Origin of the sequence: Paenibacillus wulumuqiensis (assembly GCF_000971965.1) — a bacterium.
Classification (GTDB): Bacteria; Bacillota; Bacilli; order Paenibacillales; family Paenibacillaceae; genus Saccharibacillus; species Saccharibacillus wulumuqiensis.
Genome location: NZ_LAQP01000001.1, coordinates 807,399 through 913,972, shown reverse-complemented (window position 1 = coordinate 913,972; position 106,574 = coordinate 807,399). Strand labels below are relative to the sequence as shown.

Below are 106,574 nucleotides of genomic sequence, written 5' to 3'. Positions count from 1 at the left end.
TAGTTTCATCTCCAAATAATTCATAGTTATTTGGAGGTTTCTATTTTATTTCTCGGGTTAAATTTTGCTAAAATTGCACGTTTTCTTTTTATCGAAACTTCCGTATAAATTTCTGTTGTGCTCACACTGGAATGTCCAAGTATCTCTTGTACTGCGCGTAAATCCGCTCCATTTTCCAGCAACTGGGTAGCGAATGAATGTCGCAAATAATGGGGGGTTGCACTGTCTGTAATCTTCGCTAATTTTTTGTACTTGGCGAAAATATCTTCGATTCCATATATCGATAATCGGTCGCCATATTTATTTAAAAACAGTGCATTACATGTAGGACTAAATTCATGCCTGATTTGCAGCCATGCTTGAATTTTATCAAGCAGCTCTTTGCTGGATAGGTACAATAGCCTCTCTTTTCGTCCTTTGCCAAAAATAACGATGGAACGGTTACGCAGGTCGATATCTGTAAGACTAATCTGTACCAATTCACCAATACGGATACCTGTAGAGAACAAAAGGTCAATAATAGCGTCATTTCGTACACTCAACCGTGTATGAAATGGCGTTTTTAATTTGGTACGGTCTTGTTGAGGAGCAGCAAGCAGCCGCCGAATTTCATGTACAGGCAGTGTTTTCGGTATCCTTTTGGCCGTTTTAAACTTTTTGCCCAGATCAATGAGAGGTGAGGACTCAATCCATTTTTTATGCGCAAGATAAGCAAAGAAACTTTTAAATGTAATGTATTTTCTTTTAATGGTTGAGTCTTTCAATGCGTTATTTTGGCTGAGGTAAGTAAAGTACATATGAATAATTTCCTCATTGATATGAGCATATTCTTGTTCGGTAAGCCAATCAACTAACATATTAAGATCGGAGAGATACGCTTTGATGGATTTAGGAGAAAGGTTTTTCTCAACATATAAGTAGTGTGTGTACTTTGTAATGTAATTTTTGAAATGATCAGTAGCAATAATCAAAGCAATTCCTCCAAAGTATAATGTTCGTAAACCGGTATCCATTGTAACAAAATGAGCGATCTATAGCCCGGTCAATATTTGTAAATAATAAGATTCAGTATATTCACTTTAAGATATTTTAGCTTTTAACCAGATGAACTATACCCGATCCAGCGGAGAAAAGGTAGTTCGATCAAAGAACGACCTTGGAGCCAGGGAATCAACCTGTACTCCTAATCCATGATTCCCTGGCTCCACCGGAGGACGTGACCGAATCCCTTTTCGCAGCGGATGATGCATTCCCGGGCATTTACCAAGCCAGCAGCTTATTTACAATATCCAAAGTTATTCCCACGCTTACTGCTCTACCCACCATAAAAAGAACAGCCATCTGTTAAGTCAACCGAATGTCACCCCACCATTAAACCAAATCAAATCCAGATAATTCCTTTACACAAAAATAAATAATCCAGCATGTAGAGCAAATAAACGGCCTTTATACTCAGACTCGTAAGTGGTATAGACGTCTAGACAACTTTGACCGATAAGACATATCGATAAATACAATCTGCCCGGTAAAGTTGCACAGACCCTACCATGCCAAATACATATAACAAGCTGAAAGATGTTGCGCAGGAGAGGAAGGAACTATGAACTGGTATTTTCGTTCGCTTGGTGCACGGAGGATTGTGGAATTTGTATTACTGGTCGTGTTTGTCATTTTCTTTCTCGGGCCGCTGCTGAATCTACTGATTCTGGCAGTGTCGGGCAAGTGGCAGTATCCAGCGGCACTGCCGCAGAGCTGGTCCCTGGAATGGTGGCAGTTTGTACTGTCCCAGGATGATGTGCTGGAGTCGATTTCGCTGTCCTTTCTGATTGCGACAGTGGTGACGGTATGCTCGATCATCGTCTGCATTCCGGCAGCCTATGCGTTTGCCCGGATTGCTTTTCCGCTCAGCCGCTGGTTTTTATTTTCCTTTTTGCTGACCCATGCCTTTCCCAAGATGGGATTGTATGTGTCGATCGCGGTATTGTTTTACAAATTTGGGCTGATGAATACGTTTCTCGGCATTGTACTGATCCATATGGTCAATACGCTGATGTTCATGACCTGGATTCCTTCCTCTGCCTTCCGGAGTGTACACCGGGCGCAGGAAGAATCGGCGCGGGATGCAGGAGCGGGACCGCTGCGCGTATTCTGGAAAATCACGCTGCCCATGGCCTTTCCGGGTATTATGGTCGCTTCGATCTTTACCTTTTTGTCTTCACTGGATGAAGCACAGGGGACGCTGCTGGTTGGGATACCGGATTTTAAAACGATGCCGATTATTATGTACTCGATTATCGCCGACTATCCCAACACAACCGGAGCCGTATTCTCTGTCATTCTGACCCTGCCTACGGTCATTCTGCTCGTAGCGGCACGACGGTTTGTCAGTGCGGATGTACTGGCTGGCGGATTCCAGGTCAAATAATAGGCAGATCTCAGCTGTTCCGACTATCTGGTGAGACGGTTAGACAGAGGCAAAGTTAAAATACAGGACGAATCGTCCTTTGAGCATATGGGAGGGTGAGAAAGCACAATGGTACAGGCACAGAGGAAGATGCAGACGCAAGTCGGTACAGCAGAACAAGGGGACACAGAAGCACAGCTATCGATCCGTAACCTGAGCAAAATTTTCAAAACCGGCGATGGTGTCACTGATATCTCGCTGGATGTACAGCCGGGAGAGATGGTCACACTGCTCGGTCCGTCAGGCTGCGGCAAGACGACGGTACTGCGCTCGATAGGAGGATTTCTGGAGCCGGACAGCGGTGATATTCTGATCCGCGGACGCAGTGTGCTCAACCTTCCGCCGGAAAAGCGGCCTACGGCGATGGTATTTCAAAGCTATAATCTATGGCCGCATATGACAGTGCAGGATAATCTGGCCTTCGGTCTTAAAATCCGCAAGCGCAAAAAAGTCGAGATCGAACGCTCGGTCACTGAAGCGCTGGAATTGGTCCAGCTCAGCGGTGCAGCGCGCAAGTATCCGGGCGAGCTGTCCGGTGGGCAGCAGCAGCGGGTAGCGCTGGCGAGAGCGCTGCTGCTGCAGCCGGATGTACTGCTGCTGGATGAGCCGTTCTCCGCACTGGATGCCAAGCTGCGCATGGAGATGCGGGAGGAACTGCGCGAGATTCAGACCAAGACCGGCATGACGATGGTGTTCGTTACCCATGATCAGGAGGAGGCATTGTCCATCTCGGACCGGATTGTCGTGATGCATGCTGGTAAAATCGAACAGCTGTCAACACCGCAGGATATTTATGACCGTCCGGGTTCCCTGTTTGTAGCGAGCTTCATCGGCCGGATTAACCTGATGCGGAGCATCAGCGATGGACAGCATATTGCTGTCGGTTCAAAGGTAGTACAGCAGGACGGCAGCACATCTATTCCAGCTGGAGCCTGCACGCTGGCTGTCCGCCCGGAAGATCTGTATCTGACCGGGGAGCCGGATAGTCTGGAAGGTACGATCCGTCAGGTGATGGTACTTGGTCATTATGCGGAAGTATCTATCCATTGTGAGCAGGAACATCTCAAAATGTTCGTTCCCCGTGAACAGGCGGCCGAGCTGCACAGCGGGCAGGCGGTAAAGGTCGGATTTCATAAATTCACGGCATTCAGTGAGGTCTCATCATAATACGTTAACTGGTCCTATTTCAGAACGAGTGATACCAAATCCATCATCAAATCACAGACAGCGCATACCGCTGCTGTATTATCGGGAGGCAAATCCGTGTTGAAGAAAATGAAATGGAATGTACTGCTTTTGAGCGTGTTATGTATCGCCCTGCTGGCAGGATGCAGTGGCAAGTCGGGTTCGGAATCGGCAAGCGCGAGTGGAGACGGCGGATCGGGTACGACAGAGATTTCCCTTTATACAAGCGGCTCCCTGAACGTCAAGGAACTGTGGGAGTCACTGATCGACAGCTTTGAGCAAAAGAACCCGGATATCAAGGTGAAGCTGGTCTATCTTCCATCCGGAACCGGGGGTCAATCGGCGCTGGATCGCCTGCTCGCCGCCAAGAAGAGCGGCCAGACCAATGTCGATGTGGATCTATATGAAGGAAGCCTGGACGATATCAGCAAAGGCAGCAGCGAGGGTATCTGGGCCAAGCTGGACAGCAGCCAAATCACCAATCTCAAAAATGTAGATGCCAAAGCTCTTGAACAAGCCAAAGACCTGGCTGTACCTTATCGTGCTTCTTCCGTTGTACTGGCGTATAACAGTGCGACAGTGACCAATCCGCCGAAGACGGCAGACGAGCTGTATGACTGGATTCGCCAGCATCCCGGCCGATTTGCCTATAATGATCCATCAACTGGCGGCGCGGGCAGTTCCTTTGTCAATACAGCGATCTATAACTTCCTGCCACCGGAAGATATGAACAGCAGCGATCCGGCGATCGCCCAGAAATGGGGTCAGGGCTTCAATCTGCTCAAGGAACTCGGTCCTTCCATGTATCAACAAGGCGTCTATCCGAAGAAGAATCAGGGCACTCTCGATCTGCTGGCCAATGGTGAAGTCGATATGATTCCGGCCTGGTCCGATATGGCGCTGGAGCAAATCAACAAACAGCTGCTGCCGAATACAATCAAGCTGACGCAGATTGACCCGGCCTTTACCGGTGGACCATCCTATTTGATGATGCCTGAGCTGTCCAGCAAAAAAGAAGCAGCCCAGAAGCTGCTGGATTATGTACTGACACCAGAAGCCCAGACGATTGTCGTTAATAAAATGTACGGCTATCCGGGCATCAAATGGGATCTGATGCCGAAGGAACTGCAGGACCAATTTGCAAGTGTGTCCGCGGGCTACCGTCAGTTCAACAGCGGCGATCTGCAGCAGGAAATCTACAAACGCTGGCAGAGCGAAGTGGCTGGACAGTAACGGATGAGTACATCTGGCAAAAGAGGGATGCTGGGGCTTGCCCTGGTTATCCCCTCCTTTTTAATTCTGTTCGTTGTCGTGATTCTGCCTATTCTGTATGCCGTACGGGAAAGCCTGATTGACCAGAACAGTGGAGAGTTCGGCCTCGGTAATTATATCCGTTTGTTCACGGATCCGGCGATGCGCAAAAATATTACGTATACGCTCAATGTCACGATTGTCTCGACACTGTTATCGCTGCTGATCAGCTATTCCATGGCGGTCTATCTGCGATTCAGCACCAGCTGGATGGCACGCTGGATCAACCGGTTGTATTTTGTTCCGATGTTTGTTCCCGGTGTGATCGCTACGTACGGACTGATTACGCTGTACGGTAATCATGGCTGGATGGTCCGTCTGCTGCTGCTCCTGGGGATCGATTCCTTTCCGAAAATTATCTATGACTATAACGGACTGGTGCTGGCTAATCTGTGGTTTAATATTCCGTTTGCGACGATGCTGCTCAGTTCTGCGCTGGCGGCAGTGCCGAATTCTGTGATTGAGAGTGCACGGGATGCTGGGGCCAATATATGGCAGCTGTTTTTCCGGTTTATTCTGCCACTGTCCTACAAGACGATGTGGGTGGCGATCACGTTTATTTTCATGGGGATTATCGGCAGCTTTACCGCTCCGTTCCTGATAGGAGCCAATTCACCGCAGGTGCTGGGCGTAGCGATGCAGCAGGTGTTTTCCAATTACCAGGAGACCCATACGTCCAGTGCGATGGCTGTATTTATGTTCCTGCTCTGCTCGGTGATGGGCTACTTTTATATTCGTACGATGGGCAAGGATGCTGACGTCTAAGCAGATACATGCATCCGGTGATGGCAAGCTGCTGTTACACAGCCGATATCGTATGCTGGAGCATAACGAATATTTGATATTAGGACCGGCTATCCGAATATAAAACAGACCAAGTATACGAATATACATTACGCTTTTAGAGTGAAACAGGGAGAGTGTGCATATGCCGAACACCAATAACAGCGAGCAGAACATGCAAGAAACCGAAGAGCAGGCAGCCTTCCCTGCCGCTGTGCAGCCTGTAATCATTCATTGGCCGCATGATATTGAGGTACAGCTTTTTTCAACGGAGAATAACGACATGCAGGAAACGAGGCATTCCACTGCAGAGCAGATCGTTAATTCCGCCCAATCGCTGACTTTTCACTTTGATCTCACCGAGAGCCGTGATGTGGTACTGAATCTTACGGCGGTCAGTGACAGCCACTGGCAGCGGGAGAACCGCGAATCTACTGCACTTCGCATATATGTGAATGGAGAATATAACCAGGATCTGATCCTGTTTTATGGAGATCGAGCGTTTATGTACCAGCGCCTGCTCGGACAGCTGGAAGCAGGCACGTATGAAGTCACACTGCATTATGCACTGGAACTGTCCCGCCCGCTGGCAGGAGATATTACGATACAGCATATTGCTATCGGCGGAGTCGATCCGCGGATGCCTGTCTATCGTTACACTCCGGTCGTCTATGGACGCCAACTGCAGCACCCGTATGAGAGCACATTTACCGATACGCCGCTTGTATTGATGTACTGGATGAAGGAAGAGGCAGACCGGACGATTATTGAATATCATATGGTATTCAGCCATGAAGATGAAGGCACACCATCCGGCCTGCTGATGAGCAAATGGGGACGGACCACCGATATCGAGTGGATGTACCGAGTGGAATTGGACCCGGAAGGGAATCTGCTGCGCCACAGTTACCAGGGACCTCATCATATCGAAACGGAATTCAAGGGAGAATATGGCTGTGGAGGCCATCCGGTACTGCAGGCAGCGACAGCCAATGGCAATTTTACCGATACGCCGGTATCGGATTACTGTTATATGCTGCCGCCGCTGTATCGCTGGGACCCGGAATCGGAGCCGAGGGAACAGGTGATGCTGGTTTATCCATTTACCCATCAGGTCAGCAACTGGGAGATGAACCGGCAGTACACGCTGGAACAGCCGGCACGGACGGATTCCTGGCAGCTGGCGGATCAGCGGGGTTATCTGTTTATAAGCAGTACCAAGTATGCAGTGGAACACAGCACGAATGCCGAACCGAACCAATTGGATGAAAGGGTGCATAGATCATCCATGGAAAAGTCGATGCAGCTGCAGCAGACCTGTATCGATTATCAGGTGCGTCTGCACGGTGAGGAGGAATGGCTCTCTTCCAGTTATGGAGATATGCGTATTGGTGATTTTCGTGCAGCGTATCAGGGGCCTTATCATCAATTCTCCACTACGATCAAGCTGGGGGAACAGGTACAGCTGGAACATATCGCAGCGATCCGGGCCGTCCTGCTGCCGGGAGGACTGGATCGAATCGTCGTGGAGGGAGTCTATGCGTATATGCTGAACGATCAGTATCTGCCGCAGGAGGGTATCCGTTCCACTGCACGTATCGAATTGAGTACGAATTCACCATCAGGATTATTATGGACCTGTGCAGAGAATGAACTGCATCAGCCATCCCCACGGGATATTGCACAGCAGGGCGACGTGCCGGGTGGGTCAAAGGAGAATATCCATCTATGAACCGACTATATTATGCGGCCGGAAGTGTAGATTCTTCTGCTGCGCAAAGTCATATTACATATGCCTTTCAGCTGGATCAGCCGGTAGATACCCTGCGGATTGAATTCCGCTATGATCCAAAAAAGCTGGACGATATGGAAACGTCCAAAAAGCTTATTGAAGAAGCGATGAGACGCTATGGATATGAGAGCCAGCAGGAAAAAGACTGGGAGAAATATGCCCCGCTGCAGAATCTGCTGACCCTCTCCATCGACGATCCACGGATCCACCGGGGACAGGCTCACCGTCAGGACCCTCAGCAGACCCATTATCTGTCCGCAGCCAGTGCTTCGCCGGGCTTCTGGCCTGGTGTTAATGAAGCAGGACTATGGAAAATAACGATCAGTCTGCACGCTGTAGTCACAGAACATTGCAATTACGAGTTGGAGGTATGGGATGGAGGACAGGAATGAAGAAGACATGGATAGCATCCGAGCTGCACACCCATACACTGCACAGTGATGGACAGCAGACACTGGAAGAGCTCGCAGTGGAAGCCCGGCGTCTGGGACTGGATTGTATTGCACTAACCGATCACAATACACAGGCCGGTCTGCTGGACCGGGAACGTATGGAACGAGAGACGGGCGTACGCATTCTGTCCGGGATGGAATGGACAACCTTTTATGGACATATGCTTACGCTCGGTATCAGCCGCTATATCGACTGGCGATCGGTCGGACAGCTGGATATCGACAGGGGGATCGATGAAGTGCATGCCAATGATGGTATCGTCGGCATTGCGCATCCTTACCGGATCGGCAGCCCGGTCTGTACAGGCTGCTACTGGGAATACCGGGTGTCCGATTGGAATCAGATTGACTATATCGAAGTCTGGTCCACGCTGATGCCATTTGTGAAAAGAGACAGCCAGCGGGCTTTTGACCTGTGGACGTCGCTGCTGAATGAAGGATACCGGATCACGGCAACCAGTGGACGTGACTGGCATCGAACCAACCCGGAAGATGCTCCGGCTGCGGTTACCTACCTCGGTACGCCGGCTAATGCATGGAAAAGGCATGACAATGAATTACCTGCGGAATCTGCCAACCCGCTGGTGCAGCGTGCCGGCGACAGACTGGCGATTCAGGCCATTCGCAAAGGTGCTGCTGTCATCACGATGGGACCGCTCTTAACCTTGACCGTATCGATAAATGGGGATGAAACCACCAATGAATATGATATTGGCGCCACTTTGTACAGCAGTCCGAATACCAATCTGACCATGCATATTCAGCTGGATCTGCAGCGGAGGCAGGAACAATATCAGCTGCCGGGACAGCATCTGCGTCTGGTTATCTACAGTGATAAGGGAGTGCTCGCCGAGCAGAACATTTTTGCCGGAGCCGCTCAGATTCACGAGTTGGCTATTCCGGTCATGTCGCCTGCCCGCTGGCTGAGAGCAGAGCTGTATGGCTGCTTTGCAGAAGTATATGGACTGCTGGCTTTTACCAATCCCGTCTATTTCCGATGATGACACCTGCTTCGGCTTTATACTGCTGACTTCACGAAAGGATGACATCACTTCATGTCCGTCAAACAGGAACAAATCAAACACCAGATTGAACGCTGGATCCAGGAGCATCATATTCGTCCGGGAGACAGACTTCCCTCCGAGTCTGCACTGGCCGGTCAATTCAATGTATGCCGTACAACCATCCGGGGAGCGATCCGCAGGCTTCGTAATGAAGGAAAAGTATTCGTCAAGCACGGAAGCGGCACATTCATTACACGCAATCTGCAGACGATCCCCAGCTCGCTGGACCGCCTGTACAGCATTGGAGACATGATCCGCTCCGCCGGACTTACCGAGGAGCAGCGGCTGGAATATATTCGGCAGACCGCCTGTCCCGAAGAGGCGGCCGAACAGCTGGAAATGAAGAAAGGCGAACCGGTGATCCAGCTGGAACGCTCCCGAATGGCCAATCTGGAGCCGGTAGCTCACTCCATTAACTATATTCCGGTATCGATTGCCGGCAAGACACTGGAAGCGGAAGGATTCTCCGGTTCACTGTTCCAGCATCTGGAACAGCATGCCGGTATACATATCGTGGGAGCCGATTCACAGATTATCGTTCCATCACCGACTGATGTTCACTGCCAAAAGCTGCTGACCGGACCCGAATCCAATGTACTGCTGCTCAAGCAAATTCATTATGATGAGATGAACCGGCGGGTACTGTATTCGCTGGATTATGTACGCAGTGATATTTTCACATTCTGGATTCGCCGCACCCGTTAAAGGATGGTAATACGTATACCCACCTGGAAGATATCTTCCGGGTTTCTTCATTTACAATGTGTGCTATACGATATAAAATAATCGTTATTCGGTAGTTCACAAGTACTACTGTTTGAATAAACCATAGGCGAGAGCAGATCAATTCTGATACATCATGGAAAAGGAGTGTAGAGCAGCTATGGGAAGTTCAATCCAGATTCGATCTCTTCAATTAGCACATGCCGAAGCACTGCTGCAGATGAAAATCGCGAATCGGGAGTCTATGAGCGTGTACGATCCGGTCCGTCCGGAATGCTATTGGACACTGGAAGTGCAGCAGCAGATTATCATTGATGGACAACAGAGTATGGAGGCAGGCAGCGGGTATATTTTTGGCATATTTGAACAGGAGAGCGATACGCTGGTCGGACGCATTGAGCTGAGCGGTATAGCCAGAGGACCTTTTCAAAATGGATATGTTGGTTATTTTGTTGACCAGCATTATCATGGCCGTGGATACGGTACCGAAGCGCTCCGGCAATGTACAGCCTTTGGCTTTGAGGAAGGACAGCTTCACCGTATACAGGCAGGCGTACTGCCGTGGAATATTCCTTCCCAGCGTGTACTGGAAAAGGTGGGCTTTCGCAAAGAAGGACTGGCTGAGCGCTATCTGCATATTAACGGCAAATGGGAAGATCACCTGCTGTATGCCATGACTGCCGAAGAGTGGCATCCGTCCGTGTAACGGTATGTACCTGTACAAGTACCACCGGAATCTCGGCCATATGCATCACAGCTACATAAATTTAGAAATTACAAAAGGGGCAGATTAGAATGGGAATTTTTGATGGTTTTTTGGGTAATGCATCTACAGTAAGTCTGGGAGAAGCACAGCAGGAATATGCTGCCATTCTCGCTCCGAATGAGCAAATTGAACGGGCCTACAAATTGGTACGCGATATGTTTCTTTTTACAAATAAACGCCTGATTCTGGTGGACAAGCAGGGTATTACAGGCAAAAAGACCGAGTATCATTCCATTCCGTACAAAAGCATCTCCCATTATTCGGTAGAGACAGCCGGCCACTTCGATCTGGATGCGGAGCTGTGCATCTATATCTCCAGCAGTACGGTGCCGATCAAGAAGACGTTTAACAAGAGCGTAAATATCTACGAAGTTCAGAGCGTATTGTCCTATTATATTCTGGGATAACCGTCCAGCCGCTTATAATTGTTCGCTGCATAACTGCTGCATGCCAAAACGTCCGGGTTCTTCTCTCGCAGAAGAGAGCCCGGACGTTTGTATATGACCAAGGGTAAGGGTTAAGCATGAACTATCTGATAATTCCCAATATTCCTATCTTCATAAATAAAACTGTATTATAGCTTCAAGAATCACTCCAGCGAATCCATCAATTTAACTACTGCCTCAGCTATCATTCGGTTGCCCGCATCTCCTGGATGTAGGTGATCGCCGGAGTCCCAGGCTGAGAGGAATCGGGTAGGATGCTCGGGATCTCTGGATAGTAGATCAAGATCCAGGACTGCATCGAATTCTCCGCTGCGGATCCAGGTGTTTATTTGCTGGCGCAGCTGTTCCTTGGCTTCGGTATCGTATAATTCAAATGGTGGCAGCGTTCCGCCGATAATGCGAACCTTGCGTGCATGGGCCCGGGTGATAAGCTGACGGTAACCGGCGATCAGCTCATCTGCAGCAGGTGCAGACTCGGTCGGTGCGAACATCATGCCCGGCATACCGATATCATTGGTACCGATAATGACAATCACGGTATGAATATTCGGCTGACTCAGTACATCCCTGTCAAAACGGGCCAATACATTCCTGCCTTTTACATTGCGGAGCAGACGCCCTCCCGAGATGCCTGCGTTGAGAACCGAGATTTGCCGTGTGGCGAGCTGATCTGCCAGGAAGTTGGTCCAGCGCGTATTTGCATCCAATGTGGAGCCGGCACCATCTGTAATGGAATCTCCGATGGCCACAATGGTACCCGCATGATCCGGCGCATCCACCATGATGCTTTTGATATACATATAGACATCAGTCATCTGGTCTGCCGGGAAATCTACATCTGTCAAATGATCGCCCTGTGCCATATATGTAGTCTGCCGGGCATCCCAGTGAAACGTCGAGGGTATACTCTCTTCCGGTAAAAACAGGCTGATACCCAACAGACCGAGCGGCTCCATATGCAGTGCGACAGGATCGCTCAAGACCGTGGCATGGGCCGGGATCGTAACAGATGTACTCCCACTGAATGTTAACACTCTGAGTGACTCCGCATGGATCATCGTATCATTAGCCATCAGAGCGGCAGTGGCTCCGCCAATTACCAGCGGCTGATTACCATATTCATTGGATAGCTCAATGCGGAGGTGACCGCCGCCTAGACTCATACGAGCAATCTGACGAATTGTCTGCTGGAAGAGTCGACTGGGCAGCTTGGTGGGGAAGGGGAACTCTTCTCCCCAGACCGGTTCGGGGCTGGCATACCAGCTGGTTACCCAGGATAGCTGTGTATTTTGGTTCATTTCACTCATAATGAATCCCTCCGTTTGGATAAAATATTTATCAATTAACGGGCTGTCTGTCCGCCGTCCAGAGTGAATGTCTGTCCGGCTGCAAAGCTGGCCGCTGGAGAAGAGAGAAAAACAACTGTCTCGGCGATCTCTTCAGGCCGGGCAACGCGTCCTGCAGGAACATTGCCAATAACGGTCTGACGGAACTCCGGATCGTCCAGCCACTCTTTGATCATGGGCGTCTCGGTAAGCCCCGGCGCTACAGCGTTAACACGGATATTTTGTGCCGCATATTCGATGCCCGCTGCTTTGGTCAAGCCTACAACGCCATGTTTGGCTGCTACATAAGGAGACATAAACGGGTCCGCGATCAGACCGGCAACAGAAGCGGTATTGACGATCGTGCCGCTGCCCAGCTTCAGCATGGCTTCAATTTCATACTTCATCATGAGGAAGACCCCTTTTAAATCTACCGCAATGGTTCTGTCAAAGTCGGCTTCATCCATTTCGACAAACGGTTTGGAAGGAGGCAGGACACCAGCGTTGTTAAAAGCGTGATCCAGACGTCCAAAACGGTTCACGGTCTGTGTGACGAGCGCCGCTGCCTGTTCCCGATCAGATACATCCGTGTGGAAAAAGGCGGCGGTTCCTCCGGCTTGCTCAATGAGCTGCACTGTCTCAAGACTTCGCTCATCCACATCACCAATAGATACAATAGCACCACGCTTTGCAAAAGCCAGCGCCGCTGCGCGCCCAATACCGGTAGCTGCACCTGTAATCAGTACTACGTGATTTTTAAAATCCTCCAAAGTTGTCATGTTTATATCCTCCTTTAATATATATTAATTTTGTTCATCCACGATAACGACGACCCGCCCGGTGACCTGTTTATTTTCATATCGGCGATGTACATCGGCCAGTTCATGCAGTCTGACTCTTTCCGTAATGATCGGCTGGATGACTCCTGCATCGATCAGTCGGGCGATCTCGGTCAGCTGTTGGACGTCAGGATGCGAATTGGCCCGGATAGCCCGGATACCGAGCGATTCTGCCAATTGTTCATCAGCGGCACCGACCACGGATATGAAGCTGCCACCACGATGAAGCAGGTACAGGAGAGAGCCGAGTTCAGCCGATCCGGCAGGAGAGAGGTTGAAAATGAGATCCACCTTTTCCGGTAATGCCTCGGTGATGGATTCATGGGTATAGTCAATGATCTGGTCGACCCCGAGCTTTTCGAGCAGATCGATTTTTCTGGAGGAAGTTGTACCGATAACATAGGCACCTTTCCATTTGGCGAGCTGTACGGCCAGCGTTCCTACGCCTCCGCTGGCAGCAGTGATCAATACACGCTGACCCGGCTGAAGATTGCCCAGTTCGAACAGCGCTTGCCAGGCTGTCAGAGCTGCATTGGGAATAGCGGCAGCGTCATGCAGATCCATATTGCGAGGAGCTGCTACCAGATCGGCAGCTTTGCTGACTACATACTCTGCCGAAGCACCATTTTGGGCTACATTCAGAAAAGCGAACACTGCATCGCCAGGCTGGAATGCGGAGACCAGGCTGCCTGTTTGTGTGATCGTCCCCGATACATTCACACCGGGAATAAACGGAAATTGAAGCGGCAGGAAAGGCTTGAATGCACCGGAGCGCAGCTGGGCATCAAAAGGATTGAATGATGTAGCAGAGACTTTGATAAGTACTTCGTCTGCAGCAGGTTCTGGGATGGGAGCTTCTTCATAACGGATAACGTCCGATGTTCCATACTCGTGAATTCGCACAGCTTTCATTGTTGAATTAGTCATGGATACAACCTCTTTTCCTATTTTTTTGGGTTAAATCAATGCGTCCAGGGAGTAAGTACCGGCACCAATCAATGCGATGCTGACAGCGGCTGCGATCAATACAATATGATATTCATAACCATTGGAAGTAGCCCATATTCCATTTTTGCCGTGTACGGTTTTAATGGCACCTATCATGGTCAATGTGATGATTATTGCAGCCAGTGGTGTAAATAATCCGAGAGCGAATAGAGCACCGCCAACGAGTTCCATGAGTCCAACGATGACCGCCATCATAACACCGGGTTTAACACCAATGGATTCCAGCCATCCTCCAGTTCCTTTGGGACCATAGCCGCCAAACCAGCCAAACAACTTTTGAGCACCATGCCCGACAAATAACAATCCAACGACCAGACGCACAATCAATAATCCTACAGCTACCATAATTAACATCTCCTTATTATTGTTTTGTTTTCATAATCTTTATTTTAAGATATTAGAGCCGACGATAGATATTACTTTATTTTTTGGGAAGCAGTGGATAATTCACAGTAGTGGGCACTTTGATTAGAACCAATCGTAATGTTTCCTCTGCCGGGTTGGTAATTTGTACGGTGGCTTCATGATCTGCATAAGCAACGATAAAGTCTTGATGGTGAAATGCTACAGCGTCTCGTGCTCCATCGGCATCTTGCCAGCTTCCCTGTCCCCGAATTGCCAGTGCTGTCAGCGTGTATCCTGCTGGTACCGTATGCGAATACGATGTACCGCTGCTGATTTCCACATCCCACATCTGGGCATCGGCAACCAGATGAATCGGAGCGTCACCACCGATGATGGTCTTAATCGAGTAGCCGGCAGCGCTATGATCCTGCGGAAAGTCGTTATGCTCATATTGTCGGTAGGAAGGTGTTCTCTGTACCGCTGCTTTCAATTCAGGTTCAAACCAGATCTGAAACAGTTCAGTGTCTTCGCTGAGTCTCTCCTGATGACTGACGCCGGAACCGGTCTGCATAACCTGTACACCGCCTGAACGAACCGTACTGCTGGTGCCAAGGGTATCACCATGAAAGGCATTACCTTGTATCACATAAGTCAGGATTTCAAAGCCTTTGTGTGGATGGAGTCCAATCTTGGCATCTGTGCGGGCATTTGCCCAGGCCCAGTAAAATAATGGCCCAACCCGTCTGACAATCGATCCTTCACCGGAAAAGCCAATCGGTTTCTGCTCTGTGATATTACCGCCGTCAAATTCTCCTGTTCCCTGCATGGCAGGTGTATACACTCTTGGTTGCATCATCATCAACCTCCTTATATTTTGCATACTGTCGGTATGGATAGAAGCTAATCGGTGTTGACTCCTTTACCCAGCTTTTTGAGCAGTTCAATTGCCGCTTCCTGTTCTTTGAGAGAGAGTCCGTTCATTAAATGAGAAATGTTAACGGCGTGTTCCGGAAAGATGTACTTGAACAATTCATTGCCTTCATGTGTAATCTCAGCGTAGATGACTCTGCGGTCTTCGCTGGAAGGAATGCGTTTTAGCAGGCCTTTCTTTTCCAGCTTGTCGATATTGTAGGTAATACTTCCGCTTGTGACGAGAATTTTACTGCCGATTTGCTGTAGAGGCACCTTGCCTTTGGCATACAGTACTTCAAGAATCATAAATTCGGAAGGAGATAGGCCATATTGTTTTACATCCTTGACGGCCTGCTCCGAGATGGCCTTGTAGGCTTTGGACAGGACGACCAGTAATTTTAGTGCAGTAGCTTGAGTCTCGTTCAATGAATCGGACATGTACTCACCTCCTTCTTGAATATCTTTTGTTTAATAATCTTTAAGTTAAGATAAATATACATGAAGAATATAAATGAGTCAACACCTTATTTCTAATAAATCAATAAATGACGGATTATGGATGCAAGTGCGAAGTACGAAGTGGCGCACTTACATGGTATAATCCGCCATTTGAAAAAGAACATGGTCGGCTATGGCTCAGGATTATTCATCCGTCTTGCCGGTTAGCTCGAGTGCATTGTACAGCATTACAGCTGCTTCAGCACGTGTGATCGGTTCATCAGGACGGAAGTTGCCTGTGCCGTCCAGAGAGGCAATACCGCTGTCAATGACCTGCTCCAGAATCTGCTGCTCTAATGAAGGGAGGGATAGGGAGTCATCGATGGTGACCGGTTCATCCTGCAGCGTACCGGTACTGCCGCCGGATTCGTGAATATCCGGGTCGATCTGTTCCACGCCCTGCCAGAGCAGGGTGGCAAACTGCCCGCGGGTCATCGGCGAAGCTGCGTCCACATCCGCATCCAGCTGCAATCCGTTCAGATGGGCAATCAGCATATCGGAGCTGTACCAGGCGTTGTCGTCGATGTTCGTGTAATAATCACTGGCTTTCGGAGCTTTGATAAAACGTATATTGTCGATGTTCAGCTCCAGGCCTTTGACCAGCGCAGCTACTCCCTGGGCAGTGGTCAGCGTAGCTTCCGGCTGGAATTCCGTGTCGGTAATGCCGCTAAGAATATCATGATTTTGCAAGTATCCAATCTCCTCTCTGCCTGTCGTGTGATCCAGATCGTCAAAAGCAAGGGCAGACCCCGGCGTGGCTAAAATGACAGCACCGGCCAGTCCGAGTATCCATTTGCGAATGAACATAAGAACTCACTCCATTCCAGTCATGGACTGATCTGAACATACAAGAATCAAATTACTTCTTTATTACCCGTGATGAGTAAATCTGAATTGTACTTCAGATTTTTTTGATTTTTAGGGGCGAAGGGTATAAGTTATATAAGAAGGTGTTTGATTGAATGCCTGTTTACGGGTTACATAGACAGCAGGATATGGATCGGCGCTGTCCTACGATTCAGGCACTACGATACTTAACATGAACTGGAGGAAATAACCTAATGGATCACCAACCACAACGCCTGCTTGTATTTGCAGGTTCTTATGCAGAAGCAGCCAATCCGGGTGTATACGTATATTCCTTTAATGAAGAAACAGGTGAACTGACACCGACGGATTCCTTTACCGGATTGCAAAATCCTACATTCTTGAATGTGGATGCCCAATCCAAGCGCCTGTATGCGCTGGGGGAGACTGTCTCCGAGACCGGCCCCAAAGGCAAAGGCGGCGAAGCAGCAGCTTTTGTTATTCAGCCGGAGCAGGGCAAGATTGAACTGCTCAACCGTATGAATACAATCGACGGTCCGCCTTGCCATATTCAGCGTTCCGACGATAACCGTTATCTGACCATGGTCAGCTATCATGGCGGTATGGTCGGTCTGATCGCACTGGAGCAGGATGGAAGCGTCGGCGAACTGCTGGATGTGCAGCAGCATGAAGGTCACAGTGTCGACCCGCAGAACCAGGATCGTCCGCATCCGCATTCTACTTTCTTTGATCCGGCAGGTAAATATCTGATTGTACAGGATCTGGGACTGGATCGTGTACGTACGTATGCGCTGAACACAGATGCCAACAAATTGGAGTTTACAGTGGATACGGCATCCACACCGGGCGCTGGACCTCGTCACCTCGTATTCCATCCGAACGGACAGTATGCTTTTATCATTAACGAGCTGAATTCCACGGTCACTTCGTATCAGTACGAGGCAGATACAGGTGTGCTGAATGAAGTGCAGACCCTCTCCACTCTGCCGGAAGGCTTTGAAGGCGCCAATGGCTGTGCCGAGATCGCTATCTCTGCAGACGGCAAATATCTGTATGGTTCCAACCGCGGACATGACAGTATCGTGCAGTATGAAGTGGATGCTTCCACAGGCGGTCTGACGCTGGTACAGCATGTATCGACAGAAGGCGGTCATCCGAGACATTTCTCCATTCTGCCGGGTGGCAAATTCCTGCTCGCCGCGAACCGAGACGGAAATAACATCGTCGTATTCAGCATCGACCAGGCGACAGGCCAATTGACATACACAGGCAAGAGCGTGGAAGTATCCAAACCGGTCTGCGTATGGGGAGCTTATTTCTAAGCCAATCTGGTCTGGATATATGGGCTGCCGTATATGATAATAGTACCTATACGTTCATTTTTGTCGATTTCTGGATGTATCCATCGGTCGTTGAAAACGGAAAAATAATCTATGTAGAGCCGCCGGGATGGCTGTTTATCATCCTGGCGGCTTTTTGTGCGGGAAGCTTTGTAATTCCTTGCAAAATCCCCATGAGCAGGGGAAGCGAATCGGGTCCTGCGAATCTGTCCATTTCGTATAGAGTTATATGACTACTCCGGATGAAATGAACGATGCCGTAGTCCGCTAGATCCTGCTGAACAGCTGTTTCAATTTTGCCCAGAGAGGTAAAAGTAATGTAATACGGTTCACTCGACATGTACAGCAAGCCGAATCCGCAAAGGAGATGGAGATTATGACAGAACCGCGCAAAAATGATAAAGTACAGGAACAGGCAGGCAAAAGGGATAATCCGGAGCAGTACCCGACGGAGAATGAAAGCCTGTTTGACCGTTTTGAATCCGAACAGACCGTCGACTCTCTGCCGATTGAGGATATGAAGCTTGAACAGCGTGAGGAAAATGACGGCGAGCATATCAAACGCTCATCTTCCAGTCAGAACGCTTTTCCTGAAGGCAATTCCGAGGACGATTCGGATATTGTCCGTTAAGCGGGAAATGATTACAATAATGTAAGTACAGGAAAATAGATTAGACTAAACTGCACGAAAAGAGAACAGAACCGTACTATTTATTTTAATCGTGCATTACGAACAGACGAGTACTTTCAAACTGGGTCAGTCAGATGACAGCATTATAAAAAGGAGCAGCGCTGTATTCCATACAGCGGCTGGTCCTTTTTCAAGGTTTGGCAAAGTCGGAAAGGTGCAAATAAATGGCATTCGGAATCAACAGAAGACAATTGAAACAATGGAAACACAGCGTAGAGGCAGGCGAGATTGCGTTCCTGACACACTACTGGCTGGATGAACGCTTTCCCGGCATTCGGACAGTGACCAAGGTAGGCTGCGCGGATATCGGCAAACTGAAGCAGTGGTGCATCTCCTATGGCCTGAATCCCGCTTATATTCATTATCGTGATCGATATCCGCATTTTGATCTGCTGGGAGGGGAACAGCTGCGCATCTTAAAGGCAGAAGGACTACAGGAACAGATTGATCATTTTGGATTGGAAAAGACGCCGAAGACGCATTCCTGAAGGCATTACCCCAAATATCGATTCGACAAAATAACAAAAAAATTTAAAAGTGGTTGAAATCGTTTACAAGCAGATATATAATAACGTTGTAGAAACGTTTCGACAAAAGAGTGCAAATCATCCCGTGATGAATATTGTATCTGAAAAATGTAAAATTATTGAATTAACGCTTATGAATTGGCTTTTTAATGATTTTTCACCAAAAAATCAAATGGTACAGTCAGAAAACAGGTTTTCCACTGGATATTGTAATTTCTAAACTGTAAGCGGTTTCTGCTCTTTTATCGAAACGTTTCGATATTCGTAAAACTACAGAGGTGAGCAGATGGGAGCAACGATCAAAGATGTAGCCGCACTGGCGGGCGTTGCAGTATCGACTGCATCGTATGCACTGAATGGCATCGGCAGAGTCAGCAGCAAGACCCGTGACAAGGTTATCGAAGCCGCCAAGCAACTGAACTATCAGAAGAACGGAATTGCGTCAGATCTGAAGCGCTCCAAGACCAATACGATTGCCCTGCTGCTCAGCGACCTGTCAGGCCCTTATTACTCCAGTCTAATCAAGGGAGTACAGGAAGTCAGCCTGAATAATGGCTATGACCTGATTGCCTGCAGTTCAATCGGCGGCGATTCCTCCACAGCCGTCAAATTTATCAAGGAAAAGCGTGTGGATGGAGCGATTATCCTCGCCCATAATATTCCGGATCGTACCATTCTGGAGTCTGCACGTGAGGGCTTCCCGATCGTCATGCTGGACCGGCGGCTGGAACATGAGAGTGTCTGCTATGTAGAGGCCGATCATGAGAAAGGCGGCACGCTGGCAACCAATTACCTGATTGAATCGGGACATCGCCAGATTGCCTTTGTATCCGGTCCGGCGAGCAGCAAGCACAATAATGACCGTTATAACGGGTTTGTGCGGGCAATGAATCAGCACAATCTGACGATTGAGCCGCGCTGGAATCTGATTGGCAATTTTACCGAGGAAGGCGGATACCGTGCGATCAAGCTGATGCTGGCGCAGGGCAATCTGCCGGAAGCTGTATTTTTCGCCAATGATGAGATGGCACTCGGCGGTATTACCGCCTTGTACGAAGCGGGTCTTCGTGTACCGGAGGATATTTCGGTTATCGGATTCGATGATATCGTACAGGCCCGATTCCTGAACCCCGCGCTGACCACGGTAAGACAGCCGGATTATGAAGTGGGAGCACTTGCCGTTCATCTGATTTTCCAGATTCTCAAGGGTGAATCGGTCGCACAGCATTATACACTGGACACTGAACTCGTTATTCGTGGAACAGTACGAACAAATTCAAAATGAGGTGTGCTTAATGAAAAAAATGTGGAAACCCATGATAGCTTGCATGTTGATTTTCTCTTTTGTACTGGCGGGGTGTGGTGGCAGCAAAGAAGCAGCCACTACTGCAGACGGCAAACGAATTCTAAAAGTATGGGGCATGGGAGCGGAAGGAACGGCCCTGTCCAAGATGGTGCCTGATTTTGAAGCCAAGAACCCTGATATCAAGGTGGAAGTACAGGCCATTCCATGGGATAACGCTCACGACAAGCTGCTGACAGCAGTTGCTTCGCAAAGCGGTCCGGATGTAGTGCAGATGGGCATGAGCTGGATTCCCGAATTTGCTGAAGCCGGAGCCCTGCAGGATCTGTCTTCTTATGCCGAAAAATATCCAAACCTGAAAGCGGATAATTACTTTGAAGGTGCCCGTACCAAAATGACCTATGAAGACAAACTGGTCGGCGTACCATGGTACATCGATACACGTGTCCTGTTCTACCGCAAAGACCTGCTCAAACAGGTCGGCTACAATGAAGCACCCAAAACCTGGGCCGAACTCAAGGATGCAGCGACCAAACTGACTGCCCGCGGCAAAGGCAACTACGGCATTTTGCTGGACAGCAAAGATCAATTGTTCACGCTGCCATTTGCCTGGGAGAACGGCAGTGAAGTGATCGACAGCAGCGGCAAGGCCGTGCTGAATGAGCCGGCTTATGTAGAAACGATTCAATATCTGAGCAGCTTTTTCAAGGAAGGGATCGCTCCGACACAGAGCGATATGCAGCTGATTCCTTCCTTTGGTGAAGGGATTCTGCCCATGTTTTTCAGCGGTCCATGGTCGGTCAATCAGGTGAAGACAGAGCTGCCTGAATTGAAAGAAGATCAGTGGGGTACAGCGATTGTTCCTGCCAAAGAAGCAGGCGGCGAAAGTGTATCGGTACTCGGCGGATCGAATATGTCCGTGTTCAGCAGTGCCAAGAATACAGAGGATGCAGTAAAATTCATCTCTTATCTGAACGAACCTGATGTACAGGTGAAATGGTATGAGCTGACACAGGATCTGCCATCCACTACCAAAGCATGGGATAACAAAGTATTCCAAAATAACCCGAATATTCAGACTTTCCGTACACAGATGGACACGGCCCGTTCCATTCCATCTGTCAAAGAGTGGGAAACGGTTGCCAAACAGATCAGTGACGCTTTCGACCAGATTGTTGTAGGTGGACAGGATATCCAGACGCAGCTGGATCAACTGAACGAGCAGGCGAACTCGACCCTGCAAAGCGGCAGTTAAATCTGTCCTATAACCGCAGCTTGAGCAATGAATCGGTTCACCCTGCAAAGATGCCGTCCGTCCTCTTCTATCCGTTATCCGGGCTGGTCTTTGCTTCTCTTTTATACAAATAAAATTAAAGAGGTGCCAAATGGCTAAACTATGGAAATCCATGATCGCATGCATGCTTGTATTCTCGATTGTACTGGCTGGATGTGGTGGTCAGGATAAAGTGACCACAGCGGATGGAAAACGGATCTTGAAAGTATGGGGTATGGGCGGCGAAGGCGGGTCTTTGCCGGATATGGTAGCAGCCTTTGAAAAGGCAAATCCGGATATTGATGTACAGGTTCAGCAGATTCCATGGGGTTCTGCGCATGATAAACTGCTGACCGCTGTCGCTTCCAAAAGCGGTCCGGATGTGATCCAGATGGGAATGACCTGGATTCCGGAATTTGCCAATGCAGGGGCACTGATGGATCTGACTCCTTATGTGGAGCAGTATCCGAATCTCAAGCCAGAGAATTTCTTTGAAGGTGCACGGGAGACGATGAAATTCAATGATCAGATGATCAGTATTCCATGGTATATGGAGACGCGTGTGCTCTATTATCGTACCGATCTGCTCAAAGAAGTCGGTTATAACGAAGCGCCCAAAACCTGGGCCGAGCTCAAAGACGCAGCAACCAAGCTGGCGGCACGCGGCAATGGCAATTACGGCATTCTGCTTGATAACCAGGATGCAGCGTTCACGCTGCCATTTGCCTGGGAAAACGGCAGTGAAGTGATCGGCAGTGACAATAAGGCACAATTTAACCAGCCTGCATATATTGAAGCAGTCAACTATCTGACCAGCTTCTACAAAGAAGGACTGACACCTACACAGAGCGATATACAGCTGCTACCTGCCTTTGGTCAGGGAATGGTACCTATGTTCTTCAGCGGTCCATGGTCGATCAATCAGATTCATGAGACGGCACCACAGATTGACGGCAAATGGTCTACCGCTCTGATTCCTGCCAAAGAAGAAGGCAGCAAAAGTGCTTCCGTACTCGGAGGGTCCAACTGGAGCGTATTCAGCAGTGCTGTCAACAAGGACGATTCGGTGAAATTCATTTCCTTCATGAGCGATCCTGCCAACCAGGTGAAATATTATGAACTGTCCAAAGATCTGCCGTCTACACTGAAAGCATGGGAAGACAAAGCATTCAGCAGCAATGAACAGATCAAAACATTCCGTGAGCAGATGGAAACTTCCCGCACTTCTCCATTCGTGAAGTCATGGGAAGCGATCGGCACCCTGATCAAGGATTCGCTGCAGCAGATCAACATCGGTGGCGCAGATGTCAAGACACAGATGGAAGAACTGACTACGCAAGCGAATGAACTGTTAAAAGACTAATTGAAGAAGTAGTGAAAATGCTTCCGTAAAGGAGGGAACAGAGATGCAGAAGGCCTGGCAATCGTTGGCAAAGCACAGATATCCATATCTGTTTATTGCGCCAACCCTAATCATTCTATTTATCTTTTCATTCATTCCGATTCTGGTTGCCGTATTTATCAGCTTCACGAATATGGATCTGGCCGGACTGGCCAACTGGTCCAATATCAAATTCAACGGGGTGGATAACTTTGTTCAGCTGTTCGGCGATGCGGTGTTCCGCAAGTCGATGTTCAATACGCTGATCTACGTTGTGGTCGGTGTACCTCTGGTCGTTCTCCTGTCGATGGCTATCGCCATTCTGATTAATCAGGGAACGAGCTGGCTATTCAAAACGTTCCGGGTTATTTACTACATGCCTTCCATTACAAATATCGTCGCTGTCGCCGTCATCTGGGGATACCTCTACAATTCCCAGTACGGCCTTATCAATCAGATGCTGGGATTCTTTGGTTTTGATCCGGTCCGCTGGCTGCAGGGACCGACCATTGCCAAGTTTTCGCTGATTATTATGGCGGTATGGAAAGCGATTGGTCTGAATATGATCATTTTCCTGGCAGCCCTGCAGGGTATCCCGCGTACGTATTATGAAGCGGCTCAGATCGACGGAGCCAGCCGCTGGCAGCAGTTGACCAAGATTACGATACCACTGCTCGGCTTTGCTACTTTCTTCGTCTCAATTACTACGCTGATCGGCTGGATTCAGTTCTTCGAAGAACCGCTCGTTATGACAAAGGGCGATCCTCTGAACGGCACAACATCCATGGCCCTGTTTATTTACAATACAGGCTTCCAGCGCAGTGACTTCGGTTATGCAGCAGCAGGCTCGATTGTATTGTTCGCGATCATCATTGTTGTAACGATTATTCAATTCAAAGCACGCAAAAAAGACAGCGATGTAGAGTATTAATGATCCGTACAGCCTGAGCTGACGCCGGATTGAACTGTGAAAGGAGGTTCCGCAATGGATATTCAAGTAAGACCGATTTACAAAACCGTTATTATTGCGCTGCTCGTGATTGGCGCAGTAGCGATGTGTATCCCGTTTATCTGGATGATTCTGTCTTCCTTCAAGCCGGAGAGTGAGGTTACATCACTCACGCCTTCCTTCTGGCCGCAGGAACCGACGATGCATAACTTTGAGCGTCTATTTACGGAAATGAACTTCTGGCAGTATTTGAAAAATACACTTGTTATCGTGTTCTTTTCCTTTATCGGATTGTTCCTGAATGCGGCAGCAGGTTATGCCTTTGCCAAGTTCACTTTCCCCGGTAAAAATGTAATCTATTATCTGGTGCTTGGAACGATGATGATTCCTTCCCAGGTAACGATGATTCCGGTCTATTTGATCCTGAATGTAATGGGGTTAACAAATACAATGGCAGGGATTGTACTGCCCGGTATGGTAAACGCCTTTGGTATTTTCCTGTTCCGCCAGTTTATGACTTCGATTCCGAATGATCTGATCGAAGCGGCACGGCTCGACGGAGCAGGCGAGATTCGCACGTTTTTCCAGCTCGTTATTCCGATTGCCAAGCCGATCTTTGCGGTACAGGGGATTCTGACCTTTATCGGTGGCTGGAACAGCTTCCTATGGCCGCTGATTGTAGCCAATGATGAGAGTCTGTATACCCTGTCGGTTGGTCTGTCCTTGCTCAAAGGACAGTATGGCGGAGACTTTGCGATCCAGATGGCTGGCGCATCATTTATGGTTATTCCGATTCTGATTATCTTTATTTTTGCTCAGCGTCATATTATTGAGGGATATACCATCTCCGGTATGAAATAAGACAGACGCGTATGCATTACGATGGGAGCCTGCCATTTACGGGTCGATCACGTTTTGGGATGGCAGCATGGTGGAAGGTACAAATGGCGCCTGGTTATGGTTATCTGCTGTTAACTGACATAACCGGGCCTATAGGTTAGAGACAAATATGATTACATTACGGAGGGATTCATGATGTCTACTATACACAATCAATCCGCAACAACGCAGCAGAATCAGCTGTTCCAGAACGAATATGGCTACTTTACCGAAAATGGCCGCGAATATGTCATTACCAATCCGCGTACTCCGCGTCCATGGAGCAATATTATCAGCAATGGCGATTATTCTTTTATGGTATCGCAGGCAGGTGGCGGTGCTTCATGGCGCGGCAATGCCGGACAGAACCGGATTACCCGTCTGTTCCAGGATGTGATCAAGGATTCATGGGGCAAGTTCATTTACCTGCGTGACCGCAGCTCCGGCAAATTCTGGTCGGCAGCATGGAAGCCGGTTATGGCAGAGTTCGAACATTATGAAGTGCGTCATGGCATCGGGTACAGCGTGTTCACCCAGCAGGTGGATGGCATCCGCAGTGAACTGACCGTATTCGTGGCTCCCGACGCTCCACTGGAAATATTGCAGTTAAAAATCACCAATAACAGCGGACAGACACGTGAACTGGACGCGACTACTTATTTTGAATGGGCGCCGGGATTTGCACCGGATGAGCACCGTGAATTTCACAAAATCTTTATGAATTCGGAATACCGGGAAGATCTCAATGCCATTCAACTGGAAAAATACTTATGGGGCTTCCCGGATGAAAAGGGACGCAGCAATAATGTAAGCTGGCCGTATACCGCTTTCCATGCGGCAAGTGAAAAGCCGTCTTCGTACGACGCGGACAAAGAATCCTTTGTCGGCATGTATGGCGAGGAATCCCGTCCACAGGCGATGCAGGATCAGGAGCTGGCCGGACATACCGGACGTTTTGGTGATGCGGCAGCTTCGCTGCGGGTCGCTGTCAAGCTGGAGCCGGGCGCCTCTCATACGGTCGTATTTACAATTGGTGCTGCCGAACAGGAGAAAGAAGATGCTGCAGCATTGATCCGTGAATATACGAGCGTGGAAGCCGCAGAACGCACACTGGCACGGGTACATGAATTCTGGAGTGAAATGATCGATGCCGAGGAGATTCAGACCCCCGATCCGGCGATGAACATCATGACCAATATATGGCTCAAATACCAGTCCATTTCCTGCCGCCTCTGGGGCAAAACGGCCTACTATCAGGTCAGCGCGGGTTATGGATTCCGCGATCAGCTGCAGGATTCCCAGATCTTCCTGACCAGCAAACCGGAATTGATGCGCAAGCAGATCCTGATGCATGCTTCCCAGCAGTTCCAGGAAGGCGATGTACTGCACTGGTGGTTCACCATCCGCGGCGGCGGTCCGCGTACACGCTGCTCGGATGACCTGCTGTGGCTGCCGTTCATCATGGACTCCTATCTTAAGGAAACACAGGATTACGGCATTCTGGACGAAATCACACCATTCCTCGACGGCGGGGAAGCGACCGTCTATGAACATTGCAAACGTGCGATTGAGAAATCATTCCTGCGCTTCAGTCCGCGCGGTGTACCGCTGATGGGTGAGCATGACTGGAATGATGGACTCAGCGCGATCGGTTATGACTGGAAAGGCGAGAGCTTCTGGGTAGGCGAGTTCCTGTACATGATTCTGGGCAGCTTTGCACCGGTGGCACAGCGCCGGGGCGATCAGGCTTTTGCCGATAAAATGATCGAAGTGCAGGGCAGCCTCAAGCAGACCTTGAACGAATACGGCTGGGATGGCGAATGGTATCTGCAGGCGACAACCGATGATGGTCTCAAAGTCGGTTCCAAGGAAAACGAAGAAGGCCAGATTTTCCTGAATCCACAAATCTGGGCGGTTATCTCCGGTGTAGCCGATGAAGAGCGCGGCCAGCTGGCGATGGCAAGTGTCAGCAAGCATCTTCTGCGTGATCACGGCTCTCTGCTGCTATATCCGGCCTATACCAAGGTACGCCGTGATATCGGCTATATTACCCGCTATGCACCGGGTCTGCGCGAGAACGGCGGTGTCTATACACACGCAGCGACATGGGCAGTATGGGCGTATACACTCGCAGGTCAGCCGGAGAAAGCATACGAAGCCTACAGCAAAATCTGCCCGCCGAACCGCTCGGATGATCCGAATGGGTATGTAGCCGAGCCATATGTCACTCCAGGCAACTCGGACGGCCCGATCTCGCCAAACTACGGACGCGGCGGCTGGACCTGGTACACCGGTTCTTCCCAGTGGCTGCAGCGCATGGCGACCAACTGGATTCTCGGCGTACGCGCAGAGCATGAAGGTCTGCTGGTCGATCCAAGCATTCCATCCGAATGGCCGGAATTCAGCTACCGTCGTAATTTCCGCGGTGCAACTTACCAGATCCACGTCGATAACGCAGCAGGCGTATCCCGCGGCGTGAAGTCAATTACCGTCGATGGCAAAGCAATCGAAGGCAATATCCTGCCGGACTTCCAGGACGGCAAGGAGCATGAAATAAACGTCGTTATGGGTTAAATGAAAGTGGATTGAAGCTCAAATACAGTACCCAAAAGAGCACTGCTGCATCCAATTACGCAGCAGTGCTCTTTTTGAGTTGGTTATTAGGCTTGTTATACGTAGAAATTAAAACCGCTTAATCGGCAACATGAGCAGTCGATATGCGTTTGCTGCCGTACAGAGACAGGTAACACATCATGGTATCTTGCCAATTTGCCGGTCAGCATATATATTGAATAATATTTTAAATGAGAATGGGTAGAGGTGAAGATAATGACGTGGCATATCAAGCATTTTGATGAACTGAGCACCAGGGAGCTATATCGCATTCTGAAGGAACGAACCGACATTTTCGTGGTCGAGCAAAATTGCCCGTATCCCGAAGTGGATGGCAGGGATCTGGACTGCTATCACCTGTTCAAGCTGGAAAATGAACAGATCGCCGCCTATGCCCGTCTGCTGCCGCCGGGAGTAGCCTATTCGCAGGCTTCGATTGGCCGGGTTATCGTACCAGCCACTTATCGTGGTAAAGGCTATGCTGGCGAGCTGTTCGCACGTGCAGTGGACTTTATTCAGCAGGAGCTGCATGAAGTGGAAATCAAAATCCAGGCGCAGGAGTATCTGTGCCGGTTCTATGGTTCATATGGATTCGAGCCGATCTCCGAATCGTATCTGGAGGATGGCATCCCGCATGTGGATATGCTGTTAAAAGAACGCAGAGTGCAGCAGCAGATCTGAGCATATACCTACAGGTTGCTGTGCATGATTATGTCTTTGCATAACGCCTGCAAACCTCGCTGCCGATCGTAGAGCCTGGCGATAATACAGAAACGGTATTTATCAATCCCACCAGAAATACCAGCTTGTTGAATCTTTCAACTGGCTTGCAAGTCCGCGAATCGAAGCGGTTGACCCGGCTGCCTGGTAGACAATATCACTGTAAAAAGCAAACTGTTCTTTTGCCAGCGCTTCTGCAGTGATATCGTCCACAGGCGGGCGGGTTAGTTTCATTTCCCAGGTGTCATGAGTAACATTTCCCCACAAATCGAACTCCCCTCCTGCTTCCTCGTCCGACACACTATCGTTCCAGCGCTGCATCAGCAGCAGGTTAAACAGCATGATGGGAGACAGACAGAAGGGAGGAAAGACACAATTTCGCCTTTAATTCTAATAAACCAGAAGAGAGACCGAAATTCGATTCCCGATCTTCTGCCCCATCTGGTTAGATTTGGACAAAATAGATAAAAATTAAAATTGGAAATCTATACCTGACTATTGTAGAATGGGAAATGTAGAGCGGATCACAGTTCGAATAAGGGGGCATGAACAGCCAAGTATTACTTCAAAAGATGCTCAATGTCATGGACAAACTCTTGCTAGACGATTTGCTAAAATTGTATTTTTTTGATTAGTAGTCATATTTCGCTCTAATCAGGCTAAAAAACCTGAATTATTCTTTACACACCCCAAAGAAAACGTTTTCTTAACTTAGCATCGCTTTTCCTCGCTGATAGTCCCATTTTAGACTATTTTGTGATTAATCAGATAGAGGTATAATTAAAAGTGTTGCAATTCCGTCACAAAAATATTCACAAAAAATTCAAGACGGAGGGAATCCTCGATGACAATCGACGAATCGAACAGACCATCTTTATGGCAATCCTATTACGGGCCCAATCTGGGGTACGTACAGGAACAGTATGAAAAGTACAAACAGGATCCTAATTCGGTTGATGAGGGATACCGAACGCTATTTGAACAGCATGGGGAACCTGTAGCTCCTGCCGCAGCATTTTCCGGCCAGGCAGCAGACAATGGTACTAGTACCCCGGGTAAAGTAGATACCAATCTATTAAAGAAAGCGGTTGCAGCGGAACGATTAGTTTGGAATATCCGTACATACGGACATTTGGCAGCAGATATCGATCCGCTTGGACTGAGTACACCTTCGGATGTACGTCTGCTTGATCCGCAGGAATACGGATTGGGACAGCGCGATCTGGCCCAGCTTCCCGCATCCCTGATCTGGGAAAATGCGCCGGAAGAAGCACGTGACGGATGGGAAGCCATTCAGATCCTGCGCCAGAAATATACCGGACCGATCGCTTACGAATTCTCGCATGTACATGATGAGAAGGAGCGCAACTGGCTCAACCGTCAGGTAGAGACCAATTCTTCTACCCAGCCGCTCAGCGACGAGGAGAAACTGCAGCTGCTGCATCGTCTCGTTGAGGTAGAGCAATTTGAAGAGTTCCTGCACAAGACATTTGTCGGTCAGAAACGTTTCTCCATTGAAGGCAACGATGCGCTCGTACCGATGCTGGATACGATTGTGCGTATTGCTGCGCGCGGCGGAGCACGACATGTATTAATGGGCATGGCTCACCGCGGACGTCTGAACGTACTGGCTCATGTGCTCAACAAGCCATACGGAAAAATTTTCTCCGAATTCCAGCATTCTCCGAATAAGGACATGATGCCGTCGGAAGGTTCCATGGGCATTAACTTTGGCTGGACCGGCGATGTAAAATATCATCTGGGTGCCCGTTATTCCATGACCGAGGAAGGGCAGAGCTTTGAGACTCGCCTGACGCTGGCGAATAACCCGAGTCACCTGGAATATGTAAACCCTGTCGTAGAAGGTTTCACCCGCGCGGCGCAGGATGACCGCAGCGAGAAGGGTTACCCACGTCAGGACAAGGACAAGGCTGCAGCGATCATCATGCACGGTGACGCCGCGTTTGCCGGTGAAGGGATTGTAGCGGAGACGCTCAACTTTAACCAGCTGCCCGGTTTCCAGAACGGTGGTACGATTCATATTATCGTCAATAACCGCCTCGGCTTCACGACAGACAGCAAAGATTCCCGTTCCACACACTACGCGAGTGACCTGGCTAAAGGCTATGAGATCCCGGTTGTGCACGTGAACGCGGATGATCCGGAAGCCTGTCTGCGCGCTGCAGAGATGGCGATGCAATACCGTAATCTGTTCAAAAAGGATTTCCTGATCGATCTGATCGGTTACCGCAGATACGGACACAATGAAGCGGACGATCCGGAGACCACTCAGCCGCTCATGTATGGCAAAGTGAAAAATCATATGCGTGTCGCATCCCTGTACGGCAAAAAGCTGGCAGAGCGCGGTGTGGCAGACAGCCAGCAGTATGAGAAATACAGAAATGAAGTGCAGGACAGCCTGAAAGCGATCTACGACCAAGTGAAGAACGATGACAGCCAGCAGACATTCGGTCCGATGAATCCAGCTGGTGAAGGTGCTGCCAAAGCTTCCACACAGACCGCCGTACCGGCTGACCTGCTGAGCAAAATCAACCAGGGTCTGCTGACCTGGCCGGACAACTTCAGCGTCTATCCGAAGCTGCAGCGTATTCTGGAGCGTCGTACCAATGCTCTGGCTCCGGATGGCAAAGTCGACTGGGGTCATGCCGAGACACTTGCCTTTGCAACGATTCTCGCCGAAGGCAAGCCGATCCGGATTACCGGACAGGATGCGGAGCGCGCGACATTTGCTCACCGTAACCTGGTGCTACATGATGCCAAGACCGGAGAAGAGTTCTGCCCGCTGCATCGCCTGCCGGAAGCCAAAGCTTCCTTTGCGGTGCATAACAGTCCGCTCTCCGAAGCAGCGGTTATCGGATTTGAATATGGATATAATGTACACGCACCCGAGACACTCGTTATCTGGGAAGCCCAGTACGGTGACTTTGTCAATGCGGGTCAGGTTCTGATTGACCAATTCATCTCTGCCGGACGCAGCAAATGGACCCAAAAGTCCAGCCTCGTTATGCTGCTGCCGCACGGTTATGAAGGTATGGGACCGGAGCACTCCAGTGCACGTCCGGAGCGCTTCCTGCAGCTGGCGGGTGAGGATAACTTTACCGTAGCCAATCTGACATCCGCTTCCCAGTACTTCCATCTGCTGCGCCGTCAGGCGCTCAGCACAGAGACGGAAGAAGCCCGTCCGCTCGTCGTGATGGCGCCGAAGAGTCTGATTCGTAACCCGCGTGTCGCTTCTGCAGCGGCAGAACTGAGCGAAGGCAGCTTCAAGCCGGTAATCGAGCAGAAGGGTCTCGGCGACAAGAAAGCTGCAGTGGAGCGCGTTATTCTGTGTACCGGTAAAGTGGCAATCGATCTCGAAGAAGCATTGGACAAAGAAAAGGATACCGATTTCTCCTGGCTGCACATTATCCGTGTCGAGCAGCTGTATCCGTTCCCGAAAGAAGAAATCACCAAAATTCTGTCCGGTTTTACCAATCTCCAGGAAATTATCTGGGTACAGGAAGAACCGAAAAATATGGGCTACTGGACATATATGGATTCCAGACTCCGTGAAGTGGCACCGGAAGGCAGCAGCGTAAGCTACATCGGCCGTCCGGAACGTTCCAGCCCGGCAAGTGGTTATCAGCATATTCACGCCATCGAACAACAGCGTATAATGACATCAGCACTCAAACCAAATTCGTTGAAAAACATATCCCTGGGGAGGTAACCAGCTGTGAGCGAAATTAAAGTACCTGAAATGGGCGAGTCTATAACCGAAGGAACCGTATCGAAATGGGTAGTCAAAGAAGGAGATACGGTCAGCCAGGGCGATGTCCTGCTGGAACTGGAAACCGATAAAGTCAATCTGGAAATCAGCGCCGAAGAAGATGGAGTGATCGAATCCATCACCAAGCAGGAAGGCGAGACCGTTCAGGTCGGCGAATCCGTAGGCGTAATCAGCGCAGGCGGCGCCAAAGTACAACCGAGTGCAGAAGCTGCACCGGAAGTACCACCAACACAGGAGACAGCGCCATCGTCCCAGCCTGCACAGGCGAACGACCAAGCCCGTGAATCCAAAACCGATCTGGCAGCAGCTGTAGCAGCCAGCAAGCCGGATAATGGCGATACAATAGCTACACCAGCTGCACGCAAGCTGGCTCGTGAGCGCGGTATCGATCTGAACAGCGTACAGGGCAACGATCCAATGGGCAGAGTGAAGCATGACGACGTGCGTAAGCATGAAGACAAGCCGACCAACCTGGGCGCTGCACCTACCAAAACAGTCGGTTCTTCGGCGCCGGCGTCCAAGCCTGCACCGGAAAGCAATCCGGCCAAACCGGCAGACCGTGTACCAATGTCCCGCCGCCGCCGTACGATTGCGAACCGTCTGGTGGAAGCACAACACAACGCAGCGATGCTGACTACATTTAACGAAGTGGATATGACAGCGATCCTTGATGTGCGCAAGCGCCGCAAAGACAAGTTCAAAGAGAAGCATGATGTGGGCCTTGGCTTTATGTCCTTCTTTACCAAAGCGGTTGTCGGCGCGCTCAAAGCGTATCCGATGGTCAATGCCGAGATTGATGGCGATGATGTGATCATGAAGCATTACTATGACATCGGTATTGCCGTATCCGCCAAGGAAGGTCTCGTTGTACCGGTGGTTCGTGATGCAGACCGTCTGGGCTTTGCCGGTATCGAGAAAGAAATCGCCAGCCTGGCATCCAAAGCGCGCAGCAACACGCTGTCCCTGGCTGAGCTGCAGGGCGGTACGTTTACAATCACCAATGGTGGCGTATTCGGTTCCCTGCTGTCCACACCGATCCTGAATGCACCACAGGTAGGTATCCTGGGTATGCACAAAATCCAGCTGCGTCCGGTTGCGATCGATGCAGAGCGTATGGAGAACCGTCCAATGATGTACATCGCTCTGTCTTATGACCACCGTATTATCGACGGCAGCGAAGCGGTTAGCTTCCTGGTCAAAGTGAAAGAACTGCTGGAAGATCCGGAGACACTGCTGATCGAAGGCTAATGTAATACCTTTTGAAATGTTGAATAGCACCATCACAAAGAGCCTTCCTGCTGCAGGAGGGCTTTTTGTGATACAGCAAATCGATATAAAAAGAATGCAAAAAAGCACCCATAAAGGGTGCTTAAATGAAGACCTGAGCAACTGCAACTTCAGTGTAATATTGTCATAAACGGTAATCAGATCACTTCTTTTTTTCAACTGGAGGCTGCACTCCACTTTTCTTACGGGACATATCCTTCACATCCTGATTAAGCACTTTCAGCAGGCTTACGGCCATAAGTATAATGACCAGGGAGAAGGGAAGTGCGGCGATAATCATCGTGTTCTGAAGAGCCTGAAGGCCACCGGAATAAAGCAGCACCAGAGCTATCGCTGTGAGCAGAAGACCCCATACCATTTTCAAAGTGTTATTCGGATTCTGAGAACCATTCGTAGTCATCATTCCCAGTACAAATGTACCCGAATCAGCCGAAGTGATAAAGAATGTACTGATCAGACAAATAGCAACGATGGAGATAACGGTGCCCAGTGGGAAAGTCGATAACATCCCAAACAGGGACTCTTCTGTAGCCAGAGCCGATATGATCTTGGTACCGCTGCGCTCAAGCGCAATGGCAGAACCTCCAAACACGGAGAACCATAAAAAGCTGATCAGGGAAGGCGCGAGCAGAACATAAGTAACGAATTCACGAATGGTACGGCCTTTGGATACACGGGCAATGAAGATACCTACAAATGGAGACCATGCAATCCACCATGCCCAGTAAAAGATAGTCCAGGCATTAATCCAATTTCGATTTTCCAAATTAAGAGGAGCCAGACGCAGGCTCATATTAACGAAGTTCTGCAAATATTTACCCATTGTGTCTGTAAACAAATTAAGGGTGAACAGCGTAGGTCCGAATATAAATACGAGCAGGAATAGAGCGGCGGCAAGCAGCATATTGGCGTTGCTGAGAATTTTGATTCCTTTGCCAAGTCCGCTTAGAGCCGAAATCATAAACAGAACCGTAACAACCAAAATAATGATAAATTGACTGGTAATGTTGGAAGGAATACCAAACAGATAAGATAGTCCACCATTAATCTGTACAGCGCCAAAACCAAGAGAGGTAGCAACCCCGATAACAGTTGCAATAACAGCGATTACGTCGACAGCTTTGCCGATTGGACCATTCGCATGGCGGCCAATAACAGGCTTCAGGGTTGAACTGATCAGTCCGGCTTCCCCGCGTTTAAACATAAAGTAAGCCAGAGACAAAGCAACGATACCGTAGACTGCCCAGGCATGAATACCCCAGTGGAAAAAGGTGTACTGCATGGCGTCACGTACCGCCTGATCGCTTCCTGTTTCTCCTGTTGGAGAACTGATGGCAAAGTGGCTGATCGGTTCCGCTGTTCCGTAGAACACGAGTCCGATGCCCACACCGGCACTGAATAACATGGCGACCCAGGTTGGGCGGGAGAATTCAGGCTTATCCTCCGGTTTTCCGAGCTTGATCTTGCCTACAGGACTAACGAGCAGATAGAGACAAATAGCGACAAAAGCCGTGACGATAATGAGGTAATACCAGCCAAACGTATTGGTGATAAAAGATTCGGTGGTGCTGGTGAAACTTTCGAATGCTTCAGGTGCGGTTACACCGATTAAAACCAGGATCAGCAAAATGGATGCTGAAATATAAAATACATTTGTTGCTTTTTTCATAAATACATTGACAACTCCCATCTTTGATATGCTCGCAGAGGGTATTTACTTTTGGATTTGCGAGTCGGTCAAGCACACTTACGAAATTTCATGATTTCCGTTTTGCTATTGATCTTACTCGTCCTCATATGCTTTACGCTATAGGTCGATTTTGTCGATTCTTCTTGCAAAATAGGCCCGGTCCGGCGTTTGCGGTCTTAATTATAACCAAGATAAAAAAACAATGCAAAAAGATAACCCTGTAAATGATACAATGTAAACGCAACCATTACAAGTAGATAAAGGAATGTCAAATTTTAAAAAATTATATTTTACACGGCAGGAATTGCATGCAGCAGATGAGTCGAGGAGGAGTTTCTTTACTTTAACGAGCACTGTCTGAAATCAATCACTGAATACAAATATCGTATTTATAGGAAAAAATCATAAGCATATTTTTGAAAAAAATCTAAATAAGGTCAATTTGGGAGGAGATGTCCTTATAGACTCTACACTACAAAGGAAGCTGGCTGCAAACATTTCGCTAAATAACATCCAGCAGGTATAATGTAAATAAAAGTATATTATCCGAGGAGGAATACATAATGATTATCGATGAATATGCCTATCATATCAAGGGACTGGACTATATCATTCGCTCGGCAAGGCCGGAAGATGCTGCTACTCTGTCAGAAGTACGGCTGCAAATTGACGGTGAGACCGAGAATCTGGATCGCAGACGAGGGGAAGCGTTTCTAGAGCCGGAAGCTTTTGAACAACTGATCCGCAGTGACTCGGAGAAAGATACCAATCTTTTTCTGGTAGCAGAGACACCGAACAAGATTGTAGGCTTCTCCCGCTGTGAAGGCAGCCCACTGAGCCGATTGGCTCATAAAGTGGAATTTGGCGTGGGTGTTCTGCGTGACTACTGGGGACACGGCATCGGCAAGCATCTGCTGGAACAATCCATCGCCTGGTCCGATCAGACCGGCATTCAGAAGATGACACTGCATGTATTGGAGACCAACGTAACGGCTATTGAACTGTACAAAAAGGCAGGATTCGAAATCGAAGGCGTATTGAAGCGGGATCGCCTGCTGGCAGACGGCAACTACTACAATACGGTGGTGATGGGCCGGTTCAGAGTATAGATGAACTTCTACTGTGATAGATTCTGTAGGTATGACAACTGAATATATGTATTTCAGGATCATAAAGACTCCGAAATCTGCTCCGACTTCCAGATAATATACAAATAAATACATCTTGCCAGCCGTCGTCTAACAGTCGATCAGGCTGGCTTTTTGCTGCATATAACTATTGTTACTTATCCAAGCAAGATAGCAAGGACGATTAAACCTTGAAAAGTATGGGTATATTGAATTTACGGAAGTACAACATAAATATAGAGAAGCGGATAAGAATCCGACGTACAACACAGAAGAGTCATGAACCGGATGCAGATGTAAGCTCGTTCATGAACTGACATCATCGGCCGATGGATAGGTTTACCTTTGCAGCCGCAGCCAGATTCCTTCTGCCTGAAGTACGGGAAACATAAAGGAGTGGGTACTATGCAACACGAGAACAACGATGCCGCGAGTCAAAAGGCATTCCTGCGCAAGATCGTTTTGATTTCCACACTGGGTGGACTATTATTTGGTTACGATACCGGGGTTATCAACGGTGCACTGCCGTTTATGTCCGCACCGGATCAATTAAACCTGACTTCCTTTACGGAAGGTCTGGTGACCAGCTCACTGCTGCTGGGAGCAGCCTTTGGTGCAGTGATGGGCGGCCGACTGTCTGATGCGATTGGACGGCGCCGCAGTATCAAGTATCTGGCTGTATTATTCTTCTTTGCAACGATTGGTTCTGCGCTATCCCCGAGTGTACCGATTATGGTCACCTGCCGCTTTATACTGGGGCTCGCTGTCGGCGGCGCTTCGGTTACTGTTCCTTCCTATCTGGCCGAGATTTCACCGGCCAATCAGCGTGGCGGTATCGTCACCCGCAATGAGTTAATGATTGTCAGCGGTCAGCTGCTTGCCTTTATCTGTAATGCGATCCTTGGTACAACCATGGGTGACAATACACATATCTGGCGCTACATGCTGGCGATTGCCTCCATTCCTGCCGTGTTCCTGTTTATCGGAATGTTCCGTGTACCGGAAAGCCCGCGCTGGCTTGTTACACAGGATGAGAATAAACGTGCGTTTCGTATTCTAAGAAGAATGCGCAGCGAGAAACAAGCGATTCGCGAGATCAAGGAGATCACAGCGAATACCGAAGTGGAAGAAGATACGGAAAAAGCCAGCTTCAAAGATCTGGCGATTCCATGGATTCGCCGCATCGTGCTGATCGGTATTGGTATCGGTATGGTACAGCAGATTACCGGTGTCAACTCGATCATGTACTATGGTACCGAGATTCTCAAGGATTCCGGATTTGGCACCAATGCCGCACTGATCGGTAATATTGCGAACGGCGTCATCTCGGTAGCTGCGACCTTTCTCGGGATGTGGCTCGTCGGCCGCGTTGGTCGTCGTCCGATGCTCATTACCGGCCTGGCTGGTACGACCAGCGCTCTGCTGCTGATTGCGATTCTGTCCAATATGCTCGCAGGTACAGCGGCACTGCCTTATGTCATTCTGGGTCTGACTGTTACGTTCCTCGCTTTCCAGCAAGGAGCCGTATCACCGGTCACCTGGCTGATGCTGTCCGAAGTGTTCCCGCTCAAACTGCGCGGATTCGGTATGGGTGTCAGTGTATTCTGCAGCTGGATGGTCAACTTCACGGTAGGTCTGCTGTTCCCGGTATTGTCCGGTGCATTCGGTCTATCCGCGACTTTCTATATTTTCGTGGTACTGGGCATCGCAGCGATCACCTTTGCAGCCAAGTTCCTGCCGGAGACCCGTGGTCTTACGCTGGAGCAGGTAGAGCAAAAGTTCCGTGAATTTGGCAAAAAACGAGTGGAAACCACTCCAAGTCCTGCAGCCAAATAATTTCTGACAAATGAACTTAATAGACAACACAGAGAGACCCGGCAGTAAATGCGGGTCTCTTTTGCCTGTACTCATCCAGATTGAACAAAAAGTAAGAAGGGTATACAAAATATAGACTTCCCCTGGATCAATCCGCAGCAGATCTGCATCCACAACAGTCTGTAAAAGCTGCATAGACATCACTGCAGCGGATTGATGCGGATCAGGGAAGCAAGCCTGGAATCACGAAAGGAGCAGATCAACAGATGAGACAGCAGACACGAATCGGTACAACCGAACTGATGGTTACCCCTATTGGCCTCGGTACGAACAAAGTCGGAGGACATAATCTGTTTCCCAACCTGAAGGATGAAGAAGGCAGGGATATTGTACGTCGTGCACTGGAGCTTGGTATTGACTTTCTGGATACGGCGTATATTTACGGACCTGCACGGTCAGAGGAACTGATCGGCGAAGTGCTGAAAGAGACCGGTCAGCGAGAAAATGTCGTCATCGCGACCAAAGGCGCCCACAAAATCGAAGGTGAGAATACACTCATCGATAACTCCCCGGCTTTCCTGCGGCAGTCGGTAGAAGACAGCCTCAAACGGCTGCAGACCGACTATATCGATCTGTATTATATCCATTTCCCGGATAAAGAAACGCCAAAGGATGAAGCGGTCGGTGAACTGAAAAAGCTCAAAGATGAAGGCAAAATCCGTGCGATTGGTGTATCCAATTTCTCACTCGAGCAGCTCAAGCAAGCGAACCGCCATGGCGATGTGGATGTACTGCAATCCAATTACAATCTGCTGGAGCGTGAAGTGGAGCAGGAGTTTTTTCCTTATTTAATAGAAAATAAAATTTCATTCGTGCCGTACTTCCCGCTCGCTTCCGGATTGCTGGGCGGTAAATATACCAAAGATACTCCACTGACTGACAGCCAGAAGAAAAAGCCTCTGTTCCAGGAAGGCAATTATGAACGGAATCTGGACAAAATCGATCAGCTGCGGAGTATTGCCGAGGAAGTGAATTCCGCTGTTGCCAACGTAGCGCTCGCCTGGTATCTGACCCGCGACTGCATTGATGTGGTCATTCCCGGCACCAAAAATCCCCAGCAGCTGGAAGATAACCTCAAAACGCTGGATGTCCATCTGTCCGAAGAGCAGATCAAGCGAATTGACCAGATTTTTGCTGTATAAGTCAAAAAAAGGCAGCGAAGAATTATCTTCCTGCCTTTTTTAATGCTGTTTATTTATAATCAATAAAAAGTCAATATATGAAAAATTCAGAAATATAATCTGTTCTGCAGCCTCAATTTCGAATTGCATCATACAAATTGTTATAATGAGAAGGAGGCGGCGAATATATACAGATCACATCATTTTTGAATACATAAGTATAGAAGGAGCACCTGTTATGATGATTCCCAAATATGATTTCTATTCCTCCTCTACCGGCAGCCATTCTAACAGAAGACACAGCAGCCGTATGTTATACCTGGGTGCGGTTATCCTGACGGTACTGCTTGGTCTGGCTTCCCGCCGGTATGAGGCGGTGCTGCCTGGCTGGATCGCCGCTCATGCAGGGGATGCACTGTGGGCAGCAATGATATACTGGGGCCTGCGGCTGCTGACATGGCCGCGTCGTCCTTTTCTCGCTGCGATCGGCGCATTGTTATTCAGTTACTTCATTGAATGCAGCCAGCTGTACCAGGCAGAATGGATCAATCATATTCGTGTTACGACCCTGGGAGCGTTGATTCTGGGACATGGTTTTCTGGTCGCTGACCTATGGCGGTATACTGCAGGTGTAGGTATTGCTTTGGTACTGGATATCGCTGGACGATGGATTTGCCGGTATGTCAAAAATATTCACAAATAGGAGGAATACTATGGCTCCCATTCCACCCTTTGAAAAAGATAAAAACAGTCATTCTTCCGCCAATTAAAATTTTATTTGAGATACGGCAGCCTGACCCGCCAATCGGGTGCAGTATGCTTTGCAAAAAAGAGAAGGTGCGTATATGGTTTACTTTTTCCTGATCGCTATTAACTGGATGCATGTATAAGAGGAAGAGGACGAATAGTATGTATCTTTTAGCGAATGCAAGGACGGTCTGACGTTTCTTGCTGCCAGAGGAGCGAAGGTCAAAAGCTTCGCTCCTTCAAAGGACAGCAGCTTTTTTAGTAAAGTCGGTTACTTCTGCTGAATCTCCTGCCACAACCGGCTGTTCAGATACTGCTCCTGCTCGGTCACATCTTCACCGAACCAGTCCGGCGCTTCATAGGCATGGAATTCATCTTCGCTGTCGAATTCGATCTCGATCGTCATGAGCCCTTCCTGCGCCGTATTATGGTAGATATCCATATCGTAGGTGCGGCCGTCCAGTCGTACTTTATGACGTGTTTTCTTAAGGGGAGTGACCTGCAGACGCTCAGTCAGCTGTTCATACATGTCCCGGCTGATGTAGAATTCCGTCTCGTCCCGGGAGATGCCGCGTCCGGCTTTGTGGGTCATGGTGAACGTCTCTTCATTATTGCTGAGGAGCCGCCGTACGCGCAGCGATTCATTTTCCGTAGAAGCCAGATAGGTCTGATCGATCTCCTGGGTACGTGTAATATCCAGATCATCCGGATAAGAAGTAAGCAGATATTTGCGTTCGATTTCCTGTGCCATAGTTATGCCTCCTGAAGGGAATAAGTAATAAGTACATGGGTAAGCAGAGATGATGGGGCAGATGCTGTCAGATTTGCAATAGGTCCAGATTTACTTTTATAATACTATACAATAGTCCGGTTGCCGAATATTGCGGCAGCAGGCTTACTGAGTATTACGCTGCATGAGCCAACCAGGAAATAAAAGCAAGCCATTTTACAGGCAGGTTAATGACTGCTTATATGATACATACTAATTGAGGTGACGTTATGAAACTGGCAGAAGCACTGATTTTGCGTTCCGATCTGCAAAAGCGTTTTGAGCAGGTCAAATATCGTCTGGCTAGCAATTCCAAGATTCAGGAAGGAGAAGAGCCAGCCGAGCAGCCGGCAGGTCTGTTAAAAGAAATGGATACACTGCTGGGTCAGCTGGCTCTGCTCATTCAACAGATCAACCGGACCAATAATACGGTTAGACTGGATGATACACGTACGCTGGCGGATGGTCTCGTCGAACGCGATATATTGTCGATGCGGCGCCAGGCATTAACCGAGCTGGCCCAGTCGGCGAGTATACGGCAGGACCGATTCACCCGTACCGAGGTGCGCTTTATATCGACTGTCGATGTAGGGGAACTGCAGCGCGAGGCAGATCGGCTCGCCAAAACATATCGTGAGCTGGATACACGTATTCAGGAAATGAACTGGCTTACCACTTTGCTGGACTGATCACTTTGTCCGGTTCATAAGCCGGGTAATAAGAACACATAATCAGGTAAAGATAACGTTCCTGCAAGCAGGTAATTATTCCGAATAAAGTGAGCACACACCGCCAACTGGTTAAAGTTGGACTGGAGGTAAGGGTGAGGGGCCACCCTGGAGGTTCGAGTCCTCCTATAACCATTATGCCTTGTATTGTTACATGCGTACCAATCACACATACACTTAACTACCACGTGCTGGTTATTCGGTTAATGAGGGCGGGTCAGGGGATTTGCAGGAACCTCATAGCTTACAGGCATTACATAGACCGATTTTATAAAATATAGGATGGTTACTAGAGATGTTGGCTGAACGAACCTGACGATAATAATGTTAAAATTAGAGATTTCCGCAGGATTGGTGTACAATAAGCAGGTAATGTATTGAGAATGATTATCAGGGAGGAATATTCATGTCCATATCCGAAAGTATCCGCAATCGCCGCTCGGTCGGTAAAGTAAAACCTGATCCTATCGCACGTGAGCATATTGAACAGATCCTCGAAGCCGGCATCTGGGCACCGAATCACCGCCTGACCGAGCCGTGGAAGTTCTTCGTACTGGAAGGCGATGGACGCTACAAGCTGGGCGATGCCCTGGTCAATGTAGCCCGCGCTCAAGGAGCGGATGAAGAGAAAGCCGCTTCTGCCCGCAACAAAGTAGAACGCGCACCGGTCATTATCGCAGTAGCGGTTGAACCGGAAGACAATGCCAAAGTCATCGAACTGGAAGAATACGGCGCTGTATTCGCAGCCATTCAGAATATGCTGCTGGAGATTCACGAACTGGGTCTTGGCGCTGTCTGGAGAAGCGGCGAGCCATGCTACCATCCAGAGATGAACAAAGCTTTTGGCCTGAGTGAGAAAGGCAAAATGCTTGGCTTTATCTATCTGGGCATACCGGAACGCACCGATCTGACGAGCAAGCGTACACCTTTTGCCGAGAAGACCGAGTGGATTAGCGAATATAATCAATCATAAGATAGTACGGTCAAACATATGGAATCGCGAAATAAGCGATACGGATAGATGTATGATTTCCACAAAAACCAGTCTTTAATACAGACTGGCTTTTTGTGTTATAGGACTCTTTCAAAGAACAGCTGCTTATAGTCTTATTATCTTCATGGAAAGGATGCTGCAGTGGCGATCCATGCAGGCAGGTATGTTACAATAATTGTATATGGAGGTGTATAATCATGAAATTAAAATTGCCGATCTGTCCTCATTGTCAGTATTCTTTTTCCTGGGGAAGTGTAATGAAGACATTATGGAGATTCGATGGTCTAACCAAGTGCCCACAGTGTGGAATTGTATTGTATCCGATCGTCAGTCGCCGCTGGCATATGAGCCTGAGTACTTTTATTATGTTATGTATTTGTTTTGGCATGCAGATGGTAGGGGTGGCGTTCAGCATCATTGTGCCTGTTTTTCTGCTTTGTGCATTAATTGCGATGCTGCTTATACCGTATTGGTACTCTTATTATGACGAGGATCGACATTAATCTAATGGGTTCGCAGAAACTAATTGATTTTGTATAGCAGCAATGATTCAGCCATTACATAGATCCATATAGTGTATATTTTGGCATCGAGATTTTTGAGCCTCATTGTACACATTAATTTTGACAACAGGAGATGATCAGCTATGAAACTACCTACTTGTCCGAACTGTCAGCACTCATTTACCTGGAAAGAAGCCTGCCGTGCAGCCACAAAAACCAAACGATTCACCTATTGTCCCAATTGCCAGACGACATTGTATCCAACAGCCAATTCCCTTACCAAGTCGGCATTGGTGTTTGCTCTTTTGCAGCTGATATTTCTTGTCGTTCTGTCTGCCTTGAATCTGCCAATCGGGATCGCTGTACTTGCTTTGGCAATCTACCTGGCCCTGTTTCTGGCATATATGCCTTACGGTTACCAATATAACGAATATGAAGATTCCTTATTCAAACTATAAGCGTTAGAACCGCTATATTCAGGGGATTATAGGCATTTGCGAGGTCTTGGGTGAATATATCCAATATAATTCCCTGAATAATAGTTAACCGTAGCCGCTGTTTATGGTAAGATGGGACACGACCATAAATCAATGAAACGGAGAAATTCACAACATGACTGATAAACCACGTTCCCAGCAGGGGAACTATTCTTCCAAAAAGCCGTCTCGGCCTGCCCGCCCGGATGCATCATCACATCGTCCGGACCGTCCATCCTCCTCGGCACGCAGTACCCAGAAATCCAGAACCAGCTCACCATCCCTACCGATAGACAGCAAGCCCGATTCCCGCCAGAACGGCAAAACAGGCGGATTTGCAGATTCTGCGCGTACAAGCAGCGCATCTTCCAATGCCAAAGGCAAAGGCGAATACAACAAGTCCTACGCCAAAAACCAGAACAATGCTCCGGTCAAAACAGCCAATCGGGATAACGCAGAAGAACTGCGAATTGGAGACAGTATCGTCGTAACGATCAAGCGCCTCGGAATTAATGGCGAAGGTGTCGGTTACTATCGCCGCAAAGCGGTCTTTGTCGATGGTGCCCTGCCCAATGAAGTCGTCAAGGCACAGGTGACCGGTACCCATCCCAAATTTATCAAAGCCAATATTACCGAGATTGAGAAAAGATCCCCGGAGCGCGTAGAGCCGCCATGTCCGGTATTCCATATCTGCGGCGGCTGTCAGATCCAGCATATCTCCTACAAGGGACAGCTGCAGGCCAAGACAGATATTGTGATTGAAGCATTCAGTCGTTATGCCGGTCTGGAAAAAGTGAAAATCAAGCCAATGCTTGGTATGGAGCATCCTTGGGCGTATCGCAACAAAGCCCAGCCGCAGCTCGGACGCGATCAGGATCAGAATGTAATTGCCGGTCTGTATGAGATCAACAGTCACGATATCGTTGATATCAGCGGCTGCCCGATCCAGCATCCAGCGATCAACAATGCGATCGAGATCGTCAAGTCTGCTCTGGAAGACCTGCAGATTCCGCTGCATAAAGATAACGGCTCCCGGGACGGCGTACGTACGATTGTAGTCCGTTACGGTTTCCAGTCCAATCATCTGCAGATTACACTGGTGACGACCAGCCGCCAACTGCCCCGTCAGGATGAACTGATCCAGGCACTGCGTCTGTCCGTACCGGATGTGACCAGTATTGCGATCAATGTGAATCCCAAGAAAACATCCCTGGTCTTCGGTGAACATACCGTTACACTGTGGGGTCAGGATACGATGCTGGAATCGCTCGGAGATCTGGAATTTGCCCTGTCACCAAGAGCATTCTTCCAGCTCAATCCGCAGCAGACAGTCAAGCTGTACGAGTCCGTTCGTGCTGCCGCCGGACTGACCGGCAAAGAGCTGGTTGTCGATGCGTACTGCGGCACCGGAACGATCGGACTGTGGCTCGCCCCATATGCTAGGGAAGTACGCGGCATCGAGATGATCGCCGAGGCGGTCGATGATGCCAACAAAAATGCATATCACAACAACCGCGACAATGCCAGCTTCTATGTGGGCAAAGCCGAAGAACTGCTGCCACGCTGGGTGAAAAAAGGTATGAGCCCGGATGTGATTATCGCCGATCCGCCGCGTACCGGACTGGAGCAACCATTCCTGGAGACGGTGCTGAAGACCAAGCCGAAGCGGTTTGTATATGTGTCCTGTAACCCATCGACACTCGCCAAAGACTGCAAAGTGCTGCTGGATGGCGGCTATGAGATCCAGTGGGTACAACCGATAGATATGTTCCCGCAGACCAGTCATGTGGAAGCAGTGACGCTGCTGGTACGCAAAGACGCTTAATTTCTATTCGTTATAAATAAACTCGTGATAAAGAAACAGCCCGAAGAGCCATGTATACTCTTTGGGCTGTTTTCTCTATATCCGTCAGGCACAGCTGTCATCTACCGGAGTAATCTGTTCGTAACGAAAAAGAAACTATCCCCGCTGCTGCCCAATCTGTGGTACGCTTATCGAATACCCAAGACCGAAGGAGTTTAACCTAAATGAGCGAAAGCAACACATTAAACGATATACAGCAAACCAGCACTACCTCCACTACCAACCAACCGAGCTTCAGTGACTATAACCTCAGCGAAGAAATCACCCGTGCCCTGGACAGTCTGGGCTATCGTCAGCCAACCCCGGTACAGCAGCAGGTCATCCCGCAGGCACTTGCCCAAAAAGACATCACCGTCAAATCACAGACAGGCAGCGGCAAGACAGCAGCCTACGGTATTCCGCTGTGCGAAATGCTGGAATGGGAAGAGAGCCGTCCGCAGGCACTCATTCTGACGCCAACCCGTGAACTGGCCGATCAGGTCAAAGAAGACATTATGAATATCGGCCGCTTCAAGCGGGTCAAAGCGGCAGCCATCTATGGCAAGCAGCCGTTCGACCGGCAGAGACGGGAACTGACACAGCGTAATCACGTGATCGTCGGCACGCCGGGACGAGTAATGGATCATATCGAAAAGGACACCATCGATCTGGAGCGCATCCAGTATCTGGTAATCGATGAAGCGGATGAGATGCTGAGCATGGGCTTTATCGAGCAGCTGGAGAAAATTATTCGCGAGCTGCCAACCGAACGGATGACCATGCTGTTCTCCGCCACGCTTCCCAAAGACGTGGAAAAACTTTGTCACCGGTATATGAATCGGCCTGTCGATATCGAGATCGGCTCGGCATCAGAGAAGCGTCAGACTCAGATCGAGCATCGACTGTACACCGTCGGAGAGAAGGCCAAGCCAGCTCTGCTGCAAAAAGTAACAGTAACCGAGAATCCGGACAGCTGCATCATTTTCTGCCGTACCCAAGTCAATGTGGATGCCGTTGCCACCCAGCTGGAGAATCTCGGCTACCCGGCGAGCAAAATTCATGGCGGTATGGAGCAGGATGATCGCAACCGCGTAATGAACGAATTCCGCGCCGGTCAATTCCGTTATCTGGTCGCGACCGATGTAGCGGCGAGAGGGATCGATATCGACCGGATCACCCATGTGATCAACTACGATCTGCCGATGGAAAAGGAAAGCTATGTGCACCGTACCGGTCGTACAGGCCGTGCGGGACAGAGTGGAACGGCGATCACATTTGCAACGCCGTATGAAGACAAATTCCTCAATGCGATCCAGAACTATATCGGATTCGAAATTCCGCGGGCCGAAGAACCATCGGCCTTCACTGTCTCGGCCGCTCAGGCAGCATTCGACCGCAAACTGCGCGACCGCCCTGCACCGAAAAAGAGCAGAGGCGAGGAACTGAACGCCGATATCCTCAAGCTGTACTTTAACGGTGGCAAAAAGAAAAAGCTGCGCACTGTCGACTTCGTAGGTACGATCGCCCGGATCGAAGGCGTGACTGCAGACGATATCGGAATTATCAGCGTCCAGGAAACCGTAACCTATGTGGATATCCTGAATGGCAAAGGTCCACTTGTATTGAAAGCGATGCAGGAGACGACGATCAAAGGCAAACAACTGAAAGTGCAAAAAGCCAGAACGTAAATGATATGTATAAGATTATATTTTTGAAAGGCATGGGCTGTTGTCCATGTCTTTTTTTGTTATGGGAGAAGGATATATACTGGAGTTGGAAACAGGAAACAGGAAACAGGAAACAGGAAACAGGAAACAGGGGATCATGAGATGTTTCGATCGGGTAGTAGGTAGAAGAGTGTATAGATAAGAATGTATAGATATATCAAAAAAGCTCTGCCGCTATAGCAGAGCCCTTTGTGTGGAAATAATAATTGATGGTATTTCTCTGAGCATGACTTTTCAAAAAAAAGGTCGCTGTTTGTTGGAGTAAAAGTCTCTGATTACTGGGCTGGCTGCTCCACCGGCTTCTGATCTGTCGTAGCACCTTGCTCGGCAGGCGATTCATCGGATGTGGTATTATTCGTGTTGGTCGCAGGCGTGTCACCGGAGCATGCGACCAGTGCAGCGAGAGAAGCAGCAGATAGCATAATACCTATTGTTCTAAACATTTTCATAAGATCACCTTTTTCTGAATGGTATGGTGTACATTGTAGAGATAGTTAATTAATTGACATTTTGCACGTGAAGTTCCGTTAAGTAAAATGTACCCCATTTCAAGGAAGATCTAATCATAGGCATATATCATAGCTTTGCTTTATAATAAACAAATTTCAAAGGAAACAGGAGGAATAAAGTGGAAAAGATTAGAAAATTGACTCAGGATGAAAATGGAATCTACGCTGAAATCTACTTTCCATTATTCGATACATATATAATGACCGAAGCGGAAAACGGGATTTCTACACAATACGTTGAATATTGTGCTGAATCTCTGCAGCAGTTGAGTGACCAAACAATACACGATATTTGTAAATATGCATTGGATTTTTGTCGGGATACGATGAGCTATACACCTGATGGAAATTATCCTGAGCAGTTGAAGCCCATTCATGACCCACAAGAGATTCTGCCATTTTTTGAACCGACTGCCCTGACTATTGATGAACCGCAAAATCTGGATATTCCGGCGCTAAATTTATACTGTCATTGTGTATGGGATCAGGACAATGATATGCAGATTCTGATTCTCGGTGGTGAAGTCGTCTATGTAGGCGTATTTGATGGATTAAATGCATGGCAGGACAATCTGGGTGAATGGGGTAATTATGTTACCGGCTACAGATTATAGCCATGCATCTGCCATCATTGGGTGGCGCAGTGGTTCAGCGTCTCATGGATCAGATTATTAACGCAGTACCATTCCATAACGGACCTCTTCACTCACTGTCCGGAAGCCAGCCGACTCGTACAGGGAAAGTGCCGAATGATTATCGGTCAGTACGGTCAGGCTGCCATTTTCCAATACTGCCATTGTAGTCCTTCGGACAGTGCAAATTCGGGAACAGGCTGCTGCAGGTCCCTTTCCATATGAAACAGGCTGTTCAGGTAGTCATATCCTTTTTGCAGGAAAAAGGAAGTGTTGGCCGTCTCGGTCGAATGATTGCCGATACATAGCATGGTCTCATGTGCAGCAGACAGTGTCTTTTTCCATTCTACCGCTCTGGTCAGCAGCGGCTGGTAGAGGGCTTCCAGCAGGGAAATATCGTTCTCGCGTTCCGGAATTGTTTTGATATTTATGTAGAGAGCATGTTTGTGATCTGCCGGTTGGTCTGGCTGGATCGCACTGACTACTTCGATCTGGCCTTTGCCGATCATCTGATCCTTGTCAAAAGCACAATATACATTGTTCCAGTTGGATGGTTCGCCGACCCACCAGAAGACAGCATGGTCCCTTTCTGTGACGGCCTGATACAGACTGCCCAGTAACGGCATGTCGGTCTCCTGAAAGCTGCGTATGGTGTAGTCTGAGGAGAGTGATTTCAAGTTTTTGCTCCTTTTCCAGGTGGATTTAGACGACTGTGTTGCTGACCATTATTTTTTATCTGGCATCTGATGTATAGTGAGCAGGAGGAAGTTGCATTATTTGGAATTTAATAGTTGAGACGCGATTTACATAAATTTGTTTCTCTGTAGTTATATAGATATTCGAAAATTGAACTAAAGAGCAGGATATGTTACATTTTAGCCACCTGTTTCGGACGATCATTATCCGTTGAGGCCATACGATAAGAGGAGGGATGTTCTCTGGTTATTCTGCTCATGACGATTGGTACTATTGCATACATATCCCAGGCTCCACTATTTTCAGCTTCACAAAAAGGATACGAATACAGTTATCTGGCTGTTCATCTGCTGTATATTGGACTGGTTGTCTGTGCTGCCCAAAATGCAATCGACCTCTCTGACAGCCTGTTAATGTGGATCGGGGCGGCTGTATATGCACCGGTATTTATTCGGATTCTTAGAAAGACCGATAAAGAAAGACAGCTTTGACCGATTGTATTATGTAGATTCCTGTAGAAGAGAGCTATTTAATATGCCGAAAGTTAAGATGGTATATGGTTTGCTGCAAGAAAGAGCACTTGCAGGGTGCTGTAAGAAATAACGCTTGCCGCTTGCTGCAAGAAAAGCGCTTGCAGCGAGCGATACAGATTTTCGAATGATTGTCTTCCCAAAATAAAGACTCCAGCTGCAGCGGCTCCGGAGTCTTTTATCATTGTGTGCAAATTACAGATAGAGTACGGATGCGATAGCTACAGCTGCTGATAATGCTGCAGCAAACTATCAAGGCGGATATGGATCATTTCCTTCAATGCATCCGGTTGGATAGACAGGATATGCTGCCCGTACCGGATAAAATAATCGGTGATAAACGCTTCTTCTCCCGGATTATAGCATCCCCGGATCACTGTCTGCTCGCCTGCCTCCAGTCTCATCGATGGATAATGTTCTTTATCAAAAATATCTTTTGCCTGTTCGGCAATCATCACTTCAAATGAGATACTCTGTTCAGACTGCTGCCTCTGTCCGGACCGCTGTAGCAGTTCATCCAGTAAAAGAGTCGGCTGGTCGCTCGTCTCCTGCAAGGAGGTAATACGATCGCACCGGAACACTCTGTATTGCTGCGTTTTCAGCTCCATGCCGACTGCATACCATTGGCCGAATCGGGCGGATATGCGGGCGAATTGGACTTCATACGTAGTGTGTCGTTTACCGCGCACATAGCTGATCCGGCAGCTGCTTTCATGCAGAATGCTTTTGAGGATCTGATCCAGACAGGGGCTGGCATTGGTGTGCGGATAAGTCTCCAGCTGTAGTACCTTTTTCATATTGTGTATCTGTTCAATCTGGGAAGGAGAGAGACAGTTCTCGAATTTCTCATTCAGCCGGTTCCCGCTCAGATGAAATGGAGTGGATTGGTACGATTCCAGCGTCAGCATGGCAAAATACAAAGCATACACTTCGTCCATGGTGAAGATCATCGGTGACAGCAGCCGATTCTTGAGAATGCCATAGCGCCCATTTCGTCCATGCTCTGCGTAGAGAGGCATTCCGAGTTGTTCGAGAGAATGGATATCACGTAGGGCCGTACTTTTGGAGATATGATAGGTACTCATCAGATCACTTAGATTGAAAAATTCCCGTCCATTCAGGTAGCGGATCATATCATTCAGTCGTTCGGATTTGTTCATGGCAATCTCCTTTGTTAAAAGGTGTCATATTTTGAAACCTTTCCATAGGATAATGAGTTGGAGAGCAGATATCAATGATCTGCCCAAATTCTATATATGGAGGCGGTACAGAATGAGCACAACACTGGAAATTGCCATTTTCCTATCAATGAATGGTCAAGCGAAGGAAGCCATCGACTTTTACAAGCAGCATTTGGGCGCAGAGGAAATGATGCGGGTCACCTATCAGCAGATGGCGGAGCGTGACGGCTCCATGCAGCTGACGGAGGAGAACAAGGACTATATTTCTCATTCCATTTTGCAGATTGGCAGCACCAAAGTGATGATCGCCGAAGAGACGATGGACCCTGGCGAGAAGTATACTGCAGGTAATCAGATCTCGCTGTGTATCCAGAGCGCCGATTTGGAAGAAATCAGACAATTCTACAGCAGCCTGATTAGTGACGCGCGGGTGAAGATTATTTTGCCGTTATCCAGCATTGTGTTCAGCGAGGCGTATGGTGTTATCGAAGATCCGTTTGGTGTGCAGCTGCAGTTGATGTATGACAAGCGGCTGGGGTGACAGAGCGATATTGATTTGATCGGTTAAGGAAGACAGGCATAACCGATCAGATCAATAAGCTGCAAACGATGAAGAGGTGGTAATCAGCAGGACAGAAAAGGGTGAACGTACAGTGGAGTAAGAGGACGAAATACAAGCAGAAATGAGATAGATAAACAGAATAATAGGGAGAAGCCAAGTAAATACGGCTTCTCTCATCCTGTACGATATTGGCGGCAATAGAAAAATCACGACCGAATAGGCCAAGCTTGCAAAGGATACGTATGAAGTACATACAATCAGTATAGAGACGGAGGTGAACCGCCATACCCGGACTGCCTGCAAAACAGGTATTTCTTGTCCCCCGGACAGCAGTCCGGCAAGAAGAATTTCAATAGGGAGGAACAGTTATGATACTCATCATCGCATGGTTCATTATCGGGATTCTTGCTTACTTTTTCATGTATACATTCATCAAGCTCCTGAATCCAAAAACCGATAATTTCAACACAGCCAGCTGCAGCCTGTTATTTGCTGCGCTGGTGATCGCAATCATCATACTCACATATATGTCCTAATTAACAAAAACACGGAATTATACGTCCGTGTTTTTTGTTTCTCCTATTTTTTTTCTTCTATAGGTACTAAAAATAAATCCCGATGTTACATCAGAATTCCAATGCCAAGGACAAGCCTGTTAGATAAGGTGTCACAATGAAGCATTGAATCTCAGTGATAAATGTAATTCTTGTATAAAATAGATTTGACTATTCTTTCCAATTGGATTATTATCTTATTTAACAAACATCTAATTAGATATTTGTTAAATAAGATGGAGAGGAGGAAAGATAATGCAGCTGGATAAAGTAGTGGCCTATCACAAAGCACTGGCCGACCCGACTCGGATCAAAATGTTGATTCTGCTGGCAGAAGGAGAGCTTAACGGGCAGATGCTCGCAGAGAAGCTGTATGTGACGCCTGCGACAATTACGCATCATGCGACCAAGCTGCGGGAAGCAAGCCTAATCAACGAGCGCCGGGAAAAGAACACAATCTTTTTCTCGTTAAATCATTATTTCATCCGCAACAATGCCAATGCAGCCGTGCAGCTAATTTATCGAACCGTGGAGGGAGCAGCTACTGTTATGGATGACAATCACAAGCGCCTGGCCGAATCGGTCGTGAGGAACTTCCTGGACGCGGAAGGACGATTGAAAAGTATACCCTCACAGCTCAAGAAGAAGCTTATTGTGCTCGAACATCTCGTCTCCAGACTGGAGCCGGGGCGCAAGTACAGTGAGAAAGAAATCAATGAATTCATCCAAACGTTTCATGCCGATTTTGCAACGATCCGCCGGGAATTTATTATGCATCAGTTTATGGCGAGAGAAGACCAGATCTACGAATTGAACCCGCCGGAGATGTGGGCGAGATGGGAACAGCTGGCGTAGCAAGTCCAGAACAACTTTCGGAAATAGTAAAAAGTGATCGGGGAACGGCATGACCTGGTAAAATGTTCTATCCTATATTCATAGACAAACCATGCAGGAATCCTGAGCATTCTATGGAATTCTGTATGGATACATAGCAGCCTGTCCAATTGTGAAGCGGCAAATCGCATTTTATCAAAATATGGAGGAGAATAGTTATGAAGAAAGCAATTCGGATCGCCTGTATCTCTACATTGACCGTAGCCATATGTCTGACAGGCGAAGGAGGAAATATAAACGCTGCTGCATCCGATTCGTATTATCGTGCACCTGTTACTGCAAACAAGCAATGGCAGTCAGGTCAGCTGCAGCTGACGGCAGGCAAGGTGACCGTTAGTGCCTATACAGGTACAGAGACCGGTTTCCAGGGTACTCCATTCATTAACAAATTGCATATTACAGATGGACGTGCGGATTATGATATACCACTCAAAGGGTCTGTAATATCTCTACGATCGATATCGGTATCACCTTCCGGCCAATATATCGCGGTCCATATCTTTTTGGAAGCAGGCAGTCAGCTGCTGATTGTGGATTTGGCCCACCAAAAGCATATACTTATCAATGATAATGTCCGTTATATGAAATATGCGGAAAGTGTGCCCGTCTATAACTGGTCTCCAGTGGGCGACCAGCTGGCATTTGCCTATGGAGATACATCTAGCAGCCGAGTCGCCATTTACCATGCAGCTTCCGGCAAAATAGAATATGTGCCGCGAGAAACCAATATCATCTCAACCTCTGCAGTGTTATGGAATTCCAAGGGGACGGTGCTTGATTATATCAGTGAATATTCATCCAATCATTTCAAATTATACAGATATACGCTGAGTACGAAGAAAGTAAAACCGATAAAATCGTTGACCAGAAAGCAGATGCAGCAGCTGAGCCTCCGGTAAGCAAAAAGTGAAGATGTTGAAACCAACCGCTAAACAGAAAATATGGAAATTCAAAACTTATCTAGATATAGTAAATACCAAATAAAATACAAATGCCAAATATTCACCATTAAACAAGAGAACAAGAAATCTTAAATCCCAAATTCTAAATCGTAACTATAAAAAGCCAACGTTTATCCGCAGCAGGATAAACGTTGGCTTTTTACATAATATACAAATATTCTACATAACATGTACTTCCAATCTGCTATCCATACACTGAATGGCAGGCTGCATCATTACGGCTTGGTTGGTGTCTGGGTCAGATCCACAGTCTCGTTCAGACCCGGCTCGGATCTGGGATCGGAGTTTTTGCCGACAGCTTTTTTGAGCAGATGGGTGACCATTTTGGCCGCGCTGCCGCTTTCCCAGTATTCGGCAGTCTCGGTATGGATGCGGATCAGCACCAGATTCGGATCGTCATAGGAGACATCGAGAATCTTCTCGTACATTTTGTTCCACATTTCCTTTTTGCGTTCCAGATCGTTGACGAATTCAGCGGTACCGCTGATCGAGACATACGACTTACCGGCATAGGCTACATTGACACGCGGATCTGCCAGCAGCTCGGTGTATTTGGATGTATCCTTTTTGGTCAGGAACCACAGATCTCCATCAAATTCGATATCCTGGGTCTGCATTGGTCGGGAGACCAGACGATCGCCGGAAATGGTGGTCAGCATGGCTGTCTCGATATCCTTGATTAATTCGCGTACGGTTTCCACCGCTTCGGCATGAGTAACAGGTTCAGACATAATATTTTCCACCTTTCATAGAGTTAGCTATCTTCCAGCAGCACTGGACATGTCAAAAGCTCATAATGGTAACTATTAAACATCGGGATCGGCAGGTAAACGTTCCGATCCACAAACCGGCCGGCAGCTTTTTTAATAAATTATTCATATTCAGCCTTTATACTACTGAAACAGGTTGTGTCTGCCGGGAAAGACAGGGCTGTGCAGCAATGTTCATTGCATTTGAATTTTATTCTTTTCGTTTCGTTTATAATCACACCATTTCAAAGGAGTCTTTTCATGCAAAAGGTTATCCAAAATGCTATTTACGGTATGCTCGCCGTGTTTATGGCGCTGTTTATCGGTTCATCCCTGTTCCTGAGGGCAGAGTATAATTATGCGGTCTACAGCGATAAGCCTGTTTTGCAGCAGCAGCATCTTCTGATTCTCCTGCTGCTGGTCATTGGGCTGATTGTCGTGAGTCTGGTACTGTACCGGCTCTGCCAGCAGCTGAACCGATATCGTCCGCGGATCGTTATCCCGATTGTACTCGGTATCTCGCTGGCGATTCAGCTGGGGATTATTCTTCTGCTGCCGCGTCTGCCGACGGATGACTCGCAGACCGTTGTATCGCTGGCGCTGCGTATGCTGAATGACGGGGATTATTCGACTTTTCAGTCGGGCGGTTATCTGTATATGTTTCCGTTCAACTTCTCGACCGTGCTGTATATCAAGGCGCTGTTATGGATATTCCCGGATAACTATCTGGTGCTGAAAATATTCAACATTCTGTTCACCCTGGTGACGATGCTGATGATCTACCTGATCTACAAGCAGCTCAACTATCGCTCTACAGGCAGGGATTATGGTGTTCTTGTATTTGCAGCGACTTATATGCCGGCGCTGCTGATGAGTAATTTTATCTATAACGATGTGATTGCGACGACGCTGCTCACGGCTTCGCTGTATACAGTGATCCGGTTCGTGAAGACACGATCGATTCGTTATATTGTGCTGGCAGCGATTCTGCTGGCCTTGGGCAATTATTTCCGCAGTATCGGCATTATTTTCCTGATTGCTTCCGTGATCTATCTGCTGCTCTATTCTCGCAGTATCGGATGGAAGAAGATGCTGATCTCGCTCGGTATCATGGCGATACTATTCAACGTACCAGGCTGGACGCAAAATGCCGCTCTGCAAGCTTCCGGTGTAGTCGACGAGCCGACGAGCACCAATGCGGCACCGGTCTATATGTGGCTGAATATGGGGATGAATCAGAGTACATTCGGATTCTGGGACAATATGCTGAGCTACAACATTTATCAGCGGGAAGCAGAATATAATAAAGCCAAGAGTATACCGCTGTTCCAGCAGGCGATTGAGGATAAGCTAAGCAGTATGTCCCCTGGCGAACTGGCTGAGCTGTATTACAAAAAGCTGATCTGGACCTGGACGGAAGGCACGTACCAGATCGAGCGCTACGGCATTGGCACGGAGCGTTCTGCAGGTGGCGGTATGGGGTTTGTAATGGGCGGTTACAGTTATTCAACGGTGGCAACGCAGCTGTTTGCCGGAGACTCGGTCTATCGCAGTGGGTTAATGTGGGTGCTGTATGCGATGAATTTCCTGATGTATATCTTTGTCCTCGTTCGGCTGATCGGTGCGATCCGGAGAAGGCGGTATGATGAAGCAGCCCTTGTGTTGATTATTCTGGGATTTATCGGATTCTATCTGCTGTGGGAGATTAAGTCCCGGTATATCTATCCGGTGTATCCGCTGCTCATTATCCTGTCTTATATGGGCTTCAAGGATGTGTATGACGGTCTGTCCCGGTATATGCCATTTCGGAGAAAGGGTGATTGATTGATGAGAATCAGAAAATATACGCTATGCTGGTCGACAGCACTGCTGGCGGGAGCGGTCCTGCTGGGCGGCTGTGATGTGATTACCGCACAGAATATTACCGACAGCAGCGGCTCGGGTATGAATGGAGGCGGAACGGGAATGAACGGTGGTCCGGGCAGAAATGGCGGCGGAATGCGCGGTATGATGAATGCGGATGTGATGGGTAAAGTCATCTCGGTCAATGGCAGCACGCTTAAAATTGAGCTGCTGGAACAGACTCGCAGTCGTGATCAGAGTAGTACCGGCGATCGTAATGCCGGACCGGACGCAGCGGGACAGACAGCAGATGGTACCTCGTCTGCCAATTCCGCCGCTCCTGCCCCGACCAACAGCAGCGATCCTTACAATCCTAGCAACACAGGCAATGCTGGCAATACAGACCATGCCGGCAATACCGGTACTGATCAAGGAACCGGTGCAGGTCAGCCCTTACCAGACAGCGCATCACCCGGCAGACAGATGGAAATGAACAGCACGGGCGAGGAGAAAACGCTCCAGGTCAGCGGGGATGTGCAGATTTCCGAAGGACCCGGGATGATGCCGCAGCTGAATGCAGCAGATTCCAAGACCAATTCCGCCACGTCAGCCATGGAATCTACGTTGAAGCTCTCCGATCTGGAAGCCGGCGAGACGGTTATGATCTGGTACAAGGAGAATACCGAAACGGTAGAACGCATAATGGCGATGTAGGTGACTCATTGGGCATGACGGTGGGGTCACGGATAGAACCCGGAACGAAGTGATACAATGAGCGAGCCCCGGGAAATGGACGGCTGATAATGGGATTTGTTCAAAACAGGCAGATCAAAAAAGCGTACCCTTGGAAATACAGGGTACGCTTTTTTTGGGATCGATCCTACTGTGCAGACATGCAGGATCATGCAGTGTATTCGACCATTCAACCGGAAGCGGCAGACGATGCGGCAGCTCCTGCCGTAACAGCTGCAATCATGGCCGTCTGCTGGGCAATGATAATGTTGGTAATGGTCGTAGTGAGATTCGGGGTAAGCAGTCCTTTGCGGACTTCATCAATATACCGGGAAGAGACGAGGGCAGCCGTATACAGCAGCAGCTGTTCCTTGTTGATCGACCAGCGGCCGAAGCCTTTTTGTTCGCGCATATAGGCAGATACGCTGGCCATATCACTTACAATCGTCTCCGGGTCAACCGGCAGCAGAGCCAGAACGCCCAGGGAAGAAAGGGTATACTGCTTATCCATGCGCATATCCTGCCTGTTCAATGCTTCACGCAGCACGGTGATCCGATCCAGCGTACTGCCGGTCTCGCCGCCCAGCACCAGTACCTGGGTCAGTGCCTGCAGACCGTTATTATTACCAAATTCGGGCTTCAGTGTCCGGTGCAGCTGTTCCATTGACTCCACACCAGCAGATGGATCAATATCCGACAATGCCAGCATGGCAGCGAAGATATAATCGTCTCGGTTGGTCAGGAACCGGTGATATTGCTTCATTCCTTCATAAAAGAGTTTCATTCGTTCGATGGTATGTACATATTGATCCGGTGCAGCATTGGCAGCAATCTCATAAGCGGCGATCACCAGATAATCGGAGGCTTTGAATCCGGTTTGCTTAAGCTGTTCATAGACCGAAAGCGTATGCTGCAGCTGAGTCTCCTGATCCTCATCCTGCCGCAGAGACAGCATGGCAGAGATGACAATTGCAGCCATATTGCGGAACATGGAGAACCGGCTCGTATTTTCCTTGAGCATATTGTAGCAGTCCCGGATGACTTCTCCGGGAGCTTCCCGGCCCTCGAGCGCGTACAGCAGAGCTGCCAGTCGACTGACATTTATATTCTGCCAGCGGAATTCCTGTTTGATATTTTGCATATTGAGAGTCAATAATTCAAGTTTGGCTTTATCCTGTGGATTCATTATGTACACCCCTTATGGTAAACTGAAGATAGAATGGCATTTCAATTGAATTTTACCATACTCTGGACTCAGAATCTGCTCTGGTCATAAACCAGACTTGTACTGGCGGCCCATCTCTGCATTATCCGGCACGGGTTATTGTATGATTTCATTTGGAGAGAAGCTTGATGATGAAATACGAGGAACAACGGGAACAGCAGATTCATCAGACAGAGAGCCGTGAAGTCACATCATTTAACAGTGTAACCGAGCATTATCATACGATTGTGGGTGTACCCCGTCAGCAGGTGGAGATGTCCAGCATTCCTGCACCGATCCGCTGGTTTGGTTATTTTGGGTTTGGAGGCATTATTGTAGGAGCGGTCACGATGTTGATGGTAGCTGCTTTTCATTAAGGCTCTGTTAAAAGGTAAGTATTGTAAGAAGAATTTTACTGACACTACTAACACCGTTTTATACCGTTCTCGAAAAGATAACCAAAGGTTTTTGAACATTTGACGGTATCGTTAAAATTGACGATACCTATTTGCTATACTCTCAAAAGGGACAGGAGTGATTTCAGTGAAATTGGAAGATTATGCATGGAATAAACATGAGCAAAAAATAAAAAAAGAACAAATAGAGTTTAAATATAATAAACCAAAAATAAAAATCATAGATAACACTGCACTGCGAAATGAAATTGAAGAGGCTCTCGAAAAAATGCCACAGGAGTTACTTGTTCAATGGGCTTTAAAAGTAGCAGTTCCGTATTTGGATTATCTCGATGATTCTTTAAAAGAGGACTCACGAATAAATTTGGGGATAGAAACTTTACAAAAACGAATAGACGGAAGGATTAGAGCCTTCGATTTACGGAAAGTTGGATTTATAGTTAATGAATTGGCGAAAGAATCCAAATCAGACATCAGCAAGTATTCAGCACGTTCATTTGCCCAAGCAATTGCAACAGGACATATGAGAGGACATGCTTTAGTTAGCAGTGATTACGCAATAAAAGCAACAAATTCTTTAACCGACAACTCTATAAATGCTTCGACAATCGAGAGGGAAAGACAATTAAGCATAATAGATGAATTGATAAATTGAACTTGTCGACAATTAAAAAATTAAGAAACAGGTTGGTATTGATCCCGTTAGTACACTACAGTACAGTACCTCTTTTTAGGCTCCTTATTAAAGCGCTTTACTTAGAATGTCACATTTTGGTCACAATGTCTTTGCTCAGTAGACATTGTACTTATATACAATATCATCAATACACTACAAACTTCATATGTATGTTTGGAAATAAAAATAAATACTCATACCACTCCATGCAAAAAGGAGTATTAATGAAATTTGACGGCTGCTTCTATTTGTTTAGAAAAAAATAGATAATATAGATTATTCATACAAATTAATAGAATCTATACGTACAATTAGAGAATGTCCTCTCCTCGTAGACAATGTTTCTGTTGATTGGGCAATTGTCGTTTTCATTTATGATCGGTGCTATTGAAATTACATATTATGTTACTTTACAATGTGGCAGTGCGTTTTCGCATTGATTTATTCATTTAAAATCGGAGTCATATTGAAGCATGATAAAGGGGCGTTTTTCTTGGAAGCCAAACAATTGAACAGAGGACTCAAAGCAAGACATATTGAATTGATTGCACTCGGGGGAACGATTGGGGTCGGGCTGTTCATGGGATCGGCGAGCACGATTCAGTGGGCAGGTCCTTCGGTATTGCTGGCTTACTTGCTGGCAGGCATTATTATGCTGTTCGTGATGCGCATGATGGGCGAGATGCTGATCATGGAGCCGGTGACCGGTTCCTTTGCGACATTTGCCCACAAATATATCAGTCCGCTGGCCGGATTTGTGACGGCGTGGAGCTACTGGTTCCTGTGGGTTACTGTCGGAATGGCAGAAGTCACAGCGATCGGGATCTATGTCGGTTACTGGTTCCCGGATATTCCGCAGTGGCTGCCGGCACTGGCAGGGGTCGGCATTATCGCGGCAGCCAATCTGGCGGCGGTCAAATTTTACGGGGAGTTCGAGTTCTGGTTTGCAATGATCAAGATTGTCGCGATTGTCGCTATGCTGATTCTTGGCACAGGCATGATTTTCTTCGGTCTTGGCAATGACGGGGTAGCGATCGGATTATCGAATCTGTACAGTCATGGCGGTTTCTTCGCCGGTGGGCTCAAAGGATTCCTGTTCGCACTCTGTATTGTCACCGCCGCTTATCAGGGGATTGAGATGATTGGGATTACAGCCGGTGAAGCCGAGAATCCAAAGGAAACCCTGCGCAAATCGATCAAAAACATTATCTGGCGAATTCTGATTTTCTATGCAGGTGCGATTTTTGTAATCGTAACGATCTATCCATGGAATGAAGTGGGTCAGAGTGGAAGCCCGTTCGTGTTGACATTTGCCAAGGTGGGTATCGTCGCAGCGGCGGGGATTATTAACTTTGTCGTATTGACCGCCGCAATGTCCGGCTGCAACAGTGGGATCTACAGTGCCGGTCGGATGCTGTATACGCTGGCACAGAACGGACAGGCACCGAAGTTTTTTGGCAAAGTATCCAAAAGCGGCGTGCCGCGCAACAGTATCATAACGACGATCGCGCTGCTGCTGATCGGTGTATTGTTCAACTACCTGTTCCCGGATTCCAAGCTGTTCCTGTACATTTACAGCGCGAGCATCCTGCCGGGCATGGTGCCGTGGTTTGCAATGGCGTTCAGCCAGTTCCGATTCCGCAAGCAGTGGAAAGACCAGATGCATGAGCATAATTTCAAGTCACTGTTCTTCCCGGTGAGCAATTATATTGTAATTGTATTCCTGGCGCTGGTGCTGGTCGGTATGTGGTTCAATCCGGATACGAATATGTCGCTGATCGTGGGAGCGGTATTTATCGGGATCGTTATCGTGGGTTACTATGCATTCGGAATCGGCAAACGTACACCGGGTAAATGAACGATAGGCTGAGCGGACCGCTTGTGTTACATTAGACTATGAGATGGTATGGCAAAGAGTATGCCATACCCTGCAGTCAGGCATCACAGCCAATCCGCCAGAAGGAGCAAAACATGAACAATTACAAATTAACAATCCAGTACGATGGAGGCCGTTACAAAGGCTGGCAGCGTCTGGGAGATAGCGATAATACGGTTCAGGGCAAAATCGAAAAAGCCGTCTCGGTGCTGACCGGTGAAGAGATCGAGATTATTGGTTCGAGCCGCACCGATGCAGGCGTACACGCTTTGATGCAGGTTGCCAATTTCAGGACCAATCAGGAATTGAGCGAAGCCAGAGTGATGAGCTTTCTGAATCACTATTTGCCGCCGGATATTAGCATAACCCGGGTGGAGATCGTGGATGAGCGTTTCCATGCCCGCTTCCAGGCGACCGACAAGACATATCTGTACAAAATCTGGAATCGTGAATACAGCCATCCCTTTATGCGCAAATACAGCATGCATGTGGTCAAGCCGCTGGATATTCACCGGATGCGTCAGGCGGCAGCGCATTTTATCGGCGAGCATGATTTTACCGCGTATGCCAATGCCAAATCCAAGAAAAAAGACTCCGTGCGTACCATTTATACACTGGATATTCAAGAGAAGGATGGATTTATCGAGTTCCGTGTTCAGGGTAACGGATTCTTGTACAATATGGTTCGCAAAATGGTCGGCACACTGATTGCAGTAGGGCTGGGGGAGAAGTCAGCGGATGATGTTCCGGCTATCATTCTTTCCAAGGAACGTCTGCAGACCGGTGGCATGGCCGAAGCGGAAGGATTGTATCTGGAAGAGATAAGCTTTGAACCGCGCGGAGAATAAGCGTACTGCCTTTGAAGACCAGGCAGTATGAGCGTGCGAATGAGGATCAGGATCAGGATCTACTAAATTAGGAATAAGATATTCAGGCAGGCCTCTATTGTAGAGAGCCTGCCTTTTTTTCTCGGTCAATCATGTGTGCGGATGGCTATGTCAGCAGTCGATGCGGTATCATTTCGGATCGCTGATAGCAAGTCTAATCGGTGCAGATCCATCCATTTGGCAGTGTCAAATGGATTCACTTTCAGGCTTCTGAAGATGATACAATGCAGGGAACAGCAGAGATGCACAGACGAGCAGCCCTACCAGATACAGCAGCAGAATACAGGCTTTATCCATCCAAGCGAGGAGGAGATCCAATTGCAGGCACTTCTGGTTATCGATGTACAGAATGGGATTGTTAATTATGGAGATCATGACTTTCAGCCGGAGCTGATACGTATGGAGCAGATCATTCAGGATTACAGGCAGGCCGGTCAGCCGGTCATTTTCCTGCGTCATGTGGATGAACGTCCGGAACACCCGCTGTACCGGGGATCGGAAGGAGGGGCTATTCATCCGTCGCTGCAGCCGTATGCCGATCAGGTGATCGAGAAGTCTACACCAAGCGCTTTTTTCCAGACCGAACTGGCCGGTGTACTGGAGGGATTGGGTGTAAATCATGTGTGTATTGTCGGATTTGAAGCGGAGTTCTGCTGCATGTTCACTTCTATCGCCGCCTATGACCGTGGTTATCGGGTGACACTGGTCCAGGATGCGACCGGCACAACCAACACGGCAGACAGCTACGAGATGCCGGGACTGGATGTACGCAGTCTGGTCGGCAAAGTACTGCACTGGTCGGAAGTCATCGAAGTGCTCGATTATGATCAATACAGGGAAAAATATTCGTCCGGACACGCTGATCCCGCCTGATCCTGCACATGTAAAAAGCTCGCCTGGCAGGAAGTACATGCCAGGCGAGCTTTTTGGATATCGATAATTGTTCAGACGTAGTGATCATTCCGTCCAATCCACCAGCTGGCTGAAGTAGTGAACGCCCTCCATATCCACATCCTGTCTGCCGTAGGCATCGAGGAAAATATCATGATACTGCTCGGTATCAAGATTATAGTTGAGCGTCCATAATCCCCAGTAAATATCATAATTCCGGTCACCGATACCTCCATATCCATTATCAACGAAGCCGCGGAATTCATAATGATCCATAATCAGATTCGGCAGGCAGTAGTCGCCATGAATGATGACATTGTCGACCGGTGTATAGCCATGCTCGCCCAGCAGCGCCGGATCAATGCCGCTGTCCAGTGCTTCCTGGCGAATCTCTGCGCTTCTGCCGGGATAAGGGCACCCGTCCAGCGGCAGCTGATGAAGCATTCGCAAATACTGTCCAAATGCAGCAGCCAGCTGCTCGGGATTAGCCATATGCTGTGAAGACGCTCCATCTTCGCCCTGGACGGCTGCAGTCAGCAAATAGTCATTTGTCTCATCGGAAATATATGCTGCGACGCTCGGAGCCATGTGGTGATGATGCAAAAATTCGGTCATCCGATATTCGCGTTCCAGTTTTCCTTTAGCGCTAATTTTGAGAAACCATTGTTCTTTTCCCTGGATGAACAAGGTTTGTGCATTGTCGGAAGAGCTGCTGTCGTAAATATGTGCTTGCTCCAGATAAGGATGAATAACAGCAGGGATATGACTGTAATCGTATGTAATCAGTGTTTTTCTCATAAAATCTCCTTTGCATAGATAGGTGATTGGACTGACTTTCTAAAAGATAATGAACAGTTTTAAGCGATTTGTTGATTATGCAATAAATTGATGCCATTTAACTATTGTGAACAAGTCTGCTGTATCTATATTATTAACAGATGTTGATTAACCAATCAATGATCATTCTCCATCGAAAAATAAGAAACATGCACAGGAGGTTTTATTAATGATTACAGCCAAAGTCAGAGCAGTAGATGGTGCAGACCAGCCATTTCAGGCGACTACGATTGAACGCCGCGATCTGGATACCCAGGATGTACTAATCGAGATTAAATTTTCCGGCATTTGCCATTCCGATATTCATACAGCACGCGGAGAGTGGGGACCTGTCAATTATCCGCTCGTACCCGGTCATGAGATTGCCGGTATTGTCACTGCAGTTGGCTCCGAAGTCACCAAGTACAAAATTGGTGATCGTGTCGGTGTCGGTTGTATGGTCGATTCCTGTCGTGAATGTGAGAACTGTCAAAAAGGCGAGGAGCAATACTGCCGTAAAGGCAATGTGCCTACCTATGCCGGCGTAGATAAATACGGTCAATTTACGCAGGGTGGCTATGCTTCCCATATCGTAGTAACCGAAGACTTTGTACTGCGTATTCCGGACAATATCAGTCTGCAGGATGCAGCACCTCTGCTGTGTGCAGGGATTACGACGTATTCCCCACTGCGTACATGGAATGCCGGTCCAGGCAAAAAGGTAGCGGTGGTCGGACTGGGCGGTCTTGGTCATATGGCAGTCAAAATCGCTCATGCAATGGGTGCCGAAGTTACTGTACTGTCCCAATCTCTGAATAAAAAGGAAGATGGACTACAGTTTGGTGCCGATCACTATTATGCGACCAGCAATCCGGAGACGTTCCAGAACCTGGCCAGCACATTCGATCTGATCATCAATACCGTTAGTGCCAAGATTGATATTGATGCCTACATCTCGCTGCTTGCACTGGATGGCACAATCGTCAACGTAGGCGCACCGGCCGAGCCATTATCGCTCAATGTGTTCTCGCTGATCAGTCAGCGCCGTGCTTTTGCAGGGTCGATGATTGGCGGCATTCGGGAGACCCAGGAAATGCTGGACTTCTGTGCCGAGCACCATATCGTTCCCGAGATTGAGATCATCTCGGCGGACCAGATCGATGAAGCCTATACACGCGTACTCGCTTCCGATGTACGCTACCGCTTTGTGATTGATGCCAGCACACTGTAAGCCCGGTAACGATCTCATTTGGGTTCAGTAAAAGAATAGCTGATTAAAAAACGCAAATTACGAATAACGATACAGTGTCAGATCAGGCAGGGTTTCCTTTGAGGAAGCCCTGCTTCTTTCTGTCCAAAGCAGGCTGCTCAAGCTTTGTCTTCCTTAGTACCTGCTGCGCTCACATAGTCTGTCATTTCCTGCTGCTCGTATGGCTCGCTGAAGCAGAAATAAAAATATTTTGGCATCTGCATAAGTATAAAGCGATTCATGAGTAACAAATGGGTGTAATAGGACTCAAAGCAATTCACCAACTAAGGCTTTGACAGCCTCAAAGGGAGAGAATGACCGATGAATGAAAATCGTAATGTAGACGTGGAAAAAAGGGAAGTACGAGTGGAACGCCGTTCGGACTCTGGCATGGTAGCTTCTACATTTATCAAATATGCGGCATATATTATTATTCTGGGACTGGTGTTATGGTTCCTGATCAAGTACATCCTGCCGATGTTTTGATTGAAATTATGGTTGATGAGATCATGCATGTCGCACGCAGATGAACACTGCAACGAGAAGAGTGAACGCACCCATACGACTCAGAACAACAAGAGCCTTCCGGGCAGATATAGAACATATTTCAGGAATACGGCAGTTCCGAGGAAAAATACCGCTCTTTTGAATCGAGCAATCTGCTGCATTGCTCATTCTATGTAGTGGCGAAAATGACTCATATAAATACAGCTTTTAAATACAACTTTCTCGTCCAAAACGGGAGCAGCCGGCTATAGAGTGAATCCGTACACTCTAATGCAGCTGCTCCTTTTCCTGTTTCTCCAGCTTTTTGTAATCCCGCCACATACGTCCGGCGACCATGGTCAAAGGCAGCAGCAAAAACAGCTGCAGCGGCGACTTCCACCAGATCGCGAGAAAGATCAGACAGGCGGCGATCGGGAGCGCAATTCCCAGCACGATGCTGGAGTGCCGGACCCCTCGTTTATCCAGCTTGCCAATCAGATAGCGGGCGACAAAGATGGCTGCCAGTGTGTATACAATAATAACGACCGAGAAAATGATAAAACCAATGATCAGATCTATCATCCCAATCCTCCTTTTTCGTGATAGAAGTACCTGTGTGAATCCTCCTATATATCTACATTTTTATCTATCTATTACCATTTAAAACCATCGTAACATACCTTTACGCTGAATACATCCTTACACGGCTTCATGCCGATAAAGTCTGCACCGAATCCACACCAGAAGTACATTGATCTGCACGAAAATGAACAACCCTCCGTTTAACGAAGTGCCATGACGGTTACATAAAAAGAGTTGAGACTTTTTTGTAAATGATGCTATTAAAAGTAACCAATTCACACCATTCAGAGGAGGAAATGAATCATGGCTGATCAATACACTATGCAAGATCCGACGACGCAGTATCCGAAAGCTGGACCGGAGTACCAACAGCAGCAGCCGGAACCTGGACTGCAGAAAGACATGACTCCGATTCCTGATTCGGGAGAAACCAGTTACCGCGGTACAGGTCGTCTGACCGGCCGCAAAGCAGTCGTAACCGGTGCAGACAGCGGTATCGGTCGTGCAGCTGCAATTGCTTATGCTCGCGAAGGCGCAGACGTAGTGCTGTCGTATCTGCCGGAAGAAGAAGCCGATGCGCAGGAAGTGGTCAAGCTGATCGAAGAAGCTGGCCGCAAAGCAGTCGCTGTACCGGGAGATCTCAAGGATGAGCAGTACTGCATACAGCTGATCGAGACAGCAGTCAAAGAGCTGGGCGGTATCGATATTCTGGCAAACGTAGCCGGCAAGCAGCAGTTTGTGCCGGAGATCGCTGACCTGACCAACGAACAGTTCGATCACACATTCAAAACCAATGTATATGCTCTGTTCTGGTTGTGCAAGGCAGCTATCAAGCATATGAAGCCGGGCAGCAGCATTATCAATACATCTTCCATCCAGGCGTATAACCCTTCACCAATCCTGCTGGATTATGCGACAACCAAGTCGGCGATCAACACATTCAGCAAGGCACTGGCTCAACAAGTTGCTGAAAAAGGTATCCGTGTGAATGTGGTAGCACCAGGTCCGATCTGGACACCGCTGCAGGTCGTAGGCGGACAGCCGGAAGAAGCACTCAAGGAATTTGGTTCCCAGACCCCACTGGGTCGTCCGGGTCAACCGGTCGAAATGGCTCCTGCATATGTATTCCTGGCCAGTCAGGAATCCAGCTATGTAAGCGGCGAGACACTTAACGCCAACGGTGGTACACCAACTCCATAATCACAGATATATAGATCGAATCCATTGATATAAATGGATGCCGAACTATAAAAAAAATGCCCTTTCCTTTCATAAGGAAGGGGCATTTTTGTTGATGTTTGTTGATTTTTTCGTGATGTTTTAGTGATGATTGTTATGAGATCTGGCAGCAGCGTCAAGATCCATCGGAAAAGAAAGATACATTTCTCTATTTATCATACAGCTGCACAATGGAAGCTGCCTGCCCGATAATGCGCTGACGCAATTCCTCGGGAGATAGTACAACGGCTGTGCTGCCATAGCCGAGCATCAGGCTGCAGGCATGCTCCAGTGTAGCAAATTGAACCTCCGTCTCCCACCAGTCCGGCTGATCGGTACAAAGCTGGATAGGACCGATCTGGATATACCGCTCCTTTTCCAGCTGCGGCAGAACGGCTGTACATACCCGAATACGGGCAGGATAGCGGGGAAGGCTGCTTTTGAACTGTTGGGTGGACTGTTCCCAATAGTCCGGCAGGCTAAAATCAGGCGGAGGAGAGAAGCCTTCTTCCTGCATGATAGCTTCCGCAATGTTGGACACCCGATAGGTTCGCAGTTCATAACCCGAATCCTCGATCTGGGTGATCAGGTACCATACCGAACGCTTGGCGACGAGTCCCAGCGGGCATACCAGTCGTTCGACTATTTTCCCATCCCGTCGATAGTGAATATGCAGCTTATGTTCGGCAAATACCGCTTCCTGAATCGTAAGCAATTGCGGCAAAATCTCGTCTGTCTGATGCCAGCCGGCACCGTCGATATGAATTTTGGAGCGGATCATCTGCGCCGTCTGTGAAGCGCCGGAAGGCAGGGCAGCCAGCAGCTTTTGCAGTGCATCGTCAAAATGCTGCTGAATCCCAAGGTCTGCGAGCAGCTGAGGATGGGAGGACAGCAGCAGTGAACCCAATTCCTCCGGCTTGATGCCGGTAAGCCTGGTGCGGTAACCATCGGTCAGCTTCCAGCCGCCCTGGCTGCCGCGCTCGGCATATACCGGTATGCCTGAAGCGCTGAGTGCTTCCATATCCCGCACGATGGTACGAGCGGATACTTCCAGTCTCTGTGCCAGTTCGCGGGTAGTTAGTTTGCTTTCATTTTGCAGCAGTAATAATAGGCGCAGCAGCCGGTCTGCTCTCATGCGGCATTCTCCTTTTCAGTAAGTTATTTATTGTGCTGTAGATAGCATATGCAGTACGAATAATGCATAACGTGCAGACGATGTATAAGGTGGAACATAAAAGTCGGATTTTTACGGATGTCTATTATTATATAAGACATAAGGTGGCATATATAGCAGTTATGATCAAAGGGTATCATTCAAATAAAGCTCAACACACATGAACACACAGACAAGAGATCTGACGGGAAAAGTAGCGCTGGTCGCCGGAGCGACGCGCGGAGCCGGACGAGGAATTGCCATCATGCTCGGCGAAGCGGGAGCAACCGTATATTGTACGGGACGCAGTGTGCGCGGTCAGCCTTCCGATCTGAATCGCAGCGAGACGATTGAAGACACTGCCGAGCTGGTAACGGCACAGGGCGGCCTGGGAATAGCTGTCCGGGTAGACCATACCGATGAGCAGCAGGTGCGCCAGCTGATAGAACGCATCACCGCCGAACAGAACGGTCAGCTGGATATTCTGGTGAACGACATCTGGGGCGGCGAGAAGCTTACCGAATGGGAGACGCCTTTCTGGCAGCATTCGCTCAGTAATGGACTGCTCATCCAGGATCGTGTGCTGAAGACGTATCTGATCACGAGTCATTATGCAGCTTCCTTGATGGTAGGCAATAGATGCGGTTTGATCGTCGAAGTGACGGATGGAATCGATTATTCCTATCGTGGCAGTCTGTACTACAGTCTCGCCAAAATCGCGCCGATTCATATGGCGGCAGCGATGGCGGTCGATCTGCGTCCGTACGATATAGCCGCTGTCTCTGTGACACCGGGATTTCTGCGTTCTGAGGAAATGCTGGATCATTACCGTGTGACCGAGGAGAACTGGCAGGATGCTGTACACGGCGGCATACAGCATGCGGAGCATTTCGGCGAGTCGGAGACGCCTTATTTTGTCGGCCGGGCGATTGCTTCCCTGGCAGCTGATCCGCAAATTATGGAAAAGTCAGGACAGGCATTATCCAGCTGGGGATTGTCTGACGAGTATGGATTCACCGATATCGATGGTCGCAGACCGCACTGGGGGAATTATGCGGCAGCTCATGGATTGGGCCAGCAGGAATAAAGAACAGAAATAGAGAACAGGAAAAAGAGAATAACGAACAATAAGCATACACCCAATCAGCCAGCTCTGCAGACTTCTTCCGAGCTGGCTGTAACAAGGAGGATTACGTGGACTATGGCTAATCTGTATATTATCCGTCATTGTGAAGCACAGGGGCAGGCTCCTGATGCACCGTTGACCGAACGTGGATACCGGCAGGCGAATGCGCTGGCCAAGCTGGCGGCACTGCAGCAGGTGGACCGGATTGTGAGCAGTCCTTATGAACGCGCATACCGTACTATCCAGCCTCTCGCCGAGCGGATCGGGCAGAATATCGTGACCGACGACCGGCTGATCGAGCGGGTGCTCTGCGGGCAGGATGCACCGGATTGGCGTGATAGGCTCCGGCGTACCTATAATGAGCCGGAGCTGTGCTACCCGGGTGGAGAGTCCAGCAGCGCAGCGGCGGCACGTGCGATGCAGGTAATTACAGAGCTTGTGGATCAGGGATATCAGCGTCCGGCTATCGTATCGCATGGCAATCTGATTTCGCTGCTGCTGAGATTATGGGACGTACAGTTTGGATTTGCAGAATGGGAGACGATGAGCAATCCGGATGTATACCGTATCGATCTGGATGCTGCCGTACCTGTTATTCAGCGTCTGCCGGTTTGATTTACATATATCACTATGCTAAGGTATTGTTGTTACGAAAAATAATCAAGTAATCCATCATATGCAAGGAGGACGTTAACATGAACACAGAATCCTTATTCAGACCTTTTCAGAGTGACAAGCTGGAGCTGAGCAATCGGGTCGTCATGGCACCAATGACTCGCGGCTTCTCACCGGGTGGCGTACCTGGACCCGAAGTTGCGGAATATTACCGGCTTCGTGCAGCAGGTGGTGTAGGACTGATTATTACGGAAGGCACAGCCATTAACCATCCATCGGCAGTGAGTGGAGCTACCATTCCTCTGTTTCATGGTGAACAAGCACTGGCCGGCTGGCAAAAGGTCGTCGAAGCCGTACATGAAGCGGGCGGCAAAATTGCACCCCAGCTTTGGCATGTCGGCATGGCTCGCAAACCGGGAGATGAACCGAATCCCGAAGCGTCTCCGGTCGGACCATCCGGACTGGATCTTCAAGGCAACAAGGTCAATGAACCGTTGACCGAAGAAGAGATCGGTCAGCTCGTTCAGGCATACGCACAGGCAGCAGCAGATGCCAAGCGAATCGGATTTGATGCGATTGAGCTGCATGGAGCACATGGGTATCTGATCGACCAGTTTCTATGGGAGCGTACGAATCAGCGTACAGACCGTTATGGCGGTGATCTGGTCGCACGTACGACATTTGCGGCTGAAGTCGTGCAAGCCTGCCGGGAAGCAGTCGGTCCGGATTATCCGATCATCTTCCGTTACTCCCAGTGGAAAATGTCCGATTACCAGGCTCGTCTCGCAGAGACACCGGAACAGCTGGAGCAGCTGCTGCAGCCGCTCGTAAGTGCCGGTGTGGACATTTTCCATGCATCGACACGCCGGTTCTGGCTGCCGGAATTTGAAGGTTCTGAGCTGAATCTGGCGGGTTGGACACGCAAGCTGACCGGCAAACCGGCGATCTCTGTAGGTTCGGTCGGTCTGAAGTCCGAATTCGCGAACCGTGCACAGCAGGTAGAAGAGGATGATCCGGCAGCACATATCGACCCGCTGCTGCAGAAGCTGGAAGATCAGGAATTCGATCTGATCGCTGTTGGACGCGCATTGATCAGCGACCCGGCCTGGCCGAACAAGGTTCGTGACAATCGTACGGACGAGATCGAGATGTTCACGACCGAAGCGCTCAAGACGCTGGTCTAACGTCCAAGTCCAAAACAAAGCTATTGATTACTTGTACTATTAACGCCTCTTTCGGCTGTTTCCTGAGTCATCGGGACAAACGCCGGAAGAGGTTTTTTGACATGTGAATGTTTCGAATAAGCGGAAGAGAGGTAGTGGTAGGAGAAGTACGTAATGAAAGCGAGATCATAATGATGTTCAGACTACAAGACTGGACAATCAGGGAGGTTACATAATGAATGAACAGCAATCTATTGTTACCAACTCTGCATGGGTAGATCATATCCCGGTATTATGGGCAGAGCCGGAGGTCAGTCCATCCCGGCGGCAGTTGATTATTCTTTTGCATCCATTCAGCGGCTCCAAGGAAACGATGAAGCCGATGCTGGAGGAACTGGCTGAACTCGGATTTATCGCAGTGAGCCTGGATGCCTGGCAGCACGGTGAACGAAGCATTGCCGGAGAAGAAGATCTGTTTGGCCGGGTATTCGGCAATTTCCAGCAGTATATGTGGCCGATTCTGGGGCAGACGACGGTGGATACACTGCGTGTAATCGACTGGGCCATCCGGGAGCTGAAGGTAGACCCTTATGTGCAAATAGGCGGACTGTCGATGGGCGGCGATATCGCTGTCGCAGCTGCCGGGATTGACCACCGTATTCACAAAGTCGCAGCAGTTGCAGCGACGCCGGATTGGCTGCGTACGGGCATGGAAGATGTGCGCCAGCCCGGTACAGCTGTGCCGACCGGTGAGCCGGATGCCTATGCGGCTTACTGGTACAATCAGCTCAATCCGCTGACCCATATCCCCTCCTATGGTCATCACCCGGCGATTCATTTTATATGCGGAGAGGATGACACACATGTACCGCCGGATGGTGCACTGCGCTTCCAGGCGGAAATGGCTGACATGTATCCCGATCACCGTAATACGGTAGCGGTTACGTTGATTCCAAATTTGGGACACCGTGAATCGGCGGAATATGACCGCTGGTGGCCGGAATGCCGTGAATGGCTGATCCAGAGCCAGCTGCCCGAATAAAATAAACAGATAACAGATAATAGATACAAATACCGGACTTCCGCAGCCAGGAAGTCCGGTATTTGTGTGCTGGCAGGCAGCCGGGTTATCGGGTAACATAAGACCAGCTGCTGTCGAACGGGATCAGACGGATGAACCGGATGACAGCCATATTATGAACAGGATCAGGAGAACGAATATGAATAAAACGATTGGCATGCTCGCTCATGTGGATGCAGGCAAGACGACATTTGCAGAGCAGCTTTTATATCATACCCGGAGTATTCGCAGCCGGGGCAGAGTGGATCATCAGGATACGTTTCTCGATCATCATGAGATTGAGCGGGCACGCGGCATTACGGTATTCGCCGGACAGGCCGTGATGCAGTATGGAGATTCGGTCTATTATCTGCTTGATACGCCGGGTCACGCCGACTTCTCGGCCGAAATGGAACGGGCACTGCGCATGATGGATTATGCGATCGTATTGATCAGCGCTGTCGAAGGTATTGAGGGGCACACGGAGACCATCTGGCAGCTGCTGCGGGAGTACCGAATCCCGACCTTCTTTTTTATTAACAAAATGGACCGGATCGGTGCGGATGCAGACCGGGTGCTGCAGGAGATCCGGGTGCTGTTGACACCGGATGCTGCGGATCTGACCCGTTCCTGGCAGCCGGGTCAAATCGAGCCAGTGGATGAGCAGCTGCAGACTTTTTTGGCAGAGCGTGATGAAGCGCTGCTGGATGCCTATCTGGATGGCCGGATGACCGCAGCAGACTGGGAACAGGCGATGACCCGGATGATCCGGGAATGCCGACTGTATCCGTGTATGCACGGATCGGCGCTGCAGGATGAAGGTATTGCCCCATTTCTGGAGCAGCTCGATCGGCTGACGGTGACGGAGTATGATGAGCAGCTGCCCTTTGCCGGACAGGTATACAAAATCGGCCATGATAGCAGTGGCACCCGCATTACCTATATCAAGGCACTGCAAGGTACGCTGCGGGTGCGTGACAGTCTTACCTATACGTCGCTGTCTGCGGAGACGCTGGAAGAGAAAATTACCGGTATACGTATCTACAGCGGGGAGAAGTACCGTTCAGCAGATAGTGTTACTGCCGGAGAGCTGTTCGCAGTCACCGGACTGACCGGGGCAGGGCCGCTCACGGGACTGGGAGATTATGAGGGCAAGCAGCCTTTTCACCTGGTGCCTGCGCTGACTTCGCGGGTGAACTATCCGCCTGAACAACCGATCCGCGAAGTGCTGCGTATCTTCCGCGAACTGGAAGCAGAGGACCCTTCACTGGGAGTGACGTGGGAAGAACAACTGCAGGAACTGCATATTCAGGTGATGGGCGCGATTCAGCTGGAAATTCTGGAAAAGCTGCTGCTGGACCGCTTCCGGTTGGCGGTTACCTTTGGACCGCCGGAGATCCTGTACAAGGAGACAATTACCCGCCCGGTGACAGGCTATGGTCACTTTGAGCCGCTGCGCCATTATGCCGAGGTGCATCTGCAGCTGGAACCGGGAGAGCCGGGCAGCGGTATCGTATTTCGTAATGCCTGTCACCCCGATCAGCTGGCTGTCGGTTATCAGAATCTGGTCGGTCAGCATGTGCTGGAGCGTGAGCATCATGGTCTGCTGACCGGAGCGGCGCTGACCGATACGGTGATCACACTACTCACTGGCAGGGCGCATAACAAGCATACGAGCGGCGGCGACTTCCGGGAAGCGACCTATCGGGCGATCCGCCAGGGACTGGAACAGACAGACAATATCGTGCTTGAACCGTATTACCATTTCCGAATCAGAGCCGAGCTGGAGCATATGGGACGGATCATGTCGGATGTGCAGCAGGCTCATGGCACGATTGCTTCTCCGGAAATGACGGCTGCGCATTGTCTGCTGTCCGGCACGGTACCGGTAGCGACGTTCATGAACTATGGCGCAGAGTTGGCTTCTTTTACCCATGGCCGGGGCATGATCAGTCTGACATTCGGCGGATACCAGCATTGCCATAATCAAGAAGAGGTTGTCAGGCACAAGCAGTACCGCAAGGATGCCGATCCGCTCTATTCCTCATCGTCGATTTTCTGTGCCAAAGGGCAGGGCTATTCGGTGCCATGGCAGGAAGCGGCGGCCCATATGCACGCATTGTAAACGAAGTGGACATGGTCAGAAACCACCTTTGTAAATTAAATTTTGAAAAATAAAATTGCGATAAGTGATTAGTGCAGCGTGCGAGTGGTAATACAAAGTTAGCACATATATAAAATTCACAGTCCATAAGCCACTTAACGATAACCCACAAAGGAGTGTTCACCTATGACACAAAAACTACAGGGAACCGTCGCACTGATCACAGGAGCAAGCAGCGGAATCGGGGAAGCTACAGCGAAGACACTGGCTGCGCAGGGAGCCGCAGTAGCCATCGTCGCACGTCGTAAAGATCGTCTCGAACAGCTGGCGTCAGAGATTACAGCGAGTGGTGGCAAAGCGCTCGTCATCGAAGCGGATATTACCGATCAGAAGCAGGCTGAACAGGCGGTTACACGTACGGTAGAAGAGTACGGACGCCTCGATACCGTCGTCAACAATGCTGGCGTCATGCTGCTCGGTCCGGCATCGGATGCACCGCTGGAAGAATGGGAACGTATGGTATCCATTAATGTCAACGGTCTGCTGTATGTCTCCCATGCCGCACTGCCGCACCTGGTAAAAAGCGCTTCCGCATCGGAACGCAAAGTGACTGATCTAATCAACATTAGTTCGGTTGCCGGACGCAAAACGATGGCCGGCGGTGCGGTCTACAATCTGACCAAGTTCGGTGTGGCTGCCTTTACCGATGCGCTTCGCCAGGAAGTGGCTGGTCAGAGCGTTCGTGTATCCGCTGTGGAGCCTGGTGCAGTGAAGACGGAGCTGAGCAGCCATCTGCGCGAGGAAGTGCGTGAACAGAGCATGAAGAGCTTCAGTGATATCGAACTGCTGGAAGCACAGGATATTGCGGATGCGATCGAGTACATTGTGACACGCCCAAGACATGTGGCAGTCAACGAAGTGCTGATCCGTCCGACCGATCAGGTGATGTAAGTCGGCAGGCCAGCTACAGACAGCAAATGGCAGAGAACCTGTAGGCTGTTGGCCTTTCTCTGCAATTGATAAGAATTTATTAGATTCGAACCTCATATTCGCTCTACCCGGCAGCAGCGCTTATCACAGCGCTGCTGCTTTTTGTCAGGGTGTGATATGATAAGAACACCTTAGATTCCATACAGAAAGAAGATTACGATGAACATTACGATTCAGAACCAGACCATAGCATGCAATGTGCAATATTCCAAACGCAAAAAAGTATCTATCCAGCTCGACCCGGGTGGTCTGTTAACGGTAAAGGCACCGAACGGCACACCGGAAGATGCCATTATCCGTCTCGTCGAGCAGCACAGCGAATGGGTGCTGGACAATCTGCGTCGGTTAAGCAGCAGGCAGCCCGCTCCGGAAGCAAGGACGTATCAGGATTATGGGACCTTTATGTACCTTGGCCGGGAGCACAAGCTTCAAGATCTGATCGAGATCGGAGAGGCCAGCGAAGAAGAGCTGCGCACCCGGCTCAAAAAGTTCTATTTTGCCAGCTGTAAAAAAGTGATCAACCAGCGGATTACCGCCTATCAGCAGCAGCTGAAGGTCAAGCCCAAAAGTATCGACATCGTCGAATCGACCACTAAGTGGGGCAGCTGCAGCTTTGACAAAAAGCTGACCTTCAACTACCGGCTCGCTATGGCACCAGTGGAAGTTATCGACTATGTGATCGTACATGAACTGTGCCATCTGCTGCATATGAACCATGATCGTTCCTTCTGGCGCAAGGTCGGCGGCATTATGCCGGATTACAAGGAGAAGGAAGAATATCTGGCGAGATACGGCGGCTATATGACCCTTTGACCGGGTATGCAATGGCTTCTACGCATTACTGCTACAGCATACATCTCATACAGGGGAGACTGTGCATGCATCGCCCTCTACCTATGCCGTTCCATGAACACACCGGCATAAGGCAAAATCTGTGCTGAATCTGTCTGCAAAAAGTCGTTCCAAATCCATGTTGATGAAGTCACTACGGCTGATTAAGGGTAATAAACAAGCGGAAAGATAACGCTTACTTACCTGCAAGACTGCCAGAACAGATCATAACAGAGGAGCTGGAACCTATGGACCGAATGAAAGGGAAAGTAGCTATCGTTACAGGTGCCGGATCAGGCATTGGCCGTGCAGCGGCGATTCGCCTCGCTGCCGAAGGAGCAAGAGTCGGACTTATCAACAAGACCGACGAAGAAGTGCAGGAGACCAAGCAGGTCATTGAGGCGGCCGGTGGAGAAGCACTGGCCTTTACCGCTGACATATCGGTACCTGCCCAGTACCGACAGGCGCTGGAGCAAATCGTAGAGCAGTGGGGCCAGATCGATACGCTGTTTGCCAATGCCGGTATTCTCGGTGTCGTCGGTCCGATCGAAGCGATACCGGACGAGGAATGGGATACCACGATGACCAATAATGTCAAGGGTGCTTTTACCAGTGTCAAGTATGTCATTCCCTACCTGAAGCAAAACGGGAGTGGCAGTATCGCACTGACCAGTTCGCTCAGCGGGACACGTGTATTTTCCCAGCAGGGATTCGCTGCTTACAGTACATCCAAGGCTTCGATTGCCGCCTTTGGACAGATGGCTGCTTTCGAACTGGCCCCCTACAATATCCGGGTGAATATCGTCGCACCAGGATCGATTGAGACCAATATCCAGGGAACCGGCAATCAGCTGCCGGAGATGAAGGAAATGAAAGTCAAAAAGGTCGAATATCCGGAAGGAACCGTCCCTCTGCCGGAAGGAAAAGGCACCTCGGAGCAGGTGGCGAGTGTTGTACTGTTCCTGCTGTCGGACGAGTCCGCCCATGTGAGCGGTTCGATCGTCTATGTCGATGGCAGTGAATCATTATTTGTAGGATAAGGAGCTGTACATGAAACTGGAACGACTGGTCTCCATCATCTATAAACTGCTTAATCATGAAGTGCTGTCCGCCGCCACGCTGGCCGAAGAATTTCAGGTGTCCCCGCGCACCATTTACCGGGATATCGATGTGATCTGTGCCGCCGGTTTCCCGGTGATCTCGCATCAGGGAAGCCAGGGCGGATACGGCATGATGCAGGGCTACAAAATGGACAAAAGCCTGCTGGGCTCCTATGATGTGGCTTCCCTGATCACCGTGCTGCGCAGTCTGTCTTCTGTATTCGAAGACAAGCATGTGCAAAAGACGATTGAACGGCTGCAGACGATCGAAGCGGAGCATCATCCGCCAAGCCTGTCTGTCGATCTGGAGACAAGGCGTGCGGCCCCCCATGTGCTTGCTCATTTGCGCACAGCAATTACAGAGCGAAAAGTAGTGCGTTTTGGTTATATTAATGCAGACAATATACGCACTACCCGCGAGATGGAGCCGGTACATCTTTATTTCAAATACGGCAATTGGTATGTGTACGGATACTGCCGGAACCGACAGGAATATCGGGAATTCCGCCTGTCACGTATGATGGATGTGGAACTGACGGCAGAGCCTTTTCAGAGCCATCGCGAAATACTGCAAGCAAACAGGCTGACCCGATGGACCGATACAGAATGGAGCGATGCCACCCGCGATACGGAAGAAGTAGTGATCCGGGTGCAGCCTGAAGCGCTGGCGGAAGCACTGGATCAGTTCCAGCAGTTGGACAGGGAATTTCATGAGGATGGCAGCATGACGATGCGGATTCATGTATACAAGCCGTTGGAAGCCCGATGGCTCTGGTCGGTTCTGCTGAGTTTGGGCAGCGGAGCAGAAGTACTGGCACCGACTGCACTTCGCAGTATTCTCAGAGAACAATTGCAAAAAGCGCTCCGGCTGTATGAAGAAGTATGACAGACTGCTGTCATACTTCTTTTTTTATAATGATAACAGTTCCCAACCCAATTCATGCTTTTACCAAAGGAGAATGTTATCCATGACTAACCACCCTGTAGAAATGTTCAATTATCACATCTGGGCCACACACACTATTCTGGAACGAATCGCCGAACTATCGCCTGCTGTACTGAGTCAGGAGGTAAACAGTTCTTTCCCGACGATTGCGCATGCACTCTCGCATATGTGTGCTGTCGACGAGATGTGGTACAGAGTAATGACAGGTGCCAATATGGGGCAAGCTTTGCAGGACTGTATGTCTTTTGCTACCCGGGTAATGGCAGACATCGGGACGTATAGAGAGATGCTAAATCAATTGTCGGAGCAGTACCATGCCTATTTGCAGGAACAGACAGACCTGGAGCAGCGCATTCTGGTTGATAATCCCTATGCGGGCATTCGTGAAGTCAGCTTCTCGGAGATTCTGCTGCATGTAGCCAATCACGGAACCTATCATCGCGGCAATATCTCCACCATGCTGCGTCAGCAGGGTTATGCTTCCACGATGACGGATTATGTGTTCTACTGGTATGCCAGCCAGCCGCCTCTTCCTTCTGCCTGATCCTGTATCTCAAGAACAGCCAAAATGTATTGGCAGGATACTATGCAAAGAGGAGACGGTATGTATCGAAATTGAAAATCTTATTACGGTTTGTACCCGGGAAGAATGGAGGAACTGGTTGGAAGAGCACAGTCAGACAGCCAGATGCTGCTGGGTGATTGTGAGCATGACTCCTTCAGCGGATAAGCTGCTTTACCTGGATGCTGTCGAGGAAGCACTGTGTGTTGGTTGGATCGATGGAATCAAAAAGAAAATGTCCGATCACCAGCTTGCCCAGCGCTTTTCTCCACGAAGCCCGATAAGCTCATGGACCGAATTAAATAAAGAACGTGTACGCCGTCTTGAAAAGCTCGGTTTTATGAAAGAGGAGGGAAGGAAAGTGCTGCCGGATATGAATCCTGCTTCTTTTCAAATTCATGAGCTGATCTGGCAGCGGCTGAGAGAGGAAGATCAAGTATACGAGAACTTTATCGCTTTCCCCTCCCTGTACCGTCATATTCGCATCGATACGATCCAGAGCTATATCCATCAACCGCTGGTTTTTCAGAAGCGATTGAACAAATTTATTACTTGTACCAGAGACAACAGAATGTACGGACAATGGAATGATCAGGGACGTCTGCTTCATTACTGATGGGGATCTGCTGGAGGGAATCCTGTGCTTATTATGCTTCCGAGCCGGGAGAAATCAAGCCGCTTGTCGAACCTCTGCGACAAACAGCGAATGGAAGGGTAATATATACTGTTTGCACCTATTGCTGTGCAGCAGAGCAGCCCGATTCACAGCGATCCTACAGATCAGAGGAGGCACATTAATGAAAAAAGTAATGAACAAAGCGGAAGACATGGTACTGGAAATGGCCAAAGGCATGGTTCTGGCCCATCCCGAACTGGAGCTGATCCCTAAATATAAAGTCATCAAGAAAAAGACCATCCCGCAGGACAAAGTCGTCCTGATCAGCGGCGGCGGAAGTGGGCACGAACCGGCGCATGCAGGCTATATTGGCAAAGGCATGCTGGATGCCGCAGTATGTGGAGACGTATTCGCTTCCCCCTCCCAGATCCAGGTGTACCAGGCGATCAAATCGACAGCCGGTAACAAGGGCGCACTGCTCATTATCAAAAATTACAGCGGTGATATGATGAACTTCAAAAATGCTGCCTATCTGTGCGAGGAAGACGGCATCACTGTCGATTATGTCAAAGTCGATGACGATATCGCTGTCGAGGACAGTCTGTACACGGTAGGACGCAGAGGCGTCGCCGGTACGGTGCTAGTACATAAAATTGCCGGAGCTGCAGCAGAGGAAGGACGCGATCTGCAGGCAGTCAAAGCGGCTGCGGAAAAAGCAGCCGCGAGTGTGCGCAGTATCGGCTTTGCCCTGACATCGTGTACAGTTCCCGCCAAAGGGTCACCGACATTCGAACTGGGTGAGAATGAACTGGAATACGGAGTCGGCATTCATGGCGAGCCGGGCATTGAGCGGGATGCCATGGCATCTGCAGATACGCTGGCACAGCGGATGGTCCACGATCTGCTCAAAGACATGCAGCTGGACCAGGGTTATACCGGCGAGATTGCCGTGCTGGTGAACGGATTCGGCGCGACGCCGCTGCAGGAGCTGTATCTGTTCAATCATGCGGTTACCCGTGAACTGGCGGAGCAGAATATCCATATTAACCGCGCTTTTGTCGGTAATTATATGACCAGTATCGATATGGCCGGCATATCACTGACCTTTATGAAGCTGGATGATGAACTGAAGATGCTGTTGTCCCATGAGAGCGATACACCGGCATTCAAAGTATCGGGTCCGGTCGAACCGGTCTCCTATACAGCGGCTGTGGAAGAACCGACTGCGGATCATCCGATATCGTTCAAAGTGGAGACTTCTTCGGAGTATGCAGTCATTCAGGGAGACACGTTGACGCTGAATAATCTGATTTATATTGTCGACAAGATGAGCGAAGTGATTATCGATAATGAAGTGCCGTTCTGCGATCTGGACTCGCATGCCGGTGATGGGGATTTCGGGATGAGCATCGCCAAGGGATTCCGTCAGCTAAAGCGGGAATGGAGAGATATTCTCTCCCAGGAACAGCTGAGTATTGGCAGCTTCCTGAATGCTTCGTCACTCGTGATTATGGAAGCCTGCGGCGGAGCATCCGGTCCGATCTGGGGCTCGGCTTTCCGGGCAGCCGGCAAGGCAGCCGGAGACGTCCAGGAAGTGACCGTCGCCCAGTTTGCCGATATGCTGCAGGCGGCGGTACAGGGCATCCAGGCGACCGGTGAACGTTCCTTTGGACGTGGTGCTGTTGTAGGAGACAAGACGCTGATTGATGCGCTTGTTCCTTGTGCAGATGTCTGGTCCGAGAGCGCACAGTCCGGGACTGATCTGAAGACAGCTTTTGCCCGGGGAGCGCAAGCGGCTGTACAGGGCGCAGAGCAGACCAAGGATATCGTAGCCCGCATGGGCCGTGCAGGTACGGTCGGTGAACGCAGTATTGGCTATCCGGATGCAGGAGCGCATGCGCTAGGCGTTATTTTCACCGTATTATCCGATAGCCTGCGTTGATATAGATCAGCAGCAAGCGGTATGTAATCTCAACAAGCAGATACGAGTTGGATACAGATGTCAGTCAGTGATGATTGCAGCCTGTTCTCCAACCTGTGTCTGCTTTTCTTTTTTCCTCGTTTTGGGTCATTATCCAGACCAATGCAGCGAAGGCCGATAAAATCACATTTTCAAACGATTTTTGTTGTCAAAATCCTTTGAATTCCTTACGATAATCGTAATAGAAACTTATACTGTTGCGAAAAACATTATGGACCATGTGAATCGGAAAGTGGTATAGGCTTTATTCTGGACATCCCGGATGGAGAGGACCGTGTGAATGAACGATCTGTTCATGGATTTTTTGACGATTCAGCTGCCTACCTACTTTTTTCTGTATATGGCGATTACACTGATTTACCGCAATCGGAAAAGCAGGATTAACCGCGCAGCTGCGCTGCTGATGATGGCACTGGTAATGTACTTTTTGTTTGAATATCTAAAAACATCGCTGCTGCCACAGTATCAGATGCAGCTGGTGCTGTATGGCAGTTCACCTTCGCTGCTGCTGTTCGTGTGCACACTGGTGCATCTCAGCATTTTGCTTGGCGACTCTGTTACATATACTTTCCGGAAATGGCTGCCGCTTGTGTATGCGTCTCCGTATGTATTATGGCTGTACTTTCTGCTCACCTGGGATCATCATCAGCTGTACAATGAGCAGGTGACGGATGGCCGCAGTCCGCTGCATCCGACATTTTTGCTGATGTCGATTGCGTTTATTATCGGGTATATTCTGCTGTCTGTGCTGCTGCTGGCGTACAGCTGGCTGCGCACACGGGAGCCGCGGCGCAAAGTCATTTACCGCTCACTGCTGCTCAACGATTTTCAGCTGTTCGGCACGTTTGCGCTGATTACGACTTTGCTGCAAAGCGGTGTGATCGTTACGCGGGTCTCGATGATTTTTTATTTTATCGGTTATCTGGTATGGGCGATGCGGCTGCGTCATCTGATCGGCAAATATAATATTATGCCGGATTATCGCAAGCTGTTTCAGACTTTGTTCGAGTCGGCGCCCAATGCTATTCTATTGCTGGACCTCATGGGCAATGTGAAAGAAATGAATCCGCGCGCAGAACGCTGGTTTATCAATATCCCGATAAAGCGGATTCCGGATCATTTTACGTTTGCCGACGGGCAATCCTTGCAGCACATGTTGTCTTCCTGTCTGGAGCAGCCTGACAGTACGAATCATCTGGAAATGCACGTGACCAAACAGGGGCAGATCCGTCTTGATCTGGTGGCAGGCATCGATCTGATCACCGGGACAAATGAAGATTTGTTCGTGCTGCACCTGACGGACGTGACCCCGCTCAAGGAGACAGAACGCCGTCTGATCCAGTCCGAGCAAAATTACAAGCACAGTGCACATCATGATGCACTGACCGGATTATACAACCGTGCGGCAGTGGAAGAGCAGCTGCAATTCAAAATTGCTGGCGGCGAGCATTTTGCGTTGGTGATGATTGATCTGAATCATTTCAAACCGATTAACGATACATACGGTCATATGGTCGGCGATCAATATTTGCAATATATTGCCCAGCTGCTGCGTACGCTGGTACAAAAGCCAGGCGATGTTGTCGGTCGTATCGGCGGTGACGAGTTTGTACTGCTCCTCGCCTGTCCGGAGCATGTCGATGTCGACCGGATGGTACACACCCGGCTCTCGACGCTCGAAGGCAGTATTTTCCGGCAGGATTATGTGGACATTCCTGTCTCCTTTGCTGCCGGAATGGGCAGGTATCCCGAAGACGCTGCCGACATGACCGGCTTGCTGCGTTATGCTGACCAGCAGATGTACAGCCACAAACGACAAACTCGCCGGAGTGTCAATGAATTGTAGCGGCGCCGTCCGCGGACGAGCTTGAAGCAGGACGGATAACCAATCATCCACGCACCAACAATTGCATAACGGTCATCATCAATTCAAAAGACCGATCATTGTCAATCTGCTGTTTGCAGGGACTGACAGTGATTGGTCTTTTTTTGAGCAAGGTTCTCTTATCGGTTGCTGTACACTTCAAAAAACAACCACCCTTCCAAGATTTCGTCAATAATCGACAAAAACCTAATAAATGCGCATAAATCAAGGCCAACATGCTTCGTTTAACAGTAATTTATCACTTAATATATATGAATTTAAATAACAACATTGACACATGACACGGTGTCACATATAATTCTTTATGTAACTTTTGACAACAAATTGTGCCTGCCTACATCTGATGGAACATTTTGCGTATCAGCAGCAAGCTTTGATTATGATCCTCAACCGGAGGCTATGGGAGGCAGTGGAGTGAATGTATGCCAACAAAAACCTTTTTTAACCTGCCGGACGAGAAGCGGCAAAATCTAATGAATGCGGCTATGCGGGAATTCTCCAGGGCTTCGCTGGCGGATGCGTCGATTGCAAATATTATCAAGGATGCCTGCATACCACGTGGCAGTTTTTATCAGTATTTTGAAGACAAGGCGGATTTGTTTTTTTACATTCTGGAGGAGCACAGCGCCAGCAACCGTGAGCTGATGATGGCGATGGCGGTCAAGCACAAGGGTGATCTGTTTGCCTCTTCAGCGGAGTTTTTTGAATCGACACTGCATCGGTTTATGCACCATGAGCATCGTGATTTTGCGCGTAACATTTTCCTCAATATGAATTACAAGATTGAATACAAGCTGATTCTGGATGTGAAAAATCCCACGACCTCCGAGCGGATTCGTGAGTTTTACCGGAATTATATGAGTCTGATTAATCGCACAGGGCTGAATATCAGGGATGAGAAGGAACTTTTTCATCTGATCAAAATCCTGCGGGCGATCATCATTCAGAACTTTATTCAGTTTTTTGCCGGGGAAGCGGATTATGATGAGGTGCTCCGGAATTTTGCGCTGGAGCTTGATCTGTTGAAGCGAGGGCTGTATGCCCCAGCAGAGGATACTCCGCAATAACAGTGGATGAATTCGATTCATGGATGTACATATTCTTGTAAGCAAGAGCTGGCAGGCCGGAGATGATCTGATGCTGTTATTAGCTATCTTAAATTCAAGAATTAACATTTAGGCATGTTGCGTTGACAACTGGTTGGATAAGCCAGCAGCGCATAGACAGCCTGTAGAATGACCAAAATTATCTGAACAGCAGAGGTGGAGTAAGTGAGTAGAAAGATTGTTTTATCCATTCTAGTCGTGTTACTGGTCGTTAGCGGTGGCGCACTGGTGTATTACTACTGGTATCAAGGTGCACATTATGTAAAAAGTGATGATGCCCGCATTACTGCCGATCAATACAAAGTGATGCCGCAAATCACCGCAGAAATCGATCATATTGATGTAGAAGAAGGCGATGTACTGACACGCAACGAACCGATCGCCGAGCAAAACGTATCCGGACTCGATTCCAGCGTCATCAGCAAATCCGTGCTGCGTGCGCCGATCGATGGTACCGTGATCAAAGTCTATTCCAAGGAACATGAGATTGCTTCCCCAAGCTCCGCTGTTGCCATTATGGCGGATATGAACAATCTGTACGTATCCACCAATATTGAAGAGACCGATATCGACCGCATCAAACCGGGTGAACTCGTGGATATTACACTGGATGCTGCCGGTGACCAGGTCATTCAGGGTAAAGTACGCAAAGTAGGACAGGCATCCAATTCGGTATTCGCATCGATTGCGGCAACCAATACAAGCGGTAACTTTAACAAAGTCACCCAGCGTATTCCGGTAGAGATTGCACTCAGCGTACCGAAAGACATGAAGCTGATTCCGGGCAGTAACGTTGAAGTAAAAATTCACACATCCTAAGAAGGAGGGGTCTCTAGTGGCTACTAACGAAATCGCCGCTTCTCCTCCCAGTGATTCACCCAGAGAACGCTGGTTAGCCTTTTTTGCCATTGTACTGGGGGCGTTCGTCGCCATTCTGAATAACAGTCTGATCAACGTGGCGATTCCTCAGCTGACGACAGATCTGGGTTCAACCACGACGAAAATTCAATGGGTTATTACGGGCTACACACTGGCTTCGGGAATCATTGTTCCGATTACGGGATTCATGGAGCAGCGGATCGGATATAAAAAGTTTCTGATCGCAGCGCTCAGTCTTTTTACACTGGGAACTGTATTCTGCATATTTGCCTGGAGCGACACGTCGCTGATCGCGGCGCGTATTATTGCCGGTCTGGGCGGCGGCGTTATTATGCCGCTGAGTATGACCATCGTCTACAAAATTATTCCGCGTGAACAGATCGGTATGGCACTCGGGATCTGGGGGATTGCCGCGATGGCAGCTCCTGCGATCGGCCCGACGCTAAGTGGTTATCTGATCGAATGGTTCGACTGGCGCTTCCTGTTTATTGTATGTGTGCCTGTCGCATTGTTCGCCATTCTGATGGTTATCCTGCTGATCAAGGAACCGCCAAAAGGCGCCATCGTCAAGTTCGATCTGCTCGGCTTCCTGCTGGCAGCGACCTGTGCGGGTACACTGCTGTACGCACTGTCCAGCGGTTCGACAGACGGCTGGGATTCCTTCAAAATTGTCGGTCTGTTCTTCATCGCTTTCTGGGCGCTGGTCTTCCTGATCTTCGTCGAGAGCGGTCAGGAGAATCCGGTTATCGATATTTCACTGTTCAAAAATTACAAGTTTGCGATTAGCGTTATTACATCAAGCTTTGTCATGATGGGTCTGTATGGCGGTACCTTCCTGTCGCCGCTGTTCCTGCAGAACATCCAATCCGTATCGCCGGTACATACCGGGATTATCCTGCTGCCACAGGCGATAGCGATGGCGGTCATGATGCCGTTTGCCGGCAAGCTGTTTGACAAGATTGGAATCGTGCCGATCGGTCTGGTAGGTCTGACACTGACCAGTATTATGACCTATCATCTGCATACCCTGACACCGCAGACGCCGCATTTGTGGCTGCAAATTGTACTGATGTTCCGGGGGATGGGAATCGGGATCTGTATGATGCCGCTGTCTACGGTCGGTATGAACGCCGTACCACGGGACAAAGTCGGCAAGGCATCGACCGCTTCCAATCTGGTGCGTACGATTGCCGGTTCGATGGCGATCGCCATTCTGACCTTCCTGATGCAGAACCGTACTGCGCTGCACAGCCAGCAAATCTCCGAATCGATTACGCCGGATGCGGCACAGTCGTTCCAGGCGATGCTGGGCAGCTCGTGGACATCGACCGTATCGGGTCTCATTTCACTGGATGCCTATTCCAGAGGGATCGCGGATACGTTCCTCGTCTCGTCCATACCGCTGTTCTGTTCGATTCCGTTTGTCTTCCTGTTCATCAGCAGACGCAAAGCGGCCAAGGAAACATTTCAGGAAAGCAAAGTATAACCGGTGTCTCTGCCGGTTCATATTCTAGATAGAAAGAAAGGGAATAACCAATGAAGATTAGCAAATGGGAAGTAACTGCAGGGGCACTGCTGCTCAGTACGGTTGTCCTGTCCGGTTGCGGCAACGCCAGCAGCCAGGCATCTCAGGACATGAATGTGAATGTAAAAGTAGCTCAGGCGCAGCAGGGAGTGATCGGACAGGGTGAAATCTACACCGGCACCGTGACCCCCTCCGCCACCGTGAACATCATGCCAAAAATCTCCGGCAAAGTATCGACTGTAGCCGTCGATGTAGGGGCAGAAGTAAAAAAAGGCCAGGTACTGCTCAAGCTGGAAGATGACGATCTGCGCAACAATCTGGAGATCGCCAAATCCAACGTGGCTGCGGCTGCCGCAGGCGTTAATACCGCCAAGGATTCCCGTGAATCCGGTCTGGTATCGGCCAACTCCGGTGTGGTCAGCTCCAAGAACGGCATCATCTCGTCTAAAAGCTCCATCAATCAAGCTCAGGGGAGCATCAACCAGGCGCAGGGAACGGTAAATCAGGCGCAAACAGCGCTCAAACAGGCTCAGACCGCTGTCTCGACAGCCGGTAACACCATTAAGCAAACCCAGCAGGCATTAACCAATGCTCAGTCCACGCTGAAACGTACCCAGTCGCTCGCAAGCAATGGGCTGGCTACCCAGGCTGAACTGGAACAGGCTCAAGCTGCTGCAGTCAGTGCGCAGACAGCCTATGATAATGCGGTAAATGGCAAAGCCAATGCCGAAGAACAGCTGGCTGCTGCCCAGAAATCACTGACAACTGCCCAAAAAGGGCTGTCTACTGCCAAAGCAGCCTATGAGAATGCGACCAGCAGCTACGAGAATGCCAACTCCGGCTACAGCAATGCCCAGCGTCAGCTGGAAGTGTCCGGCAGCACAGCAGGTATCGAGGCCAGCCAGCAAAAGCTGGAGCAGGCACAGTTGAACGTACAGATCGCCCAGGATTCCCTGGATGATACGGTCGTCAAATCGCCAATCAATGGTATTGTTACCACCAAGAATGCGGAAGTCGGCGAAATGGCAAGCCCATCGGCAGCTTCGCTGGTGATCGCGAATCTGAGCACCGTCAATATGCTGATCTATGTACCTGCCGATGAGATCAATAATATCCAGGCAGGCGATCAGGTGCAGGTACGTGTCGCTTCCTCCAATATCGTAACCAGCGGCAAAGTGAAAAATATCAATCCGATGGATGCCAGCGGTAATGGCTATCCGGTCAAAATTACCGTCTCCAATACAGACGGCAAACTAAAATCCGGTATGCTGGCCGATGTCAGCTTTGTCGGCAAAAATGCCAAACAGGGCATTATCGTACCAAGCAAAGCCGTACAGAAAGACGGCAAAAAAGCGTACGTCTATGTGGTCAGCAAAGACCATGCCATACGCAAGGAAGTGACCATCGGCAGCGAGTCCGGTTCCCAGACGCTGATTACAAGCGGCCTCAAAGCCGGCGAACAGATTGTACAAAATAATCTGGCGTTGATGAGCGATAACACTTCGATCACGGTATCGCAGTATTAAGCGGTATAATCTGTCTGGAGAAATATATCCAAAAGCAGCCCCAATATCTACAGGGGCTGCTTTTTTGGGATGAATTATTCAACGGCTTGTTTGATCTGCTGCTGACAGACTGACGGTAGACTTAATGAAGATTTTCCTTTTTCACCCGCTTGATCGACCAGTAAGGCAGGCAATGGGAAGCTTCTTCCGTATGTATAATGAACAGATTGGGATTGTGATGGGCTTCACAGATGCCAATATACGTCTCGCCGCTGACCAGATGAATATGTAGAGTATCTTTGTGACGGATTGCCTGCTGAATATAAGGGTTCATGGTGGGTTCTCCTCATGAATATAAATAGGATGGGTACCATTTCAAATGCCAAAATACAGGTTATTTTCGAGTTATATTACTGGTTGTTATATGACTTCCTAACAACAGCTTATTTAACCGCAATCTTCTTTTTATAAACAAATGCAGTTCGATTATATCAACTACCGGATATCGGGTCCAGTGATCGGGCTCTCAATCAGGCACACATATAAAATAGGCCCGCGATATTATCACTGGCCTATGGCAGATATACATATACAATTATTCGTAAAGGGCAATAGACAGTGAGGGTCAGAGACTAAATAGAGGACATAGTAAAAGAGCAGCAGCTAAAGGGTAGGACAATATTTCCAGAAAATAAGTAGAGGAAGAGGTAGGTCAAAATAATAGATAGGAAAATACAATGAATCGGGGTAAATGAACTGGAAGATCGGAATTCGACCCATCAGCCGTTTTATAATATGTGATAAAGGGTGATTCTATATTAATACTGGAGCTGAATCTCTGGTTTGACCCGCTTGATTGCCCAATACGGGAAAGTCAGCGCTCCATGATTGGTATGAATAATAAAAAAATTGGGATTATGGTGTGCCTCGCATGTGCCAATATAAGTCTCACCACTGATCAGATGAATATTCAGAGATTCCTGATTATGAATAGCTTCCTGGATGTATAGGTTCACTTTCTCATTCTCCTTAGCCTTGAAGTATGATTGCAATCTGCGAGATATAACTACTTTCTACAAAATATACTATAAATATCATCGCTCACCTTGTTTATTACCCTTTAAAAAATAAGATAAACAGGGTTTATTAACTTTTTGCATATCATTTTAAGTATCAATTTACATTTAAAATATATTGATTTCTACAGGAACAGAGTGTTCCGAGTGAACAGGAAAAGCAGCTATTGAACGGCAGCCAATACAGGCTTATCGTTGCAATCCGAATTTGCGCTTATCGCAGCGCCTCGTAAAGCCGATAATAATTCTAATTAAAGGCAGTAAAGGGGCTATTGCCATGAAGAAAATGATACACCAACAGGTGCAGGGAATCCGGCTTTCGACATTTATGGGTGGGCTGGCATTCCTGGTGTCCTTTTTAATTCTCCTCTCCTGCCTCTTCATCGGATATACCCAGGAACGGCAATCGATTGAGCAGCAGGTGCTGGAATTAAATGAAATTCACGCCAGAGAATTAAGTCATATTACTGAATCTCTCGTATCCTCTATGCAGCATTCCCTGGAGGAAGGTGCCAACTATATTATCAATCATCCTGAACAGGATGTGCAGACAGAACAGAGCAATCTGGATTATTTCCGTAATTCGAGCAGCTTTTTTAATGCTGTCTTTCTAATCAAGCCAGATAAGACGATTGTGTTGAACTCACCGATAAGTCTCAATCAGGCAGGTACAAAGCTCACAACAACCATCAGCATAGACGCACTTAAAGCCAAACGGCCTACCATCTCCAGGCCATACCTCGGCAAGATTAATCGAACTATCATACTGATGACTCATCCTTTGTTTACTTCCTCAGGTGAGTATAAAGGGATGATTGCCGGTGCACTGTATTTGCATCAGGAGAACCGGCTAAAAGAACTGCTCGGTACCAACAGTCAGAAAACCGACGGATCCTATTTTTATGTCGTGGATCGAAAGGGTAATATTATTTACCACCCCGATTCTTCCATAATTAATACCAATATACAGGAAAATAAAGTAGTACAAGCACTTATGCAGGGTCAGAGCGGTAAACAGATCGTTAGCGATTCCAAGGGTCATACGTATCTCGCCGGATATTCGGTCATCTCTAATGTAGGCTGGGGTATAGTATTCCAGACACCTATTGAAAATACGAATATTTACTCCAATATGTTGATCCGCTCCACACTGCTTTATCTGATACCGGTCATTCTCCTGCTTATGCTGTTTACCTTCTGGCTCTCTCATCGCTTAGCCAAGCCGCTGTATCTGCTCGCTGCATATGCTCAGAATCTGGCAGCGGGACATCATGGCAAGAACAGACCACGGCTGAATCGATGGAATTATGAGGCGAGACAGCTGCATTACGCGATTATGGTGCTGGAAGAAGAGACGCGGGAAAAGGAAAAACGTCTGCAGAATGAAGCGAATCAGGACCCGCTTACCGGGCTGCTAAACCGTCGTGCACTGCAATCCATAACAAATAACTGGGTGCATAACCGGTATTCCTTTGCCATGATTATTCTGGATATTGATCATTTCAAGTCGGTCAATGATACGTATGGTCATCCCGTCGGGGATGAGGTGCTGAAAATGCTGGCAGGTATTCTGCGCAGTCAGGTACGTGTGGAGGATCTCTGCTTCCGTTATGGTGGCGAAGAATTTATTATTCTGCTGTATGAAGTGACCGAGCAGGAAGTTATGGAGATTGCCGAACGGATTCGTCAGACGACAGCCGTTTTTCCGACACCGATGGGGCGTGCGATTACGATCTCGCTTGGGGTTACCCTTTCTCAAGGGGAAGCAGACGAGACAGAGCAGCTGCTTAAGCATGCCGATGCAGCACTGTATCAGGCCAAGGAAGGCGGCAGAAACCGTACAGTATTTTATCCAGGATAAACAGAAGTAAGAAAGTTGCCTCTATTCAGGGTCTTCCATGTACAGGAAGGCCCTTATTTTCGTGGAGAGGTGCGATAGTTCGTTACGTTGTCTACAAAAAGAGATTTAATCGTAAGATTTACAAATTAGCATTGCTCTCTTATAATAAGCAGGCGCTATGAACGCATAAATGGATCGTTACACTGCTGGAGGTTACTGGAAATGACTCATCAATCAACACATTCGATACATAAAATTCCGTCTCACCGGGATTACCTGCTGCTCAGTCTGCCGCTGATTGTCTCGACGATTACGACACCGCTGCTCGGGCTGGTGGATACGGCGGTAGTCGGGCATTTATTTGACCCTGCCTATCTCGGGGGGACGGCGATCGGTACGCTGATTTTCAATACGATGTACTGGCTGTTTGGATTTTTGCGTGTGAGTACGTCAGGGTTTGCCGCTCAGGCCAGAGGGCGCAATGATATTCAGGAAGGTGTGGCAGACCTGATCCGGCCGCTGATGATTGCGCTGGTTATTGGTTTGATTTTTATCGCCCTGCAAATTCCGATTTTGCAGACATCGCTGTTCCTGATGCAGCCGGGAGCAGATATTGCGCACTGGGCAGGTGTTTATTTTCATATCCGTATCTGGGGCGCCCCGCTGACACTGCTCAATTATGTACTGATCGGCTGGCTGATGGGCATGTCGCATATTCGTCAGACACTGATCACCCAGATCTCGATGAATGTGGTGAATATGCTGCTGGCGATCTGGTTTACCCAGGGACTTGGCTGGGGCGTAGCTGGTGTGGCGGCAGCGACCTTATTCGCCGAAGCGCTGGCACTGGTCACCGGGCTGTACTTTGTCTGGAGGTCTCCCTATATGAACCGCCGGGCGATCCGGTTAAAAGGAATGTTCGCATGGAGTCAGCTGAAGCCGATGTTCCGAGCCAACAGTGATCTGCTCGTGCGGACGATCTGCCTGCTGACCATGTTCAATATTTTCACCGCGCAGAGCACATCATTCGGTCCTGAAGTGCTGGCAGCCAATTCGATTTTGCTGCAGATTCATTATATGATGGCTTACTTTTTCGATGGACTGGCGAATGCGAGTTCCATCTATGCGGGACAGGCTAGAGGAGCACGCAGCGCTCCACTGTTAAGACGCAGCCTGACCCTGTCCTGGGTATGGACAACAGTCACCGCACTGCTACTGACACTTGTCTATCTGACAGGCAGAGAGCAGTTTATCGCCCTGTTCACCGATAATGGGGCAGTGATTGATCTTGCGCTGCAGTACAATGCATGGCTGCTGCTATTCCCGCTGACGACCGGATTTGGACTTGTGTTTTACGGGGTGTTCACCGGTACGACGATGACCGCACCTGTCCGCAACTCGATGCTGCTGTCGGTCGTGCTGTTCATTATTGGCTGTCTGGTGCTTATACCTGCATATGGCAATCATGGGCTCTGGGCCTGCTTTATTTTATTCGGAATCGGTCGTTCGGTATTTCTGCTGCTGTATGTGCCCGGTCTGGAAAAGAGATTGGCTGCCAGTTAGCAGGTATGTACAAAATGAATGTAACTGAATCTTGAATCGTTGTTGTAGCAAAAGACTCCTTTGAGCTTATGATAAAAAGGAGTCTTTTGTGATGTCTTTGAACTGGCGGGTGACGTTTATTCCGCGTAAAATATAGTAGAGCAGTGAATTGAACAGTAATATTACTGACTTCTCTATATAGAACCCTGATCACCTATTGGGTACAAATCACAGGGACGTTCTGACTATTTTGTGAGGCATGTTCGCATTAGGCTCTACAATTATGCTAATATGGGAACATATGATCCTGTATTTGGGAGGGGAATAAATGAATATGGACATGATAAAGCCGCCTGCAGAAGTGCTGTATGCACAGGAATTGCAGGCTCTGCAGCAGGAAGACACCGGCAAGCGCCCGCCCAACTGGCTGCTGTCACCGGTATACATACGTGATTTTATTATTGGACGCGAACAGCCAGCCATGCTGGACGGAGAGCCGGTAGATATTACCCGCAAGTTTTATGGAAATGATATTCTAATTGAACGCGCCATCGTGACGCTGGCCGGTAACCGTGGACTGATGCTGGTAGGAGAACCGGGGACTGCCAAGACGATGCTGAGCGAGCTGCTGTCTGCTGCCATATCCGGGACGAGTACCAATACGATTCAGGGCACAGCCGGAACGACAGAAGACATGATCAAGTATTCATGGAATTACGCGATGCTGCTGGATAAAGGACCTTCGGAACAGGCACTGGTGCCATCGCCGCTGTATCAGGGCATGAAGAAAGGAATTGTAACCCGGTTTGAGGAGATTACCCGCTGTCCATCCGAAGCGCAGGACAGCCTCATCAGCATCATGAGTGATAAAGTCATGAATATTCCCGAGCTGGAAGGAGGCGTGCTGTTCGCCAAGCCGGGCTTCAATGTGATCGGTACCGCCAATATCCGGGACAAAGGAGTCAACGAGATGAGCAGCGCACTCAAGCGCCGGTTCAACTTTGAGACAATCCGGCCGATCGGCAATGTCAAAATGGAAGCGCACATTATCGAGAGTCAGGCCCGTAATCTGCTGAACCATAGCGGTATCGATGTACCGGTGGATCTGGAGATTGTCGAGCTGCTGGCAACGACTTTTATGGAGCTGCGTACCGGTCTGACCCGCGAAGGCTACAAAATCGATGTGCCGCAGGCAGTGATGAGTACAGCGGAAGCGGTATCTGTCTATGTGCAGAGTGCGATGACTTCCTACTATTATGAGGATAAAAGTATAACGCTCGACCGGCTCGTACAGAACATGCTCGGCACGGTCGCCAAGGAGAACGAGAAAGATCTGGCTGCGCTCAAAACCTACTTTTCCCGTGTAGTCAAAGAGCGTGCCCGAGAAGATCAGCTGTGGGCAACCTATTATGAGGAAAAGAAATGGATCGACTGATACAGCAGGAAGCCAAAGAACAGGCGGAGCTGGAGCAGCTGTTTGCAGAACAGGTCTATAACGAGCAGGGGCAGGTGGTGTATTTTCCAATCCGGCATCACAGCCCGGCCTGTTCGTACCATCTGCTGCAGTTGATCAAGGACTATCAGCCCCAGATCATTCTGATTGAGGGACCGGTCAACGGTAATCCGCTCATCCCTGTGCTGGCGGATGAGCGTACCGAAGCGCCGGTCAGTCTGTACTATACCTATGAGACATCCGGGGAAAAGGCTGCTTTTTATTTTCCGCTGCTGGACTATTCGCCGGAATATGCGGCGATTCGTCAGGCGGCCAAGCTGGGCATACCGGCGCAATTTATCGATTTGAATTATCGTTCGATGCGGAAGGAATCGCTGTCTGCAGAGCAGGATGAGCCGAGTAAGGAGGCTGATCGGGTATCCTATCAGGATGAGAAGCTGCTGACCGGATCTTCCTTTATCAACAGGCTCTGCCGTAGGCTGAATTGCCGTCATTTTGATGAATTGTGGGAAAAGATGTTTGAGCTGGGAGCAACCCGGCAGAGTACACGCGAATTTATGTACAGTGTGTTCGTATACTGCTCGCTGTCGCGTCTGTGCTATTCGCAGGCAGAGCTTGCGCAGGAAGGTACGCTGGCCCGGGAACGGCATATGAGACAGCGAATTGATGAGGCGAAAAAGCAGTATCAGCGCATACTCGTGATTACGGGAGGATTCCATACCTATGGGCTGCTGGATCATCCATCCGGACAGGAACAGTCTGATGAGAACTTCGCTCCTCTGTACAATACTGAACCGAACGAATTCCGGGAACAGATTTATCCGATGGTATATACATTTGAGGAGGCCGATCGGCTGAACGGCTATGCGAGCGGCATGCCCTATGTAGGTTATTATGCGGAGATCTGGACTCTGCTGCAAAAGAAAAATGCATCGTCCGCTTATGAACAGACTGCGATCCGAATGCTCTCCCGGCTGATGCGTCTGCTGCGCAAAGCACAGGAAGAAGTCTCCACCAGTGACGCTACTGAAGCTTACGGCATGGTACAGGGTTTGGCGGTACTGCGCGGGAAACCGGAAGGCGGTGTATATGAGCTGATGGACAGTGTTATTTCTTCCTTTATCAAAGGGGAACATACACTGGCTTCGGGCCAGCCGCTGCAGGAGCTATCTCGTATGCTGACCGGCAACCGGATCGGAACGGTGGCGCCGAATGCATTTACCGTTCCGATTGTGGATGATTTTAAAAATCTGGCTGCCGTCTGCAAATTGCAGATCAGTGTCACCGGCCGGCACAAAAAGGTACTGGACCTCTATTCCCGGCCGCTGCACCGTCAGACGAGTCGGCTGCTGCACTGCATGAACTTTCTGGAGACGGAATTGGCAGTGATGGAATCAGGACCGGACTGGGTCGCTTACCGGGACGTGAATCTGATGCGGGAGACGTGGACCTATACATACTCCTCCTATACGGAAGCTCGTCTGATTGAGAATTCCATCTATGGCGGTACCATTCGCGAGGCAGCCGCACATCGGGCAGAGGAGCAGATCCGGCAGCTGCCGGATCATCATAGTGAAGAGGCGGCCAAGTGGCTGCTGCGTGTACTGCTGATGGGTCTGGAAGACAGTGCCGACCGATTGTTCGAACATGTCGGTCAGGCGCTGCGGCAGGATGGCAGCTTCCTGTCCCTGTCCCGCACGGTGGCGATTCTGGAACGCATCCATGAGCATAGGCGGCTGCTCGGTCTGCATCGGGAGAGCAATCTGCTGGAACTGCTGCAGGAAGCCTATCATAATACACTTGCCCGGATTACCGGGCTGCAGCATGTGCATCAGGATGAACAGCATCAAGTAATCCAGTCGCTCAAGCAGCTGTATATGCTGACAGAATCGAGTCCTGCTGCGTTCGCCGCAGAGCCGCTTGTGGATCGGCTGTCCGAACTGATGGCAGCACCTGATTTGCCGCCGGGGCTGGAAGGGGTCTGCATGGCGATTCTGTCGCGCATAGACGGACGCGACCCGGCCGAAATTACGCAGCGTGCCAGAGCATACATGCAGGGGACGCCGGAGCAGATGATGCATACCGCTGCCTATTTACAGGGTGTATTCGCTGCTGCCCGTGACGTATTTCTGTATGATGATGCACTGATCGGGGATCTGAACACATTGTTGACCCGGCTGCCACATGAGGATTTCCTGCGGATGATTCCGGAGCTGAGGCTGGCATTTACCTTCTTCACCCCGGCAGAGACGGATCGGATTGCTGAACGTGTAGCCGGTCTGTTCGGTACAGCATCTGAGTCGGTGTCTTCGCCTGCTGTACAGGAAGAAGTGCTGCTGCAGTCGGCTGCACTGGATCAGGCGATTCGAGAGGAGCTGATACGATGGAGACTGATCTGAACAAGCAATCAGACGGACCACTGGAAGATCGCCAGGTGCTGAACCGCTGGCGTCTGCTGCTCGGACCGTCTGCCGAATCTTCCCTTGGTGAGGCTGCAGGATACGATGCAGAACAGTTTGAATATCAGGAGATGGATGAAGTACTCGGTTATTTGTACGACCGTGAATATGGTGCCGATCAGGGCTACCGGGAGCGCGGTGGAGGCAGAGGAGCTTCCCGGCTGACCGTACCCCGCTGGCTGAGCCAGGTGCGCAAGCTGTTCCCTCATGAAACGGTAGAGATTCTGGAGAAACAGGCACTGGACCGTTATGGATTAACCGAGCTGCTTCGTGACAAAAAAGTACTGGAATCCATGGAACCGAATATGAATCTGCTTCGCAATATTCTGCAGTTCAAAGGCAAAATGAAAGGCGAGGTACTGCAAAGCGCCAAGGAAATTGTCCGTCAGGTGGTGGAAGATCTGCGCCGCCAGCTGGAAAAGGACGCCAAAGCCAGCATTATAGGCAGACGCAGCCGATATGCAAGCAGCCGCTCCCGCTCGCTGCGCAATTTGAATTTCAAAAAAACAATCGTCCGGAATCTTAAAAATTATGATAAGCGCAATAATCGTTTTGTCGTGGATCGGCTGTATTTTGACGGCAATATCCAGCCGCATAACCGCTGGAATATCATTATCGGAGTCGACGAAAGCGGCAGCATGATGAATTCGGTTATTTACAGCTCTGTCATGGCGAGTATTTTTTACCGGCTCAATGCACTCAAGACGCATCTGTTTATTTTTGATACCGAAGTGGTGGATTTGACAGACCGCTTGGAAGATCCGGTCGATCTGCTGATGAGCGTTCAACTGGGAGGAGGCACCCATATTGCGAAGGCACTTCGTTACGGGGAGACCCTGATCGAGAATCCGTCACGCACCATCTTTATTCTCGTGAGTGATCTGGAGGAGGGCTATGGAGCAGAGCCAATGTACCGGGCGAGCCGTGACATTATCGATTCGGGCTGCCGGATGCTGGTGCTGACTGCACTGGATTTTGAAGGGACAGCAGTCTATGATCAGCGTGCAGCCCGGCGGCTGGCGGATATGGGCGCTCATGTAGCGGCGATCACACCGAATCAGCTGGCAGAATGGATCGGCAAGATTATTACCTGATCTCATTCATGGCAGCACCGGACCCTTATACAAATGCGGATATACAATCGAAGGAGGAATTACGATGTTAATAAACGAACAGATAGACCCTGCGCTGATCAAATTTGCGGAGTACTGCTCTGCCGAATATTCGCTGTCCACAGATCGGCAGCAGCATATTCTTGATTACATTACCGGACAAACAGATGAATTCCCCGATATGATGAAAAATTTGAATAGGTATAGTTACCGCACACTGGAGCTGCTGCAGAAAATGAGTAAAAAGGAACGTGGAGATTCCTTTTACCGGGCGGCAGCGATATTGATTCGTACAAGCAATCAATGGCGGCAGCGTTATTATGCGGACCCTTTTGCCCTGTGTATGGAAGAGTATATCAAGCCTGCAGGACTGGGAACTGCAGAAAGCAATGTTGTACACAGACGGGAGCAAGGACTGCAAGCTCTGGGCATGCTGCAGACCTACGTTGGTAAAGAAACAATGGAAGATATCATCCGCAATTATATGAAAATGGCGGAATTCCACAAAAAACTGCTTAACAAGTCCGATCGTATGACAGGCCGACTGGATACGATCCTGGAGCTATTGGAACTGCTGAAAATTTATGTTGAACTGGACCAAAGCTATGTGAGTTCGTTGGTTGAGCAGCTGCCATCGCTGCTGCAGGCAGTGCTGACAGAAGATGAGCAGCAGCTGCAATTGGAATTGAAGCAGATTATAGAACCTATTGTACTGGGCAAGCTGCCGATGAATGATCACCTGTCCGCTCTGGATCTGGAACCGGAATTGCTGAACGGCAAGCGGGCTGAACTTCGTGAAAAAGATTTTGCAGGTCAATCGTTACCGGCTGAAAGCGATCTGAGCCGGGAGCAATTTTATCAGAGCATGATACAGGTGCATGCTGCCTTTTTCTACATACTTAACAGCCGTGGAAGCAAAACACAGCTGCTTGCCAATCCCGGTAATGATGGAGTCATGATGCTTAACGCCGTTCGGCAGCTGTATGCCATTCTGCCGATGGAAGTACGCGGATATCTTCTTTCTCTGGAAGGGCGCTCCGCCAATGCACATGTACTGTTCGATGGCATAGTGCCGCTGGACGAGCCATATGATCTGATCGTACTGCTGCGGCAGGAACTCGACAGCTATATGCCTTCATGGAGTTCCATACGAGCGGAAGTTACCGGTGATCCGGATCGTGCGCGCCGTGCGCTGGAGATTGCCAGACATCCACTAATCAAGGCATGTATCTACAAAATCCTGACCGAGCAGAACCTGCTGCCTGTAGATCAAGCCTGTCTGGAACAGTTCGTGCTGGATGTGGCAGCAGACAAAGTATACAGCAATACGCCTGGGCGCAAGCTGGGCCGTTATATGGCCGGGGAGATCCAACTGGAAAGTCTGATCCAGGACGATCAGGTTAACTCCATCTGGAGAGGATCGGGCCGCAATCCAAAGGATCGTTTACTGTTCACGGCAATTGCCTTCCTTCCGGTGAAGTCCGAATTGTTCCGGCGCTTTCTCCTTATTGCGAATCAGCCGGAGTGGCTGCTGAATATATTATCCGAGCTGTACCGTTCTCCTTTTTTCGATGGACAGCGTGTACTGGAAGCGTATCAGGATGATTCGGAGGTGGATACGGATAACCTGCTAAAGCATATGCTGATGCTGAATGGACAGGCGTCTTATTATTATACTTCCATTCCGGCTCCAGCTTATACCAGCATCGTACGCAGTCATATCCCGCAGAGTCTGCAGTATTATAATGAGCTGCCGACGGATGGACGTGCTGCAGTACTGGAGACGGTATTTGCAGAGCGTGCTCAGCTGGGTACGGACCAGTTATCCCAGGCGATCCGGCTTGGACTGGCTGATTCTTCCAAACGAATCAATGCGCTGTCACGCGCCGAGTTCTCCCGGTTCGCTGATAATGAACTGTATATGAGTATTTACCGGCAGGAGAAAAGAGCCAGCGTCAAGGAGATGGTGCTGGATGCACTGCGCAGCAGTGATCATGTCGAGCAGGCTTATACGACACTGCTGGCTGCTGAGAAATCCGAGACGCTGCGCTCTTTGATCCAGGTATTTATGGATACGCTGGGGCAGCGTCCCGAAGTGGCCCATGCCGCCCTGGCTGCTGCAGCAGATACCAGGAAGCGCAGCCGACTGGACTGGCTGCCTGTCGATCGTCTGCCGCAGCTGCAGCATCTGGATGGACAGCCGCTGGATGACGAGATCAAGCGTTACATGCTGCTGCAATCTCTAGATTATACTGCTGCTCCCAATGAACAGCTGCATGAAGTCAAGCAGTACGCTTCACCGACTTCACTGGCCGACTTTGCGCTGGAATTGGTACAGATATGGATTCAGCAGGGTGCGCCTGCCAAGGAGAAGTGGATATTGTATCTGGCATCCATGTATGGAGATCGCCGTCTAATCGATCTGCTGGGTCGTCAGATCAAGGAATGGACCGAGAGCAGCCGGGGCGTGATTGCTGCCGAGTCGGTCAAGGTACTCGCTTATCTGAATGATGTGTCCGCACTGATGCTGATCGATCGTCTGTCCCGCACGATCAAGAATCGCCAGGTGAAAAATGCTGCCTTTGAGGCCCTGCAGCTGTCTGCGGAGAATATGAACCTGACTCCCGAGCAGCTGGCCGACCGTCTGGTCACTTCCCTGGGATTTGACGCCAGAGGCGAGCAGCAGTTCAGTTACGGCGAGCGTTCTTTTACCGTCAAAGTCAATAGCGATCTGCAGCTGGCCGTGATCAACGAGGAGAATGGTAAAACCGTCAAAAGTCTGCCGGCTCCCGGACAAAAGGATGATGCCGAACTGGCCAAACAGTCCAAAGCACGCTTCACCCAGCTCAAAAAGGATCTGAAAACGATGGTGACCCTGCAATCGCAGCGGCTGGAGGAATCGCTGTCCAAACGCCGACTGTGGGCACAGGATGAATGGTCCGACCTGTTTGTGAATAATATGATCATGCGCCAGTTTGCTGTCGGATTGATCTGGGGCATCTATGAGGATGGACAATTGACCGAGATGTTCCGTTATATGGATGACGGCACATTCAACACGGTCGATGAGGACGAATACGAACTGCAGCCGACCGATACGGTTGGCCTGGTACACCCGCTGGAAATGACTGCACAGCAGATTGCCGATTGGAAAAACCAACTCGACGATTATGAGATCAGCCAGCCATTTACACAGCTGGAACGACAGATCTATATCGTGGAAGAAGAGCAGCAGAATATGAAGGAATGGACCGGACTGCCGCAGGACGAATTCTCGCCAACCGGATTCCCGAAAGCGCTGGAGAAGTACGGCTGGTACAAAAGCATGGCCGAAGATGGAGGCGTGTATTACGAGCTGTACAAAGATTACGGTGATTTGCTGGCCCAGCTGCACTTCAGTGGTACAAGCATCTCCTATTATGAAGGTATGGAAGATATTACGCTGGAAACGCTTTGTTTCTTCAATAAGAACAGCCAGAGCGGCTATTACTACTATGATCCGGTCAAAGCCAAAAAACTGGGCGAGATTCCTCGCAGAATATTCAGCGAGACGGTATATGATATTTTGCGCGCTGCCGGACAAATCGATTAAATCGGCCAATTCGCCATTTCGGACGAGCAGTGTCAATAAGCAGTCTGCCGGAAGTTGGCGCAGTAAGTGGGAAGGAGAAGGGGGATGCAGCCATTTTCAATACGATTCCGTCATTTTATCAATGAATGTACAGAGGACTATCTAATTCGTTATGCGAATAAAGGTCTGTATAATCGTGCGCTCAAGGACATGGACAAAGGCATCACCGCAGAATATGCATGGACAGAGCAGGAACAGGTACAGTGCACACTGAGTGACGGAACCGTATGTATGCTGGCCGATACGCTGGATCAGGCCGTGTGCAGCTGTCCTGCCGATAAAATCTGTCGTCATATTTTGCTGGCAATTTTGTATGAACAGCGTCATCCTATTCATGGAGAACATGGAGAACATGGAGAACATGGAGAACATGGAGAACATGGAGAACATGGAGAACATGGAGAACATGGAGAACATGCTGAGGGGACCGTACAGGAATCGTCTGCTTCGCTCACCGGTATGTCTGCCCAATCCGTCTCTGACTCCGGATTCGAGTGGCTGCTGGATACACCGCTGTCGGAACTGCTTCGCTCCTATACGACGTCGCAGATCGCGGAGGTCGATTTCAGGCTCAGTCTAAAAGAAAACATTTCTGTTATCCAAGATACCCTGCTGACCGTTGTATTAGAGTCCCAGCAGGTGGAAGTTTCCTTTGGGCGGGAATCGGATTTGCAAAAGGCGCTCTGCAATAAGCGGGATATCGCCAGTCGTGTCTCGCTTTACAAACTGGAAGCAATCCTGCGTTATCGTGCGCTGCAGGGGAGGGAAGAGCGGAAGCTGCTGGAGGAGTCGAGCTATCCGGTACAAATCTCCTCCAGTGCAATCCAAGAATGCCGCAAGCTGATTACCGATATCAGTCAGACCGGACTCGCCCGGCTGCCGCAGACGATCATGGCCCGGCTGGAGACACTGGCAATTACCGCACGCAGTGAAGAGCTTCCCAATCTGGAGCGTACGCTGCGGGGAATCCGGGGGGAACTGGAGCTGTTCTTTGCACGGCATGTGCGCTTTGATATGAATACGCTGATGAACAGACTGACCGAGGTCTATCTGATGCTGGAAGCATGGGAACAGGACCTGACCGCCAGTCAACGGGCGCAGCTGGCCGGCAGCTTCCGTACCCGCTATTACGAGCGTTTACAGCTTCAGTTGTATGCGCTGGGAGCGGAGCCGTGGGAGACCCGTTCCGGTTACAGGGGAATCACCTATTACTTTTACTGTCCGGACGAGATGCAGATGTATACCTACACCGATGCCCGGCCTGTCTACTATCAGGAAACCACTTTCCAGTATAATGCGGAGTACAATGACCGTTCTCCATGGCGGGCGAGTCTGTCCATGAAACAGCTGGCCGCCGGGCAATGGAACTTCCGTAATGTGAAGATTAACCGGGATCACCGGATATCCGCCGCCGAAGGGACGAAGGTTGAATCGCTGGAGCGTATACCGGTCGAAGAGATAGACTTTGGTCATTATGCGGTTCAGGAACTGAATCAGGCGCAGCTGCATACCCAGGTTACACTGTTTGGAGATCGGAAGCCCCGAATTCTGCTGCTGGCGCTGGCATCCATTCAGGAGATTACTTTTGATCCGGCTTCTCAGAATCTGCTGCTTCACGGCATACTGAAGTCCGGCAGCATGGTAACACTGGTCGTACCCTATCATCAGGAATGGCAGCGGACGATCCGCAAGCTGGAGAAGACCAATCCAAAGCAGATGTCAAATGACATGATGGTGCTTGTACGGGCGGAAGGTGCGCATCTGTATCCGATCAGCTTCCTCAAGGGACAGTCGATCAGCCATCTCAGGCTGGATGAATAGTCAGTACGGCATGATTATGTATTATGGAAAAGGTGAACACTCATGCAGGAAATTCAACATTTAACCGCTGCCATTCAGGATTGGCTGAATGGAATGATGCTGCGCGGGATTAACCAGTTATCTCCCCGCGATCTGGAGCAGCTCCGTACCCAGGCCGAGCGGGCAGGGCAGCTGCATATGGATGAACTATCCCGTCTGCTCATACAGTTGGCAGATAGCGGACAGACGGTACTAATGGGACAGGTGGGGCAAGAAGTACTGCCTGACTATTTCCGGCTGTCCGCTTATGTCCAGATGGCTCAAGCCTCCTGGACAGAGTAAAGAAATATCAAAAAGCCTTATCCGGTTTTGATCGGACAAGGCTTTTTTTGTACGAAATATCCTTTGTATGAAATCAATAAGTTGATCACACCTAAATAAATGAGGTAGATCCATACATAATCTATACCTGAACAAGGTTGGTCCCTGATCACAATGAACATCCTCTATCCCTGCACTTTAATACCATACCGGGCCAGCGCCTTCATGGAGGTCTCCCGCATCCGGTGCTTCAGATAATCGCCCTGGATAACACGTACCCGTTTGCCGAGAAATCGCAGGCGATTCAGCATATATTCACTCTCATTCGCGGCGAAATTCAGATGAATATAATACGTCTGCTCGTCTTCAGCGAACTCCACACGCTTGTCAAAACAGGAAAAAGCATGCAAAATCCGCGTCAGTTCCATATTGTAGATCGGCAGCAGCTGAATTACCGCTTCCTGCCTTTCCACCGTACAGATCTCCTGCATACGCTGGCAGATCGGCTCATACTGCTCTTCCGGCAGCGATTGTTCTTCCAGCGACTGAATATGAACCAGCCGGGTGGTCATGGCTGCGCGGGTACGCAGATTATACCAGAGCAGATACCATTCACGTCTTGCCATGGAAAATTCCAGTTTCCACGGTACACCGTACTGCGGTGCAATGAGCTGTCCATGCTTGTTCAGCCGCTGGATCATCATGGACTGGCGTCGGCGCATAATGCGGCGCAGCGGACGGAGCAGCGGAGAGTAGGTCTGTCCATCCGCAGCACCGGCTTTTTCGACCAGTGCATTTTGCAGATGAGGGATTTCTTCTTCCAGCAGACAATCCGCAATTTTATGTAAAGTAGTCTCTTCCAGCGCACTGGCAGCAGCTGGCTGCTCCAGCATCATTTTCAGCCAGGCTCTTTCCTGGGAAGTCAGTGTATAGGTCGCCGTCTCTTCCAGCCGGGAAGCGAGCTGGTAGCTGAATATTTTCTCAAACAGATTCATAGTCGTTCATCAGCTCCTTCCATTCCTCAATCAGCGATTCCCGCAGCGGTGCAGGTTCCAGCACTTCACAGCTGGAGCCGAAGCTGCGCAGCCACGGACGGATCTCGGTATAACCATTGACCTGAATCTCATAGATAAAGCTATATTGATCCTCTTCGGTAATGCAGCCCCACTGGCCCTGCATGCGCACCCGCTCCTGGATAAAGTCATTTTGCGGCGGCAGCGGTTTGAAAAAGCGTGCCCGCACGGTAACCGTACGGCTCGTATCGACCAGCCAGCTGTACCGGGTACGTTCATCCAGCCTGGATACATACTCATCAAATAAAAGTTTATCGGCCTCTTCCTCAGCGATGATATCCACGATGCCATCCATCCGGAATTTAACGATTCGACCGCCCCGCGTCGTCCCGAGCAGATACCAGCGGCCATACTGATGATCATAGACAACTCGCAACGGCAGCATATGCTGGCGTCTTGGCTCACTTGCCCGGCTGAACAGCGGGTTGGTATTTTGCGCCGTATAACTGCGCTTGCGGCTGGGCGTATAATACTGAAAGGAAATATACCGCTGCTCCCGGATCATACGCAGCAGCGTATACAGATGCGCTTCGTCGAGAATACGCGCATCATAATGGTAGCGATAGCTGAACGGCTCCCGCCATTCCTCCTGCCAGCTGTCTTCCAGCTGTTCGGAAGAGGTTGCTTTGAGTGCCTTTTTGAGATTATCACGCAGCAGATAGCCCTGGACAGAGGGAATCTGCGTATTTGCCATAATATCCACAAATTCATACAGCTCGATTAATTCCTCTCTCGACAGACAGTCGGTCAGATCATTATTCAATCTGTAACGGTAGGGTCGACCGCCCGGTTCACGACAAATCACACCGATCTCTTCCAGATAGCGCAGATCGGACCGAATGGTCTTCTCATCCGGCGGGGCAGCCGCACTGTCCACCAGCTGCTCATCGCATACATCCAGCAGAGACGCTGCTGTCATCGGTTCCTGCTTGAGCGCGGTCAGAATCACCGGCAGCCGCCGAGTTTCGGATTCCTTCATCGATTTGGCGCGGTACAGAAACAGCAGCACCGGCTCCGCCGAATCGGCGTAATTGTAACGGAACAGGTCCGCAAAGTCCGCATCGCCATTTACTTCCTTCAATCGGCGGATCGTTTTGTCAAATGTATGTACGGATATGCCCAGCCTCCCGGCAAACTGCTGACGATCATAATTGCCACCGGTCAACGCCAGCAGCCGCAGAAACTGGATTTCTTTATCAAAGCTTTCTTTAGCCATCGTATAGGGTACCTCCATCCATCTACAGGTCGTTTAAATACACCCTCTATCTCCAGACGTAACTGCCGGGAAAATATTTTCTTATTGTAGCAGACCAGTTCACTTTTACAAACTCCTGCGCTATATATAGAAGTGAATATATCCCATTTCTTGATTGTCGCCATACTTGCGCCCTGTTCGTAAGCTGCCCTGGATGAGAAGATAGGTACATCAAAGGGAACACAACAGCAGCGACAGGTCAGATACAACACTGCATCTGCGCACTCCAGTAAAATAACAGGAGACCAGAGCAGTTGCAGCAGCCACTATATCAGCCGCACTGTCTGCTGTGCTCCCCATACCCGAGGCGCCTGAAAGGGTTACTTCGACTGTTAATCGACAGGTCGCCGGTTCGAGTCCGGCTTCCGCCGTTCATGGCGGAATAGCTCAGCAGGTAGAGCGGTATTGAACCTTTTCACCTTAACTTCCTCGGGTATGTACCATTTTAAAATCATCCACAGCATAATTTAGGAAGTAGAAGTAGAAGTAGAAGTAGAAGTAGAAGTAGAAGTAGAAGTAGAAGTAGAAGTAGAAGTAGAAGTAGAAGTAGAAGTAGAAGTAGATATCCTGCAACAGAAGTAATCCTGCACAGAGCGAAGGAAAGAGAATTCTACCAACGACCGACAT

At 49.2% G+C, this 106,574-nt stretch carries 96 protein-coding genes and 1 tRNA gene; 73 read left to right on the top strand and 24 right to left on the bottom strand.

Going from position 1 to position 106,574, the window contains the following annotated elements; all coding sequences use genetic code 11:
- Positions 1–26 precede the first annotated feature (26 nt).
- A complete protein-coding gene (locus tag WH45_RS12045) occupies positions 27–971 on the bottom strand; it encodes a tyrosine-type recombinase/integrase (RefSeq protein WP_046214551.1) in 945 nt (314 codons plus the stop codon).
- A gap of 629 nt (positions 972–1,600) precedes the next feature.
- Between WH45_RS12045 and WH45_RS12040 the strand changes: the two genes are divergently transcribed.
- The 10 genes from WH45_RS12040 (at position 1,601) to WH45_RS11995 (ending at position 10,947) form a co-directional block, all read left to right on the top strand.
- Positions 1,601–2,425, top strand: a complete 825-nt coding sequence (locus WH45_RS12040; protein ID WP_046214550.1) for an ABC transporter permease — start codon at positions 1,601–1,603, stop codon at positions 2,423–2,425.
- 129 nt (positions 2,426–2,554) lie between these two features.
- Positions 2,555–3,631 carry an ABC transporter ATP-binding protein gene (locus WH45_RS12035; RefSeq protein ID WP_046214681.1) on the top strand — a complete coding sequence of 359 codons (1,077 nt, stop codon included), beginning with the start codon at positions 2,555–2,557 and terminating at the stop codon, positions 3,629–3,631.
- 96 nt (positions 3,632–3,727) lie between these two features.
- A complete protein-coding gene (locus WH45_RS12030) occupies positions 3,728–4,882 on the top strand; it encodes an extracellular solute-binding protein (protein WP_152663545.1) in 1,155 nt (384 codons plus the stop codon).
- A gap of 3 nt (positions 4,883–4,885) precedes the next feature.
- Positions 4,886–5,725 (top strand): ABC transporter permease, encoded by an 840-nt coding sequence (locus tag WH45_RS12025; RefSeq protein ID WP_046214549.1) that lies wholly within the window; start codon positions 4,886–4,888, stop codon positions 5,723–5,725.
- A 163-nt stretch (positions 5,726–5,888) separates the two neighbouring features.
- A complete protein-coding gene (locus WH45_RS12020; RefSeq protein ID WP_052723747.1) occupies positions 5,889–7,475 on the top strand; it encodes a hypothetical protein in 1,587 nt (528 codons plus the stop codon).
- Positions 7,472–7,927 carry a hypothetical protein gene (locus WH45_RS12015; protein ID WP_046214548.1) on the top strand — a complete coding sequence of 152 codons (456 nt, stop codon included), beginning with the start codon at positions 7,472–7,474 and terminating at the stop codon, positions 7,925–7,927. Before WH45_RS12020 ends, WH45_RS12015 begins: the two co-directional genes overlap by 4 nt.
- On the top strand, positions 7,924–8,988 hold the full coding sequence (locus WH45_RS12010) for a CehA/McbA family metallohydrolase (RefSeq protein ID WP_046214547.1): 1,065 nt from the start codon (positions 7,924–7,926) through the stop codon (positions 8,986–8,988). The genes WH45_RS12015 and WH45_RS12010 overlap by 4 nt, the downstream gene beginning before the upstream one ends.
- 54 nt (positions 8,989–9,042) lie before the next feature.
- Positions 9,043–9,756 (top strand): GntR family transcriptional regulator, encoded by a 714-nt coding sequence (locus WH45_RS12005; protein ID WP_046214546.1) that lies wholly within the window; start codon positions 9,043–9,045, stop codon positions 9,754–9,756.
- Between the two features lie 178 nt (positions 9,757–9,934).
- Positions 9,935–10,480 (top strand): GNAT family N-acetyltransferase, encoded by a 546-nt coding sequence (locus tag WH45_RS12000; RefSeq protein ID WP_046214545.1) that lies wholly within the window; start codon positions 9,935–9,937, stop codon positions 10,478–10,480.
- Between the two features lie 89 nt (positions 10,481–10,569).
- Positions 10,570–10,947, top strand: coding sequence for a PH domain-containing protein (locus tag WH45_RS11995; RefSeq protein ID WP_046214544.1), 378 nt, complete (start codon positions 10,570–10,572; stop codon positions 10,945–10,947).
- Positions 10,948–11,129: 182 nt separating this feature from the next.
- On the opposite strand, the gene WH45_RS11990 is transcribed toward WH45_RS11995, so the two are convergent.
- From WH45_RS11990 to WH45_RS11960, 7 genes are all read right to left on the bottom strand, one after another.
- On the bottom strand, positions 11,130–12,293 hold the full coding sequence (locus tag WH45_RS11990) for an SGNH/GDSL hydrolase family protein (RefSeq protein WP_052723745.1): 1,164 nt from the start codon (positions 12,291–12,293) through the stop codon (positions 11,130–11,132).
- 35 nt (positions 12,294–12,328) lie between these two features.
- On the bottom strand, positions 12,329–13,090 hold the full coding sequence (locus WH45_RS11985) for an SDR family NAD(P)-dependent oxidoreductase (RefSeq protein ID WP_046214542.1): 762 nt from the start codon (positions 13,088–13,090) through the stop codon (positions 12,329–12,331).
- Positions 13,091–13,114: 24 nt separating this feature from the next.
- Complete coding sequence (locus WH45_RS11980; protein ID WP_082096738.1) at positions 13,115–14,077, bottom strand: NADP-dependent oxidoreductase; 963 nt, start codon at positions 14,075–14,077, stop codon at positions 13,115–13,117.
- 30 nt (positions 14,078–14,107) lie between these two features.
- The gene (locus WH45_RS11975) at positions 14,108–14,503 is read right to left on the bottom strand and encodes a DoxX family protein (protein ID WP_046214540.1); all 396 of its coding nucleotides are present in this window, start codon (positions 14,501–14,503) and stop codon (positions 14,108–14,110) included.
- Between the two features lie 76 nt (positions 14,504–14,579).
- A complete protein-coding gene (locus tag WH45_RS11970) occupies positions 14,580–15,356 on the bottom strand; it encodes a pirin family protein (protein ID WP_046214678.1) in 777 nt (258 codons plus the stop codon).
- A 47-nt stretch (positions 15,357–15,403) separates the two neighbouring features.
- On the bottom strand, positions 15,404–15,853 hold the full coding sequence (locus WH45_RS11965) for a MarR family winged helix-turn-helix transcriptional regulator (RefSeq protein ID WP_046214539.1): 450 nt from the start codon (positions 15,851–15,853) through the stop codon (positions 15,404–15,406).
- Positions 15,854–16,057: 204 nt separating this feature from the next.
- Positions 16,058–16,720, bottom strand: coding sequence for an S-layer homology domain-containing protein (locus WH45_RS11960; RefSeq protein WP_046214538.1), 663 nt, complete (start codon positions 16,718–16,720; stop codon positions 16,058–16,060).
- A gap of 254 nt (positions 16,721–16,974) precedes the next feature.
- Here WH45_RS11960 and WH45_RS11955 point away from each other — a divergent pair, with 254 nt between their 5' ends.
- From WH45_RS11955 to WH45_RS11905, 10 genes are all read left to right on the top strand, one after another.
- Positions 16,975–18,063 carry a lactonase family protein gene (locus WH45_RS11955; RefSeq protein WP_046214537.1) on the top strand — a complete coding sequence of 363 codons (1,089 nt, stop codon included), beginning with the start codon at positions 16,975–16,977 and terminating at the stop codon, positions 18,061–18,063.
- A 394-nt stretch (positions 18,064–18,457) separates the two neighbouring features.
- A complete protein-coding gene (locus WH45_RS11945) occupies positions 18,458–18,712 on the top strand; it encodes a hypothetical protein (protein ID WP_046214535.1) in 255 nt (84 codons plus the stop codon).
- 224 nt (positions 18,713–18,936) lie between these two features.
- Complete coding sequence (locus WH45_RS11940; RefSeq protein WP_046214534.1) at positions 18,937–19,260, top strand: hypothetical protein; 324 nt, start codon at positions 18,937–18,939, stop codon at positions 19,258–19,260.
- A gap of 325 nt (positions 19,261–19,585) precedes the next feature.
- The gene (locus WH45_RS11935; protein WP_046214533.1) at positions 19,586–20,584 is read left to right on the top strand and encodes a LacI family DNA-binding transcriptional regulator; all 999 of its coding nucleotides are present in this window, start codon (positions 19,586–19,588) and stop codon (positions 20,582–20,584) included.
- Between the two features lie 10 nt (positions 20,585–20,594).
- The gene (locus WH45_RS11930; protein ID WP_046214532.1) at positions 20,595–21,857 is read left to right on the top strand and encodes a sugar ABC transporter substrate-binding protein; all 1,263 of its coding nucleotides are present in this window, start codon (positions 20,595–20,597) and stop codon (positions 21,855–21,857) included.
- Positions 21,858–21,987: 130 nt separating this feature from the next.
- Complete coding sequence (locus WH45_RS11925; RefSeq protein WP_046214531.1) at positions 21,988–23,238, top strand: sugar ABC transporter substrate-binding protein; 1,251 nt, start codon at positions 21,988–21,990, stop codon at positions 23,236–23,238.
- A 43-nt stretch (positions 23,239–23,281) separates the two neighbouring features.
- Complete coding sequence (locus tag WH45_RS11920) at positions 23,282–24,187, top strand: carbohydrate ABC transporter permease (protein WP_046214530.1); 906 nt, start codon at positions 23,282–23,284, stop codon at positions 24,185–24,187.
- A gap of 54 nt (positions 24,188–24,241) precedes the next feature.
- Positions 24,242–25,066 carry a carbohydrate ABC transporter permease gene (locus WH45_RS11915; protein ID WP_046214529.1) on the top strand — a complete coding sequence of 275 codons (825 nt, stop codon included), beginning with the start codon at positions 24,242–24,244 and terminating at the stop codon, positions 25,064–25,066.
- 171 nt (positions 25,067–25,237) lie between these two features.
- Positions 25,238–27,658 (top strand): glycoside hydrolase family 94 protein, encoded by a 2,421-nt coding sequence (locus WH45_RS11910; RefSeq protein WP_235338350.1) that lies wholly within the window; start codon positions 25,238–25,240, stop codon positions 27,656–27,658.
- Between the two features lie 255 nt (positions 27,659–27,913).
- Entirely contained in the window at positions 27,914–28,378 is a 465-nt protein-coding gene (locus WH45_RS11905) for a GNAT family N-acetyltransferase (RefSeq protein WP_046214527.1), read from the top strand.
- 102 nt (positions 28,379–28,480) lie between these two features.
- On the opposite strand, the gene WH45_RS11900 is transcribed toward WH45_RS11905, so the two are convergent.
- Positions 28,481–28,684: a DUF4253 domain-containing protein gene (locus tag WH45_RS11900; protein WP_046214526.1), complete on the bottom strand. Its 204-nt coding sequence runs from the start codon at positions 28,682–28,684 to the stop codon at positions 28,481–28,483.
- Between the two features lie 577 nt (positions 28,685–29,261).
- Between WH45_RS11900 and WH45_RS11895 the strand changes: the two genes are divergently transcribed.
- Both WH45_RS11895 and odhB read left to right on the top strand, forming a co-directional pair.
- On the top strand, positions 29,262–32,147 hold the full coding sequence (locus WH45_RS11895; protein ID WP_046214525.1) for a 2-oxoglutarate dehydrogenase E1 component: 2,886 nt from the start codon (positions 29,262–29,264) through the stop codon (positions 32,145–32,147).
- A 6-nt stretch (positions 32,148–32,153) separates the two neighbouring features.
- Positions 32,154–33,455: a 2-oxoglutarate dehydrogenase complex dihydrolipoyllysine-residue succinyltransferase gene (gene odhB / locus WH45_RS11890; RefSeq protein WP_046214524.1), complete on the top strand. Its 1,302-nt coding sequence runs from the start codon at positions 32,154–32,156 to the stop codon at positions 33,453–33,455.
- Positions 33,456–33,636: 181 nt separating this feature from the next.
- On the opposite strand, the gene WH45_RS11885 is transcribed toward odhB, so the two are convergent.
- A complete protein-coding gene (locus WH45_RS11885) occupies positions 33,637–35,163 on the bottom strand; it encodes a glycine betaine uptake BCCT transporter (protein WP_046214523.1) in 1,527 nt (508 codons plus the stop codon).
- Between the two features lie 584 nt (positions 35,164–35,747).
- Between WH45_RS11885 and WH45_RS11880 the strand changes: the two genes are divergently transcribed.
- The 4 genes from WH45_RS11880 to WH45_RS11865 all read left to right on the top strand — a co-directional run bounded on the left by WH45_RS11880 (position 35,748) and on the right by WH45_RS11865 (position 40,010).
- Complete coding sequence (locus WH45_RS11880) at positions 35,748–36,293, top strand: GNAT family N-acetyltransferase (protein WP_046214522.1); 546 nt, start codon at positions 35,748–35,750, stop codon at positions 36,291–36,293.
- A 423-nt stretch (positions 36,294–36,716) separates the two neighbouring features.
- On the top strand, positions 36,717–38,147 hold the full coding sequence (locus tag WH45_RS11875; RefSeq protein ID WP_046214521.1) for a sugar porter family MFS transporter: 1,431 nt from the start codon (positions 36,717–36,719) through the stop codon (positions 38,145–38,147).
- A gap of 245 nt (positions 38,148–38,392) precedes the next feature.
- Positions 38,393–39,328, top strand: coding sequence for an aldo/keto reductase (locus tag WH45_RS11870; RefSeq protein ID WP_046214520.1), 936 nt, complete (start codon positions 38,393–38,395; stop codon positions 39,326–39,328).
- 217 nt (positions 39,329–39,545) lie between these two features.
- Positions 39,546–40,010 carry a ribosomal maturation YjgA family protein gene (locus WH45_RS11865; protein ID WP_235338349.1) on the top strand — a complete coding sequence of 155 codons (465 nt, stop codon included), beginning with the start codon at positions 39,546–39,548 and terminating at the stop codon, positions 40,008–40,010.
- A 315-nt stretch (positions 40,011–40,325) separates the two neighbouring features.
- On the opposite strand, the gene WH45_RS11860 is transcribed toward WH45_RS11865, so the two are convergent.
- Positions 40,326–40,805, bottom strand: coding sequence for a CYTH domain-containing protein (locus tag WH45_RS11860; RefSeq protein WP_046214519.1), 480 nt, complete (start codon positions 40,803–40,805; stop codon positions 40,326–40,328).
- A 248-nt stretch (positions 40,806–41,053) separates the two neighbouring features.
- Between WH45_RS11860 and WH45_RS11855 the strand changes: the two genes are divergently transcribed.
- The 6 genes from WH45_RS11855 (at position 41,054) to WH45_RS11835 (ending at position 47,055) form a co-directional block, all read left to right on the top strand.
- Positions 41,054–41,512, top strand: coding sequence for a DIP1984 family protein (locus WH45_RS11855; protein ID WP_046214518.1), 459 nt, complete (start codon positions 41,054–41,056; stop codon positions 41,510–41,512).
- Positions 41,513–41,957: 445 nt separating this feature from the next.
- Positions 41,958–42,524 (top strand): nitroreductase family protein, encoded by a 567-nt coding sequence (locus tag WH45_RS11850; protein ID WP_046214517.1) that lies wholly within the window; start codon positions 41,958–41,960, stop codon positions 42,522–42,524.
- A gap of 218 nt (positions 42,525–42,742) precedes the next feature.
- Positions 42,743–43,048, top strand: coding sequence for a TIGR04104 family putative zinc finger protein (locus WH45_RS24230; RefSeq protein ID WP_082096735.1), 306 nt, complete (start codon positions 42,743–42,745; stop codon positions 43,046–43,048).
- Positions 43,049–43,191: 143 nt separating this feature from the next.
- A complete protein-coding gene (locus WH45_RS11845; protein ID WP_046214516.1) occupies positions 43,192–43,506 on the top strand; it encodes a TIGR04104 family putative zinc finger protein in 315 nt (104 codons plus the stop codon).
- A 154-nt stretch (positions 43,507–43,660) separates the two neighbouring features.
- Positions 43,661–45,349: a 23S rRNA (uracil(1939)-C(5))-methyltransferase RlmD gene (rlmD, locus tag WH45_RS11840; RefSeq protein WP_046214515.1), complete on the top strand. Its 1,689-nt coding sequence runs from the start codon at positions 43,661–43,663 to the stop codon at positions 45,347–45,349.
- 203 nt (positions 45,350–45,552) lie between these two features.
- Positions 45,553–47,055: a DEAD/DEAH box helicase gene (locus WH45_RS11835; protein ID WP_046214514.1), complete on the top strand. Its 1,503-nt coding sequence runs from the start codon at positions 45,553–45,555 to the stop codon at positions 47,053–47,055.
- A gap of 314 nt (positions 47,056–47,369) precedes the next feature.
- On the opposite strand, the gene WH45_RS23595 is transcribed toward WH45_RS11835, so the two are convergent.
- Complete coding sequence (locus tag WH45_RS23595; protein WP_156075158.1) at positions 47,370–47,537, bottom strand: hypothetical protein; 168 nt, start codon at positions 47,535–47,537, stop codon at positions 47,370–47,372.
- Between the two features lie 185 nt (positions 47,538–47,722).
- Here WH45_RS23595 and WH45_RS11830 point away from each other — a divergent pair, with 185 nt between their 5' ends.
- Positions 47,723–48,217, top strand: a complete 495-nt coding sequence (locus tag WH45_RS11830; RefSeq protein WP_046214513.1) for a DUF6985 domain-containing protein — start codon at positions 47,723–47,725, stop codon at positions 48,215–48,217.
- A 57-nt stretch (positions 48,218–48,274) separates the two neighbouring features.
- On the opposite strand, the gene WH45_RS24135 is transcribed toward WH45_RS11830, so the two are convergent.
- The 3 genes from WH45_RS24135 to WH45_RS11815 form a co-directional block, all read right to left on the bottom strand.
- Positions 48,275–48,400 carry an N-acetyltransferase gene (locus WH45_RS24135; RefSeq protein WP_324292932.1) on the bottom strand — a complete coding sequence of 42 codons (126 nt, stop codon included), beginning with the start codon at positions 48,398–48,400 and terminating at the stop codon, positions 48,275–48,277.
- Complete coding sequence (locus WH45_RS11825) at positions 48,373–48,912, bottom strand: hypothetical protein (protein WP_324292931.1); 540 nt, start codon at positions 48,910–48,912, stop codon at positions 48,373–48,375. Before WH45_RS11825 ends, WH45_RS24135 begins: the two co-directional genes overlap by 28 nt.
- 770 nt (positions 48,913–49,682) lie before the next feature.
- Positions 49,683–50,621, bottom strand: coding sequence for a helix-turn-helix transcriptional regulator (locus WH45_RS11815; RefSeq protein ID WP_046214511.1), 939 nt, complete (start codon positions 50,619–50,621; stop codon positions 49,683–49,685).
- A 112-nt stretch (positions 50,622–50,733) separates the two neighbouring features.
- On the opposite strand from WH45_RS11815, the gene WH45_RS11810 reads away from it, so the two are divergent.
- The 4 genes from WH45_RS11810 to WH45_RS22860 all read left to right on the top strand — a co-directional run bounded on the left by WH45_RS11810 (position 50,734) and on the right by WH45_RS22860 (position 53,551).
- Complete coding sequence (locus WH45_RS11810; RefSeq protein WP_046214510.1) at positions 50,734–51,183, top strand: VOC family protein; 450 nt, start codon at positions 50,734–50,736, stop codon at positions 51,181–51,183.
- Positions 51,184–51,572: 389 nt separating this feature from the next.
- Positions 51,573–51,740 carry a hypothetical protein gene (locus tag WH45_RS23590; protein WP_156075157.1) on the top strand — a complete coding sequence of 56 codons (168 nt, stop codon included), beginning with the start codon at positions 51,573–51,575 and terminating at the stop codon, positions 51,738–51,740.
- A gap of 273 nt (positions 51,741–52,013) precedes the next feature.
- Entirely contained in the window at positions 52,014–52,613 is a 600-nt protein-coding gene (locus tag WH45_RS11805) for a DUF2087 domain-containing protein (protein ID WP_046214509.1), read from the top strand.
- A gap of 197 nt (positions 52,614–52,810) precedes the next feature.
- Entirely contained in the window at positions 52,811–53,551 is a 741-nt protein-coding gene (locus tag WH45_RS22860) for a hypothetical protein (protein WP_052723744.1), read from the top strand.
- A 278-nt stretch (positions 53,552–53,829) separates the two neighbouring features.
- Here WH45_RS22860 and WH45_RS11795 read toward each other — a convergent pair whose 3' ends face one another.
- Positions 53,830–54,345 (bottom strand): pyridoxamine 5'-phosphate oxidase family protein, encoded by a 516-nt coding sequence (locus tag WH45_RS11795; protein WP_152663544.1) that lies wholly within the window; start codon positions 54,343–54,345, stop codon positions 53,830–53,832.
- Positions 54,346–54,624: 279 nt separating this feature from the next.
- On the opposite strand from WH45_RS11795, the gene WH45_RS11790 reads away from it, so the two are divergent.
- Both WH45_RS11790 and WH45_RS11785 read left to right on the top strand, forming a co-directional pair.
- Positions 54,625–56,187 carry a glycosyltransferase family 39 protein gene (locus tag WH45_RS11790; RefSeq protein WP_046214507.1) on the top strand — a complete coding sequence of 521 codons (1,563 nt, stop codon included), beginning with the start codon at positions 54,625–54,627 and terminating at the stop codon, positions 56,185–56,187.
- 3 nt (positions 56,188–56,190) lie between these two features.
- On the top strand, positions 56,191–56,919 hold the full coding sequence (locus WH45_RS11785) for a hypothetical protein (RefSeq protein ID WP_046214506.1): 729 nt from the start codon (positions 56,191–56,193) through the stop codon (positions 56,917–56,919).
- A 208-nt stretch (positions 56,920–57,127) separates the two neighbouring features.
- On the opposite strand, the gene WH45_RS11780 is transcribed toward WH45_RS11785, so the two are convergent.
- The gene (locus WH45_RS11780; protein ID WP_046214505.1) at positions 57,128–58,123 is read right to left on the bottom strand and encodes a DUF4003 family protein; all 996 of its coding nucleotides are present in this window, start codon (positions 58,121–58,123) and stop codon (positions 57,128–57,130) included.
- Between the two features lie 167 nt (positions 58,124–58,290).
- Between WH45_RS11780 and WH45_RS11775 the strand changes: the two genes are divergently transcribed.
- The 5 genes from WH45_RS11775 to WH45_RS11755 all read left to right on the top strand — a co-directional run bounded on the left by WH45_RS11775 (position 58,291) and on the right by WH45_RS11755 (position 62,869).
- The gene (locus WH45_RS11775; RefSeq protein WP_052723743.1) at positions 58,291–58,518 is read left to right on the top strand and encodes a hypothetical protein; all 228 of its coding nucleotides are present in this window, start codon (positions 58,291–58,293) and stop codon (positions 58,516–58,518) included.
- Between the two features lie 166 nt (positions 58,519–58,684).
- A complete protein-coding gene (locus WH45_RS11770) occupies positions 58,685–59,212 on the top strand; it encodes a putative immunity protein (protein ID WP_046214504.1) in 528 nt (175 codons plus the stop codon).
- Positions 59,213–59,726: 514 nt separating this feature from the next.
- Positions 59,727–61,091 (top strand): amino acid permease, encoded by a 1,365-nt coding sequence (locus WH45_RS11765; protein WP_046214503.1) that lies wholly within the window; start codon positions 59,727–59,729, stop codon positions 61,089–61,091.
- 113 nt (positions 61,092–61,204) lie between these two features.
- Positions 61,205–61,957, top strand: coding sequence for a tRNA pseudouridine(38-40) synthase TruA (gene truA, locus WH45_RS11760; RefSeq protein ID WP_046214502.1), 753 nt, complete (start codon positions 61,205–61,207; stop codon positions 61,955–61,957).
- 357 nt (positions 61,958–62,314) lie between these two features.
- Positions 62,315–62,869 carry an isochorismatase family protein gene (locus WH45_RS11755; protein ID WP_046214501.1) on the top strand — a complete coding sequence of 185 codons (555 nt, stop codon included), beginning with the start codon at positions 62,315–62,317 and terminating at the stop codon, positions 62,867–62,869.
- An 84-nt stretch (positions 62,870–62,953) separates the two neighbouring features.
- Here WH45_RS11755 and WH45_RS11750 read toward each other — a convergent pair whose 3' ends face one another.
- Positions 62,954–63,685 (bottom strand): aminoglycoside 3'-phosphotransferase, encoded by a 732-nt coding sequence (locus WH45_RS11750; protein ID WP_046214500.1) that lies wholly within the window; start codon positions 63,683–63,685, stop codon positions 62,954–62,956.
- A gap of 208 nt (positions 63,686–63,893) precedes the next feature.
- Here WH45_RS11750 and WH45_RS11745 point away from each other — a divergent pair, with 208 nt between their 5' ends.
- Positions 63,894–64,934, top strand: coding sequence for an NAD(P)-dependent alcohol dehydrogenase (locus WH45_RS11745; protein ID WP_046214499.1), 1,041 nt, complete (start codon positions 63,894–63,896; stop codon positions 64,932–64,934).
- Between the two features lie 339 nt (positions 64,935–65,273).
- Positions 65,274–65,438, top strand: a complete 165-nt coding sequence (locus tag WH45_RS23770) for a hypothetical protein (RefSeq protein WP_200897680.1) — start codon at positions 65,274–65,276, stop codon at positions 65,436–65,438.
- Positions 65,439–65,726: 288 nt separating this feature from the next.
- On the opposite strand, the gene WH45_RS11740 is transcribed toward WH45_RS23770, so the two are convergent.
- Positions 65,727–66,020, bottom strand: a complete 294-nt coding sequence (locus tag WH45_RS11740) for a hypothetical protein (protein WP_046214498.1) — start codon at positions 66,018–66,020, stop codon at positions 65,727–65,729.
- Positions 66,021–66,323: 303 nt separating this feature from the next.
- On the opposite strand from WH45_RS11740, the gene WH45_RS11735 reads away from it, so the two are divergent.
- The gene (locus WH45_RS11735; protein WP_046214497.1) at positions 66,324–67,220 is read left to right on the top strand and encodes an SDR family oxidoreductase; all 897 of its coding nucleotides are present in this window, start codon (positions 66,324–66,326) and stop codon (positions 67,218–67,220) included.
- 187 nt (positions 67,221–67,407) lie between these two features.
- Here WH45_RS11735 and WH45_RS11730 read toward each other — a convergent pair whose 3' ends face one another.
- A complete protein-coding gene (locus WH45_RS11730; RefSeq protein WP_046214496.1) occupies positions 67,408–68,373 on the bottom strand; it encodes a helix-turn-helix transcriptional regulator in 966 nt (321 codons plus the stop codon).
- Positions 68,374–68,572: 199 nt separating this feature from the next.
- Between WH45_RS11730 and WH45_RS11725 the strand changes: the two genes are divergently transcribed.
- The 17 genes from WH45_RS11725 to WH45_RS11645 all read left to right on the top strand — a co-directional run bounded on the left by WH45_RS11725 (position 68,573) and on the right by WH45_RS11645 (position 88,406).
- Entirely contained in the window at positions 68,573–69,478 is a 906-nt protein-coding gene (locus tag WH45_RS11725) for an SDR family oxidoreductase (RefSeq protein ID WP_046214495.1), read from the top strand.
- A gap of 114 nt (positions 69,479–69,592) precedes the next feature.
- Complete coding sequence (locus WH45_RS11720) at positions 69,593–70,132, top strand: histidine phosphatase family protein (protein WP_046214494.1); 540 nt, start codon at positions 69,593–69,595, stop codon at positions 70,130–70,132.
- An 80-nt stretch (positions 70,133–70,212) separates the two neighbouring features.
- Positions 70,213–71,316 carry an NADH:flavin oxidoreductase gene (locus WH45_RS11715; protein WP_046214493.1) on the top strand — a complete coding sequence of 368 codons (1,104 nt, stop codon included), beginning with the start codon at positions 70,213–70,215 and terminating at the stop codon, positions 71,314–71,316.
- 214 nt (positions 71,317–71,530) lie between these two features.
- On the top strand, positions 71,531–72,337 hold the full coding sequence (locus WH45_RS11710) for an alpha/beta hydrolase (RefSeq protein ID WP_046214492.1): 807 nt from the start codon (positions 71,531–71,533) through the stop codon (positions 72,335–72,337).
- A gap of 178 nt (positions 72,338–72,515) precedes the next feature.
- Complete coding sequence (locus WH45_RS11705; RefSeq protein WP_046214491.1) at positions 72,516–74,480, top strand: elongation factor G; 1,965 nt, start codon at positions 72,516–72,518, stop codon at positions 74,478–74,480.
- Between the two features lie 165 nt (positions 74,481–74,645).
- Positions 74,646–75,410 carry an SDR family NAD(P)-dependent oxidoreductase gene (locus WH45_RS11700; protein WP_046214490.1) on the top strand — a complete coding sequence of 255 codons (765 nt, stop codon included), beginning with the start codon at positions 74,646–74,648 and terminating at the stop codon, positions 75,408–75,410.
- 198 nt (positions 75,411–75,608) lie between these two features.
- Positions 75,609–76,262 carry a M48 family metallopeptidase gene (locus tag WH45_RS11695; protein WP_046214489.1) on the top strand — a complete coding sequence of 218 codons (654 nt, stop codon included), beginning with the start codon at positions 75,609–75,611 and terminating at the stop codon, positions 76,260–76,262.
- Positions 76,263–76,528: 266 nt separating this feature from the next.
- On the top strand, positions 76,529–77,320 hold the full coding sequence (locus WH45_RS11690) for an SDR family NAD(P)-dependent oxidoreductase (protein ID WP_046214488.1): 792 nt from the start codon (positions 76,529–76,531) through the stop codon (positions 77,318–77,320).
- Positions 77,321–77,330: 10 nt separating this feature from the next.
- Complete coding sequence (locus WH45_RS11685) at positions 77,331–78,266, top strand: helix-turn-helix transcriptional regulator (RefSeq protein WP_046214487.1); 936 nt, start codon at positions 77,331–77,333, stop codon at positions 78,264–78,266.
- 82 nt (positions 78,267–78,348) lie between these two features.
- Complete coding sequence (locus WH45_RS11680; protein WP_046214486.1) at positions 78,349–78,870, top strand: DinB family protein; 522 nt, start codon at positions 78,349–78,351, stop codon at positions 78,868–78,870.
- Positions 78,871–78,934: 64 nt separating this feature from the next.
- Complete coding sequence (locus WH45_RS11675) at positions 78,935–79,504, top strand: YdeI/OmpD-associated family protein (protein ID WP_046214673.1); 570 nt, start codon at positions 78,935–78,937, stop codon at positions 79,502–79,504.
- A 181-nt stretch (positions 79,505–79,685) separates the two neighbouring features.
- The gene (gene dhaK / locus WH45_RS23160; RefSeq protein WP_046214485.1) at positions 79,686–81,446 is read left to right on the top strand and encodes a dihydroxyacetone kinase subunit DhaK; all 1,761 of its coding nucleotides are present in this window, start codon (positions 79,686–79,688) and stop codon (positions 81,444–81,446) included.
- Between the two features lie 319 nt (positions 81,447–81,765).
- Positions 81,766–83,331, top strand: a complete 1,566-nt coding sequence (locus WH45_RS11665) for a sensor domain-containing diguanylate cyclase (RefSeq protein ID WP_046214484.1) — start codon at positions 81,766–81,768, stop codon at positions 83,329–83,331.
- A 461-nt stretch (positions 83,332–83,792) separates the two neighbouring features.
- A complete protein-coding gene (locus WH45_RS11660) occupies positions 83,793–84,437 on the top strand; it encodes a TetR/AcrR family transcriptional regulator (protein ID WP_046214483.1) in 645 nt (214 codons plus the stop codon).
- 204 nt (positions 84,438–84,641) lie between these two features.
- Entirely contained in the window at positions 84,642–85,295 is a 654-nt protein-coding gene (locus WH45_RS11655) for an HlyD family secretion protein (RefSeq protein ID WP_046214482.1), read from the top strand.
- A 16-nt stretch (positions 85,296–85,311) separates the two neighbouring features.
- Entirely contained in the window at positions 85,312–86,841 is a 1,530-nt protein-coding gene (locus WH45_RS11650; protein ID WP_046214481.1) for a DHA2 family efflux MFS transporter permease subunit, read from the top strand.
- A 50-nt stretch (positions 86,842–86,891) separates the two neighbouring features.
- Positions 86,892–88,406 carry an efflux RND transporter periplasmic adaptor subunit gene (locus WH45_RS11645; RefSeq protein WP_046214480.1) on the top strand — a complete coding sequence of 505 codons (1,515 nt, stop codon included), beginning with the start codon at positions 86,892–86,894 and terminating at the stop codon, positions 88,404–88,406.
- Positions 88,407–88,527: 121 nt separating this feature from the next.
- Here WH45_RS11645 and WH45_RS11640 read toward each other — a convergent pair whose 3' ends face one another.
- Both WH45_RS11640 and WH45_RS11635 read right to left on the bottom strand, forming a co-directional pair.
- Positions 88,528–88,719 (bottom strand): hypothetical protein, encoded by a 192-nt coding sequence (locus tag WH45_RS11640; protein WP_046214479.1) that lies wholly within the window; start codon positions 88,717–88,719, stop codon positions 88,528–88,530.
- A gap of 484 nt (positions 88,720–89,203) precedes the next feature.
- Positions 89,204–89,401, bottom strand: coding sequence for a hypothetical protein (locus WH45_RS11635; RefSeq protein ID WP_046214478.1), 198 nt, complete (start codon positions 89,399–89,401; stop codon positions 89,204–89,206).
- A gap of 337 nt (positions 89,402–89,738) precedes the next feature.
- Here WH45_RS11635 and WH45_RS11630 point away from each other — a divergent pair, with 337 nt between their 5' ends.
- From WH45_RS11630 to WH45_RS11590, 8 genes are all read left to right on the top strand, one after another.
- Positions 89,739–91,322, top strand: a complete 1,584-nt coding sequence (locus WH45_RS11630; protein ID WP_052723742.1) for a sensor domain-containing diguanylate cyclase — start codon at positions 89,739–89,741, stop codon at positions 91,320–91,322.
- Positions 91,323–91,523: 201 nt separating this feature from the next.
- Positions 91,524–92,864, top strand: a complete 1,341-nt coding sequence (locus WH45_RS11625) for an MATE family efflux transporter (protein ID WP_046214477.1) — start codon at positions 91,524–91,526, stop codon at positions 92,862–92,864.
- Positions 92,865–93,177: 313 nt separating this feature from the next.
- Positions 93,178–94,278: an ATP-binding protein gene (locus tag WH45_RS11620; RefSeq protein ID WP_200897692.1), complete on the top strand. Its 1,101-nt coding sequence runs from the start codon at positions 93,178–93,180 to the stop codon at positions 94,276–94,278.
- Positions 94,266–96,695 carry a DUF5682 family protein gene (locus WH45_RS11615; protein ID WP_046214475.1) on the top strand — a complete coding sequence of 810 codons (2,430 nt, stop codon included), beginning with the start codon at positions 94,266–94,268 and terminating at the stop codon, positions 96,693–96,695. Before WH45_RS11620 ends, WH45_RS11615 begins: the two co-directional genes overlap by 13 nt.
- Positions 96,680–97,849, top strand: coding sequence for a VWA domain-containing protein (locus WH45_RS11610; protein WP_046214474.1), 1,170 nt, complete (start codon positions 96,680–96,682; stop codon positions 97,847–97,849). Before WH45_RS11615 ends, WH45_RS11610 begins: the two co-directional genes overlap by 16 nt.
- A 64-nt stretch (positions 97,850–97,913) precedes the next feature.
- Positions 97,914–101,459, top strand: coding sequence for a DUF4132 domain-containing protein (locus WH45_RS11605; RefSeq protein ID WP_052723741.1), 3,546 nt, complete (start codon positions 97,914–97,916; stop codon positions 101,457–101,459).
- 84 nt (positions 101,460–101,543) lie between these two features.
- Complete coding sequence (locus tag WH45_RS11595) at positions 101,544–103,319, top strand: hypothetical protein (RefSeq protein ID WP_052723740.1); 1,776 nt, start codon at positions 101,544–101,546, stop codon at positions 103,317–103,319.
- A gap of 42 nt (positions 103,320–103,361) precedes the next feature.
- Positions 103,362–103,640 carry a hypothetical protein gene (locus WH45_RS11590; RefSeq protein ID WP_046214471.1) on the top strand — a complete coding sequence of 93 codons (279 nt, stop codon included), beginning with the start codon at positions 103,362–103,364 and terminating at the stop codon, positions 103,638–103,640.
- A gap of 164 nt (positions 103,641–103,804) precedes the next feature.
- Here the strand turns inward: WH45_RS11590 and WH45_RS11585 are convergent, their stop codons facing one another.
- Positions 103,805–104,614 carry a WYL domain-containing protein gene (locus WH45_RS11585; protein WP_046214470.1) on the bottom strand — a complete coding sequence of 270 codons (810 nt, stop codon included), beginning with the start codon at positions 104,612–104,614 and terminating at the stop codon, positions 103,805–103,807.
- Positions 104,601–105,908 carry a helix-turn-helix transcriptional regulator gene (locus WH45_RS11580; protein WP_046214469.1) on the bottom strand — a complete coding sequence of 436 codons (1,308 nt, stop codon included), beginning with the start codon at positions 105,906–105,908 and terminating at the stop codon, positions 104,601–104,603. Before WH45_RS11580 ends, WH45_RS11585 begins: the two co-directional genes overlap by 14 nt.
- A gap of 345 nt (positions 105,909–106,253) precedes the next feature.
- Here WH45_RS11580 and WH45_RS23420 point away from each other — a divergent pair.
- Positions 106,254–106,318: transfer RNA gene (locus WH45_RS23420), tRNA-OTHER, on the top strand.
- The last annotated feature ends 256 nt before the right edge of the window (positions 106,319–106,574 follow it).

Excerpts from the sequence above, each read along its gene's own strand:
- WH45_RS11870 (WP_046214520.1), top strand. The coding sequence starts at position 38,393 with ATGAGACAGCAGACACGAATCGGTACAACCGAACTGATGGTTACCCCT.
- WH45_RS11705 (WP_046214491.1), top strand. The coding sequence starts at position 72,516 with ATGAATAAAACGATTGGCATGCTCGCTCATGTGGATGCAGGCAAGACG.
- WH45_RS11745 (WP_046214499.1), top strand. The coding sequence starts at position 63,894 with ATGATTACAGCCAAAGTCAGAGCAGTAGATGGTGCAGACCAGCCATTT.
- WH45_RS11630 (WP_052723742.1), top strand. The coding sequence starts at position 89,739 with ATGAAGAAAATGATACACCAACAGGTGCAGGGAATCCGGCTTTCGACA.
- WH45_RS11815 (WP_046214511.1), bottom strand. The coding sequence starts at position 50,621 with ATGAACAAATCCGAACGACTGAATGATATGATCCGCTACCTGAATGGA.
- WH45_RS23595 (WP_156075158.1), bottom strand. The coding sequence starts at position 47,537 with ATGTTTAGAACAATAGGTATTATGCTATCTGCTGCTTCTCTCGCTGCA.
- WH45_RS11920 (WP_046214530.1), top strand. The coding sequence starts at position 23,282 with ATGCAGAAGGCCTGGCAATCGTTGGCAAAGCACAGATATCCATATCTG.
- WH45_RS11775 (WP_052723743.1), top strand. The coding sequence starts at position 58,291 with ATGATGAAATACGAGGAACAACGGGAACAGCAGATTCATCAGACAGAG.
- WH45_RS11915 (WP_046214529.1), top strand. The coding sequence starts at position 24,242 with ATGGATATTCAAGTAAGACCGATTTACAAAACCGTTATTATTGCGCTG.
- WH45_RS11695 (WP_046214489.1), top strand. The coding sequence starts at position 75,609 with ATGAACATTACGATTCAGAACCAGACCATAGCATGCAATGTGCAATAT.
- WH45_RS11660 (WP_046214483.1), top strand. The coding sequence starts at position 83,793 with ATGCCAACAAAAACCTTTTTTAACCTGCCGGACGAGAAGCGGCAAAAT.
- WH45_RS11895 (WP_046214525.1), top strand. The coding sequence starts at position 29,262 with ATGACAATCGACGAATCGAACAGACCATCTTTATGGCAATCCTATTAC.
- WH45_RS12035 (WP_046214681.1), top strand. The coding sequence starts at position 2,555 with ATGCAGACGCAAGTCGGTACAGCAGAACAAGGGGACACAGAAGCACAG.
- WH45_RS11590 (WP_046214471.1), top strand. The coding sequence starts at position 103,362 with ATGCAGGAAATTCAACATTTAACCGCTGCCATTCAGGATTGGCTGAAT.
- WH45_RS11940 (WP_046214534.1), top strand. The coding sequence starts at position 18,937 with ATGGCATTCGGAATCAACAGAAGACAATTGAAACAATGGAAACACAGC.
- WH45_RS11735 (WP_046214497.1), top strand. The coding sequence starts at position 66,324 with ATGGCTGATCAATACACTATGCAAGATCCGACGACGCAGTATCCGAAA.
- WH45_RS11725 (WP_046214495.1), top strand. The coding sequence starts at position 68,573 with ATGAACACACAGACAAGAGATCTGACGGGAAAAGTAGCGCTGGTCGCC.
- WH45_RS11960 (WP_046214538.1), bottom strand. The coding sequence starts at position 16,720 with ATGTTCATTCGCAAATGGATACTCGGACTGGCCGGTGCTGTCATTTTA.
- WH45_RS11865 (WP_235338349.1), top strand. The coding sequence starts at position 39,546 with ATGATGATTCCCAAATATGATTTCTATTCCTCCTCTACCGGCAGCCAT.
- WH45_RS12020 (WP_052723747.1), top strand. The coding sequence starts at position 5,889 with ATGCCGAACACCAATAACAGCGAGCAGAACATGCAAGAAACCGAAGAG.
- WH45_RS11855 (WP_046214518.1), top strand. The coding sequence starts at position 41,054 with ATGAAACTGGCAGAAGCACTGATTTTGCGTTCCGATCTGCAAAAGCGT.
- WH45_RS11740 (WP_046214498.1), bottom strand. The coding sequence starts at position 66,020 with ATGATAGATCTGATCATTGGTTTTATCATTTTCTCGGTCGTTATTATT.
- WH45_RS12005 (WP_046214546.1), top strand. The coding sequence starts at position 9,043 with ATGTCCGTCAAACAGGAACAAATCAAACACCAGATTGAACGCTGGATC.
- WH45_RS11845 (WP_046214516.1), top strand. The coding sequence starts at position 43,192 with ATGAAACTACCTACTTGTCCGAACTGTCAGCACTCATTTACCTGGAAA.
- WH45_RS12010 (WP_046214547.1), top strand. The coding sequence starts at position 7,924 with ATGAAGAAGACATGGATAGCATCCGAGCTGCACACCCATACACTGCAC.
- WH45_RS11585 (WP_046214470.1), bottom strand. The coding sequence starts at position 104,614 with ATGAATCTGTTTGAGAAAATATTCAGCTACCAGCTCGCTTCCCGGCTG.
- WH45_RS12000 (WP_046214545.1), top strand. The coding sequence starts at position 9,935 with ATGGGAAGTTCAATCCAGATTCGATCTCTTCAATTAGCACATGCCGAA.
- WH45_RS11910 (WP_235338350.1), top strand. The coding sequence starts at position 25,238 with ATGATGTCTACTATACACAATCAATCCGCAACAACGCAGCAGAATCAG.
- dhaK (WP_046214485.1), top strand. The coding sequence starts at position 79,686 with ATGAAAAAAGTAATGAACAAAGCGGAAGACATGGTACTGGAAATGGCC.
- WH45_RS12025 (WP_046214549.1), top strand. The coding sequence starts at position 4,886 with ATGAGTACATCTGGCAAAAGAGGGATGCTGGGGCTTGCCCTGGTTATC.
- WH45_RS23770 (WP_200897680.1), top strand. The coding sequence starts at position 65,274 with ATGAATGAAAATCGTAATGTAGACGTGGAAAAAAGGGAAGTACGAGTG.
- WH45_RS12015 (WP_046214548.1), top strand. The coding sequence starts at position 7,472 with ATGAACCGACTATATTATGCGGCCGGAAGTGTAGATTCTTCTGCTGCG.
- WH45_RS11690 (WP_046214488.1), top strand. The coding sequence starts at position 76,529 with ATGGACCGAATGAAAGGGAAAGTAGCTATCGTTACAGGTGCCGGATCA.
- WH45_RS11645 (WP_046214480.1), top strand. The coding sequence starts at position 86,892 with ATGAAGATTAGCAAATGGGAAGTAACTGCAGGGGCACTGCTGCTCAGT.
- WH45_RS11665 (WP_046214484.1), top strand. The coding sequence starts at position 81,766 with ATGAACGATCTGTTCATGGATTTTTTGACGATTCAGCTGCCTACCTAC.
- WH45_RS11810 (WP_046214510.1), top strand. The coding sequence starts at position 50,734 with ATGAGCACAACACTGGAAATTGCCATTTTCCTATCAATGAATGGTCAA.
- WH45_RS11905 (WP_046214527.1), top strand. The coding sequence starts at position 27,914 with ATGACGTGGCATATCAAGCATTTTGATGAACTGAGCACCAGGGAGCTA.
- WH45_RS11680 (WP_046214486.1), top strand. The coding sequence starts at position 78,349 with ATGACTAACCACCCTGTAGAAATGTTCAATTATCACATCTGGGCCACA.
- WH45_RS11580 (WP_046214469.1), bottom strand. The coding sequence starts at position 105,908 with ATGGCTAAAGAAAGCTTTGATAAAGAAATCCAGTTTCTGCGGCTGCTG.
- WH45_RS11945 (WP_046214535.1), top strand. The coding sequence starts at position 18,458 with ATGACAGAACCGCGCAAAAATGATAAAGTACAGGAACAGGCAGGCAAA.
- WH45_RS11685 (WP_046214487.1), top strand. The coding sequence starts at position 77,331 with ATGAAACTGGAACGACTGGTCTCCATCATCTATAAACTGCTTAATCAT.
- WH45_RS11835 (WP_046214514.1), top strand. The coding sequence starts at position 45,553 with ATGAGCGAAAGCAACACATTAAACGATATACAGCAAACCAGCACTACC.
- WH45_RS11715 (WP_046214493.1), top strand. The coding sequence starts at position 70,213 with ATGAACACAGAATCCTTATTCAGACCTTTTCAGAGTGACAAGCTGGAG.
- WH45_RS11930 (WP_046214532.1), top strand. The coding sequence starts at position 20,595 with ATGAAAAAAATGTGGAAACCCATGATAGCTTGCATGTTGATTTTCTCT.
- WH45_RS12040 (WP_046214550.1), top strand. The coding sequence starts at position 1,601 with ATGAACTGGTATTTTCGTTCGCTTGGTGCACGGAGGATTGTGGAATTT.
- WH45_RS11795 (WP_152663544.1), bottom strand. The coding sequence starts at position 54,345 with ATGTCTGAACCTGTTACTCATGCCGAAGCGGTGGAAACCGTACGCGAA.
- WH45_RS11875 (WP_046214521.1), top strand. The coding sequence starts at position 36,717 with ATGCAACACGAGAACAACGATGCCGCGAGTCAAAAGGCATTCCTGCGC.
- WH45_RS11615 (WP_046214475.1), top strand. The coding sequence starts at position 94,266 with ATGGATCGACTGATACAGCAGGAAGCCAAAGAACAGGCGGAGCTGGAG.
- WH45_RS11980 (WP_082096738.1), bottom strand. The coding sequence starts at position 14,077 with ATGACTAATTCAACAATGAAAGCTGTGCGAATTCACGAGTATGGAACA.
- WH45_RS11790 (WP_046214507.1), top strand. The coding sequence starts at position 54,625 with ATGCAAAAGGTTATCCAAAATGCTATTTACGGTATGCTCGCCGTGTTT.
- WH45_RS11885 (WP_046214523.1), bottom strand. The coding sequence starts at position 35,163 with ATGAAAAAAGCAACAAATGTATTTTATATTTCAGCATCCATTTTGCTG.
- WH45_RS24135 (WP_324292932.1), bottom strand. The coding sequence starts at position 48,400 with ATGGCAGTATTGGAAAATGGCAGCCTGACCGTACTGACCGATAATCAT.
- WH45_RS11955 (WP_046214537.1), top strand. The coding sequence starts at position 16,975 with ATGGATCACCAACCACAACGCCTGCTTGTATTTGCAGGTTCTTATGCA.
- WH45_RS11780 (WP_046214505.1), bottom strand. The coding sequence starts at position 58,123 with ATGAATCCACAGGATAAAGCCAAACTTGAATTATTGACTCTCAATATG.
- rlmD (WP_046214515.1), top strand. The coding sequence starts at position 43,661 with ATGACTGATAAACCACGTTCCCAGCAGGGGAACTATTCTTCCAAAAAG.
- WH45_RS11700 (WP_046214490.1), top strand. The coding sequence starts at position 74,646 with ATGACACAAAAACTACAGGGAACCGTCGCACTGATCACAGGAGCAAGC.
- WH45_RS11860 (WP_046214519.1), bottom strand. The coding sequence starts at position 40,805 with ATGGCACAGGAAATCGAACGCAAATATCTGCTTACTTCTTATCCGGAT.
- WH45_RS11805 (WP_046214509.1), top strand. The coding sequence starts at position 52,014 with ATGCAGCTGGATAAAGTAGTGGCCTATCACAAAGCACTGGCCGACCCG.
- WH45_RS11925 (WP_046214531.1), top strand. The coding sequence starts at position 21,988 with ATGGCTAAACTATGGAAATCCATGATCGCATGCATGCTTGTATTCTCG.
- WH45_RS11975 (WP_046214540.1), bottom strand. The coding sequence starts at position 14,503 with ATGGTAGCTGTAGGATTATTGATTGTGCGTCTGGTCGTTGGATTGTTA.
- WH45_RS11710 (WP_046214492.1), top strand. The coding sequence starts at position 71,531 with ATGAATGAACAGCAATCTATTGTTACCAACTCTGCATGGGTAGATCAT.
- WH45_RS11995 (WP_046214544.1), top strand. The coding sequence starts at position 10,570 with ATGGGAATTTTTGATGGTTTTTTGGGTAATGCATCTACAGTAAGTCTG.
- WH45_RS11620 (WP_200897692.1), top strand. The coding sequence starts at position 93,178 with ATGGACATGATAAAGCCGCCTGCAGAAGTGCTGTATGCACAGGAATTG.
- WH45_RS11610 (WP_046214474.1), top strand. The coding sequence starts at position 96,680 with ATGGAGACTGATCTGAACAAGCAATCAGACGGACCACTGGAAGATCGC.
- WH45_RS11935 (WP_046214533.1), top strand. The coding sequence starts at position 19,586 with ATGGGAGCAACGATCAAAGATGTAGCCGCACTGGCGGGCGTTGCAGTA.
- WH45_RS11625 (WP_046214477.1), top strand. The coding sequence starts at position 91,524 with ATGACTCATCAATCAACACATTCGATACATAAAATTCCGTCTCACCGG.
- WH45_RS24230 (WP_082096735.1), top strand. The coding sequence starts at position 42,743 with ATGAAATTAAAATTGCCGATCTGTCCTCATTGTCAGTATTCTTTTTCC.
- WH45_RS11850 (WP_046214517.1), top strand. The coding sequence starts at position 41,958 with ATGTCCATATCCGAAAGTATCCGCAATCGCCGCTCGGTCGGTAAAGTA.
- WH45_RS11730 (WP_046214496.1), bottom strand. The coding sequence starts at position 68,373 with ATGAGAGCAGACCGGCTGCTGCGCCTATTATTACTGCTGCAAAATGAA.
- truA (WP_046214502.1), top strand. The coding sequence starts at position 61,205 with ATGAACAATTACAAATTAACAATCCAGTACGATGGAGGCCGTTACAAA.
- WH45_RS11880 (WP_046214522.1), top strand. The coding sequence starts at position 35,748 with ATGATTATCGATGAATATGCCTATCATATCAAGGGACTGGACTATATC.
- WH45_RS11985 (WP_046214542.1), bottom strand. The coding sequence starts at position 13,090 with ATGACAACTTTGGAGGATTTTAAAAATCACGTAGTACTGATTACAGGT.
- WH45_RS11605 (WP_052723741.1), top strand. The coding sequence starts at position 97,914 with ATGTTAATAAACGAACAGATAGACCCTGCGCTGATCAAATTTGCGGAG.
- WH45_RS11750 (WP_046214500.1), bottom strand. The coding sequence starts at position 63,685 with ATGAGAAAAACACTGATTACATACGATTACAGTCATATCCCTGCTGTT.
- WH45_RS22860 (WP_052723744.1), top strand. The coding sequence starts at position 52,811 with ATGAAGAAAGCAATTCGGATCGCCTGTATCTCTACATTGACCGTAGCC.
- WH45_RS11965 (WP_046214539.1), bottom strand. The coding sequence starts at position 15,853 with ATGTCCGATTCATTGAACGAGACTCAAGCTACTGCACTAAAATTACTG.
- WH45_RS23590 (WP_156075157.1), top strand. The coding sequence starts at position 51,573 with ATGATACTCATCATCGCATGGTTCATTATCGGGATTCTTGCTTACTTT.
- WH45_RS11785 (WP_046214506.1), top strand. The coding sequence starts at position 56,191 with ATGAGAATCAGAAAATATACGCTATGCTGGTCGACAGCACTGCTGGCG.
- WH45_RS11720 (WP_046214494.1), top strand. The coding sequence starts at position 69,593 with ATGGCTAATCTGTATATTATCCGTCATTGTGAAGCACAGGGGCAGGCT.
- WH45_RS11595 (WP_052723740.1), top strand. The coding sequence starts at position 101,544 with ATGCAGCCATTTTCAATACGATTCCGTCATTTTATCAATGAATGTACA.
- WH45_RS11970 (WP_046214678.1), bottom strand. The coding sequence starts at position 15,356 with ATGCAACCAAGAGTGTATACACCTGCCATGCAGGGAACAGGAGAATTT.
- WH45_RS11990 (WP_052723745.1), bottom strand. The coding sequence starts at position 12,293 with ATGAGTGAAATGAACCAAAATACACAGCTATCCTGGGTAACCAGCTGG.
- WH45_RS11640 (WP_046214479.1), bottom strand. The coding sequence starts at position 88,719 with ATGAACCCTTATATTCAGCAGGCAATCCGTCACAAAGATACTCTACAT.